Below are 113,163 nucleotides of genomic sequence, written 5' to 3'. Positions count from 1 at the left end.
AGCCCGGCGCGATGGGGGCCGACATCGCCGTCGGCAACACGCAGCGCTTTGGCGTGCCGGTGGGCTACGGCGGGCCGCATGCCGCCTATATGGCGACGCGAAAGATCCATGCCCGCACCATGCCCGGCCGCATCGTCGGCGTCTCTATCGACAGCCATGGCAACCGCGCCTACCGGCTGTCGCTGCAGACCCGCGAGCAGCACATCCGCCGCGAGAAGGCGACCTCCAACGTCTGCACGGCGCAGGCACTGCTGGCGGTGATGGCGGGCTTCTACGCGGTCTTTCACGGGCCCGAGGGTCTCAAGGCCATAGCGCAGCGCATCCACCGTAAAACGGTCCGACTGGCCCAAGGGCTTGAAGAAGCGGGGTTCGAGGTCCGCCCCGAAGTCTATTTCGACACGATCACGGTGGAGGTCGGCGCGCTGCAATCGGCGGTGCTCAAATCGGCGGTGGACGAGGGTCTGAACCTGCGCCGCGTCGGCGCGACGCGGGTCGGCATCACCCTCGACGAGCGCACCCGCCCCGACACGATCGAGGCGGTCTGGCGCGCCTTCGGGATCGCCCGGACGGATGACAACCGCACGCCGCGCTACCTGCTGCCCGACGATTTGATCCGCACCTCCGCCTATCTCACCCATCCGGTCTTTCACATGAACCGGGCCGAGACGGAGATGATGCGCTACATGCGCCGCCTCGCGGATCGCGACCTCGCCCTCGACCGGGCGATGATCCCCTTGGGATCTTGCACGATGAAGCTCAACTCCGCCGCCGAGATGATGCCGGTGAGCTGGGACGAGTTCACCCTTCTACACCCCTATGCGCCGCGCGATCAGGCGGCGGGCTACATCGACATGATTGACGACCTCTCGGCCAAGCTCTGCGAGGTGACCGGCTATGATGCGATCTCGATGCAGCCCAATTCTGGCGCGCAGGGCGAATACGCGGGTCTTTTGACCATCGCGGGGCACCACCGCGCCCAAGGACAGGGGCACCGCAACATCTGTCTCATCCCGATGTCCGCCCATGGCACCAACCCGGCGACGGCGCAGATGGTTGGTTGGACCGTGGTGCCGGTGAAGTCGGCGGCGAACGGCGATATCGATCTCACGGATTTTCGCACCAAGGCCGAGCAGCACGCGGAGAACCTCGCCGCCTGCATGATCACCTACCCCTCGACCCACGGGGTGTTCGAAGAGACGGTGATCGAGGTCTGCGAAATCGTGCATGCCCACGGCGGACAGGTCTATATCGATGGCGCCAACATGAATGCCATGGTCGGCCTGTCGCGGCCCGGCGATCTGGGCGGTGACGTAAGCCATCTCAACTTGCACAAGACCTTTTGCATCCCGCATGGCGGCGGCGGTCCCGGCATGGGACCGATCGGCGTCAAGGACCACCTGATCGCGCATCTGCCCGGCGACCCGGTGGACGGCACCGGCGCCGTCTCGGCGGCGCCCTTCGGCTCGCCCTCTCTCTTGCCGATCTCTTGGGCCTATTGCCTGATGATGGGCGGCGAGGGTCTGACGCAGGCGACACGGGTGGCGATCCTCAACGCCAACTACATCGCCCGAAGGCTCGAAGGCGCGTTCGACGTGCTCTACAAGGGGCCGACGGGCCGGGTCGCGCATGAATGCATCATCGACACCCGCCCCTTTGCCGACAGCGCCGACGTCACCGTCGACGACATCGCCAAGCGTCTGGTCGACTGCGGCTTTCACGCGCCGACGATGAGCTGGCCGGTCGCGGGCACGCTGATGATCGAGCCGACCGAGTCCGAGACCAAGGCCGAGCTCGACCGGTTCTGCGACGCCATGCTCGCCATTCGCGCCGAGATCGCGGACATCGAGGCGGGCCGGGCTGACCGGGTCGACAACCCGCTCAAACACGCGCCACACACGATGGAGGATCTCGTGCGCGATTGGGACCGGCCCTATTCGCGAGAGACGGGCTGCTTTCCGCCGGGCGCGTTTCGCGTCGACAAGTACTGGCCGCCGGTGAACCGGGTCGACAACGCTTGGGGCGACCGTAACCTCACATGCACCTGCCCGCCGATGAGCGATTACGCCGACGCCGCGGAGTGACGTCGGGCCGCGCGCAATCTGCCATGATCGAGCGAATTGAGCGCCGGATATGGGGCTTCTAGGAAGCTCCTTTCGGAAGCGCTGTCCGTCCCCAAGAGCGATAAAGTCGCGCTCGGGGACGGCACCCAGCACTTGGCAGAGCCGCCTTCGTGCCGGACGTGGCCGCCTTCAAGGTGGAAGCCTCGTCCCTTGGCGAACAAGCCTGCGTTTTGGTCTGTGCATAGTTCGACGTGGGCAATATCCGCAGTGTCTGAACGAGGCCGTGGCCATCAACCCGATCCTCAAGCGCCAAAATCGCCCGCGAATGACCTCGCGCGCTGCTGCTTGGCCGAAGATGGCCCGCCCATGAGCGCAATAACCGGCGCGCAATGCGAAGCAAGATAGCCGCTTCAGCGCGTGGCCTGATTGCGGCTTATGACAAGCCTGCGTCCGGGCCGGAGCTACTCCGGCCCGGACGATGCCTCAGTCTTCGAGCAGTGTGAGGAAGACTGCGTCGACGGCCTCCGCACAGGCCTCGTCTTGACCTTCATCGGCCAGATCGCGCGCCTGCTGCAGCGCGGCGCGGGCTTCGATGACTTTCTCGCCGCCGTTGCCTGCCTCGTCCGCCTCTTCGACGGCTTCGACCTCTTCGGTCTCGTCCTGCACCGGCACTACTTCGGAGCGTTCGGTGTCTTCGACCGCTTGCGCCTCGCGCGCACCGGCGACGGCCTGCCCGCCCGAGGAGGCGGAGATCGCCCGCTCGGCGGCAGTGTCGAGCAGACGCTCGAACTCGTCGATCCGGCCAGCGCAATCATGCGCCAGCGCGGGTCCCGCGAGCAGGCTGGCGGCGATGGCCGCCGCAGTGATCCGGGTCTTGTTCATGTCGATCATTCCCTCAGCTGCGCAGTTGATCGGCGATCGGAAGCTGCCGGATGCGTTTTCCGGTAGCCGCGAAGACCGCGTTGGTGATGGCCGGAACGACCGGCGGCAGGCCAGGCTCCCCGACACCGCCGAGCGGGCGGTCGTAGGCGGCGTCCGAGCCTACGATATGCACGTCGATCCGCTTGGGCGCGGTCTCCATGCGCGGCACCAGATAGGTGTCGAAGTTGCCCTGCTGCGCGCGGCCCTCGGCAAAGGTGACCTCGGTCATCAGCGCTTGGCCCACACCCATGATCACCGCGCCCTCCATCTGACTGCGGATGCGGTCGGGGTTCACGTTGGCCCCGCAATCGATGGCGATCGACACGCGCGGTACAATGACCTGACCGTCCACTACCTCGACTTCGGCGGCCACGGCGACATAGCTCACGAAGCTATAATGCCCCGCGATGCCCAGACCCTGCCCTTCAGGCAATTCGCGGCCCCATTCGATGCCTTCCGCCGCTGCCTCGACCACCGCCGCCATCCGGCCGGTGTCGATCGGATAGCTGTCGGGGTTCTCGCCGTAGTTCCAGACATCACCCTGATTGGTCGGATCCACCTCTCGCGCGGGGCCGATCACCTCAAGCAGATAATCCTTGGGGTCGCGCCCCGCCGCATGGGCAAGCTCGGACACGAAGGACTGGATCGCGAAGGCATGCGGGATGTTCGACACCGAGCGGTACCAGCCGATGCGCACATGCGCCGCGGCCTGCGGATTCTCGGCGCGGATATTCTCGATTGCCAGCGGCATGTTGAGAAGACCCATGCCCAGCTCGAAGGGCAGCTTCTGTTTGGGATCTGGGGCGAAGATCGAGCCGATGGTCGGGGCCGCAGTGCGGTGCAGCCATGCGGTGGGCTTGCCCGCCCCGTCGAGGCCGGCCTGCATCTTCTCGACCGACACGGTGTGATAGAACCCGTGGTGGATGTCGTCTTCGCGTGTCCATGTCAGCTTGACCGGCGTGCCGCCCATGGCTTGGCTCAGGATGCCTGCCTCGAGCACGAAGTCGGGCTTGGACTTGCGGCCGAAGCCACCGCCCAAAAGGGTCACGTTGACGGTGACGTCGGTCTCTTCGAGGCCGAGCCGCTCGGCCAGACGCAGACGCGTCACCTGCGGCGCCTGCACGCAGGCCCAAGCCTCGGCCCGACCATCCTTGATCTCGACCACGGCGGCGGGCGGCTCCATCGGGGCCTGTGCCAGATGCGGGATGTAGTATTCCGCATCCACCGTCGTCGCGGCCGACGCGATGGCCGCGTCATAGTCGCCTTCGTCGCGGATCACTTTGCCGTCGCGGGTCGAGGCCGCCTCGGACAGCTCCGCCCGGTAGGCTTCGCTGTCGTAATCGGCGTTCGGCCCGTCCTGCCATTCGATGGTGAGCGCGTCGCGCCCCTTCATCGCAAGGTAGGTGTTCCTGGCGATGACCGCCACGCCGCCAAGCGGCGCGAAGCCGGTCGGGAAATCGGCCGCGTCGATCTTCACGACCTTCTCGACACCCTCGATGGCCAGCGCCGCGCTGTCATCAAAGCTCGCCACCCGGCCACCATAGACCGGCGGGCGCGCGACCACGGCATAAAGCATGCCCTCGCGCTTTACGTCGATCCCATAGGTCGTGTTGCCGGTGGTGATGTCCATGTTGTCGACAAGACCGATCGTGTCCTTGCCGATATAACGGAATTCGGACGGATCCTTGAGCGTCAGGCTCTCGCGCGCAGGCACCTCGAGGTCCATCGCGGCCGCGGCCAGTTCGCCGTAGCCCAGCGACTTGCCCGAGCCGGCATGGCCGACCTTGTGGCCTTCGGCCTTCACCTCCGAGACATCGACGCCCCACTGATCGGCGGCGGCCTGCTCGAGCATCGTCCGCGCGGCGGCACCGGCGCGGCGCATCGGCATGAAGAAGTGCCGCAGGCTGCGCGAGCCGTCGGTGTCCTGGTTGCCGTATTTCTCTTCGAGACCCGGCGCCTGATCGACGCGCACGTTCTCCCACTCGGCCCCAAGCTCATCGGCCACGACCATGGCGATCGAGGTGCGCACGCCCTGCCCCATCTCGGAACGGTGGCATGTCACGGTGACGATGCCGTCGGGCGCGATGGCGATGAAGACATTCGGGTCGTCGCGCCAGCCGTTGGGCATGGCATCGCGGCCGAATTTGGGCTCGTCCTCCTGCGCGCGGCCCGGACGAGGCAGGCCCACGGCCAGAACGAAGGCTCCGGCGCTCATGCCGCCCAGAAGCGCGCGGCGGCTGACGTTTGTGATCGAGCTGTCACGCATCACTTCGACTCCACTTGCTGGCTGTCCGCGTCCGGGTTGGCCGAAGCGGCTCCCGATGCCTGCTGGCCCGACGCCTGCTTGATGGCCGCACGAATGCGCGGGTAGGTGCCGCAACGACAGATGTTGGCGCTCATCACCGCATCGATGTCCTCGTCGGTCACCGTGTCATATTGATCGACCAACGCGGCCGCCTGCATGATCTGACCGGCTTGGCAGTAGCCGCACTGCGCTACGTTGAGATCGCGCCAAGCTTCCTGAACCGGGTGGTCGCCCTTTTCGGAAAGACCCTCGATGGTCTTGACCTCGGCCCCTTCGAGCACGCCCACCGGCGTGATGCAGGCGAAGGACGGCGCGCCGTCGATATGCACGGTGCAAGCCCCGCAAGCGGCGATGCCGCAACCGAACTTGGTGCCCGTCAGTCCCAGCTCGTCGCGCAGGTACCACAGGAGCGGCGTATCCTCGTCGCCATCGAAGGCGCGTTCGACGCCGTTGACCATGAGCTTGACCATTCTGGCCTCCATTTGCTGCCGAGACCGCGGGCGGGATACCGGAAAATAAGATCCCGGTGACCACACGGATTTGCGAGAGCTAACTGGCGCGACACGCCCGGATGTCCATGCCGCCCCGGCGAATTTTGTGACCATTTGTGCTTGTCGTTGCGGTAGTTCTGGAACCACATTCGTATCTCAGGGCTTTCTGGCATGATGCGGTGCGACACGGCGTCCGTCGCCGATACGAACCTCGAAAGGATATTTCCGATGAAGACCCTCACCCTCACGGCGTTCACGGCCCTTTTGGGAAGCGCGGCCATGGCACAGGACATCACTGGCGACGCCACCGAAGGCGAGGCCCAGTTCGCGCGTCAATGTGTGTCGTGCCACATTGTTGCCAATGACGATGGCGAAGTGCTTGCCGGTCGCAACGGCAAGATCGGCCCGAACCTGCATGGCGTCATTGGCCGGCAGCCCGGCGCTGTCGAGGATTTTCGCTATAGCGATGCCGTTATAGCGTACGGTGAGCTTGCCCCCGCCGACGACCTGACCGGTGCCGCGCCCACGGGCGACGACTATGAGACCGTGGTCTGGGGCATCGACAACACCGTGGCCTATCTGCAGGATCCGACGAGTTTCCTGCGTGAAGCGCTGGATGATCCGCGTGCCCGCAGCAAAATGGCCTACAAGGTCCGCGACGAGCAGGCCGCCCACGACATCACCGCTTACCTCGCCACCTTCAGCCCGGAGTTCGAGGCGGAAGGCGAGATGGAGGGTGACGATGAGGCCATGAGCGACGAGGACACGGCCGCTGACGACATGTCGACGGAAACGGACGAGATGGAGACACACTCCGAGACCGAAACCGCCAACTGAGTCCCGCGCGGTGGCGGGTATCGGCCCGTCGCCGCGCCCAGCGTTCGGCCCGGCCCTGCCCGGATAGGAGCCTCGCCGTGAACCAGACCACCCGGTTTCCCACCCGTGCCCCGGTCTCCGGACAGCCGATCCTATCGGCATCCGAGGCGCGCCCGATGCTCGAGGCTCTGTCTCCGGCAGGCGGTGTGATTGCGATGATCACATGGATCGACGGCGCGTTCTATCGACCCTTGGGCGCGCTCATGGCATTTCCTGTGGACGGGGATGCTATTGGCAGCCTGTCGTCCGGTTGCATCGAAGGCGATCTCGCTCTGCACGCAGCGGAAGTCGAAGAGTCGGGCGAGAAGCGCGCGCTGCTTTACGGAAAAGGCTCTCCCTTTGTCGATATCCGTCTGCCTTGCGGCAGCGGCATCGAAGTTACGCTGATGCCGATACGCAATCCGGCCCCGTTGCGCGCGACGTTGGCGCAGATGGAGGCCCGGCGCGAAGTCACGCTTGCCCTGCCCGGCCTGCCCGCGCTGGTGCTGCGTCCCGACCCGCGCATGATTGTTCTTGGGGAAGGACCGGAAGCCGAAGGCTTCGCTACCCTCGCATATGCCGCGGGGTATCCGGTGACCCACGCCGATAACCTTGCCCCCGACGATATCGACCCCCGCTCGGCGGTAGTCCTGTTTTTTCATGACCACGAACGCGAATTGAATCTCCTGTCCTCCGCCTTGGACAGCGATGCCTTTTGGATCGGGGCGCAGGGCAGCCGTACCGCCCATGCCCGTCGCTGCGCGGCCTTGCGCGATCGAGGCCTTCCCAAATCCGCCATCGACCGCATTCGTGGCCCCATCGGCCTGATCCCCGGCACCCGCGACCCGCGCGTTCTGGCCATCTCGGTTTTGGCCGAGGTGATCGAAGCGGCACGTTGAAGCGGGAGCTCCAGTTCCGTCTTACCGACCGTTCAAAGCGTGCTCGCAATTGAACCCATTTTGTAAGAGATGGCGCGTGACGGCTGCTAAGGCCCGTGCCACAACTCTTTTAACTACGCCCGCTTCTAGCTTGCATTGTAGCCGCTCGCTCTGCCAAGCGGAGGCCGGATGGCCCCCGTAGGGAAATTGCCAATTGGCAATCAGCGCGTCTTGCGAGACTGAAGGAAGCTTTCGAGCGCCGCTCGCAGGGCCGTGTCCGACAGGCTGCCGTGGAACTCCATCGCGTAGCCTTGCCCCTTTTTCTTGATCCGAACCTCACCGTCGCGGTGCGGAATCACCACGTCCGTGGATTTTCGAGGGGTCGTGGGTTTGCCCGCCGCCCGCAGTCGCGACAGCACGGCGGGACCGGCCAGCGCCGCGCCTTCCTGAGTGATGACGCGTGCTTCGGCCAAAACTGCCTCCCGAAGATCGGGCTCCGCCAGCAGCGGACGAAGCTGGCGCGCGTGCACCTCCTTGATGTCGCGGATCGACCCGAAGGCCGCTACGATCTCGGGTTCGAGCCGCGCCAGTTGCAAGAACCGCGACAGGAAGCCGGGCGAAACCTGAAGCCGCTCGGCCATCAGGTTTTGTCGCCCACCATAGTAGGCTTCGACCGCGCGGGCATAATCGCGGGCTCGCTCGAAATCTGAAATGTCCTCTCGGTCACGGTTTTCGATGTCGGCAAGGCGAAACGCTTCCTCGTCGGTCAGCTCGCGCTCTTCGATGAGATAGCGGAACTGCGGATAGGTGTTTGCGCGCAACCAGCTCACTGAGAAATGCCGCCGCGCTCCGCAGATCACTTCGAACTCGGGACCGTCGCCCTGCCCCGCCGGACGCAAGCGGCGCACGATGGCGGGAAACTCCTGCTGGCCTTGCGCCTTCATCCCCTCGATCAGATCGGCGCAGTTGTCGGGGGTCAGCAGCTCATAAGCGCGGTTATGCCCTGCCCACATCACGCAGCTTGCCGGATCGACGAGGCGCAGCACCTTTTCCTGCCGACCGCCGGTGACCTGTTCGGACATCGCGGTAGAGCGCTTGAGAAACCGCGTTTGCGCGCGTCCGGTGCCCTCCTCCGGCGCCTTGGTCTCAGGCGCGCCCTCGGCCTCGTCGAGCCCTTTCAGGACGTCGTTAAAAATATCGTCGTGCTTCTTGCTCACAGGATACCCTCCTTGCGCAGTGCTGCCTGATGGCTGGGCCAAGTCTTGCGGATCTCGGTTTCGACCTCGCGGCCGACGGCGTCGAGATAAACCCGGCACCGCTTGTGGGTGTCGGTGCGCGTGGCCGCGCCCGTCAGCTCATAGACCGTCATCAGGTTGGCCGAGGCGTTGTCGATCTCGGCGCTGTCCTTGAGAACGGCACCCAGCATGTCTTGCGGGAAGACCGCGTCCATCATTCGCTTGATCGCCACATGGGCGCTTTTCTGATCGTTCATCTTAGTCGCCAGGATCTTGACGAAGTGATACCCCCGCGCGCCGCCATGTTGCGCAAGCTCGCCCAAGGTCGAGGACATCATCCGCAGAAAATGCGCAGTGGAGCCGAAGTCGATGTTGTTGGGCGGGGCCGGCACGATGATCGCATTGGCCGCCCGCAGCACCGACAGGGAGATCATGCCCAAGGCGGGCGGCGGGTCGAGCAGGATCACGTCGAACTGGTCCGAGATCGACTCGATGCCCGCGCGCAGCCGGTCGAGCACGAAGTCCTGTTCGCGCACCATGCGGGCCGCAAATTCGTACTCCGCGTCATAGAGGCCGAGGTTGGCGGGGATCAGCGCGATGCCCGGCCAATGGGTTGCGCGCAGCGCGTAATGAAGGCTCGCCGGGCCACCGTGGCGGAAAAACGGGTAGAGCGTGTCTTCTTCCTCGTCGACATCGACGTCGGGGTTGAGGCCGAAGACGCTGGTGGTCGAGGCCTGGCTGTCGCAGTCGACGACGCAGACGCGGTAGCCCTTGAGCGCGAGGTATTGCGCGAGGTGGACCACTACGGTGGACTTGCCGACGCCGCCCTTGAAGTTCTGCACGGCGAGTACCGTCGCCGGATCGCCGGGGGCGCGGCGCGGCAGTGTACCGAAAACCTCGCGCATCCGATTCACCTCGGCCAGCGAATAGCCGGTGCGCCGCCCCGTGTCCGGATCCTTCTCTGGCTCGGGCAGACGCCCGTCGGCCTCGGCATCGCGCAGCGCCTTTTCGGTGCGGCCGCACATCTCGGCGGCACTGCGCACGTTGAAGCGCAGATCGAGGCTTTTGCTGACGCCGGGGGAAAACACCCGCGCCCGCAGTTTCTCGATCACCCGTCCGGCCCGGTTGGCCAGCGCGTCGATTTCGTCCAATCCGATGGGATAGGTTTCTGGCTCAGCCACGGTCTCAATGCCCCCGATTTTTCCCAGAAAATGCAGTGTCGGGGCGGTGAGGTAAAGTGCGGTATTGGCAGCGATGCCGTTGAAAGACCGAACCTGACCCCAAGGTGTCCCGAAAACCGCACTTGGGGGGTATTGATCTAGGAGTGCGATACTCTCACGGCGGAGTACTCTGCCCTGCCCCCAATTTGTAGCCTGACAGGCTCATGAAGCGCCAATCTTCCGAAAACTGAATCCAAAAAACCCTGTTCTGGATTCTAGGGTTCTCTGTTCAAGACGGCTCGATCCCTGCCCCTATGGGCGTTGAGGGGCCTTTGGCTTACGTCTTGGGATGGTTTGGCCTACGTTTGGGGATGGCTGGCGATACGTATCGGGTGGGCTGGCGCTACGTATCGGGTGGCCCAAGACTTACGTTTGGGGTGGGCTATGCCTTGAGAATCGCCCCCCTTCGCAAAGCCCTGTTTTGCAGGGTGTTGCGAATCGCGCGCGGCACCGTATGCGGCCTCAACACTTACGTATCGGGTTTGAGGCATCCCGAACGGGGCAATTGACTTACGCGTCACAGCATACATAAGTAAGCGAAACAGGTAACCCGAGCTGGCGCCCTCATGGTCAAATTGCCCAAACCAACCTACCGGACCGTCGATGCCCGACCGAGTGCCGACACCCTGATCAAACCGGGTGAACTGGTGGACCTCATAGAGGTCACGCCGCTGACGCTGGCCGACCGGCGGATCTACAACCAACTTCTCGAGAACGCCTGGGATGCGATCGACAAGCCGGTGATGCATGTCATTTCCAAGCTGGATCTGCGCGGCAACCACAACTCCAACGACAGGGTCGGAGAGTCGATCGAACGCCTGATGAGCGCGATCGTCAAGATGGAGGTTATGTGGGACGGCAAACCCGCCGTGGAGCGCGTGCAGCTTCTCGGCGGCAACGTCGAAATGGCGCGCGGTGACGGGTTGTTCGAGTATGAGATCCCGGCACGGCTGCGCAAGGTGATCGGCAATTCCACCGTCTTTGCGCGGTTGCAGCGCGAGGTGATGTTCGCGTTGTCCTCGAAATATGCGCTGACACTCTATGAGATGGTGCAAAAACGCGGCAACCTGCGTTGGAAGTCGTCCGAGACCTTCACCCTCGACGGGCTGCGCGGCGTGTTGGGCGTACCCCGGGGCAAGTTGACCTCATGGTCCAACCTGCGGCTCCGCGCCATCGATCCGGCGGTGGCCGAGGTCTGCGCCTTGTCGGACTACATGGTCGAGATATTGCCGATCAAGACCGGGCGTAGTGTGACCCATGTCGAGCTAAAGTGGTGGCGCAAGGATGGCGACGCGACCGGCAAGGCCGAGCGCGCCCTGAGCTTTGCCAGCACCGGACGTCGTGCGCGCTCTGCCGAGGAAAGTGCGCCCGAGGCAACGCGAGCCGTGTCGTCGAGCGGTCAGGGCCAACCCCGGGCGCGGCCAGCGTGGCTCGACCGCAAGGGGGAGGCACTGCGGACGGAAACCTACGAAACGGCGCGCCTGCGGTTTCCGGGCTATGACATCTACAACATCGAGGGCCAGTGGCGGGAATGGGCGAAAGGCAAGGAGCCAGCAGACGATCCCGATCGCGCGTTCCTTGCGTTCTTCAGGCGTTTTGCCGAGGCGAACCCAATCTGATTTCCGCCGATTGCCAATTGGCAATTTCCACGTTCCAGCCGCGATCGGATCATTATGGACCGCAGGAATGGGGCAGGCGGGTGACCTCGGTCTTAGGCGCGGGTGGCGAGCCAGATGGTATGGCGAGCGCCACGCTTGGTGCGACCGGCGCGCACGCTCTGCGCCTCCACCTCAAAGCCGCTGTGACCCAGTCGTTTGGAAAAGCGCGAGTCCTGAGCGGCGGACCAGACAGCAAGGATGCCGCGAGGGGTCAGCGCCCGCCGCGCTGCCCGCAAGCCCGCCTCGCCATAGAGCGCGCCGTTGCCCTCGCGGGTCAGCCCATCGGGGCCGTTGTCAACGTCGAGCAGGATCGCGTCGTAGACCCCATCGGCTGCGCGGATCTCCGCCCCGACATCGCCGAGCCGCAATTCGACCCGTGGGTCCGAAAGGCTGTCCTTGAAGACCGATCCCATATGCCGGGTGGCCCAGTCGGCAAGCTCCGGCACGATCTCGGACACGATCAGTCGTGCAGCCGGAGGCGCGGCGGCCTGTGCTGCGCGCAGGGTGAAACCCATGCCGAGCCCGCCGATCAGCACACGCGGCGCGGGCCGGCCGGCCAGACGCTCGAGGACGAGGGTGGCGAGGGCCTCCTCGGAGCCGCTGAGACGGCTACTCATCAACTCGTTTCCATCGCCTAAACGAATCGAGAACTCGTCGCCCCGACGCAGAAGTCTCAGCGTGTCCCCCTGCGGTGCCACCGCCGTTTCGAGATGAATCCACGGCAGCATGATGCGCTGGCCTCCTGTCAGGTGAACCTGAACCGTGGCCTAGCCGATCGAGCCGCGCATTTGAAGGACCGGGCGGTGCAGCCGAAAGCGGACGCTTACAAGGTCAGCTGGCCGCGCGGTGGAACATGCCGAAAAGGTCGCGCGGATCGTCAGGGTCGGCGAGCATGTCGAGGTCGGTATAATAGGCCGTGCCTTGGATCGCCTTGAGCACGTAACGCAGTGCGCTAAAGTCCTCGATGGCGAAGCCCACTGAGTCGAACAGGGTGATCTGCCGCTCATCGGTGCGGCCGGGCGCGCGACCGGTCATGACCTGCCACAGCTCGGTCACCTCGTGATCCGGGTCGAGCTGCTGTATCTCACCCTCGACGCGGGTCTGTTCAGGATACTCCACAAAGATCCGCGACCGCAGAAGAATGTCGCGGTGCAGCTCGGTCTTGCCAGGGCAGTCGCCGCCGATGGCATTGATGTGCACGCCGCTGCCGACCATGTTGTCGGTCAGGATCGTCGCGTACTGCTTGTCAGCGGTGCAGGTGGTGATGATCTGCGCGCCTTCGATTGCCTCCTCGCCCGAAGCGCAGGACACCACCGTGAGGCCCGAGGACTCGAGATTGCGCGCTGCTTTGCGGGTGGCGGCGGGGTCGATGTCGTAAAGACGCACCGTGTCGATGCCGCAGATGGCCTTGAAGGCGAGGCATTGAAACTCGGACTGCGCGCCGTTGCCGATCATCGCCATGATCCGCGCACCGCGGGGCGCGAGATGCCGCGCCACCAGCGCCGAGGTGGCGGCGGTGCGCAGCGCCGTGAGCAGGGTCATTTCCGACAGAAGCTTGGGGTAGCCGGTGTGCACATCGGCCAAAAGCCCAAAGGCCGTGACAGTCTGCAGCCCTTCGCGCGTATTCTCGGGATGGCCGTTCACGTATTTGAAGCCATACATCTCGCCGTCGGAGGTGGGCATCAGCTCGATCACGCCCACCTGAGAATGCGAGGCGACGCGCGGCGTCTTGTCGAAGCTCTCCCATCGTTTGAAGTCGGTCTCAATTTCGGCGGCCAGATCGGTCAGCACGCGCTCAATGCCGATATGATGCACAAGGTCCATCATGTTCTGCACCGAAACGAAGGGCACATAGGCGAGGTCGGAGGGCAGGGCGGACATGAGGTGTTCCTTTCGAAAGGTCAGTGGGTCTGGCGCGGGCTGAGATGCAGTCCGGCCAGCATGCAGCGAACCGAGCCGCCAGCCAGCTCGATTGTTGGAATGTCGAGCGGCAGGAGGTCGGCGCGACGCTCGAGCCGAGTGCGCTGCGCGGCATCGAGCGAGGCCAGCGCGCGAGCGGAAAGTGCCAGCACTGGCCCGCTTTGCCCCGCAAGTTCGATCGCGTTACCAGCGAACTCGCCAATTTGGGCATGGGTCAGCTCGATCAGATCACGCTCGCCCGCGCGCAGGCGACCCGCGATCTCGCCCCGGCGCGCAGTATTGCGGATCGTGTCGAGGCCGATCATCGCAAAGCCGGTGCCGATGCACATCAGGACATTGGTGTGGTAGATCGCTGCCCCCGCGGCATCGACCGCATCGAAGACCACCGGCTCATAATTGAAATGGGTGCAAAACCGTTCGAGCAGGATCTCACTGGTGCGCCGGGACCGCGCGGCATAGGCGACGCGCTCGACATGGTCGAGCACCATGGCGCCTGTGCCTTCGAGAAAGAGGCCATCTGGTTCCAGCCCCGAATAGTCGATGATGTCCTGCACACGGTAGTGGGATTTCAACATCTCGAGCACGTCTGCCCGACGCTCGGCGCGGCGGTTTGGCGCATACATCGGATAGACCGCGACATGGCCCCCGGGATGAGTCGAGAACCAATTGTTCGGAAACACGGAATCCGGCGTGTCGGCGGTCTCGTCCTCGAACAGGCGCACGGTGATGCCGGCCTGTCGCAGCTGGCCCACCGCGCGGGTCACCTCGGCATGGGCGCGAAGGGCAATTGCGTCCGCCTCCGCAGCGGCCGCCGGGGATTGAAAGCTGTTGTCGAGCGCAGTCTGAGCGTTCGGCGTGAAGCGGTGCGGCCGGATCATTACCACGGCGCATGGAGTCTGGGGCGAGGGCTGCGGCATGGCTTTTCCTTGGGCCGGTAGGATCATGGACAGCCTAAAGCATGCGGATTTGCACGTTACATTGCGATATTGTAATGTCGCAGATGCAATATGTGGCATATTGCGTAGTAACGATGAGCAAGAATGACATGCATGTCTTCGACGACCTTGACCGACGGCTTATCGCGATCCTGCGCGAGGACGGGCGCGCGCCGATTTCCAAGCTCGCAACGATCCTCGAAGTGTCACGCGCAACGGTGCAGGCGCGGCTCGACCGGCTTCTCGACAATGGCGCGGTGCTCGGTTTCACCGTGCGCGCCCGGCAGGACCACGGACCCGATGGGGTGCACGCAGTCATGATGATCGAGGTGTCGGGACAGTCAACGACGGCTGTGATCCGCAGGCTGCGCGGTCTGCCCGAGCTGCGCCAGCTGCATTCGACCAACGGGAAATGGGATTTGGTGGCGCAGCTTTCGGCGGAGAGCCTGACCGATTTCGACCGGGTGCTGCGTGAGGTGCGGGCCGTGCAGGGCATCACCAACAGCGAGACCAGCATTCTGCTCAGCTCTGTCTAACCAACGCGACGCTCTGAACAGTGATCCATCGCGGGCCAGCGTCAGGGGCGTCAGGTCGTTGTGGCCTGCGATGCCTTCCAGCTGTGCCAGAGCCAGATCCAGATCCCGATGACGACCGCCCCGGCCAGCACGACGCCGACCGAATTGGCGATCATCGTGGCGATCTCGGGAATGCGACTGGCAAAGCCAAAGCCGAGAGAGCTGTAGCCCAGACTCCAAACCACCGCCCCCGCCGTCGCCGCGCCGCTGAACCGCAGCCAGTCGAGCCGCAGCGCTCCTGAGAGAAAGCCCACATAAGGGCCGACCGGGCTCAGTACCGTGCGGCTCAGAAACACCGCTGCCAGCCCGCGCCGATCAATCATGCCTTGGGCCGCGTCGAGAACACCCGCGGGCTTGGGTCGCCGCTGTAGCCGTGCGATCAGCGGCGCGCCGCCCGCGCGGGCGAGGTGATAGGCGATCTGGTCACCTAGCATGAAACCCGCCGCCGCCGCTACGACGAGCTGCCAGTAGGAGAGATCGCCCGCCGCCGCAAATCCGCCCCCCGCCATTACCAGCATCGACGACGGGATCGGCAGCGCCAGACACGACAGCGTCACCGAGGCCATGATCAGCCACACGCCATAGGTGGGCACGAGGGCGAGCAGCGTTTCGGTCATCGGCGGCGGGCCTCCAGCGCGGTCTTGGCAGATTCGACCCGCGCCTGCAGTTCCTCGAGCGTTAGCCCGGTGCGCGACAGAACCTCGGTCAGGGTACGTGGGCCGTCATGCGGTGGCGCATCATGGTCCATCCGCATGATGTCGAAGACCACCGGCGGAGGCAGGTCCCACGACCGGCCAACATAGCGCGGCGACATCCACAGCTCGAGCGCCGGATTCTGGTGTGTGGGGTCATTGAAGTAGATCGCCTGAGCCGCGAACTGCCATGCGAAGACCACGAGCACCGCCACCGCGAGGACCAGAAGCCCAGAGGCAATAGGGTGCCGTCTGAGCAGGAAGGACAGGAAGCGGCTCATCGTCTGCGAAGTCTCCCGATGGTCTGTATGGCGTGCGAGCCTGATCGCGAAAGGTGCGGCCATTGGCGCCGACGCAGGTGCTTGGTGGCATAGACCACATCCGCGCCAGTCTCCAAGGAGATGTTGGCACACCATCGGCTCTACACCGGCCCGGCCCCGGTCCGGTAGCACCGCACCGGTGCGTGCCTGCATCTACACATCTACCTCTGGCCGGATGGCACGGCATGCCGCGCGCCGAGCGTCGATGCGGCCTATCCGGCGTCCTGATGACCTGACGCCAGAGTGTTGCCAGCGGCGCGACGACCGGGGAGGGGGTCGCCGCGCCGACAGCCGGCATGCGGGGGGCGTGCCCCCCGCTGCCTGGATCAGCGGCGGCCGCGGTCGGCCGGGGTGAGCGCGCCGTCGCCGTCGCGGTCCATCCGCTCGACGAGGCCGCCGACGCGGGCGTCGAGTTCCTCGGCCGAGATCACGCCGTCACCATCGGCGTCGAGTTCCTGGAACGCGTCGACCATGCGGTCGCGGGTGAATTCGGCGTGGAGCGTCTCGAACTCCTCGATCGACAGCGCGCCGTCGGCATCGGTGTCGGCGCCGCTCACCTTCGCGGTGCGGAAGGCGTCGATCTCGGCCTGCGTCAGGCTGCCGTCGCCGTCGGTGTCGGCCTGCGTCAGGATCTGCTGCATCATCATGCCGCCACCGTGACGCCCGCCGCGCTCACCGTGGCCACCCTTGCCGCCATGCTTGCCGCCGCGCTCGCCATCGTGACCGCCGCGCATCCGCTGCATGAAGCCGCCGCGTTCCTGCTCGGGGGCGCGCTCGGGTGCGGCCTGCTGGGTGGTGGCGGCCTCAGGCGCCGGCGCGGTGCTTTGCGCGGTGGCGACGGCGGCGCCGGCGCCGAGCAGTGCGGTGACGAGGAAGGCGGTCGGGATCAGCTTGGTCGTTTTCATGGGTTCAGCCCTTTGTTCTGAGTGACGTGGCACCGGCATCGGCGCCCTGTCGATCACTTGGGCCTTCGTGACAGCCATCACACCCCCGCGCCACGCGGGCTTTGTCGCCGGTTGTCGCAGCCGATCAAACGGATACATCCGGCGACAAATTCGGGGGCATCCGGCGTCGATTTCGAGCGCAGTCGCGCAGCCTCGGGTTGCCTTCCGAGCCGCCCCCGTGGACCGCAGCCTGACCGGACGCGGCCTCATTCGGTCGAGAAATGGTCTTCGCGCGATTGCAGGGTATAGCCGGATTCCGCCACCATGATCCCCATGAAGACCAGCGCCGCCAGCGGCGGCAGCAGGACGGCGTAAACCAGCGCCAGACGCTCCCACGCCATATGCATGAACACCGCGACGATCAGCCCGGCCTTGAGGGTCATGAACAGCAGGATCAGGCCCCAGCGCAGCAGCCCCTGAAGCTGCGCGTAATCGACCATGTAAGAGGCCGCGCTGAGCACGAAGAGCAGGCACCAGCAGATGACATAGAGCCGGATCGGGTGGGCCTGATGCTCTTGGGCCGGGGCCGGAGAACGGGTGGCGTCGGAGGCTACGGCATGCGTCATGTTTCCCTCACCACAGGTAGAAGAACGCGAAGATGAAGACCCAGACGAGGTCGACGAAGTGCCAGTAGAGCCCCATGATCTCGACCGCCTCGTAATCGCCTTTCTCTCGGCAGAGCCAGGTCCGCCGGCCGCTGTCGAATTCGCCCTTGCGGACTTTGTTGGCGACGATCAGCAGGAACAGCACCCCGAAGCTGACATGGGTGCCGTGAAAGCCGGTAATCATGAAGAAGCTGGCGCCGAACTGCTCGGCGCCCCAGGGGTTGCCCCAAGGGCGCACGCCCTCGGAGATCAGCTTAGACCACTCAAAGGCCTGCATGCCGACGAAGCAGATGCCAAGTGCGGCGGTCGCGAACATCAGCTGCGCGGTGCGTCTGGCGTTGCGCGCATAGGCGAAATTCACCGCCATCGCCATGGTCCCTGACGAGGTGATCAGCACGAAGGTCATGATCGCGATGAGCAAGAGCGGCAGCTCCGTATGCCCGACATGCAGCGCGAAGACCTCGCTGGCGTTGGGCCACTCGGTCTCGGTCGAACTGCGGGCCGACATGTAGGAGATCAGGAAAATCGCGAAGACGAAGGTGTCACTGAGCAGGAAGATCCACATCATCGCCTTGCCCCAGGAGGCGGTTTTGAACGCCCTTTGGTCCGAGGCCCAGTCCGCGGCGACCCCTTCGAGCCCGTCCGGGCGGGCCGGTGTGTGGGGGGCGGTCGCGTCGGTCATGGCAGCCTCCTCATGTCAGGATCGCCCGGCACAGCGACACCACGTCGCTCGCCCAGCCCATCAGCAGCGTCAGCATTGCAACCCAGACGACCAGCAGCGCGTGCCAGTAGATCGCGCAAAGCGTAACGCTGCGCGTCGTCTGGTCCGGGACGGCCCGCTCACGCAGCCGCAGGCCAACGCGCCCCAGCGCCACCAGACCGCCGATGATGTGCAGCCCGTGCAACCCCGCGATCAGGTAGAAGAAGCTCACGCCCGGATTAGAGGCGAGGGTCTGGCCGCTTTGCGCCAGCGCCGACCATGCCGCGAGCTGACCTGCGAGAAAGCCCGCTGCCGTGAGGCCGCCCACCGCCACGGTGAGGCGGAGCAGGCGCTCGTCGCCGCTTCGCGCCGCGCGCTGCGCGATGTGCAGCGCGACGCTGCTCAGCATCAGGAGCGCCGTACTGGCCCAGACCACGCGCGGCAGCCGCAGTTCGAACCAGTCGGCGAAGCCCATGCGCATCACGACCGCGCTGCCGGTCAGCGCGAATAGCACGCCCACCACGCCCAGAAACACGCCGAGCCCCATTTTGCCCACGGGCAGACCGCCGGGCGAGGGCACGGCGGTCACGGCCCCCGTTTCCAACCACGGTTTGTCGCCAAGGCCCTGCCGAGACAGCCACCAGCCCGCGATCACCGCGACCCCGGCGATAAAGGCGAGCACGATGCTCATGGCGTATGGCTCCATGCGGCGGCGGGGCCGGGATCGTTTTGGGCGACATAGTCGCGCGCGGCCCCCGGTACGCTGTAGTCATAGGCCCAGCGGTAGACCACCGGCAGCGTCTCGCTCCAGTTGCCGTGACGCGGCGGGGCCTCTGGCGTTTGCCATTCGAGCGAGGCCGCGCGCCACGGGTTGAGGCCGGACTTGCGTCCAAAGCGCAGGCTCCACGCGACATTGAACAGAAACAGCATCTGCGCCGCGCCGACGGTCAATGCGGCGACGGAGATGAAGGCGTTGAGCGTGGCGACGCTTTCGGGCACGAAGCTTGCCGAGATGTCGGGATAGCGGCGCGGCACGCCAACGAGGCCCACGTAATGCATCGGGAAGAAGATCGCGTAGGCGCCGATAAAGGTGACCCAGAAATGGATCAATCCGAGACGCTTTGACAAGAACCGTCCCGAAATCAGCGGGAACCAGTGATAGATCGCGCCGTAGATCACCATGATCGGCGCCACGCCCATGACCATATGGAAATGCGCCACCACGAACATCGTGTCCGACAGCGGCACGTCGACCACCACGTTGCCAAGAAAGAGCCCCGTGAGTCCGCCGTTGAGGAAGGTGACGATAAATCCCAGCGCGAAGAGCATTGGCAATGTCAGGTGGATGTCGCCGCGATAGAGGGTCAGCACCCAGTTGTAGACCTTGAGCGCCGTGGGCACCGCGATGATCAGCGTCGTGGTGGCGAAGAAGAAGCCGAAATAGGGATGCATGCCCGAGACGTACATATGGTGCGCCCAGACGATGAACGACAGAGCGCCGATGATGACGATGGCCCAGACCATCATCCGGTAGCCGAAGATGTTCTTGCGCGCGTGCACCGCGATCAGGTCCGACACGATGCCGAAAGCTGGCAGCGCCACGATGTAGACCTCAGGGTGGCCGAAGAACCAGAACAGGTGCTGGAACACGATCGGCGAGCCACCGCCGTAGCTCAGCTGTTCGCCCATCTCGACCAGCGCCGGCATGAAGAACGAGGTGCCAAGCAATCGGTCGAAGAGCATCATCACGCTTGCCACGAAGAGCGCCGGGAAAGCCAGCAGCGCCATCACCGTGGCGGTGAAAATGCCCCAGATGGTGAGCGGCATCCGCATGAGCGTCATGCCACGCGTGCGGCCCTGCAACACGGTGACGGCGTAGTTCAGCCCGCCCATGGTAAAGCCGATGATGAACAGGATCAGCGACACGAGCATCAACACGATGCCCCATTGCGTACCGCCCGGCGTGCCCGACAGGATCGCCTGCGGCGGATACAGCGTCCATCCCGCCCCCGTGGGTCCGCCCGGCGCGAAGAAGCTCGCCACGAGCACCACGACGGCCACGAAATACATCCAGAAGCTCAGCATGTTGACGAAGGGAAACACCATGTCCCGCGCGCCGACCATCAACGGGATCAAGTAGTTGCCGAAGCCGCCCAGAAAGATCGCGGTGAGCAGATAGACCACCATGATCATGCCGTGCATGGTGATGAACTGGTAATAGGCCTCGGCCGAGATGAAGTCGAACACCCCCGGAAATCCGAGCTGCATCCGGATTAGCCAAGACAGCACCAGTGCGACGAGGCCGATGGCGATGGCGGTGCCGGAGTATTGCAGCGCGATATATTTGGCGTCTTGCGAAAACACCCAGCGTGACCACCAGCCATGGGCGTGCGGCGGCGGCAGGTCGGGCACTTCGGCGGGGGGGATGCCCGTGTCGGGGTCTTCGCTGACGCTGCTCATGGATCGCTTCCTCCACTTGGCTCCGATGCTCCCGCGAGTTTCACGCCACCATCCGCAGGCAGCCCCGCGAAGGTGATCTGATCACCGAGCCAGGCCTCGTAATCGACCTCGTCGTCGATCAGCACGTAGCCGCGCATGTAGCCGTGCCCGGTGCCGCAGAGCTCGGCGCAGAGCACTTCGAATTCGCCGGTACGGGTGGGGGTAAACCAAAAATAGGTGACCATGCCGGGCACCATGTCCATCTTGGCGCGGAACTCGGGCACGTAGAAATCATGCAGCACGTCGACCGAGCGCAGCAGCACCTTGACCGGCTTGCCGATCGGCAAGTGCAGGTCGCCGCCGTCGATAACCACGTCGTCGGCGCCGAAGCGGTCGTGAGGGCTGATGCCGAGCGGGTTGTCTGGGGAAATCCAGTTGACCCCAGATGTCCCGAGCGTGCCGTCTTCGCCCGGCAACCGGTAGCTCCAGAACCACTGCTGGGCCACGACCTCGATCTCGGTCGCCTCGTCGGGGACGGTGATGAAACGCTTCCAGACCACCAGTCCCGGCGCCAGCATCGCCGCCACACCGATTGCGGTGATGACGGTGAGCCAGATCTCTAGCCGCTTGCTCTCGGGCTCGTAGGCGGCGACGCGGCCAGGCTTGTGGCGATAGCGAAACACGCACCACGCCATGAACAGAACCACGGCGGCAAAGACCGTGCCGGTGATCCAGAAGGTGACGACGAGGGTGGTGTCGATATAGCCCCAGTTCGAGGCGATGGGCGTCCACCACCATGGGCTGACCATGTGGAATACGACGGAAAACAGAACAATCAGAACCAAACTAGCCGCAACGATCATGGCGATGCCCTTCGCCACGTGACAGGCTTGCAGACCGCAGGCCAGCCGGGTGGCAATCTTGCAGGTTTCAGCGACCATAGCCGAATTTTGAGAAATTTTCCAGCGGCATGGCAAAGAGCTCGCAGCGCCCTTCGCGCGCCGCTGCTGCAGGCTGCTTCAACGTCAAGAATGGCCCTCTACGACAGCCATGGGGCAGGGCGGTTTCGGATAAGAGGAGCCGGGGATCGGCTCCGATCTGGGATTGGTTCCGACCATCATACGCGGCGTCTTTGCCTTTCATGTGCGATTGGCGCGCGATTTTGCAGCAAACATCGAACGAGGGCCCCTGCGCGCAATTTCTTCGACGCCGCGCTTGACGGCTCGGCGTGAACCGGCGCAGATTTGTCGCGACATACCGGCCCCGAGCCGGACGGCATTCGAGCCCGCTTCGTTGCGCATCATCGCGTCTTCGAGCGGGCTTTTCTTTTTTGGGGGGAGCACCCGTGGATCGCAAACTCAGGATCGGACTGCTCTATTCTCGAAGCGGCGAATACGCGGCGATGTCGGCGGCCTGCCGCGACGGTGCACTGGCGGCGGTAGCGGACATCAACGCCGATCCGGGGCAGGGCATCACCATCGAGGTGGTCGAGCGTGACCCGGCGGGCAATCTCGATCTCTATGGCCCGCTTTGCGCCGAAATGCTTGCAGAGGGCGACCTGCACCATGTCGTGGGCTGCATCACCTCTTCGAGCCGCAAGGAAGTGATCCCGGCGCTCGAAAAGGTTGGCGGGATGCTCTGGTACGCTTGTCCCTACGAGGGGTTCGAGGCCTCCGACCGCGTCATCTACACCCATGCCTGCCCCAACCAGCACCTGCTGCCGCTGCTGCACTGGACCTTCCCGCGCTATGGCAAGCGGGGCTTTCTCGTCGGGTCCAACTACATCTGGGGCTGGGAGATGAACCGGGTCGCGCGCGAGGTGATCGGCAGCAGCGGCGGCGACGTGACAGGCGAGCGCTACCTGCCGTTGGGCGATACCGACGTGGGACGTCTGATCGAGGAGATCCGTGCCACCGAGCCGGATTTCATCCTCAACAACCTGATCGGCAACTCGTCCCATGCCTTCCTTCGGGCGTTGCGCGAGTTGCGCGAAACCGATCCCGCCTTTGCCGAAGGGCTTTGCCCGGTGCTGTCGTGCAACCTGACCGAATGCGAAACCCCGGCGCTCGGTGCCGCAGCCGAAGGCGCGGTGTCGGCGGGGCCGCATTTCGCGGGATCGACGCTCTGGAAACCGGTTGGACGACGGCGGCCGGTCTCGTCCTATGCCGCCGCCGCCTATGTCGCAGTGACCACGCTGGCCCGGATCGAAGCGGCGAGGTCGGGGTTCCCGGAGGGGCTTCGTGCGCATGGCATCGACCCCGAAACACATCATATGGCCTTGCCGGTGCTTATCGCGCGGGTCGAGGAGGGGCAGTTTCGGGTGATGCACAGCGAAGGGGCGGTCGAGGCCGATCCCTATCTGGCGCGGCGTGAACGTTGGCCCGGCGCCACGCGCCCCATGCTGAAGCTCGTGCCATGAGCCGTCGTTTGGCCACGCCCGAGCTTGGCGGCGCGACCGCGCTGGTGCTGCACCGCCCGCACGCCACGGTGCAGGCGCTGAGCCGTCAGCTCGCGGCGATCGGCTTGCGGGCCGAGCCGGTCTGGCCCGATCTGGGACCGGACGCGTTGGCCGCCGACTTCGTGTTCTTCGATGCCGACCAGTGCCACGACGCGATGTTTCCATGGTCCCCCGGAGAGGCGCCGATGCCGATGATCGCGCTGATCGGCTCGGAGGCGCCGGGGCGGATCGAATGGGCGTTGGGGCAGGGGGCGGATGCGCATCTGCTCAAGCCCATTGGCACAGGCGGCGTTTATTCGGCGCTGCTGATCGCGCGGCAGGGCTTCGAGACGCGCCGCGCCGCCGCCGACGAGATTGCGGCGCTGCGCGCGCGGCTGGCCGAGCGGCAGACGGTGGTGCGCGCAGTGCTGGTGCTGATGGCGCGCGGCCGCTCCGAGGCCGAGGCCTATGCGCAGCTGCGCGCCATGGCGATGGCCTGGCAGGACACCATCGAGCAGGCGGCGCGGCGGATCTGCGCCGAGCCCGACGACAAGACCGCCCCGCAGGCGGCGAGAAAGGGACACGATGTCTGACACCACCGGATCCCAGCCCGCCGGTGCGCCGTTGCCGATGGCACGTCCCGCGCCGAAAGGCGCCTTGGCGCGGCTGTTGCGGCGCAAGCTGGCGCTGTTCGGGCTGGCGCTCATCGTGGCGACTGTGGCGGGGGCGATCTTCGCGCCATGGCTCACGCCCTACGATCCGAACGACCAGATGTTCGACGGGCTGACGATCACCGGCGCACCCTTGCCGCCCAACGCCGACTTCGCCCTCGGCACCGATCTTCTGGGCCGCGATCTGCTCACCCGCATCCTCTATGGTGCGCGCACCTCGCTGATCATCGGCGTGGTTGCCAATGGCATCGCACTGGTGATCGGCACGGTGATCGGCGTGACGGCGGGGTATTTTCGCGGCTTCTACGGCGCGGTGCTGATGCGCTTTACCGATCTGATGATGGCCTTCCCGGCGCTGTTGCTGGCGATTTGCCTCGCCGCGATCTTCCAGCCCTCGCTGTGGATCGTCGCCATGGTCATCGCCATCGTGAACTGGGTCCAGACGGCGCGGGTGCTCTATACCGAAACCACGTCGCTGTCCGAGCGCGAGTTCATCGCCGCCGAAAAGACGCTGGGCGCGGGGCATGCGCGGATCCTGCTGCGCCACATCCTGCCGCATCTGGTGCCGACCATCATCGTCTGGGGCACGCTGGGCATCTCGACCACGGTGCTCCTCGAGGCGACGCTAAGCTTTCTCGGCATCGGGGTGCAGCCGCCGACGCCGTCTTGGGGCAACATCATCTTCGAGAACCAGACCTATTTTCAGGCCGCCCCTTGGCTCGTGTTCTTCCCCGGCGCCGCGATCCTGATCCTTGCGCTGTCGTTCAACCTCTTGGGCGACGCGCTGCGCGACGTGCTCGACCCGACGCAAAGGGGGCGCGACTGATGGCCGCCTATATCGTCCGCCGTCTGATCGTCTCGGTGCTGATCCTGCTCGGAGTGTCGTTCATCACCTTCTTCTTGCTCTACGCGCTGCCCGCCGATCCCGTGCGCCAGATCGCCGGTCGCTCGGCCACGGCGCAGACGGTCGAAAACATCCGCCAGCAGCTCGGTCTCGATCAGCCGCTCTTGGTGCAATACTGGCGCTATCTCACCGGCCTCGTGCAGGGCGATCTGGGTCGCAGCTACCTGCAGCGCACCGACGTGGGCACGCTGATCGCGGCGCGGCTTCCGGCCTCGCTCCTGCTGATGGCGGGTGCCATCGGCTGCGAGCTGGTGTTGGGGCTCACCATGGGCATCGTCGCGGCGCTCCGGCGCGGGACCGCGACCGACCAGAGCCTGATGATCGCGAGCTTTGTCGGCGTCTCGGCGCCGCAGTTCGTGGTAGGCCTGCTGCTGCTTTACGTCTTCGCGGTGCAGCTCGGCTGGTTTCCGATCGGCGGCTACGGCACGGCGGCGCATCTGGTGCTGCCCTCTGTGACGCTCGGGATCATGGGCTCGGGCTGGTACAGCCGGATGATGCGTTCCTCGATGGTCGACGTGCTGCGCGCCGACTACATCCGCACCGCGCGGGCCAAGGGCCTTGCCCGTAGGCAGGTGATCCTGCGCCACGCGCTGCCCAACGCGATCCTGCCGGTGATCGCGATGATCGGCATCGACATCGGCATCTTCATGGGTGGCATCGTCGTGGTCGAGAGCGTGTTCGGCTGGCCCGGCATCGGCCAGTTGGCGTGGCAGGCGATCCAGCGCGTCGACATCCCGATCATCATGGGCGTCACGCTGGTCTCAGCCTGCGCCATCGTCCTCGGCAACCTTCTGGCCGATCTGGTCACCCCGCTCATCGATCCGCGCATCAAGCTGCGCTGAGACCCCCGCACGACCAACCAAGAAAAGACCCGACAGGAGAGTGAACATGAAGACGCTTCTCGCCTCGACCGCGCTGATCGCGGCCCTTGCCGTGCCCGCGCTGGCGCAGGACTACCAGCCCGACCCGGCCGCCACGCCCGGCGGCGCGATCACCATCACCTACAAGGACGACGTCGCCACGCTCGACCCGGCCATCGGCTACGACTGGCAGAACTGGTCGATGATCAAGTCGATCTTCGACGGGCTGATGGACTATGTCCCCGGCACCACCGACCTGCGCCCCGGTCTAGCCGAAAGCTACGAGATCTCGGACGACGGGCTGACCTACACCTTCCAGCTGCGCCCCGGTGTCGTGTTCCACAACGGTCGCGAGATGACGGCCGAGGATGTGAAATACTCGCTCGACCGCGTGACAAAGCCCGAGACGCAGTCGCCCGGCGCGGGCTTCTTCGGGGCGATCGCGGGCTATGACGCCGCCGCCTCGGGCGAGGCCGAGGGGCTGTCGGGTGTGAAGGTGATCGACGAGGCGACAGTCGAGATCACCTTGTCGCGTCCCGACGCCACCTTCCTGCACGTGATGGCGCTCAACTTCGCAAGCGTCGTGCCGCAGGAAGCCGTGGAGGCCGCGGGCGGCGACTTCGGCAAGGAGCCTGTGGGCACCGGCGCCTTCCGCTTGGGCGACTGGACCATCGGTCAGCGGCTCGTGTTCGAGAAGAACCCCGACTATTGGCGCGAAGGCATCCCCTATCTCGACCAGATCACCTTCGAGGTGGGTCAGGAACCGATCGTGGCGCTGCTTCGGCTTCAGAACGGCGAGGTCGATGTGCCCGGGGACGGCATCCCGCCCGCCAAGTTCGTCGAGGTGATGAGCGATCCCGCGCAGGCCGAGCGCGTGGTCGAGGGCGGGCAGCTGCACACCGGCTATATCACGCTCAACACCAAGATCGCGCCCTTCGACGACGTGAAAGTGCGCCAAGCCGTCAACATGGCGATCAACAAGGAGCGGATCACCCAGATCATCAATGGCCGCGCCGTGCCCGCGACGCAGCCGCTGCCGCCCTCGATGCCGGGCTACACCGAAGGCTACGAGGGCTACGCCTACGACGTCGAGGCGGCCAAGGCGCTTTTGGCCGAGGCCGGTCACGCGGATGGCTTCGAGACCGAGCTTTTCGTGATGAACACCGATCCCAACCCGCGCATCGCTCAGGCGATCCAGCAGGATCTGAGCCAGATCGGCATCGACGCCTCGATCCAGTCTCTGGCCCAGGCCAACGTCATCGCCGCGGGCGGCGAGGAAGGCCAGGCGCCGATGATCTGGTCCGGTGGCATGGCGTGGATCGCCGACTTCCCCGACGCGTCGAACTTCTATGGTCCGATCCTTGGCTGTGCGGGCGCCGTGCCGGGGGGGTGGAACTGGTCGTGGTACTGCAACGAGGATCTCGACGCGATGGCCGCCGAGGCGGATGCCATGGCCGATCCGGCGCAGGCCGAAGCGCGGCTTGGCAAGTGGTCGGACATCTACATGAGGGTCATGGAGGACGCGCCTTGGGTGCCGGTGTTCAACGAGCAGCGCTACACCATGAAGTCCGAGCGGATGGGTGGGGCGGATGCGCTCTATGTCGATCCGGTCTCGATCCCCGTGAACTACGACTACGTCTTCGTGACCGAGTAAGACCATGTGCAAGAACTGCGACTACACGATCCACGGCGCGCAGCACCATTTTGGCTGGGACAACTCAATTGCCCCCGCCGAACGGGTGGAGTCCGGCGCGCAGATCGCCTTTCACTGCATGGATTCATCGGCGGGCCAGCTCGGGCCCTCGAGCACGGTCGAGGATGTGACGGCCCTCGATTTCGGCAAGATCAACCCGGTCTCGGGGCCGATCTATGTCGAGGGGGCCGAGCCCGGCGACGCGCTGAAGATCACCATCGATAGCTTCGCCCCGCGCGAGGAGGGCGGCTCCGCCTGGGGCTGGACCGCCAACATCCCCGGCTTCGGGCTTTTGGCCGACCAGTTCACCGACCCGGCGCTGACGATCTGGAAGTACGACGCGAAGACGCTGGAGCCCGCGCTCTTCGGCGAACATGGCCGGGTGCCGCTCAAGCCCTTCTGCGGCACGATCGGCAACGCGCTGGCCGAGCCGGGGCTGCACTCCATCGTGCCGCCGCGCCGGGTGGGCGGCAATCTCGACATTCGCGATCTGGCGGCGGGCACCGTGCTCTACCTCCCCGTCGAGGTGGCGGGGGCGCTGTTCTCGGTGGGCGACACCCATGCGGCGCAAGGCGACGGCGAGGTCTGCGGCACCGCGATCGAAAGCCCGATGGATGTGGTTCTGACACTCGACCTGGTGAAGAACGCGAATCTCAAGTTCCCGCGCTTCACCACCCAAGGCCCGGTGACGCGGCATCTCGACGCCAAGGGCTACGAGGTGACGACGGGCATCGGGCCGGATCTGATGTCGGCGTCGCGCGACGCGGTGGCGGGGATGGTCGATTTCCTCTGCGCCAGCCGCCAGATGGCGGCGGTCGATGCCTACATGCTGGTGTCGACCTGCGGCGATCTGCGGATCTCCGAGATCGTCGATCAGCCGAACTGGGTGGTCGGCTTCTACTTCCCGCGATGCGTGTTCGAATGAACGCGGCCGTCACGTCGCTGTCCGGGGCCGAAAAGGCCCCGGACGCCCTGCCGGTCCTCGCGGTCAAGGGGCTGCAGGTCTCGGTGCGCACCGAAGAGGGCCCGCGCGTGCTGGTGGATGATCTGTCCTTCAGCTTGGCGCGCGGCGAGACGCTGGCCATCGCGGGCGAAAGCGGCTCGGGCAAATCGCTCACCTCGCTGGCGATCATGGGGCTTTTGCCGCCGCCGGCGGTGCATGTCTCCAAGGGTGAAATCCGCCTCGGCGAGACCGACCTGCTGACCCTGCCCGAGCGGCGGATGCGCAGCCTGCGCGGTGCCCGCGTTGCGATGATCTTTCAAGAGCCGATGACCTCGCTGAACCCGGTGCTGACCATCGGGCACCAGCTCACCGAGGCGATCGAGGCACACGAGAGCCTGTCGCGCCGTGACGTCCGCGACCGCGCGATCGAGGCGCTGCGCGCGGTGCGCATGTCGCAGCCCGAGGCGCGGCTCAAGCAATACCCGCATGAATTGTCCGGCGGCATGCGTCAGCGCGTGATGATCGCCATGGCGATCGCGCTGCGCCCCGATGTGCTGATCGCCGACGAGCCGACGACCGCGCTCGACGTCACTGTGCAGCGAGAAGTTCTGGAGCTTCTGCGCGATCTGCAGCGCGAGTTGGGCACCGCGCTCATCCTCATCACCCACGACATGGGCGTGGTGGCCGAGATGGCCGACCGCGTCGTCGTCATGCAATCTGGCCGCATGGTCGAACAGGGCCCGGTGCGCGAGATTTTCGCCGCTCCGCGCGAGGCCTACACCCGCGCGCTTCTGGCGGCAGTGCCGCGTATGGGGAGCGGTGCGGGTCCAACCAGCGAACCTGGCGCCGGCGCCGTCACGGTCGCGCGGATCAAGGACCTGAGTGTCCGCTTCGACATCCGGGGCGGCGTTCTCAACCGGGTCACCCACACGGTGCATGCCGTGGCTGGGGTCAGCTTCGATATCCGCGCGGGCGAGACGTTCTCCCTTGTGGGGGAGAGCGGCTGCGGCAAGTCGACCATCGCCAAGGCGCTGACCGGTCTCGTGCCCTTCGAGGGGCGGATCGAAGTGGCCGGGCGGGCGCTCGAGAGCGGACAGAGGCCCGACGCCGCGTTTCGCCGCGAAATCCAGATGATCTTCCAGGATCCGATGGCCTCGCTTGATCCGCGCATGCGGGTGGGCGACCTGGTGGCCGAGCCGCTGGTGATCCACCGGATCGGGGGCGGGGCGGAGCGCCGCGCAGAGGTCGAGGCGCTGTTCGAGCGTGTCGGGTTGGAACGCGACCAGATCGACCGCTATCCGCACGAGTTTTCGGGTGGGCAGCGGCAGCGGATCTGCATCGCGCGCGCTCTGGCGCTGCGCCCCAAGCTGATCATCGCCGACGAGAGCGTCTCGGCGCTCGATGTGAGCGTGCAGGCGCGGGTGCTGGAACTGCTCAGAGCGCTCAAGACCGAGTTCGGCATCGCCTATCTCTTCATCAGCCACGACATGGCGGTGGTCGAGAACGTCTCCGACCGGATCGCGGTGATGCGGCTTGGGCAGGTCGTCGAGATGGGCAGCCGGGCGCAGGTCTTCGGCGATCCGCGGCATCCCTATACCCGACAGCTCATCGCGGCGGTGCCGGTGCCGGACCCGACCCACGCCCGCGCACCGGCCACGCGTCCGCAGGGCGACGTGCCGACCCCGGTGTTGCCCATAGGCGCGTCACCCCAGAGGGCCACACTGGTCGATATCGGCGAGGGACATCTCGTCGTGCCCTGAGACGCGCACACACAGGCATGTGGCACAAATTTCGGGCTTGGAGCAGCCTCCGCGACCCGCACCGGCCCGGCCTTGGCGGGCCGGACCAATTTTCCATTGCTTCTGAAATCTGCGGGGTATTCGCCCGGGATAACCTCCGTGCAGATAGTTAAAAAACGGGGTTGTCAGATGGGTCGATGACTGCCACCAATCCGACATTGGTTTCTGAATGGGTTGGACTCGTCGAGTCCCTTGGCCCATCCGCAGAGGGAAACACGTCGAATGGATCAGCCACTTCTCGAGGTTCGAAACCTGCAATTCCGCTTCCGCGGGCAGGATCAGGACGTGGTGCAGGACGTGTCCTTCCAGGTCGGCCGCAATGAGACGCTGTGCATCGTCGGAGAGAGCGGTTGCGGCAAAAGCGTCACGGCACTGGCGCTGATGGGCCTCCTGCCGAAGGACGACGTGCGCTTCGGCGGCGGCGAGATCCGCTTCGACGGCGAAGGCTTTGCGCCCGCCGATCACAGTCGCATCGCGCAGATGCGCGGCGACCGGATGGCGATGATCTTCCAAGAGCCGATGACCTCTCTCAACCCCGCCTTTCGGATCGGCGACCAGATCGCCGAGGCCGTCGAGAGGCACCGTCGGTGCGGAGGTGCGGCGGCGCGCGCCCGAGCGCTCGAGATGCTGAGGAAGGTCGGCATCCCCGCGCCGGAGCAGCGGCTAGACGAATACCCGCACCAGCTTTCTGGCGGGATGCGCCAAAGGGTGATGATCGCCATGGCGCTGGCCAACGACCCCGAGCTTTTGATCGCCGACGAGCCGACCACCGCGCTCGACGTGACAGTGCAGGCGCAGATCCTCGATCTCATCGCCGAGCTGCAGGCCGAGACGGGCATGGGCACGATCATGATCACCCATGACCTCGGCGTGGTGGCGGAGATCGCGACCGATGTCGCCGTGATGTACGCGGGCCAGGTGGTTGAATACGGGCCGGCGGAGGCGATCTTCAACGACCCGCAGCACCCCTACACCATCGGGCTGATGGCCTCGGTGCCGACGCTCACCGGGCCGAGACGCCGCCTGTCGACGGTGCCGGGGTCGGTGCCGAGCATCGGTCAAATGCCCGAGGGCTGCCGCTTTTCATCGCGCTGCCCCTTTGCCGCGCCGGTCTGCGCGACCCGGCCCGATCTGGCCGAAGTTACCGCTCGTCACCGCGCCGCCTGCCACTTCGCCCCGTTGGAACTGACATTGGAGCGCAGCGCATGAGCGACACCATTCTCAGGGCCGAGGGTCTCAAAAAGCACTTCCGCGTTGGTGGTGGCTTCATGTCCGAGACCAAGGTGGTGCGCGCGGTCGATGGCGTGTCGATCGAGATCAGGCGCGGCGAGACCTTCGCCATCGTCGGCGAGAGCGGCTGCGGCAAGTCCACGCTGGCGCGTCTGCTGATGCGGCTCCTTGAGCCGACGGAAGGGGCGATCGCGTTCGAGGGGCGTGACATCGCGGGCATCCGGGGCCGCGACCTGCGCGAGCTGCGCCGCGACATGCAGTTCGTGTTTCAGGACCCCTTCTCCTCGCTCAACCCGCGCATGAGCGTGGGCAAACTGGTCGGCGAGCCGATCGAGACGCACCGGCCCGAGCTGTCGCGCGCGCAGCGCCGGGCCGAGGTGGCGCGACTGCTCCGCACCGTGGGGCTGCGCCCCGAACACGCCGACCGCTATCCGCACGAGTTCTCGGGCGGCCAGCGCCAGCGCATCGGCATCGCCCGCGCGCTCGCGTCGAACCCGCGTCTCGTGATCGGTGACGAGCCGGTTTCGGCGCTTGACGTGTCGGTGCAGGCGCAGGTGGTGAACCTGCTGCACGATCTCAAGTCGCAGTTCGACATGACGCTGGTGATCATCGCCCACGACCTCGCGGTGATCCGCCACATGAGCGACCGCGTCGCGGTGATGTATCTGGGCCAGGTGGTCGAGAGCGGGCCGACCGACGAGATCTTCTCGCGGCCGCGGCATCCCTACACCATGGCGCTCTTGTCGGCGATCCCCGAGGCCGCGCATGGTCGCGCCAAGACTCGGCTCGCGCTCAAGGGGGAGACGCCGAGCCCGGCGAACCCGCCATCGGGCTGTCGTTTTCACACCCGCTGCCCCTTCGCACGAGAGGATTGCGCGACGGTCGTGCCCGACCTGCGCGCAACGGCGGACGAGACCCGCGTCGCCTGCCACCACTGGCAGGAGATCGCGGCCACGCGGCCAGAGGCGGGCCTCACCTCCGCCGCCGCACGCAGCGAAGGCGCGCGACGACGTTTCGCCCTCTACGAGGCGGCCACGCTGCAACAAGACAACCGATCCGAAACGGCGAACAACGCCGGGGCAACAACCTGACCGACAGACAGAGGTAAACCATGACTTTCCGCAAGACCACGCTGCTCGCTGCGCTTTTGAGCGCCACCGCGCTTTCGGCGCAGGCCGCAGACTTCCGCTTCGCTCTCGAAAGCGATCCCGACGTGCTCGACCCCGATCAGTCGCGCACCTTCGTGGGCCGCATCGTCTATACCGCGCTGTGCGACAAGCTCGTGGACATCACCCCCGATCTCGAGATCGTGCCGCAGCTCGCCACCGAATGGAGCTGGAACGAGGACGGCACGCAGCTCACCATGAAGCTGCGCGAAGGCGTGACCTTCCACGACGGCACCGCCTTTGACGCGGAGGCCGTGGCCGCCAACATCGAACGCTCGCAGACCATGGAGGAGAGCCGCCGCAAGTCCGAGGTTGCCTCGATCTCGGGCACCGAGGTACTTGGTTCCTACGAGATCCGCATCGACCTCACGCAGCCCGACGCAACGCTTCTGGCACAGCTCGCCGACCGCGCGGGCATGATGGTCTCGCCGACCGCCGCCGCCGAAGCGGGCGCCGACTTCGGTCTGAACCCAGTCTGTTCGGGCCCGTTCAAGTTCGAGGAGCGGGTGGCGCAGGACAAGATCGTCCTGTCGAAGTTCGCCGAGTACTGGAACGCGGACGAGATCAACTTCGACACCGTCACCTACCTGCCGATCCCCGACAGCACCGTGCGTCTGGCGAACCTGCAGTCAGGCGATGTCGACGCGATCAACCGTCTGGCCGCCACCGATGTCGCACAGGTGCGCAACGATCCCTCGCTCAAGGTCGAGGAAGCGGTCTCGCTGGGCTATCAGGGCATTACCTTCAACATCGGCAACGGCGAGCGCGCCGACAACCCTTGGGGTCAGGACGCGCGGCTGCGCCGGGCGCTGGAGCTGTCGCTCGACCGCGAGGCGATCAACCAGGTGGTATTTGAGGGCACCGCCCCCGCCGGCAACCAGGCCTTCCCGCCGAACTCGCCTTGGTACAACGCGAACATCCCCGTGCCTGCGCGCGATGTCGAGGCGGCAAAGGCGCTGCTCGCCGAGGCAGGTTTTGCCGACGGGATCGACCTCGAGGTGCAAGCCCCCAACGCGCCGGTCAACCTGCAACTGATGCAGGTGATCCAGTCGATGGCCGCCGAGGCGGGGATCCGCATTTCGATCACCTCCAAGGAATTCGCCACCATGCTGTCCGACCAGACGGCGGGCGATTTCACCGCAAGTCAGGTTGGCTGGTCGGGCCGGGTCGATCCGGATGGCAACATCCACCAGTTCATGACCACCGATGCCGGGCTCAACGACGCGAAGTTCTCGGACCCGGAGGTGGACCGTCTGCTCGACGAGGCCCGGGTGACGACCGACACCGCGGCGCGCAAGGAGAGCTATGACGCGGCGACCGCGATCCTCGAAGAGGCCAAGCCCATCGTCTATCTCTACCACGAGACTTGGATCTGGGCGCTCGACGCCGCGGTCGAGGGCTTCGTTGCCTATCCCGATGGCATGTTCCGCTTTGAGGGCGTGAGCAAGTCCGAGTGATGCGACCGGCCGCGCCGCCCGATGCGGCGCGGCCCCCAACCTCCGGGTGCCCCTGATGCTCGCCTTTCTGCTGCGCCGGATCGTCATCGCGATCCCGACCGTCATCCTCATCTCGATTTTCGTCTTCGGCTTGCAGAAGCTGCTGCCGGGCGATCCGATCCTCGCCATGGCGGGAGAGGAGCGAGATCCGCAGGTGATCGAATTCCTGCGCGAGAAATACCGCATGAACGATCCCGTCTGGGTGCAGTACATCACCTGGATCAAGGGCGTGGTCACTGGCGATCTCGGGATCTCGCTGCGCACCAACCAGCCAGTCACGGAACTGATCGCGCAAAAGCTTCCCGTGACGATCCAGCTCGCGCTCATGGCGCTGGTCTTCGCGCTGGTGATCGGCATCCCGGCGGGCATCCTTTCGGCGGTCAAGAAGGGCACGATCACCGACTATATCGCCAACGTCGTGGCGCTGTCGGGCCTGTCGATCCCGAACTTCTGGCTCGGCATCATGCTGATCCTTCTGGTCGCGGTGAACTGGCAGCTTCTGCCCGCCTCAGGCTACGTGCCGCCCTCCGATGACCTGTGGCTGTCGATCAAGACCATGCTTATGCCCGCCTTCGTGCTGGGCACGGCGCTCGCCGCGACGCTGATGCGCCACACCCGATCGGCCATGCTGGGCGTGCTCAAGTCCGACTATGTACGCACCGCGCGTGCCAAGGGCCTCAACGAGCGCCGGGTGATCCTCAAGCACGCGTTTCGCAACGCGCTCACCCCGATCGTCACGCTGACGGCGCTCTTGTTCGGAGAGCTGATCGCAGGGGCGGTGCTGACCGAGCAGATCTTCACCATTCCGGGCTTTGGCAAGCTGGTGGTCGATGCCGTGTTCAACCGCGACTACGCGGTGGTCCAAGGCATCGTGCTGATCACGGCGATGGGCTTCATCGTCATGAACATCCTCGCCGACGCCGCCTATTACGTCCTGAACCCGCGCCTGAGGAAGCAATGATGGCCCAGCCCGCCACCCCCGCCACGCTCAAGCCGCAGGTCATGGCCGACCCGGTGCTTCAGGCCCGTCCCGAAAACCGCGTCTGGAAGAAGTTCCGCAGCCACAACTCCGCCGTCCTCGGCGGCGTGCTGGTGGGGTTCTTCGTGCTCATGGCCGTCTTCGCGCCACTTCTGCCGATCCCCGATCCGACCGCCACCGATTGGGGCGCGGTGCGCAAGGGCCCCTCGGCCGCGCATTGGCTCGGCACCGACGAGATCGGTCGCGACGTGCTGTCGCGCCTTGTCTGGGGTGCGCGCGCCTCTCTGATGGCGGGCGTCATCTCGGTTGGCATCGCCGTGGTCTTCGGCGTGCCCCTAGGGATCCTCGCGGGCTATTTCGGTGGCTGGACCGATGGCATCATCTCGCGCTGCACCGAGGCGCTGCTCGCTGTCCCGTTCCTGATCCTCGCCATCGCGCTCGCGGCCTTTCTCGGCCCGTCGCTCACCAACGCGATGATCGCCATCGGTCTCTCGGCCACGCCGGTCTTCGTGCGTCTGACGCGCGGACAGGTGATTTCGGTCAAGGCCGAGGATTACGTCGAAGGCGCGCATGCGATCGGGCTGTCGACGCCAAAAATCCTGCGCCGCTACATCTTTCCGAACATTCTGCCCCCGGTGCTGGTGCAGGCGACGCTGACCATCGCCACCGCGATCATCGCCGAGGCCTCGCTGTCGTTCCTCGGCCTCGGCCAGCAGCCACCCGCGCCGTCCTGGGGCTCGATGCTCAACACCGCCAAGAACTTCCTGAGCCAGGCGCCCTGGATGGCGCTCTGGCCGGGCATCGCGATCTTCCTCGTGGTGCTGGGCTTCAACCTTCTGGGCGACGGGTTGCGCGACGCGCTCGACCCGCGCGAACACTGAATACCAAGAACGAGAGTTATCCAAATGACCGCTTTCACCACCCGCCCCGAGATCCGCGGCACCTTCGGGGCCGTCGCCTCGACCCACTGGATCGCCTCCGCCGTCGGCATGGGCATCCTCGAGCGTGGCGGCAACGCCTTTGACGCCGCCGTCGCCACCGGCCTCGTGCTGCAGGTGGTGGAGCCGCATCTCAACGGCCCGGCGGGCGACCTGCCGGTGGTGTTCAAATCCGCCAAGACTGGCAAGGTCGAGGTGATCTGCGCCCAGGGGCCGGCTCCCGCAGGGGCCACGATCGAGCACTACAAGGCGCAGGGCTTCGACCTCATCCCCGGCACCGGGCTTCTGGCCACGGTGATCCCCGGGGCCTTCGACGGCTGGATGCTGATGCTGCGCGATCACGGCACGATGGAGATCGCCGACGTCATGCGCCCGGCCATCGATTATGCCCGCGACGGCCACCCGGTGCTGCCGCGCGTGGCGGCGACGATGCAGGGTCTGGTTGAGTATTTCGAGGCCGAATGGCCGACCTCCGCCGAGGTCTGGGCGCCGGGCGGCCGTGCGCCCGAGGCGCATGAGCTGTTTCGCAACCCCGACCTCGCCGACACCTACGAGCGGCTGTCCGAGGCCGGTGGCGAAAGCCGCGAGGCGCGCATCGATACGGCTCGCGCGATGTGGGCCGAGGGCTTCGTGGCCGACGCCGTGGCCGACTACCTCAAGGATGCCGAGGTGCACGACGTGTCCGAGCGCAAAAACCGCGGTGTTCTGACCAAGGCGGACATGGCGGGCTGGCGGGCGAGCTACGAGGCACCGGTCTCGATCGATTACCACGGCTGGACCGTCCACAAGACCGGGCCGTGGGGGCAGGGGCCGGTGCTGTTGCAGGCGCTGTCGATCCTGAAGAAATTCGACCTTGCCGCGATGGACCCCAACGGGGCGGAATTCGTGCATGTGGTGATCGAGGCGATGAAGCTCGCTTATGCCGACCGCGAGGCCTATTACGGCGACCCGGCACAGTCCGACATCCCGATGGAGGTTCTTCTGTCGGATGCCTATGGTGCCGAGCGCGCCAAGCTGATCTCGGACGCCGCCTCGCTGGAGCAGCGCCCCGGTCGGATTCCAGGTTTCGAACATCAGGCTGACGCCGCGATCGAGCGCGCCTCCCGCGACTTCGACCGCAACCCCGAGGCCGCACCGCAGGAGCCGACTATGGCGCACCTGTCGGAAAAGCGCGGCGATACTGTGCATCTCGATGTGATCGACCGCTGGGGCAACATGGTCGCGGCGACCCCCTCGGGCGGCTGGCTGCAGAGCTCGCCCGTGATCCCGGGCCTCGGCTTTCCATTGAACTCGCGCGCCCAGATGTTCTGGCTCGACGAGGGCCTGCCCACTTCGCTCGCTCCGGGCCGCCGCCCGCGCACCACGCTGACGCCGAGCCTCGCCGAAAAGGACGGGCGCGCGATGGTCTTCGGCACGCCCGGCGGCGATCAGCAGGACCAGTGGCAATTGGTGTGGTTCCTGCGTTTCGTGCACCACGGGCTCGATCTGCAGGAGGGCATGGACGCGCCGCTGTTCCATTCGATGCATTTCCAAGGCTCGTTCTACCCGCGCGAATGCAAGCCCGGCGAGATGATGATCGAGCCTTCGGTAGGTGAGGAGGTGATCGAGGCCCTGCGCGCGCGCGGCCACAAGGTGACCGTGGCCGAACCCTGGAGCGTCGGACGCCTGACGGCGGCGCTGCGCGAGCCGGACGGGCTGTTGCGCGCGGCCGCCACGCCGCGGCTGATGCAGGCCTATGCGGTGGGCCGCTGAATGACTTATTCGATCATTGCGCATGACCCCGACACCGGCGAGATCGGCATTGCCGTCGCCTCGCGTTTTTTCGCCGCCGGGGCGGCTGTTCCTTATGTCGGGGCGCGCTGCGCCGTGGCGACGCAGGCTTTCGTCAATCCGATGTGGGGCGTCGAGGGGCGCGCTCGGCTGGCCACGGGCGAAAGCGCCGAGGACGTATTGGCCGATCTCGTGGCCCGCGACGAAGGCCGCGACATCCGGCAGTGCCACATGATGGATGCGCAAGGGTGTTTTGTCGCCCATACCGGCACGGGCTGCATCGATTGGGCCGGGCATCTGGTCGGGCCGCATCATTCGGTGGCGGGCAACATGCTGACGGGCGCTGAGGTCGTGGAAGCGACCTATGCCGCCTATATCAAGTCGCAGGGCACCATGGCCGAACGGCTTCTCGATGCGATGGAGGCAGGCGAGCGCGCGGGCGGCGACAAGCGGGGCCGTCAGGCCGGCGGGCTCACTGTGCATCGTGGGCAGGACTATGCCTTCCTGTCACTGCGCGTGGACGACGACCCGGATCCGCTGGCCGAACTGCGCCGCCTGCTCGACGTGGCGGATGAGCGCTACTTGCATGTCGCGGGCGCGATGCCCACGGCCGAGAATTTCTCGGGCACCACCGACCGCGCGCCGATCGACCGCGCCATCGCGCAGGCCGAGGCCCGCCGCGCCGCCGAAGGCCGCGTCTCGCGATCCCGCGCGACCGAGACGGGGGCCTGACATGGATCTCGGCACCATTCTCACGCTTCTCGCCGTCGCCGTCGCGGCGGGGGTCGCGGGCGGCATCCTCGCGGGCCTATTGGGCGTCGGCGGCGGCATCGTCATCGTGCCTGCCCTTTATTTCGCCCTATCGCTCACCGGCATGGAGCCGGGGCTGACCATGCAGGTCGCGGTCGGCACCTCTTTGGCCACCATCGTCTTTACCTCGATGTCCTCGGCTTGGGGCCATCACAAGAAGGGCGCGATCGACGCAGGGCTTCTGAAACTCTGGGCGCCCTCGATCCTCATCGGCGTGGTGCTGGGCAGCTTCACCGGCGGGTTGATCGACGGGCGCATCCTCATCGGCGTCTTTGCTGTCGTGGCCGCCGTCGTGGCCGCCGACATGGTGCTGCGCGGACGCAAGGGCGAGGTCACGCCAAAGTTCTTCTCGAGACCGGCTTGGGCGGGCTTCGGGGTGTTTGCGGGTACGGTGTCGTCGATGATGGGCATCGGCGGTGGCACGGTCTGCGTGCCGCTCCTGAACTTTCTCGGCTACGACATCCGCCGCGCGGTCGGCACCTCGGCGGCGATCGGCTTCGTGATCGGCCTGCCGGGCGCGATCATCTACATGTTGACCGGGATCGGATCCGAGGGCCTGCCGCCTTTTTCGCTGGGATACGTCAACCTCGTTGCCGTGGCCGTGATCATCCCGCTCACCACCAGCTTTGCCGGTGTCGGGGTGAAGCTCGCCCATGCGATCCCGCAGCGGGCATTGCGCCTGTCCTTCGGGCTGTTTCTGGCATTGACCTCCGCCCGGATGCTCTGGGATCTTGTCGGGGCGATGGAGTTGGCATGACCGAAGGCGATGATGACAGGATCCTGACCCGGCTGCGCGCCGGGCTGGACGACGAGAGCCTTCTCGCCAATGGCAGGGTGTTGCCGGAGCGGCAGCTGGCCGAGCGGCTCGGGCTCGGTCGGGGGCGGCTCAGGTCTCTGCTCGACGTGCTCGAGGCCGAAGGCACGATCTTTCGGCGGCAGGGGCAGGGCACCTTCGCCGCGCCGCCCCCGGGAGGCGTGGGCATCGAGACCCTCGTGCGGCAGGTCACGCCGCACAACCTCATGGAGGTCCGTATGGAGATCGAGCCGGCGCTGGCGGCGCTGGCGGCGCAGCGCGCGACCTCCGAGGAGCTTTCGGTGCTGGAGCGGCTGATGCAGGCGACGCTGTCGACCGGCGAAGCGCGCGCTTACGAGACCGCCGATGACATCTTTCACTTCAAGATCGCCGAACTGGCGCACAACCCGCTGTTCCTGACGATCCACCAGTCGATCCGCTCGGTGCGGCGGCACGCGCAATGGACGGACCGACGGCGCGAGACGTTTTCGACCGACCGGATCGCTGCTCTGGGCCGACAGCATCAGGATCTCTTTGCCCATATCGCCGGCCGCCGCCCGTCCGAGGCCGCCGCGGAAATGGAGCGGCATCTGCTTTCGGTATCGAGCACGATGCTGCGTGTGCGACGTCACGAGGTGGAGGCAAAGGCCGAGTAGGCTCCGAGCAGGGCGGGCGGCTCGCACGATGCGAGCCGTGCGGGGTGCGGATCAAAGAGGGGGAGCATCCCCGGCCAAACCTGACGCCCCCCGCGCAAGCACTGGGTCGCGACCGGTCGGCGGTGGGACGCCGCATGGACCGTCGCGGGGTCCGCATTCGCGGTTCACCCCCTGACCCCGTGCCGCCTAGCGCAACCGTTGCCCCCCGGCGTCGAACAGAAAGCCATGCGCGGGGTCGAACCCCATCGCGATCCCCTCGCCGACCTTGGCAGCGTGTTGGCCGAACATGCGGATCGTCGCCTGCGCGCCGGCCTCGGTGCCGACCACGATGTTGGTGTCGCCGCCTAAGCGCTCGACATGGGTGATCCTGCCGCGGATCGGACCTTTGGGATCGGGGCGCAGATGTTCGGGGCGGATGCCCAGAACGGCACCCTCGGGCGCGTCCGACACGGGCGCCAGAAAATTCATCGACGGTGCGCCGAGAAAGCCCGCGACAAAGCGGTTGGCGGGATTGTTGTAGAGCTCCATCGGCGCGCCCACCTGCTCGACCCTGCCGTCGCGCAGCACCACGATCCGATCGGCAAGAGTCATCGCCTCGGTCTGATCGTGGGTGACGTAGATCATCGACGCCCCGAGCGTCCGGTGCAGCTGCGCGATCTCGATGCGGGTGTTCATGCGCAGCGCCGCATCGAGGTTCGACAATGGTTCGTCGAACAAAAACAGTTTGGGCTGGCGCGTCACGGCACGGCCGATGGCGACGCGTTGGCGTTGGCCGCCCGAAAGCTCGGAGGGGCGTCGGTCGAGATAGGGGCCAAGCTCCAGCATCCGCGCCGCTTCCGCGATGCGCTCCTCGATCACCGCCTTCGGCTGGCCCTCCTGCCGCAGCCCCAGCGCCATGTTGCCGCGCACATCGAGATGCGGGTAGAGCGCGTAGCTCTGGAACACCATGGCGATGCCACGCTTGGCGGGAGGCGTGCGCGTGACGTCGGCCCCGGCGATCTCGACCCGGCCCGAGGTCGCGTCCTCCAGCCCCGCGATGACCCGCAACAGAGTCGACTTGCCACAGCCCGAAGGGCCGACGAAGACCACGAACTCGCCTTCCTCGACGGTGAGATCGATGTCGTGCAGCACTTGCACCTTGCCAAAAGACTTGCTCACCTTTTCGAGCGTGAGTGCGGTCATGGGGTCTCCTCCAGATCGACAAGCAGATCAACAGGCTGGCCGGTGCGGATGCTGTGGTCGGCGGCGAGGCAGATGCGCAGCGATTGCACGGCGTCACGCATGTGGCGGGTCAGGTCGATGTCTTGGGCGATGGCGCGCAGCAGATAGGCCTGCTCGGCGTCGCACAGCGCCTGATGGCCCGGCTCGTCGGGCATCTCCATGATGCGGTCACCATCGGGGCGGTGCAGCCGAATCGCGCCGACCTTGGTGTGGCCGTCCACGTCATCCGAAGCCCCGGTGTTGCCCTCGGCGATCGAAACCGATCCGTTGGGCGAGACGATGTCCTTCACGAAGCTCGCGGTCTCGGACATCATCGGCCCCCAGCCCGCCTCGTACCAACCGACCGAGCCATCTTCGAAGACCACCTGAAACTGGCCATAGTTGTACATGTCTTCGGGGATTTCGTCGCTGAGCCGAAGCCCGATGCCATGCACTCGCAAGGGCCGCGCGTCGGTCACCTGACACATCACGTCGACGTAGTGAACGCCGCAATCGACGATGGGCGAGGTGGTCTGCATCAGGGCTTTGTGCGTCTCCCAGGTAGCGCCCGAGGACTGTTGATTGAGGTTGAGCCGGAACACATATGGCCCGCCCAAAGTCCGCGCCTCCTCGATCAGCCGCTGCCAGCTCGGGTGATGGCGCAGGATGTAGCCGACGACGAGCTTGCGCCCGGTCTTGCGTGCGCAATCCACCACGCGGGTCGCATCGGCCACGGTGGTGGCGAGCGGCTTTTCGACGAAGACATGCGCGCCCGCGCGCATCGCGGCGCAGGCATAATCGGCATGGCTGTCGGAATAGGTGGCGATGACCACGACATCGGGGCGTGTCTTGGCCAGGGCCGTGTCGTAATCGGTGAAGAGCGGATAGGGGGCGAGCGCGTCGGGAAGGGCGCGCGCCGAACGGTTCACCAGCCCTACGATCTCGCTGTCCGGGTGGGCGTGATGGGCCAGCGCGTGGCTCAGCCCCATGTTGCCAAGCCCGGCGATGAGGACGCGTTGGGTCATTTGACGGCTCCCGAGGTGATGCCGCGGATCAACTGCCGCGAGAAGATGACGTAGAGCACCAGCACCGGCAAGATCGCGAGGCTGAGCGCCGAGAGCACCGCGTTCCAGTCGGTCACGAACTGGCCGATGAACACCTGTGAGCCGAGGGTGAGCGTCTTTACCTCCTCGGCCGGGGCGAGGATCAGCGGAAACCACAGATCGTTCCAGATCGGGATCATGTTGAACACTGCCACCGTCGCCATGGCGGGGCGCACCAAGGGCAGCACGAGGCGAAAGAAGATCTTGTATTCGCTGAGTCCGTCGATGCGGCCTGCGTTCCTCAGGTCGTCAGACACCTGCCGCATGAACTCCGACAGGATGAACACCGCGAGCGGCAGGCCTTGGGCGGTGTAGACGAGGATCAGCGCCCAAAGCGTGTTCACCAGCCCCGTCGCCACCATCATCTGCAGGATCGCCACCGTACCGATGCGGATCGGGATCATGATGCCGAGCGCGAGGTAGAGCCCCATCAGCGTGTTGCCGCGAAACCGGTACTCGGCCAGCGCGAAGGCCGCCATTGCGCCGAACAGCAGGATGAAGAACAGCGAGGCCACGGTGACGATGAGGGAGTTCTGGAAGTAGAGGAAGAAATCGCCCTGCTTCATCACCGTCTGGTAGCCGATCAGGCTGAAGCTTTCGGCATCCGGCAATGCCAGCGGCTCGCGGAAGATCGCGCGGCGCGCCTTGAAGCTGTTGATGACGATGACGAAGACCGGGAACAGCGCGATCAGCGTATAGGTGATCAGCGCCGCATGGGCCGCGACCGAATTGAGCGGTGTGTGTCGTGCGGTGGACATCGCACCCTCCTCAGAGCTGGTAGCGGCGGATCCGGGTCTGGATGCCGAAAAGATAGATGCAGACCCCGATCAGGATGACCGCGAACATCGCGGAGGCGATGGCCGATCCCATATGCGGATCGCCAAGCTGAAGCTGGAAGCCGAAGAAGGTGCGGTAGAGGAAGGTGCCGAGGATGTCGGAGGAGAAATCCGGTCCCGCCAGCGCGCCCTGCGCGGCATAGATCAGGTCGAAGGCGTTGAAGTTCGCAACGAAGGTCAGGATCGAGATGATGCCGATCGATGGCAGGATCAGCGGCAGCTTGATCTTCCAGAAGGCAGAAAGGCCTGTGACGCCGTCGCATTCGCCCGCCTCGAGGATCTCGTCGGGGATCGACAGGAGTGCTGCATAGATCAGCATCATCGGGATGCCGACGAATTGCCACACCGAGATCAGCGCCAGCGTGGTCAGCGCCGTTTCCTCACGCCCGAGCCATGGCGCGAAGAGCGATTTGAGGCCGATGGCATCCAGCATTCCCGGAGCGATGCCCCAGATCGGCGACAGGATCAGCTTCCACGCAAAACCTACGATCACGAAGGACAGGATGGTGGGGATGAAGATCGCAGAGCGGTAGAAGCCCGAGAACCGAAGCCGCGGGTTCGACAGGATCGCCGCCAGCGCGATGCCGATCGGGTTCTGCACCGCCATGTGGATCAGGAAGAACCAGAAGTTGTTGGCCAAAGCGTTCCAGAACTGGCGCGACCAGTTCGGGTCGCCGAACAGCGTGCGGAAATTCTCGAGGCCCACGAAGACCCTCTGGCCCTCGACCTCGTCGTAAAGCGCGAGGCGCAGCGTGTCGAACAGCGGCAGGATCATCACCGCCGTGTAGACCAGCACCGCGGGGGCGAGAAACACGACGATGTGCCAGCGGAACTTTGGCGCAGCGCTGGAGACGGCGGTGCCGGGCATGGGTCGACCTCCTGTAGGCGTCGTCCGGGCGCGGGGCGCCCGGACGGTCCGCTGCTTACTTTTGCGGTTCGTACCAGCTTGCAAGGCCATCCTGCAGACGCGCGCCCGCGTCGGCTGGGGTCTCGGCGCCCTTGATCACCTGTGCCGAGGCGTTCCAGGTGTCGTTCTCGAGGTTGGGCGTGCCACGCGACAGGATCTGGTAGGTCGAGCGGATGGTCGAGGAACACTCCTCGCGCCAGCTTGCGAACTCCTGCGCCAGCGGATCTTCGATCTCGACCGGGGCCTGCGACAGCGGAAAGAAGCCGGGCAGGGCGTTGGCATAGAGCGTGGCGAATTCGCTCGACGCAACCCAGTTGAGGAAGGTTCTGGCCTCGTCAGGATGCTCGGTCGCGGCGTTCATGCCGATGCCGATGTCGGTGTGATCCGAGATGTAGCAGGCGTCGCCCTCGGCCGGGACCGGCGGCGGGAACGCCCCCATCTCGAAGTCGGCGAGGCCGTTGAAGCCCGACACCTCCCACGAGCCCGCGGGATAGATCGCGGCGCGACCCAGCGTGAACAGGTTCTGGCTGTCAGGATAGGTCTGCGCCTCGTAGCCGTCGCCCAGATAGTCGCCCCATTTGGCGAGCTGCTCATAGGGAGCGGTCCACTCGGCGTCGGTGAGCTTGGCCGTGCCATCGATCAACGCCTGACGGCCTTCCTCGCCCTTCCAGTAGTTGGGCCCGATGTTCTGGTAGCCCATGGTGGCGGCTTCCCACTGGTCATTGGTGCCCATCGCCATCGGGATATAGGTGCCGTCCTCCTTGATCGCGTCGAGCACGACAAAGAATTCATCGACGGTCTTCGGCTCCTCGAGCCCCAACTCGGCGAAGGCGTCCTTGTTGTAGATGAAGCCGTGGATCACGCTGGCCATCGGCACGCAGTAGGTGGCCGATCCGTCATCGCTGCTCCAGCCCGACTTCGCCACGTCCGAGAAATTCGACATGCCTTCGAGGTCGCTCAGATCGGCGAGCTTTCCGGCCTCGAATAGCGCCAGCGAGGCGTCGAAGGGGCGGCAGGTGATCAGGTCGCCGGCCGAGCCCGCGTCGAGTTTGGAGTTCAGGACCGCGTTGTATTCGGCCGGGGCCGAGGGCGTGAAATCGATCTTGATGCCCGGATGCTCGGCCTCGAAGGCCGGGATGATCTGGTCCTGCCAGATCGCGAGGTCGTCGTTGCGCCAGCTCTCGATGGTGAGCGTGACGTCCTGCGCCTGCGCCATGCCGGACAGCAATGTCGTGCCCAGCAGCGCGCCCGCGAGTATGCGTTTGGTCATTGTCTTCTCCCGTGTTGATGAGGTCGCGCCCTGTTCAGGCGTCTTGTTGTGTGTCGTGAAGCTCGGCCAGAGCCGGGCGCAGATGGTCCGCATGCCGCTCCAGCAAGGCGCGCGCCGTCTCCGGCGTCGCCCCGGCGGCGATCAGGCAGGCGGGCTTTACCGCGCCTTGTGCGAGATCGAGCGCGCGGGCGGCGGTCTGCACCTCCACCTTGGCCACGCGCGCGACGATGCCTGCCGCCCGGCCCCGCAGTTTGGCGTTGTCGGCGACGAGATTGACCATCATGCCGTCATGCACATGACCCAAGAGCACGCCCGCGCGGGTCGAGATCAGGTTCAGCGCCGCCTTTTGCGCGGTGCCCGCCCCCATGCGGGTCGAGCCCGCCAGCGCCTCGGGCGGTGTGGCGAGGCAGATTGCAACATCGGCGGCGGCCAGCAGCGGTGTGCCGGGATTGCAGGCGATCGCCACCACCCGCGCGCCGCGCGCAGGCGCCCCTTGGGCGATGGCCGTGGGATAGGGGGTGGAGCCGCTGGCGCTCAGCGCAATGACGAGGTCGTCGGGGCGCAACTCCGCGATCACCGCTTGCGCGGCCTTGGTGTCGTCCTCGGTATCGCCGGGCATCGCCGCATCCGTGGGTACGCCACCGGCCATGCGGATCACGATCCGCTGCTGCGCGATGCCGAAGGTGCCGGGCAGTTCGGCGGCATCGGCCAGCGCCATCAGCGCCGAGCTTCCGGCCGCGGCATAGACGAGACGCCCCTCGCCGCGCAGCGTTTCGGCCATCAGCGCGGCGGCTGCCTCTATCTCGGGCAATACTGTGCGCAGGCTTTCGATGGCCGCCCGCTGCACGTCGATCATCCGCGACAGCGCGGCCGGACCGGTCAGGCGATCCAGTGCTTCCGCCTCGGTCGTGACCTGCTCCGTACGTGGCAAACCCATCGAACTCTCCTTTGAGGCCTATCTAATACCTTTGAGATACCTCTTGTCTATAGTGTCGACGCGAGACAGCGTTTACTGCCGTCTTGGGAAGATGCTGCGCAGATATCCCAAAATATTCTCATTCCAAACCCGCGAAAGGTATTATATAGGTATTCTATGAACGATAGCGCGACCCTGTTTCTCGGCCTCGATGGTGGCGGCACCGGTTGCCGGGCGGCGCTGTGGCGCGGCGGCCTTCTGGGGCAGGGCGCGGCCGGGCCTGCAAATCTGACCACCGATTTCGACGGCGGCATCGCCAACCTGCTGCGCGCCATTGCAAACGCAGCACTGGCCGCCGGGCTGCCCGATGAGGCGTTGACCGGGGCGATCGGCCACGCCGGGCTCGCAGGTGTGCAATCGGAGGCCATGGCCGCGCGGGCGGCGCGCCGGCTGCCGGGGCGTTGCCGCGTCACCGAGGACCGCGATATCGCCATCGCCGGGGCGCTTGGGGCAAGCGCCGACGGGGCGGTGCTGGCAATTGGTACGGGAAGTTTCGTGGGGCTGAGGCGCGGTGGTGCGATCCGCGCGGTGGGCGGTTGGGGGCTGCAGCTTTCGGATCAAGCCTCTGGCGGCTGGATCGGGCGCGCGGCCCTCGCCGCGACGCTCGAGGCCGTCGACGGGATGCGCGCCCGCACCGATCTGACCGAGGCGCTGCTGGCACGGCTCGGCGGAGCGCCGCAGGATATCGTCGGCTTTGCCGCAACCGCGCGGCCCGCCGATTTCGGCACGCTGGCCCCCATGGTGATGGAGGCGGCAGCGGCGGGTGACGGCACCGCGCGCGAAATCGTGGAGCGCGGCGCGCAGTGGCTCGACCGGGCGCTGGACACGCTCGGACACAGGGCCGACGAGCCGATCTATCTCACCGGCGGTCTCGGGCCGCTCTACCGCGCGGCGCTGGAGCGGCCCGGTCGCCGATTTGCCGATCCGCAGGGCACCCCGCTCGACGGCGCCCTGATCCTTGCCCGGCAGGGAGGACAGTGATGAGCATTGCGGATTTCCTTGCGCCGGAGGCTTGGGTGAAGAGCGACGCCGGGCCGCTCTATCTCCGGCTGTCTCGCAGGCTGTCCGAGGCGGTGTCGCAGGGGCTGCTGCCGCCGGGCACCTCGCTGCCGCCGGAACGCGAGATCGCGACGCTCACCGGGTTGTCGCGGGTCACGGTGCGCAAGGCGATCGGTCGGCTCGCCCAAGAGGGGCTGGTGGTTCAGAAACAGGGCTCCGGCTCCTTCGTGGCGCCGCGCGCCCCGAGGCTGGAGCAGTCGCTGTCGCGGCTTACCTCCTTCACCGAGGACATGGCGCGACGCGGCCTCTCGACCACGACGCGATGGCTCGATCGGGGCGTTTTCCTGCCGTCGCCGGATGAGGTCGTGGCACTCGGCCTGTCGTCGGACGATGAGGTGGCGCGGCTGGCGCGTCTCAGGCTCGCCGATGGACGGCCCTTGGCGATCGAGCGCGCGGCGCTGCCGCTGAGCATCCTCGCTGACCCGAGTGCGGTCGAGACCTCGCTTTACGGCGTGCTGGCGCAGGCCGGGCTGCGACCGGTACGGGCGCTGCAGAAGATTTCGGCGATCAACATGGGCCGCGACGACGCCGCAACGCTCGAGATCGAGCCGGGCACCGCCGGGCTCAGCATCGAGCGCACTTCCTATCTCGCCGACGGGCGGGTGGCCGAATTCACCCGCTCTCTCTACCGAGGCGACGCTTACAACTTCGTCGCCGAACTGCGTCTCGCACAGGAATGAGGACCGTAAGATGACCGACCACCAGACACGGATGCGCCGGGAGATCCTCGAAATCCCCCAGGCCGTCGCCCGCCTGCTAGATCAGGGGCAGGCCGATGTCACCAAGGCTGCCGCCGACCTGCGTGCGCTCGACCCTGCGTTTCTCGTCACCGTGGCGCGCGGGTCGTCGGACCATGTCGCAACATTCTTCAAATATGCGACCGAGTTGACGCTGGGCCGACCCGTCGCCTCGGTCGGCCCCTCCGTGGCCTCGATCTATGAGCGCCGACTGGCGCTCGGCGGTGCAGGCTGCATAGCCGTTTCGCAATCGGGCCAGAGTCCCGACATCGTTGCCATGGCGCGGATGGCCCGCGAGGCGGGTGCGCTTGGTATCGCGCTGACCAACGATCCCGCCTCGCCGCTGGCGGGCGAAAGCCGCCATGCGCTGGCGCTGCACGCGGGTCCAGAGCTGAGCGTCGCGGCGACCAAGACTTTTGTGAACTCGGCCGTTTGCGCGCTGTGGCTTTTGGCCGAATGGGCCGAGGATGACGACCTGCGCGCCGCGATCCGGGGCCTACCGCCGCTTCTGGAGCAGGCGGTCACGCTCGATTGGGACGGGCCGGGGGCGGCGCTGGGGGCGGGCGGGTCTCTCTACTGCCTCGGGCGCGGCCCCTCCTATGCGTTGGCCTGCGAGGCCGCGCTCAAGTTCAAGGAGACCTGCCAGCTTCACGCCGAGGCCTATTCCTCAGCCGAGGTGATGCACGGGCCGGTCTCGATCGTCGGCAGCGGCTTTCCGGTGGTCGCGCTCTGCGCCGCCGACGCGGCCGAGGCGGCGCTGGTCGAGGTGGCCGACGCCATCGCCGCCAAGGGGGCGCAGGTCCATGTCACCAGCGACCGCGCCACCACCGCGCAGGCGCTGCCGGTGATCCGAACGGGGCATCCGCTGACCGACCCGATCACGCTCATCGCGAGCTTTTACGCAATGGTCGAGCGGGTTGCCGTGGCGCGCGGGATTGACCCCGACGCGCCTCGCCATCTCAACAAGGTCACGGAGACGACATGACCGACCGCATCGCCTTTACCGGTGCCGACATCCACGACGGGCACAGGCTGCACCACGGTGCGGCCCTGCTGGTCATCGCGGGCCGCGCCACGGCGCTTTTGGCCGAGGCGTCGATCCCCGAGGGTTTCGAGGTCCGCCGCATGGAGGGCGGCACGATCTGTCCCGGCTTTGTCGATCTACAGGTCAATGGCGGCGGCGGGGTAATGTTCAACGACCGTCCCGACGCCGAAACGCTGCGCGTCATCGCCGAAGCACATCGCGCCTTGGGAACCACGGCGCTGCTGCCAACGCTGATCACCGACCGGGCGGAGGCCTCGGCTGCTGCCATCGAGGCGGTGGTGCAGGCGATTTCGCAAGGCATGCCGGGCATCGTCGGGCTGCATCTCGAAGGGCCGCACCTGTCGATGGCCCGCAAGGGCGCGCATGATGCGGACCTGGTGCGCCCGATGGGCGACGCCGACATGGCGATGCTTGAGAGTGCGGCAGCGCGTTTGCCAAATCTTATGCTCACCGTCGCGCCCGAAACCGTGACGCCCGTGCAGATCGCCCGGCTTACGGCCGCCGGGGTCATCGTCTCGCTCGGCCACTCGGACGCGGGCTATGATGTCTGCCGCGCGGCCTTCGCGGCGGGTGCCTGCTGCACCACGCATCTTTTCAACGCGATGAGCGGGTTGGGTCACCGCGAGCCGGGGCTCGTTGGCGCGACGCTCGACGGGAAAGGGGTTGCGGGGCTGATCGCGGATGCGATCCATGTGCATCCTGCGGCGATCCGTGCAGCGCTGCGGGCAAGGCCCGACGGCGTGTTTCTGGTGACGGACGCCATGGCGCCGGTGGGCTCGGACATCACCGAATTTACTCTGAACGGCCGCCGCATCCTGCGCCGCGATGGGCGTCTGACCTTGGCCGACGGGACACTCGCCGGGGCGGATCTGTCGATGCCGCGCGCGATCGAGGTGATGCGCAACGAGGTGGGCATGGATCTGGAGCGTGCCATTGCGATGGCCACCGCCGCCCCCGCCCGGGTGCTGCGCGCTCCTCTGGGCGCCGGGCGGCTCATCGGGGCGGCTCTGGAGAGGATCGTGCATCTGACGGCGGATCTGCGACGGGCCAGCCCACTGCGCCCATAAGTGGCATCCCGACCGCGCCGTCGCGGGCGGTCTCAGGGGGGGGGGCGTGGTCTGAGGCCTTGGTCAGTCAAGCAGGAGCAGCGCGGCCCGAAACTGCGCCGCCGGGCGATGCTGTCATCCGCGATGCTCGGAACGAAGAGTTCGCGGAGCCCGGAACGACCTATGGTTTCCGAGCCAGAGACGGGGCCGCCGTCGAGCCCCGGACTTGCAGCGACACCGGCAGGGTGACGATCTTGTTGGGCGCGCAGTTTGCACCGGCAAGCTGCCGCAGCAGCAGACTTGCCGCCTGCACGCCAATCTGCAGGCGGTCCTGCCGCACGGTGGTGAGCGGTGGGTTCACGAATTCGGCGGTCTGGATGTCATCGAAGCCAACCAGCGACACGTCGTCGGGCACCCGCAATCCGTGCGCGTGCAACCCCGAAGCCAAGCCGATGGCGAGTTGGTCCGAGGCGCAGATCACTGCCGTGGGGCGCGGAATGAGCGCCAGAAACTCTGCCGCTGCCGCGCGCCCGGCTTCGAGCGAGAAATCCCCCGATCCGAACCGCGGACCCGGCAGTGCCAGGCCATGCGACGCCAGCGACTCGACCACCCCGGCGCGACGTTCGGTGTCAAGTACGTTGCCCCCGGGGCCAGACAGGTAGGCGATGTCGCGATGGCCAAGACCCACGAGGTGATCGACCGCGAGCCGCATCCCGGCGCGGTTGTCGCTGCGCACCGAGGGAAAGTCGCCCTCGGCCAGCCATTCGCAGGCAAAGACCACACGGGTCGCGATGTCCGGGGCCTTGAGCTCGGCCCGTGCCGCTTCCGGTAATTCGCCATCAAGGCAGACCAGCCCATCGACCCGCGCCTCACGCAGGTGCGACAGCAGCGATTGGCCGCCGCGCAGCGCCGAATGGCTGTCGGTCACCAGAAGATCGGTTCCCCCGGCCGACAGGGTCTGCTGCAGACCCGCGAAGATCGCAGAGAAGAACGGGTTGCCGAGATCGGGCACGATGGCGAGCACCGAATCGGCGCGCTGGCGACGCAGGTTCCGCGCCATCGAATTAACCCGGTAGCCGTGCCGGTCGACCACCGCCATCACCGCCTCACGGGTGGTTTCGGAGACACGATCCGGCTGCGACAGGGTGCGGCTGACCGTGGCGGTGGAGACGCCGCTAAGGCGGGCGATGTCCTTGATGCTGAGCGACATTCTCCGGCTCTCCGTTGGCGCGCGAGCCGGCATAATCCGCTCTGCCCATGTAAACCATTACATTTTCGTTGATAGGAGGGAAGGCTGACGCGAGGATATGTAAACGATTGCATAGCTTCCGAGGGAATATTTGTAATCGATTACAGGTGCTGTTTCCGGGGAGGACACTGCGCCGTTGCAGAGAACCGGGCCAAAAATGGCCCCATGGGAGGACGAATGATGATCCACGCCGAACCCCGCAGAGCGCCCCTGCGCCGCATGCTTGCCGCCACCGTCATATCGGTGCTTCCGGCAGGTGCCATGGCCGCCGATCTCGAGATCACCCATTGGTGGACCTCTGGCGGCGAAGCTGCGGCGGTGCGTGAACTGGCAACCTCGTTCGAGGCGGCGACGGATCACGCTTGGATCGACGGCGCGATAGCGGGCTCGGGCAGCACCGCGCGGCCGGTGATCATCTCGCGCATCTTGGGCGGCGATCCGATGGCCGCGACCCAGCTCAACCACGGCCAGCAGGCGCAGGAGCTGGTCGAGGCGGGCATGATGCTCGACCTGACCGAGCTGGCGGAGGAGGGCAACTGGGCCGAGCTGATCAAGCCCGCCTCGCTGCTCGACGCCTGCACCTTCGAGGGCCGCGTCTACTGCGTGCCGCTCAACATCCACTCGCCGCAGTGGATGTGGACCTCGATCAAGGCCTTCGAAAAGGCCGGGGTCGCCCCCGCACAGAACTGGGAGGAGCTGAAGGCCGCCGCTCCGGCGCTGCGCGAGGCGGGCGTGCAGCCGCTGATCGAGGGGCTGCAGCCCTGGCAGTTCGCCACGCTGTTCCAGACACTGGTCTCGGGTCTCGGCGGCAAGGACGTCTATTACGGCGTCTACCGCGATGGCGACGAAGCCGTGCTGCGCGGCGAGGAGATGGCAATGGTGTTCGAGGAGGCGGTCGCAGCGCGCGAGATGCTCGAAGGCACCAACGTGCAGGATTGGAACCTCGCCACCGCCGCCGTGATCAACGGCGAGGCCGCAGCCAACGTGATGGGCGATTGGGCGCAGGGCGAATTCCAGGTCGCGGGGCAGGTTGCGGGGCAGGATTACGACTGTCTCATGGGGCTTGGCGGCGAGCCGCTGATCTCCACCGGCGGCGACGCCTTCTACTTCCCCGCTAATGATGACGAGGCGATCACCCAAGGCCAGAAGGATCTCGCACGGCTGCTGATCTCGCCTGAGGCGCAGATCGCCTTCAACACCAAGAAGGGCTCGCTGCCGGTGCGCGGTGACGTCGATCTGGCCGAGGCGGGGGCCTGCATGCAAAAGGGCCTCGAGGCGCTCAAGGCAGGCAAGGTGATCGACAGCGTCGACATGCTGATCTCGCCCGACGTGGCAGGGCAGGTCGGTGACCTGCTGGCCGAGTTCTTCGCCTCCGACATGTCGGCCGAAGACGCGCAGGAGCGCTTCGCCGAGGTCATTCTCAGCGACAAGTGATCCTCCCCTGGGGCCGACCGCTTCCCACGGCGGCGGCCCCACCTATCCCCTGACAGAGGAGATGCGCGCGTGTCCGCCCGACGCCCCAGCCACCTGCTGCGCAATCCCATGGCCAAGCTTGCCGCCCTGCCGATGGTGGTCACCGCCACCGTCGTCTTCATCGGCTGCTCGCTCTGGACCGTGGTCTACAGCTTCACCGACTCGAAACTCCTGCCGCGCGCGAATTTCGACGGCCTCGCGCAATACGACCGGCTCTGGTCGTCGTCGCGCTGGATCGCCTCGGTAGAGAACCTCGCAATCTACGGCGTCCTGACGCTGGTGCTGTCCCTGATGCTGGGCTTCGTCTTCGCGGCGCTGCTCGACCAGAAGATTCGCGGCGAGAACGTGTTCCGCTCGATCATCCTCTATCCCTACGCGCTGTCCTTCATCGTCACCGGGCTGGTGTGGCAGTGGATCCTGAACCCCGACCTCGGCATTCAGGGCATGGTCCGCGCCGCCGGTTGGGAAAGCTTCGCCTTCGATCCGCTGCACAGCCCCGGCCTCGTCATGGTGGCGCTGCTGATGGCGGGTCTGTGGCAGGGCACCGGCCTCGTCACGGTGATCATGCTCGCCGGTCTGCGCGGCGTCGACGAGGACATCTGGAAGGCCTCGCGCGTCGACGGCATCCCGGCGTGGAAGACCTATCTCCTGATCGTCGTGCCGATCCTGCGCCCGGTCTTCGTGACCTCGGTGGTGCTGATCGGCGCGGGCATCGTGAAGCTCTACGACCTCGTCGTGGCGCTGACCGGCGGCGGGCCGGGCAATGCCTCCGAAGTGCCCGCGAAATACGTCTACGACTACATGTTCGCCAACCAGAACCTCGGTCAGGGCTTCGCCGCCTCGACCATGATGCTGCTCGCCGTGCTGGTGATCGTCATCCCCTGGGCGGTTCTCGAATTCGGAGGAAAGCGCCGTGGCTGATGTCGCCTTCACCCCCCAGGCCGCCTCCGGCGCGCCCGCCCGCACCCTCGACGGCCCGGTCGGCGCCCGCCCCAGATCCCGCGTCACCGGAAAGCGGATCATGATCTACGGCGCGCTCGGCCTCGTGTCGCTCTACTGGCTGCTGCCGCTGTGGGTCATGGTGATGACCTCGCTCAAGGGCATGCCCGAGATCCGCATGGGCAACATCTTCGCCCCGCCGGTGGAGGTCACCTTCGCGCCATGGGTCAAGGCCTGGGCCGAGGCCTGCACCGGGCTCAACTGCGACGGTCTCAGCCGCGGCTTCTGGAACTCGGTCGCCATCGTCGTGCCCTCGACCGTGCTGTCGATCGCGGTGGCCTCGGTCAATGGCTACGCGCTGGTCAACTGGAAGTTCAAGGGATCGGAGGTGTTCTTTACCATCCTGATCTTCGGCGCCTTCATTCCCTACCAGGTGATGATCTACCCGATCGTGGTGATCCTGCGCGAGATCGGGCTGATGGGCTCGGTCTGGGGGTTGGTGCTGGTGCACACCGTGTTCGGCATGCCGATCATCACGCTGCTGTTCCGCAACTACTTCGCCTCGCTCCCCGAAGAGCTGTTCAAGGCGGCGCGCGTCGACGGCGCGGGCTTCTGGGGGATTTTCCTGCGGGTGCTGGTGCCGATGTCGCTGCCGATCTTCGCGGTGGCGATGATCCTGCAGATCACCGGCATCTGGAACGACTTCCTGTTCGGGGTGATCTACACCAAGCCCGACACCTACCCGATGACGGTCCAGCTAAACAACATCGTCAACTCGACCCAAGGGGTGAAGGAATACAACGTCAACATGGCCGCGACGCTGATCACCGGCCTGGTTCCGCTCTCCATCTATCTCATCTCCGGCAAGCTCTTCGTGCGCGGCATCGCCGCGGGCGCGGTCAAGGGCTGAGGAAGGGATACGCCATGCTCGACCAGTCCCATCCCGCGCTCGACGGCCAGTCGGTCTCGATCCGCGACCTGCAACTCGACTTCGGCGCCGTCTCGGTGCTGCGCGACCTCAACCTCGACATCCACAAGGGCGAGTTCCTGGTGCTGCTCGGTGCCTCGGGCTGCGGCAAGTCCACGCTCCTGAACTGCATCGCGGGGCTTCTGGAGCCGACCGGCGGCCAGATCTTCATCGAAGGCAAGAACGTCACCTGGGCCGAGCCGTCGGAGCGCGGCATCGGCATGGTGTTTCAGTCCTACGCGCTCTACCCGCAGATGACGGTGGAGGGGAACCTCAGCTTCGGCCTGAAGAACGCGCGGCTGCCCAAGGACGAGATCGCTAAGCGCGTCGCCAGCGCTGCCGAAATCCTGCATCTCGGCCCGCTCCTGAAGCGCAAGCCCGCGGCCCTTTCGGGCGGGCAGCGGCAGCGCGTCGCCATCGGCCGGGCGCTGGTCCGCGATGTCGATGTGTTCCTCTTCGACGAGCCGCTGTCGAACCTCGATGCCAAGCTGCGCGCCGAGCTTCGGGTCGAGCTGAAGCGGCTGCACAACAGCCTCGACAGCACGATGATCTACGTCACGCATGATCAGGTCGAAGCGATGACGCTCGCGGACCGCATCGCCATCATGAAGGGCGGCGTGATCCAGCAGCTCGCGGCGCCGCTCGAGATCTACAACCGCCCCGCCAACCTCTACGTCGCCGATTTCATCGGCGCCCCGCCGATGAACCTGCTGCGCGGCGATCTGCGCGGCACCGCATTCCGGGGCGCGGTGAATGTGCCGATGACGGGCTACGACTTCGCGGCATCGCCCAAGGACGGCGCGACCGTCTTCGGCATCCGCCCCGAGCATGTGCTGGTGGGCGAGGCTGCGGCCACCGCCCCGGTGCGCGCGGAGGTCACGGTCGAGATCGTCGAGCCGATGGGGGCCGACACGCTGCTCTGGACCCGGCTCGGCGAGGACGACTTCCGCATCCGCATCGACGGCCAGACCCCGATCCGGGGCGGCGACCGCATCACCATCGGGCTCGACCCGGCCCGCGCCTCCCTGTTCGACGCCGCCACCGAGCTGCGTCTCTGATCTCCGAAAGGACCACTCACATGCTTCTCTCGCTGCAACTCTACTCCGCGCGCAACGCCACCCCCTATGCGGATGTCATCGCCCGCCTCGGCGCGCTCGGCTACGACGCGGCCGAAGGCTTCGGCGGCAACTTCGACGACCCCCGCGCCACCCGCGCGGCGCTTGATGCCGCTGGGCTGAGCATGCCGTCGATCCATGTCGCTCTCGAGATGTGCGAAAACGACCCCGACGGCGTCGCCGAACTTGCGGGCGTGCTCGGCGCGACCCGGATCTTTGCGCCTTTCCTGATGCCCGAGGACCGTCCCACCGATGCCGTGGGCTGGCGCGAGATCGCCGCGCGCCTCGCCCGCTGCCACGCCGCCATGGCCGCGCGCGATCTTGCTTTCGGCTGGCACAACCATGACTTCGAGATCACGCCGCTCACCGATGGGTCGGTACCGATGGAGATCCTGCTCGAGGCGGCGCCGATGATCGACTGGGAGGCTGACATCGCCTGGATCGTGCGCGGCGGCGGCGACCCGCTCGACTGGATCGCCCGGCACGGGCAGCGCATCACCGCAGCACACTTCAAGGACATCGCGCCCGAAGGTGAGAAGGCGGACGAGGACGGCTGGGCCGATGCCGGCACCGGCACGCTCGACTGGCCCGCAATCCTTGCCGCGCTGAAGACGCAGTCGGCTTGCGAGATCCTCGTGGCCGAGCACGACAACCCCAATGATTTCGATCGCTTCGCCCGCACCGCGCGCGACAGCTTCGCCAAGCTCTGAGAAAGACCGCACCCATGACCAACCCGCTTCGCATCGGCCTGATCGGCTGCGGCAACATCTCCACCTCCTACCTCTCCCGCGCGAGCAATTTCGGCGCCGTCAGCTTCCGCGCCGTGGCCGACATCAACCCCGCCACCGCGCAGGCACGCGGCGAGGAGTTCGGCGTCGAGGCGATGAGCGTCGACGCGCTGCTTGCTCATCCGGAGGTCGATCTCGTCCTCAACCTCACCATCCCGGCCGCGCATTTCGAGATTTCTTCCCGCGCGCTCGAGGCCGGCAAGCACGTCTATTCAGAGAAGCCCTACGTCCTGACCGTGGAGGAGGGCCGGGCGCTGGCGAAGCTCGCCGCCGAGAAGGGGCTGCGCATCGGCTCGGCCCCCGACACGGTGCTGGGATCGTCGCACCAGCTGGCGCGCCGCCTGATCGACGAGGGCGCGGTGGGTCGGATCACCTCGGGCACCTGCGCGGTGATGAGCCCCGGCATGGAGAGCTGGCATCCGAACCCCGACTTCTTCTTCCTGAAGGGCGGCGGTCCGATCCTCGATCTCGGGCCCTACTACATCGCCAATCTCGTGCAGCTGATCGGCCCGGTCGCCCGCGTCTCGGCGCTGACCTCGACGCCCTCGAAAACCCGCACCATCGGCAATGGCGTGCGCGAGGGTGAGACCGTGCCGGTCGAGACGCCGACCACGATCCACGCGCTGCTGGAGTTCTGCTCCGGCGCCGTCGTGACCCTGATGGCGAGCTGGGACGTGTGGCAGTCCGACATCGCACCGATGGCGCTATACGGCACCGAAGGGACGATCCACATCCCCGACCCGAACTTCTTCGACGGCGAGCTGCGGATCACCAAGCGCGACGAGCCCGCCGAGTTGCCTAGCTGGGACCACCCGCTTGGGCCGCCGAACCGCGAGATCCCCAAGGGCATGGTCGCCGACTATCGCAGCGCCGGTCTCGCGGACATGGCGCAGGCCATCGTCGAGGGGCGGCCGCATCGCTGCAACGACGCCTACGCGCTGCACGTGGTCGAGGTAATGACCGCGATCCTGCAGGCGGGCGAGGAGCGGCGCTCCGTCGAGATCGAAACCGACTGCGAACGGCCCGCGCCGCTCGACATCGCGGCAGCACAAGCCCTGCTAGCATAAGGAGCGGCACAATGGCTTCCATGATCAAGGGGCCGGGGATCTTCCTGGCCCAGTTCGCGGGCGACGCCGCGCCGTTCAACGATCTGGCGGGCATCGCCGGATGGGCGGCGGGCTTGGGCTACAAGGGGGTCCAGATCCCCGTTGACCCGCGCTTCATCGACATCGACCTCGCGGCCACCTCGCGCGACTACTGCGACGAGATCAGGGGCGTCTGCGAAAACGCGGGCGTCGAGATCACCGAGCTGTCGACCCATATCCAAGGCCAGCTCGTCGCGGTCCATCCGGCCTATGCGCCGCAGTTCGACGGCTTCGCGCCCGAGGCGCTGCGCGGCAAGCCCGAGGCGCAGGCCGAATGGGCGGCGGGCGAGGTGGTCAAGGCCGCGCGCGCCTCGCGCAATCTCGGCCTCGACGTGCAGCTCGGCTTTTCCGGCGCGCTGGCCTGGCCCTATCTCTACCCCTGGCCGCAGCGGCCCAAGGGCCTGGTCGAAGAGGCATTCGCCGAGCTGGCGCGACGCTGGCGGCCGATCCTCGATGCGCATGAGGAGGTGGGCGTCGACTACGCCTACGAGCTGCATCCCGGCGAGGATCTGATGGACGGCACCAGCTTCGAGCGGTTTCTCGACGCGGTGGACGGGCACAGCCGCGCCAACATCGCCTATGACCCGTCGCATTTCGTGCTGCAACAACTCGACTATCTCGGCTTCATCGACCTCTATCACGATCGTATCCGCGCCTTTCACGTCAAGGACGCGGAGTTCAACCCGAGTGCGCGGCAGGGCGTCTATTCGGGCTTTGCTGACTGGGCCGACCGGGCTGGGCGGTTCCGCTCACTTGGCGACGGGCAGGCTGATTTCGGGGGTATCTTCTCGCGGCTGGCGCATCACGGTTACGACGGCTGGGCGGTGCTGGAATGGGAATGCGCGCTGAAGTCGCCCGCGCAAGTTGCGGCCGAGGGCGCGCCCTTCATCGCTTCGCATATTATCGAGCCAACGCCGCACGCCTTCGACGATTTCGCCGGTGGCGGCCTCGACCGGACGCAGATCCGCGCCATGTTGGGGCTGGGGTCGTGAGCAGCGGGCGCATCCGGCTCGGCATGGTCGGCGGCGGGCAGGGGGCCTTCATCGGGGGCGTGCACCGCATCGCCGCGCGGCTCGACGGGCGCTTTGATCTGGCGGCGGGGGCGCTGTCTTCGGACCCCGCCCGCGCCGAGGCCTCGGCGCGGGAGCTGGGGCTGGCGCGCAGCTACGATGATTTCGCGCATATGGCCCGCGAGGAGGCCGCGCGCGACGACGGCATCGAGGCCGTCGCCATCGTCACCCCCAATCACATGCACCTGCCCGCCGCGCGCGCCTTTCTCGAAGCGGGCATCCATGTGATCTGCGACAAGCCGCTCACCGCGACCTTGCCCGAGGCCGAGGAGCTTGCGCGGGTGGCCGAGGCCTCGGATGCGCTGTTCATCCTCACCCACACCTATGCGGGCTACCCGATGGTGCGGGAGGCGCGGCGGTTGGTGGCCGAGGGCGCGCTTGGAGAGATCCGGGTGGTGCAGGTCGAATACGCCCAAGACTGGCTCGCACGCGAAGAGACCGGCAAGCAGGCCGAATGGCGCACCGATCCCGCACGTTCCGGCGCGGGCGGTGCGGTGGGCGACATCGGGAGCCACGCCGCGCATCTGGCGCGCTACGTCTCGGGGCTCGCGATCGAGAGCGTCGCGGCGCAGCTCACCGCCTTCGTTCCGGGCCGCCGGGTCGATGACGACACTCAGGCGCTTTTGCGGCTGTCGGGCGGGGCGCGCGGTATGCTCTGGGCCAGTCAGGTCGCGCCCGGGCACGACAACGACATCCGGCTGCGAGTGCTGGGTTCAGAGGCCGGACTCGACTGGTCGCATGCCGATCCGAACCGTCTGCGACTGACGCGTTTGGGGGAGCCGTCGCAGTTGCTGACGCGGGGCGGGCCGGGGTTCGACGGCGCGGCCCGGATACCGGCGGGGCACCCGGAGGGCTATCTCGAAGCCTTTGCCAGCCTCTATTCCGACGCCGCCGATGCCATCACCTCCGGCGTGATGCCCGACGGCCTGCCCGGCTTGTCCGACGGGCTCGACGGCATGCGCTTCATCGCGGCCTGCGTGTCCTCCTCGGCGGAGGACGGCAAATGGGTCGCCTGCTAGCTTCGGGATCCCAACCGGGCCGCTCAGAGGGGTCGCAAACCCATGTCCGCGCGCCGTCCGATGCAGGGTGGCGTGTGTCCCTGCGCGACACTGGCCTAGCGGCGCTGCGTCATCGCATGGGCTTTCTGCCTCACAGGTCGGAAGGTATCTACCTCAGGGCCGCGTGAGGCCCTCGGTATCCAGCGATACGACCGTCGACAGATCCTGAAGGCTGTCGATGAGAAGTTGCAGCGTGTAGTGCGGGTTGTGCGCGAAGGCTCCGCCATCCTTGGTGACGAATTGGTAGTTGTAGGCGGCGCGGAGCAGTCTCGGTGTCCAGCTCGCATATCGGTTGTCGCGCATCGCCTCATCCGGATCGGCCCGGCCGTCGGCGTTCAGATCGGCGAAGAAATACGGGAACGCATCCTCGGCGTAGATAATCGGCGTGCCTGCGATTTCCGTGGCATAAAGCGTGATCCCGTCCAGCAGCCGGTTCTGCATTTGCTGCGTGACCATGCCGATGCCCTCGGCGGTATCGCCGTCGCCGTCGAAATCGGCGAGTGAGGTGCGGATGGCGCGCAGGTCGGTCACCCCCGCGTGGCAAGTGGTGCAATCCTCGATCTCGATCGTCGTCTCATGCGGGTCATGGCAACTTGCGCAGTCGCTCAGATCGGGCACATGGGCGATCCGGCCCGCATAGCTCTTGCCCTCGTATTCGTAGCCGCCGCCCGCCTCCGATCCCATCAGCGTCGCCGCCGCGGCAGCGTAGTGGATGTTGATGAAGCCGAGATCAGTTGAAACCCTGTCGTCCTCCATCCCGGTCACCGCCGTCTCGACGCTTGCGCCCGAGGCACGGCCCTGATGGCAAACGGTGCAGACCGTCGATCCGTTCTCGAGCGACGCGGATTGGCCCGACGGGAACGGCACCGATTGCAACTGTGCCGCCGCCGGGTCGTGGCAGGCGGTGCATGTGACGACGGTGCCGGTAGGGACAGGGTGGTCGATCACGCCCACGGTGGCCATCGGCGAAGCGACATAATCGACGAAGCCGGGGGTCGAATGGCAGGTGGCGCAGGCACCGGGGATCTCGCCCTCGGCGTCCCAGTGGCGAAAGGCCTCCGACATTGCGTGGGCATGCGAGGAGGCGAGCCAGTCCTCGACGATCTCTTCGGGCGTGGGCTCGGGGGCCTCTTGCGCCGAAAGCGGCAGCGGAGACCAGCCGCCCACGAGCAGGGCGGGCAGCAGGATGGCGGCGCGGTGCATGACGTCACTCCCATTGAGGATGACCGATGTAGGGAGGGTAATGCGGGCCGTTCTGTCCCCCCTTGATCTGAATCAAGGCGGCCATGCGCTCGCAGGTTGATTGAGGGAGCAGGCCCTGACCCGGAGTTCCTGATGATCGCCTTCAGCCTTCCGCGTGATATACCCGCCGCCCCCGAGGTGGTGATGGCCCGAACAGGTCATGTGGCGCTGCTGGCCCGCGATCTTCGGGGTCTGCGCCTTGCAACTTGCGTAGAGGAGGGCGCCGCGGTCGAGGTCGGCACGCCGTTGCTGTCGGACCGGGACCGGCCGGGGATCCGCGTCGTGTCGCCGGCACCCGGTCGGGTGGAGCGGATCGACAAGGGGTATGGCCGCCGGATCGAGCGGATCCTGATCCGGACACGGGGCGGTGAGGCATGGAGTGCCTCGGCGACACCGGGGAACGACCTGCGCGAGACGCTGCTCGCATACGGTATATGGCCAGAATTCCGGACCCGGCCCTTTGGCCGCGTGCCCGATCCCGACAGCCGACCCGACGCAATCTTCGTCGATGCCTTGGGCGGGCCGCCTGCTGCCAGCGTTCAGGCGGCACAGGAGCAACCCGGCGCTTTGGCTCGCGGTCTCTCGGCTCTCCGCACCCTTACGCGGGGGCGGGTCGTGCTGTGTCAGGACGGCGGCGCGGTTCTGGCGGCCCCGGCCGAGCGGCTGTGGGTTGAGACCGAACCCACCGGCCGGGGCGGCATGGGCGCGCGGGTGTGTCGCGGCCACAGCGTCGCGCGCTCCGGTGAAGTCTGGACCATCGATTGCCAGCCGGTGATCGCGATCGGGCGGCTCTTGGGTGAAGGCATCCTTGATCAGTCGCGTCTGGTCGTGATCGCGCGAAAGGGGGGTCTGGGGCGCCTTGTTCGCACCAGCCTCGGTGCCGATCTTGAAGAGATCCTGCGAAAGCAGGACGAGGGGTCGCTGCTCCTTTTGCCCGAGACCCCGTTCGAGGCGCGGCGCTGGCTCGGGCGCTTTGAGACAAACATCGCGCAGCCTGCGCCCGATGCCGTCGCGCCGCGCGCCCAAGTGCCCGGCGCGATCGTGCCAATTCCGGCGTTGCGCGCGGCCCTGCCCGCCGGGATCAGGGCGATCCCGCTGTTGCGGGCGCTGAGCATCGGCGACGCAGAGGCCGCCCGCAGGCTCGGCTGCCTCGATTTGATCGAGGATGATATGCGCGCCGCGACGGCGATCTGCGCGAGCGGATCGGACTACGGCGCGCTGCTGCGCCGCGTGCTGGACGAGCTGGAGGCGGAGACATGAGCCTCGCGGGCCTCTCGACCCTGAGGGCGCAGGCGGCGCGGGGTTGCGGGCTTTACCGCTTGGTCGCCCTCGCGCCCCCCATGTTCGTGCATTTGCTGATCGACGGCAGAGCGGCGTTATCGGTCGCCCTCGTGGCGGCCTCGATCGCGCTCGGCTGGTCATTCCTGTTCGCGGAACTGCGGGGCAGGGGCCTGCTCTTGAGTGGGCTGTTCCCCGCACTGATCCTCGCGCTCTTCGCACCGCCTGAGGCGGCGCTGTGGCAGCTGGCTCTTGCCCTGTCGCTGGCGCTTGTCATGGGAGAGTTGATCTTCGGCGGCCCGGGCTTCGGCTTTCTGAGCACGGGGGCGCTGGCGCTCGCCTTTCTTAGCTTCTCCTTTCCAACTCTCGTCCCCGCTATACCGGGCCCCGCCGTGCTTTGGGCGGCGCTGCCGGGCGCCGGGCTCCTTTTGTTGTCGGGGCTGGCCCCATGGCGCGTCGTGCTGGCCGGGGGCGCGGGTTTCGCGGCTCTCGTGGCCCTGTTCTGGAGCGGGTCGCAGGAACTTGTCGGACCGGCGCTGTTTGTCCTCGTCTTCCTTGCCGCCGATCCCTTCGGCACGCCGGTCACGGAGCCGGCGCACTGGATCTACGGCCTGCTCTTGGGTGGGTTGGCCGCCGTGCTCGGCAGCCCGGCGCTGCCGGCGCTCGACATGGCGGGCGTGATTTTCGCCGTGGTGCTGGCCAATATCTTTGCCCCGCTCATCGACGCGGGCGTGATCGCCATCGACGAGCAGCGCGCGAGGCTGCGCCATGGATAGGCGGCGAGGGCCATGGGCGCGATTTCTCGCCCGTTCTAACGACGACCCGATGAAGGCGCTCGGCATCGCGGGTCTGGTGGCACTGGCCTCGGCCATCACCGTCTCGACCGCCGCCACCACGCTGCGCCCGCGCCAGATCGCCAATGTCGAGGCGGCGCGGCAGCTGCGGATGCAGGCGATGGTCGACGAGCTGCCCGGCCTGCGCGCGGTGATGGAGGAGCTGGGGGTCACCGAGTTGCAGACCCGCCTCGTCGATCTCGACACGGGGCGGATGCTGCCGGGAGAGGCGGGGGGCTTTGACCCCGAGGCGGCGGCCCGCGACCCTGAGACCAGCATCGCCCTGACACAGGAGGCCGACACCGCCGGGTTGGAGCGGCGCGAGGCGCAGGCCCTTGTGCATCTCCTCGAGCGCGACGGCGTGCCGATGCTGGTGGTGCTGCCGGTGCGCGGCGCGGGCTACCAATCCACCATCAGCGCGCTTCTGGCGCTCGAGCCCGACCTCAACACCATCGCGGCGCTGACCGTGATCGAGCAGGCCGAGACGCCGGGCCTTGGGGCCAATATTGAGAGCGAAGCCTGGCAGGCGCTCTGGCCCGGACGGCAGATCGCGGACGAAACCGGCGCAATCCGCATCGACGTGGTGCGCGGCACCGCAAGCAGCACCTATGAGGTAGACGGGATTTCCGGGGCCACGCGCACCGGCCGCGGCATCGCCGACATGGTCCGTTTCTGGATGGGGCCGTGGGGCTATGGCCCGTTCCTCAGCCGGTTGCGGCAGGAGGGTCTGGGCTGATGCGCCTGTCGCGACATCTCACCGACCCGCTGATCCGGTCCAACCCGGTGACGCTGCAGATCCTCGGGATTTGCTCGGCGCTGGCGGTGACGACCTCGCTTGTCACGGCGCTGACCATGTGTGCGGCGCTGATCTTCGTGCTCTGCGTGGCCTCAGGGCTGATTAGCGCGATCCGCCGCCATATCCCGCAGTCGATTCGGCTGATCCTTCAGATCACCATCATCGCCACGCTGGTCATCGTCATCGACGAGGTGCTGCGCGCCTATGCCTATGAAATAAGCCAACGGCTGTCGATCTTCGTAGGGTTGATCGTCACCAACTGCATCGTGTTGGGCCGGGCCGAAAGCTTTGCCATGCATCACCCTGTCTGGCCCTCGGTGCTCGACGGTTTAGGCAACGCGCTCGGTTACAGCCTCGTGCTGGTGGTCGTGGCGACGATCCGTGAGCTTTTGGGCTCAGGCACGCTTCTGGGCCTCCCGCTCCTGCCGACCACGACGGAGGGCGGCTGGTTCGTGCCTTTGCGCCTGATGCAGCTGGCCCCTTCGGCCTTTTTCATCATCGGGCTGATGATCTGGGCGATCCGCGCCGCGCGCCCCGAACAGGTCGAGCATCCGGACCACCGCCTCGTCGGTCATGAGACGGGGGCCGGGCCATGACCGAAATCCTCATCGCCGCGATCTTCACCGACAACCTCGCGCTATCGTTCTTCTTGGGTATCTGCACCTTCCTCGCCGTGTCACAGCGCCTGTCGACGGCGCTTGGCCTCGGCCTGTCGGTGATCGTGGTGCAGTCCATCACCGTACCGGTGAACGCGCTGATCCACCAATATTTGCTCGCCCCCGGCGCCTTGGGCTGGGCCGGGCTGCCGCAGGTCGATCTGGGCTTTCTGCGGATCATCGTCTTCATCGGCGTCATCGCCGCGATGGTGCAGCTGCTGGAGTTGCTGCTCGACCGCTTCGTGCCCGCGTTGCACCGCGCCCTGGGCGTCTTTCTGCCTCTGATCACAGTGAACTGCGCGATCCTCGGCGGCAGCCTGTTCATGGTCGAGCGGCGTTATGACCTTGTGAAGGCCATCGCTTGGGGTGTCGGCAGCGGTGCGGGCTGGGCGCTGGCCATCGTCACCTTCGCCGCGATCCGCGAGCGGCTGCGCTATTCGGACATGCCGCAGGGGCTGCAGGGGTTGGGTTCGGCCTTCATCGTCACCGGTCTGATGTCGCTCGGTTTCGCGGGCTTCGGGGGGCTGGTGCGATGACGGGGGTGCTTGCGGGTGTCGTGCTGCTGACCGGGATCGTGCTGGCGCTGAGCGCGGCCTTGCTGCTCGCGCGGTGGCTCATGGTGCCCGACCGCGCGATTGCGGTCGCGGTGAACGGCGGCACGGGGCTTGAGAGCCGCTTTGGCACCAAGCTTCTGGAGGCGCTGGCCGAGAATGACATCCTGCTGCCGGCGGCTTGCGGCGGGGCGGGCACCTGCGGCCTTTGCCGGGTGCGCGTGACCGAAGGTAGCCCCGCCCCCATGCCCGCCGAGACCGCCCGGCTGTCGCGCGCGGAGCGGAACAGCGGCCTGCATCTGGCCTGTCAGCTGGTGCTGCGCGAGCCGATCGCCGTCGAGGTGCCCGAGGCGCTGCTGACGGCGCAGAGCTTTGACTGCAAGGTCATGGAGGCGCGGCATCTCACGCCATTGATCCGCGAGATCGTGCTCTCGGCACCCTCCGACGTGACCCAAGGGGTCGTGGCCGGGGCATTTTTGCAAGTGAGCGCGCCGCCTTATGATCTGCAGTTCGCGCGGATCGCCGTGCCCGACAAGTACAAAGTGGAATGGCAGGCTTATCGCGGGCTGAGCGTCGCCTCACCCGAGCCGGTGAGCCGCGCCTATTCCATCGCCAGCCCGCCCGAAGACCTCGCGGCGGGGCGGATCGTCCTGCTCATCCGCCTCGCCGTGCCGCCGCCCGACCGGCCCGGCGCGCCGCCCGGCCTCGTGTCATCATGGCTGTTTCAACTCTCGCCCGGCGACAAGGTCTCTGCGAGCGGGCCATTCGGCAGCTTTCGCGCGCAGGACAGCGCGCGCGAAATGGTGCTGATCGGCGGCGGCGTCGGCATGGCGCCGCTCCGGGCGATCGTCCACGATCAGCTCAAGGCGCGCGGCACTGGGCGAAAGATCGGCTTCTGGTACGGCGCGCGCAGCCGCGGCGACCTGCTCCATGCGCAGGAGTTCGAAGACCTCGCTGAGGAACACGCGAACTTTCGCTGGACGGCGGCGCTGTCCGAGCCCCGGCCCGAAGACAGCTGGGACGGGCCGGTGGGATTTGTCCACGCGGTACTGCGCGACGGATTCCTGCGCGATCACCCCGAGCCCGAGACCTGTGAGTATTATCTCTGCGGCCCGCCTTTGATGATCGCGGCGGTGATGTCGGCTCTGGAAGAGGCGGGCGTGCCGCCGGAACGCATCTTTTTCGACGATTTCGGGAGCTGAGCCATGTTGATGCGGCGCAGGAATTTTCTGACGGGGGCGGGGGCGGCGCTGCTGGCCGGTCCGGCGAGGGCGGCGGCGGGGGCCGGGGCCACGACCTCGGTGGGCGGTCCCGCCTTCGGCAGCTACTGGCGCTGCGTCCTGCCGATCTCGGCGGACGCAGAGGCGGTCACAAGGATTTCGACCACCCTCATCGCCGCCCTCGATGCCGAGCTGTCGCCTTGGCGCGACGACAGCCCGCTCTCGGCTCTCAATCGCGCGGGCGCGGGGGGCTGGCGATCGGTGGGGGCGGCAACCCTCGCCTGTCTGTCCGAAGCCGAGGCGGTGCGGCTGCTCACCCAAGGCGGTTTTGACGCGCGCGTCGGGCCGCTCGTGGCGCGCTACGGCTTCGGCCGCATCGACGGCGCGATCGCGCACGAGGGGCGGTTCGAGTTGCGAGAAGGCGCGGTGCGCAAAAGCCATGCCGATCTTACCTTCGATCCCTGCGGCCTCGCCAAGGGTCACGCTCTCGACCTGATGGTGGCTCGGATCGCGGATTTCGGCATTGCGCATGCGCTGGTCGAAATTGGCGGCGAGGTCGCGACACTCGGCCACCACCCCGCAAACCGCCCGTGGCGCGTCGCGATAGAGCGCCCGGGCGCGGCTAGGGCGACGGCGTTACGCGTGGTCGCGCCGGGGCAGATGGCGCTGGCGACCTCGGCCCATGCGCCGCAGGGCCTGCGCGGGCAGGCGGAGACGAGCCACGTGATCGATCCGCGCGCGCGGCGTCCGGCGGCGCAGGGGCTGTCGCAAGTCTCGGTTCTGGCACCGACCGGCCTGCGCGCGGATGCGCTGGCCACGGGATTGCTCGCTCTGGGTCCGAATAACGGTCCGCGTGTCGCCCGCGCGGCAAGTATCGCAGCGCTGTTCGTGCACTCAAGCGGCTCGAAGACCACGACCGGTGGCCTCGAGACTCATCTCATCGGCTGAAAGAATATGCGCATGATCACGCTCCTTCTCGTTCTCCTTCTGATCGCGCTGTCGATGGCGGGGCTGGGCCTCGGCCTGTTGACCGGTCGCGGGCCGCCGCGCGGGGGATGCGGCGCGCCTTGCGCGGGTTGCCGCAAGATCTGTCCGCGCAAGGCCGCGCGATGACACCGCTGCTGCGCATCGAGGACGTCATGACGCGCGAGGTCATCACGGTGACACCCGAGACGGAGCTGCTGCGCGCCATGCATGTCCTTCTGTTTCATGGCATCTCCGGCGTGCCGGTCCTCGATGCGAAGGCCATGCTTGTCGGCATGCTGTCGCAAAAGGACTGCCTGCGCGCGGCGCTTCATGCCGGATACCACGCGGGGCAGGGCGGCCTTGTCGGCGATGCAATGCACGCGCCAGTGGTCGGATTGCCGCCCGATCTCGACATTCTCGCGGCGGCCGAGCGGTTCATCGACAGCCCGTATCGCCGGTTTCCGGTCCTCGATGGCGGGCGGATCGTCGGAATTCTCAGTCGAAGCGACCTGCTGCGCGCACTGGCGGCGGCACGGAATCCCGGCCGCTGAGAGCCTCCCACGCCGCGTTGCGGCATGAAGGGGCTACGGCGGATCGCCGTTTGGTGGTATCGTGAGCCTGCCCCTTCCCGAGGAGATCCACGATGACCCCGAGATTGGACCTGCGCTGCGCTGATTGCGGCATCCGTCACCGTGCCGTCTGTTCGCGTTGCGACGAGGCCGAGCTGGCGCGGCTCGAGGAGGTCAAGTTCTATCGGCGCTACGAGGCGGGGCAGAAGATCGTCTGGGCCGGCGACGATCTGAGCTTCGTGGGTTCGGTGGTGTCGGGCATCGCCACCATGGCGCAAACCCTGGAGGACGGGCGCGTGCAGATGGTTGGCCTGTTGCTGCCATCGGATTTCATCGGACGCCCCGGTCGGATCTCCACCCCCTACGACATCACCGCGGCGAGCGATGTCACCCTGTGCTGCTTTCGCCGCGCCCCGTTCGAGAGGCTTCTCGTGGACATGCCGCATGTGGCGGGACGACTTTTGGAGATGACGCTCGACGAGTTGGATGCGGCGCGCGAATGGATGCTGGTGCTCGGGCGCAAGACCGCGCGCGAGCGTATTTCCAGCCTTCTGGTGTCGGTGGCGCAGCGCGAAGCGAGCTTCGATCTCGCGCCCCGGACCCGCGATATCAAGCTCGACCTGCCGCTCACGCGCGAAGCGATGTCGGAGTATCTTGGCCTGACGATCGAGACGGTCAGCCGTCAGATCAGCCAGCTCGGGCGCGAAGGCGTCATCGAACTCGATGGCAAGCGCAGGATCGTAATCCCCGATCTGGGCCGGCTCAGGACCGAGACCGGCGACGAGGCCTTGGCGATCTGAGCCGGCACCTAAACCGTTTATCAACATCGTTGACAGGGGCCGGGCATTTTGGCCTGATCGGGGTCAGAGTCACCTTGTTTCGAGGAGGACCGAGGATGAACCCCGACGCCGCAACCGCCCGCCGCGCCCTGATCCGGGCGTATCGCGCCTATCTCGAGGCAGAGGAGGATCTGGAGCGGGCGCTGGAGGATGCCGCCACCTTCGTGCCGGATCTTCGCCAGCACAGCCTGCGCCCGATCGGCTCGCCTGGCTCGCGCATCCGCCGCCTGACCGAAGTGCGCAGCCACTCGGTCGAGGTGCTCGATGTCATGCGCAACAAGCACCGACGGGCCGTGATCCGCCTGAACACCGACAGCCGGGACACCGCACCGCCACGCGTCCTGCGATAGCCGACTGTCGCGGCGCACCCCGTCCCATGCGCGGGCCGGGGCGCGCAGGTCAGCGTGCGAGGATTAGCGGCAGCCGCGCGTCGGTCAGCATCTCGCGCGTGGTGCCGCCGAACAGCTGTTCGCGCAGCCGCGAGTGGCCATAGGCCCCCATCACCACGGCCTCGGCCCCGGTATCTATCGCGTGGCGGCGCAGTACCTCCGAGTTGCGGAACCGACTGCGCGCCAGCACCGAGACCTCGACCCGCACGCCGTTGCGCGCGAGAAAAAGCCCGATGTCGCCGCCGGGGTCGGAACGGTCGCCGACCTGCACCTCCGGATCGACAATCACCACGTCGACGAGCCGCGCCCGGCGAAGCATCGGCAGCGCGGCCCGCGCCGCTACCATCGCCTCGCGGCTGCCGTCCCAAGCGACCATGAGCCGCTCCGGACGCGGTGCGATCTCGGCCCCTCCATCAGGCACGACGATCACCGGCAGACCGCCTCCGAACAGCGCCGCCTCCAGCACCGCGACCTGAAGCGGGCGCGCTTCGGGGCCATAGGGCGCCGTGGCGACGACTCGGTCGGCAAAGCGGGCCAACTCGCCCACCTGCTGCCCAATCAACCCTTCGCGCACATGCTGCCGGTGCAGCTGCACGTTGCCACGGTGGGCGGGGATGAGCGGTCGCAGCTCGCGCTCCAATGCCTCGGCGCGCGCGACGGCGCTATCGGCGTCGGGCATGGTCAGCATCAAGGCCGGTCCCGCCATGAAGGCGTCGGGCGGTGTGCTCTCGATGCCGAGACAGTGGATATCGAGATGCGCCTCCTCGGGCTCGGTAAGCGCGAGCGCGGTGGCGATCGCGCCACGGTCAAGCGCGGCATCTGTGGCCATGACGGCGACGGTTCCATGGGACATGCGGGTCTCTCCTCTCGGTTGGTTGCACGGAGATTGGCGGGCGGCGCCATCCTGCGCCTTGATCCCGATCAAGCGACGCCGCCCCCCGGATTGATCCAGATCAAGGCGGTCTCGCGCTTTGCGGGAGAGGGGTGGGCCAACGGCGGGCCAAGACCCGCGCGGAGGCGATGCAAGGAGCAGAACATGAAGCGGATCATCACGGCCACGGCCCTGTCAGCGGCGGCGGGCCTCGTCGCCTGCGCCATGCCCGAGCCGGAGCTACCTACCGGCGAGGCGCTCTTCATGCAAAACTGCGCCTCCTGCCACGGCGCGGGCGGCAAGGGCGACGGGCCCATGGCCGCAGGCTTGCCGCGCCCGCCCGCCGATCTGACCCGGCTGCGCGCCTCGAACGAGCCGTTCCCGGCGGTCCATGTGATGTCCTATATCGACGGCTACTTTCGACAGGGCGACCCGAACCAGGTGATGCCCGAATTCTCGGAGCGGTTCACCGGCCCGACCCTGCATGTCGACACCGGCGACGGGATCCTGACGCCGACGCCGCAGCCCCTCGTGGCGCTCTCCGATTACCTCGAAACCCTGCAGGAGGGGTGATCCAGATCAAGGCACGGTGCGCGCGCAGGGGCCAGTATCGAAATCAAGGAGGGCTTTGACATGACATTCACACCGCTGATGCAACGCGTGGCATTGGCCAAATCGCTCGGGCTGCTGTTCGGGCTGCTGGCCCCGGCGCTGCTGACGACCACCTCTCCTTCCGAGACCATGCTGGTCTGGGGGGTCGTGCTCTGGGCGGTGATGCTGGGGGCGCTGGTCGGGCTGATCGGTGTCTTTGATCGCGTGCCCCTGTTCGACATTCGCCTGCCCTTGGGCATCCGGGGCGGCTGGGTCGGCCTCTGGATGGGGGTGATGCTGTTGCTCGTCGCACAAGACGGCCTCGAGGTGCTCTGGGCCCGCTCGGACTGGCTGCCGCAGCCGGGACCGGGGGTCTGGTGGATCGTCATCGAAGCGACGCTCATCGGCGCGCTCATCGACCTCGCGGTTACGGCCGTGACCGGCTCGGTAGAGCGCCATGGCACGGGCCGTACCCGGTCCGACCACTGAACGAGGCCCAAGGGAGGGAACCCCATGCCCGGCATACTCATGGCAAGCGATCTTTCCGACCGCAGCAGTCTCGCGCTCGACCGGGCGCGCAGGCTGGCAGCGGCGCTCGGGATGGATCTGGAGATCCTGCACATCGTGGACGACACGCTCCCGAGCCATATCGCGGAAGAGGCGGCGCAGTCGGCGCATGAACTTCTGACCCGCGAGGTAGGCGGCGCAGGCAAGGTGGAGGTCACCTTCGGCCATCCGTGGCGACGCGTCGTCGAGCGGATCGCAAAGGGGCACTTCGATCTCGTCGTGATGGGCGCGCATCGCGACCGAGGCATCGTCGATCTGTTCCGCAGCAGCGTGCTGCACCGCTGCGTGCAGATGTCGCAAGCGCCGATTCTGGTGGTCTCGAACTCCGCCGCCGCGTCCTATGCCAAGGTAATGGTCGGGACCAGCTTTGCGCGGCGCGACGAGGATGCAGCCCGGCTGGCCTCGAAGCTCACGGGCGGCGCGCCTGTTCGTGTCGTACACGCCTACCGCGTGCCGTTCGGGGGCTTGGGCTACCGCATGGACGACACCGGCGATATCACCAAGCGCGACCGCGACGATATCGAGGAGCCGATGCTGTTCCAGATGGAGCAGATGCGCCAGCGGTTGGCGCGGCACGGCGTCGAAGCGGAATGCGGGCTTCTCGAAGGCCGGACCACACCGGCGCTGATCGAGGCCGTGGCGCATGAGGGGGTCGACCTTCTGGCGATCGGGCGACACGGGGCCGAAGGCCACGCGCCGATGACCATGGGCCGCGTGGCGTCCGAGATGCTGAGCTATCTGCCTTGCGACCTGCTGGTGCATCCGGGGCAGCTCCCGCGCGAGGACTGACCTGTCGTCCTGGTCCCGACCGACTGATGCGTCACCGGCGCCAGCCACGGCGCAGCAGTTTCTCGGCTTCCAACAGTACCAGGAGCGCGACCCCGATCGCGAGGATCATGGCCCCGTCGCCGAGCGTCACGGGCCGCGTGTCGAACAGCGCCTGCAAGGGCGGCGCATAGGTAAAGAGCGCCTGCGCGGCCACGGCCAGGGCGATGCCCATCAGCACCGCGCGCGTCCCCAAAAGCCCCCGTGGCGTGATCGACGTCATGTGCAGATAGCGCACCGAGAACAGGTAGAAAATCTCCATCACAACCAGAAGGTTGACCGAAAGGGTGCGCGCATAGGCCAGCGTCTCACCGCGCGCCGTAACCCAGGCCGTCACACCGAAGACCGCCAGACCGAAGAGGGCCGAGACGAGGACGACCCGCCAGACCATTTCGCCGTCGAGCAGCGACGCGCCGGGCGCGCGGGGCGGGCGGTCCATGACGCCCGGCTCGGCGGGTTCGAAGGCCAGCGTCAGCCCGAGCGCCACCGCGGTGACCATGTTGATCCACAGGATCTGGATCGGCGTAATCGGCAGCGGCAGCCCGATCAGGATCGCGAGGATGATCACCAGAGCCTCGCCGCCATTGGTCGGCAGGTTCCAGGCGATGACCTTGCGGATGTTGTCGTGAATCGTGCGCCCCTCGCGCACGGCGGCGACGATGGAGGCAAAGTTGTCGTCGGCGAGCACCACCCTTGCCGCCTCCTTCGCGGCCTCGGTGCCCTTGATGCCCATGGCAATGCCGACGTCCGCGCGCTTGAGCGCGGGCGCGTCGTTCACCCCGTCGCCGGTCATCGCCACGACGTTGCCTTCGGCCTGTAGCGCCTCGACCAGCCGCAGCTTGTGCTCGGGCGAGCTGCGCGCGAAGACGGTCGTTGTGCTGGCGCGGCGGCGCAGCTCGGCCTCGTCCATCGTCTCTACGTCATGACCGGTGAGGGGCGGCGCGGCCGTCTCCAGCCCCAGTTCGGCCGCAACGGCGAGGGCCGTGAGGGCGTGGTCGCCGGTGATCATCCTGACCGCGATGCCCGCGCGGTGGCAGTCGGCCACGGCAGTGATCGCCTCCGCCCGCGCCGGGTCGATAAAGGCCGCGAGCCCAAGCAGCGTCAGGTCGCGGATGTCACCTTGCGCCAGAGCGCCGCGCTCTGCCGCCTTGGTCGCGAAGGCCAGAACCCGGTGGCCGGTCGCGGCGAGGTCCTCGATCCGTCTCGACCACGCCGAGCGGTCGATCGGCTCAACCCCTGTCGGTCCGGTCTGCGAGGAACAGAGCTCAAGGAGTTGATCCGGCGCGCCCTTCACATGAATCCCCTGCCCCCCGGGACCGTCGTTCAGTGTCGCCATGAAGCGATACGCGGCGTCGAAGGGGATTTCGTGCAGCCGCGTATGGTCCTGTCGCTCGACCTCTGGATCGAGGCCAGCCTTGCACGCCAATGCGAGCAGCGCGCCCTCCATCGGATCGCCGGCGACTTTCCAGCCGCCGCCCTCCTCGAGCAGACGCGCGTCGTTGCACAGCACGCCGGCCCGGATCAGCGGCAGGGCGGCCTCCGCGTTGCCAGTGACTTCTCCGCGCGGCTCGTACCCGGTGCCGCCGACCTCCAGCGGCGGGGCATCGGGATCGGTCACGACGCGCCGTACCACCATTTCGTTCATGGTCAGCGTGCCGGTCTTGTCGGTGCAGATCACCGTCACCGCACCCAGCGTCTCGACCGCGGGCAGACGGCGAACGATGGCATGACGTGCGGCCATGCGCTGCACCCCCAGCGCCAGCGTGATGGTGAGCACGGCGGGCAGACCTTCGGGGATGGCGGAGACGGCCAAGCCGACCATGGCGAGAAAGGCGTCACCTGACCCATAGCCGCCCAGCGTGACGGCATAGATGAACATGACGACGCAAACGGCGAGGATGACGAATGTCATCTGCTGCGCGAAGCGGTCAATCTGCCGCAACAGCGGCGTTTTGCCCGGCTCCACCGCGCCCAGCATCGTGCCGATGCGGCCGATTTCGGTGGCGGACCCGGTGGCGACCGCGACGCCGACGCCGCGCCCGGCGGCGATGAGGGTGCCGGAAAAGGCGATCGGGTGCCTGTCGCCGAGTGGCGCGTCCGGCGCGACCGCTGCGACATCCTTGTCGACGGCCACGGATTCACCGGTCAGAGCCGCCTCCTGCGCCCTGAGACCGCGCGCCTCGATCAGCCTCAGATCCGCCGGAACCCGGTCGCCCGGCTCGAGCAACACGATGTCGCCCGGCACGAGGTCGGCCACCGCGATGCGGGCACGCGCGCCCGCCCGACGCACCGAGGCCTCGTCGGGCAGCATCGAGCGTACCGCCGCGAGCGCATTCTCGGCGCGGCCTTCCTGCCACAGGCCGATCGCGGCGTTGATCACGACCACTGCGAGGATGACGCCGGAATCCGCCCAATGCCCCATGAGCGCCGTGACGAGACCCGCCGCGACCAGGACCTGAATCAGCAAGTTGGCGAACTGGCTCTTGAGGCGAGCCAGCAGACTTCGTCGCGGCGGCTCCGGCAGACGGTTCGGCCCGTAGCGCACCTGCCGCGCCTTGGCCTCCTGCGCGCTCAACCCGCTTGGCGAGACGTCGAAGGCTTGCAGCACCTGTTCGCCGCCCTGCGCATGCCAAGCTTGGGCTGGGAGTGTATCGTCCAAGGTCATGATGCCCGCTATGCCTGCCCCGCCCCGGCGAAGGCTAGCATGGGCCGGACGCCCAAGTCGCGTGTCGGAAGACCTCGCGTTGCTTTCACGCGATAGGCGTCGCGGATGATTGGCACGACAGCAGAGTTGGCGGAGCGAGAAGCTGGTGAAGCGTAGTCGGCTCCGCGATCCTGCCACGCGCCAACACATGTGGAAGGGCGGGTTCGATAGGTCATGGCGCGCGGAACATGGTCCCGACCAGATAGGCGATCGAAGCTGCGGCTGCGCCGATGGCGAAGGTCTCAAGGCCCGACCGCCACCACGCGCTGAGCGACCACCGGCTCTTGAGCGCGCCGATCACGAAAAAGACGATGCCGGTCGCAGCGATGGACAGGCGAAAGGCGGGCTCCAGTCCCAGCGCGTAAGGCAACAGCGGGATCAGGCCGGCGGCAAGAAAGGCCACGAAGGTCGCGAGCGCCGCCGGGATCGGGGCGGGTGGGCGCGGGTTCAGGCCGTATTCGTCGCTCAGCATGAGTTCGACCCACGCCGTCCTGTTGCCACAGATGGCGGCCACGGCGTCTTCGAGAACCGCGCCTTTAAGCCCCTTGGCGCGAAGGATTTGGCGGATTTCCTCGCGCTCGCCTTCGGGGTTGAGGTCGATCTGGCGCTCTTCCATGGCCCGAACGCGGTTCATATCGTCGCGCTCGGCCTTGGTGCCCGAATAGTTGCTGGCCGCCATGGAGAACCCGTCGGCCAGCACGTTCGCGGTGCCAAGTGCCAGGATGATGCCATGCGGCAGTCCCGCCCCCTGCACGCCCGCCACGATGGCGAAGGTGGTCACGGCCCCGTCGATCGCGCCATAGACGAAATCCCGAAGATGGGTCGACCGACCCGCACCCGCGAGGCGCTCGGCGACCTCCTCCGGGCTGTGGCCGTGCTCGGAATGTGCCGCAACCCGGCTCATGACATGGCCTCTTGCGAACTGCCCCGGATCGGGGGCGGAGCGGGAGCCGGGCGTTCAGCCATCGACCTGTATGCTTTCGAGCCAGTGGATCAGATCGACGATGGTGCGGCTTGTCAGGATCGGCTGGCCGGAGGGGGCGGCGAGCGCGGCGAACTCGGTGTCGAACACCGGGCCAAAGACCGGCATCTGGCCTCCATGGCCGGTCAAGGGATCGCGCCCGTCGATCTGCCGGGTCGCCAGCTCGGCTGGAAAGCGTCCGCCATTGCGCGCCGAGAGGCGGGTCAGATCGGGCGGCTCGCGCGTCATGATCTTGGCCAGAGGGCCGCCGCCTCGGGCCTCCGCTCCGTGGCAGGTCTGGCAGAAGACCATGTAAACATCCTTCCCGGCCTCGATCGAGGCCGGATTGGCCTCGCCCTGAGATTGGGCCGGGGTCTGGGCCAGGATCTGGGCCGGAACCGACCCGGCGAGGGCAAGAACGAGCAGCGCGGCGTATCGCATGGTGTGATCCTCCTGTGTCTTGAGCCTGCCCGAGAACCGCGTTGCGCATCTTGACCTGGATCAAGGCAGTCCGAGGCCCCACCCCCTACCGTCGGGGGTACAAGCGGGCGGCACCCGTCGCCGCGAGGAGTGAAAGGCCGGGACATGGAGCGGATACTGGTTGCCACCGACATGACGGACGAAGGCGACGTCGCGCTGCGCCGGGCTGCGGTGCTCGCACAGGGGCTGGGGGCCGAACTGGTGCTCTTGCACGTAATGCAGGACGGGCTGCCGGACGATCTGCACGCGATGTTCGAAAAGGCGCTGATGGCACGGCTCGAAGGCAAGGCCATCGACCTGCGCGAACGGTTCGGCCTGAACGTGGCGGCGCGGATCGGGGTCGGCACGGACTGGATGGTGATCCTCGATCGGATCGAGGCAGAGGGAACCGATCTGCTGGTCATGGGCGCACACCGCCACCCCGGGCTGATCGATCTGTTTCGCGGCACCACCGTGGAGCGGGTCGCGAAGGCCTGCAGCATCCCGCTGTTGGTCGCATGTGACGACAACGACAGGCCCTACCGCTCGGTCCTCGTCGCCACCGACTTTTCTCTTGCCGCGCGCGAGGCGCTGACGACGGCGCAGCATCTGGCTCCCAAGGCGCGCGCCCGCGTCCTCCATGCCTTTACCGTACCGTTCCGGCAGGTGCTGCGCGGCACCGCGCGGCGCGATGTCATGGAGGGCGAGCGGCACCGTGCAAAGGATGAGGCGGAGGCGGGCATGGCGGCGTTTCTCGGCGGGCTTGAAGACCGGGTCGGCGAAAGCGATCGGATATTCGTAGAGGAAGAGCCCTCCGCCGCAATCCGCCACCAGCTCGAGCACGCGCCGACCGATCTTCTGGCCTTTGGCACGCACTCCCGGCCCCGCTTGTCGGAGGCGCTCTTGGGCAGTGTCGCGCGCGGCCTGATGGCCGATCCGCCTTGCGACATTCTTGCCGTTCCGCCGTCGACCGGCGTCGAAAACCCCCCGAAAGGAGCGATCCGATGACCTGCCGTACCATCGCCTTGTGCTTCACCGACACCCAAAGCGCCGAAACCCTTGCCGCCACCGGTGCCGCGCTGGCGCGCCGCCACGGCGCGCATCTGCTCGGGCTGCACGTGCTGCCCGATCCTTTCGTGCATCCGTCGACGTCGATCTACCTCACCGGCGAGATCGTCACCCAGATCCGCACCGGTCAGCGCGACACCGCCCACCAGATCGAAACGGCGTTCCTGAAGGCGGCCGAGAGCGAGGGGGTGACACCCGAATGGCGCTGTCTCGAGGCCCGGCTCGTGACCGTGGGCGAGCGCCTGTGCGAAAGCGCCCGCGCCGCCGATCTCGTCCTCGTCGCGCGGCCCGAGCAGGGCGGTGGGGGCCGCCCGCAGGAGGAGTTGATCCGCAACGCGGGCCGCCCGGTGCTTATGATTCCGCCGGGCTATGCGCCCGCCACGCTCGGTGCCTCGGCTGTCATCGGCTGGAGCGCCACGCGCGAGGCGACACGAGCGGCGCATGACGCGCGGCTGTTGCTGAACGAGGGGGCCGAGGTTGTGTTGCTCAGCGTCGAGAAGGCCCCCGATCCGCAGGAGCGGGATTATCCCGCGAACGAGATGGCGGCGATGCTGAGCCGCCACGGCCTGAAGGCGACCGTGACCCACAGGGTGCCGAACGAGCGGCGAATCGCCGAAGTTATCGAGCGCGAGGCCTTCGAGACCGGCGCGAGCTTTATCGCGACGGGGGCCTTTGGCCATTCCAGGGCCTATGACTTCGTGCTCGGCACGGTGACCCACGACCTGATGCGCGATGCCAAGCGCCCGGTGCTGTTCTCGAAATAGCGGCGTTTCAGCTCTGGCCGCTCACGGAGCCGAGCAACCAGGCGGCGAAGGCCTGCATCGGCTGACCCGTGGTCTGGTCGAAGGCGGCGACGACGTCGTCGCCTTCGGCGGTGGCGGCTCGGGGCTTTGCGGTGATCGTGCGCAAGGAGATCACGGTGGCGTCACGCTCGCGCACCAGCCTCACGTCCATGCGCAGGTTGATGACGGCACCGGGCCCTGTGGCCCCGGCTTGGAAATCGATCAACACGGCCAGAACCGCGAAATCCCCGCCGACCCCCAAGGGTTTGCGTCCGACAAAGCGCAGCGCGTTGGTATCCGAGAGCGTCCTGACCATCAGCGTCTGGGCTGCCTCGGGCAGCGGGTCGGCCCAGCGTGCGTCGGGAAGGGACTGACCGCGCATCGGCGTGGGCCGGATCATCACGCAGCCGGTGGCGCTGGCGCCGCCTGCCTCCGGCAGTTCCATGATCACAACGAGAGGGCGCGACGCCCCAGACCGCGGGACAGGCCCTCGACGTCATGGATGCCGCAGTTGCCCCGTACCGAGATCGTCGTGGATGCCCCGTTCGATATCACGCCCACACTCGACTGCGTTCTCCGGTCAGGGCGACTGGCCAGATCGGCGCTTGTGCCTCCCTAGGATCTGGTCTGGGCAAAGGATCAGTCCTGCCACGGTCTCAGCCTTAATCCGAAAGCGCCTTCTTGCGGGCGTCGAAGTCTTCGAGGTCGATCTCCCCGCGTGCGAAGCGGTCTCTCAACACGTCGAGCGCAGAAGGCTTGCCGCCATTGCCCTTGAAACCGTCCCTACCGAACAATTGGAAGGCGAGAACCGCAATCGCGATCAGAGCGCCCCAGAACAGGATCATCATGCCGATACCGAAAAAACCGCTGCCCCAGCCCCCCATGTGGTGCCCATAGGCCCCGAAGGTTTCGGGGTCGGCGGCTACAGATCGGGCGATAAACAGGGCTGGGATCGCATACAGAGCTTCGCGTCGCATGGGAGCCTCCTTCGGCAGGGTTCGGTGATATGCACAAACTCTAGGCGTGAGCCGAGGTCGCCACATTGATCGAGGTCAATCCCGGCCTCATCAACGCTAGTCAGGCCGGTTGCCGGGCGAGGGCGGTGGGGAATACCAGAAGGTTGCAGGGCGGGGCCTTCACGAAATCCGTCTGCAACCCGCCCATAGGGTTCGCGCCCGTCAGCACGACGAGATCGACCGCGCGGCTAGCGACCTCCTCGCGGATTCGGGCGCGCGGATCGCCCTGCGCCGCGATGATCCGGGTCTGCACGTTCAAACCGACTTGATCGCGAAACCGTGCAAGCGCTTTGGCGGCGCTCTCGAGCGTTGGGCTCATCACCTCCGCCTCAGCTCCGCCGCACCGGGCCATGTTTTCCGCAGTCTGGGGGGCGATCCGCATCAAGGTGATCTCCGCCTCTGGCGCCACGCTCCTGAGAACCGAGATGGCGCTTTCGCTCTCCGGACCCAGATCGACGGAGGCGAGCGACAGGCGATGGGGCGTTGCGGGGTCGGAGGTCGATATCAAAAGTGGTACGGGGCAATCCGCAGCCAGCCGCTCCACGAAGGTGCCGTGGAAGGCGTCGAGCCCGCTGGGATGGACATGCGGCCCGACCACGAGCAGGTCGGCCTTCTGGCGGTCGATGACCTCGTAGATTTCCTGCCATTTGGCCGCATCGGTGCCGGTCACCTTGAGGGCCGGACCGTAGCGGCACTGGACCTGCGCACGCAGCGTGTCGAAGTAGCCCTCCACCAGAGCGGCGAAATGGGTCGCCTGCTCGGGGGTCAGGCTCATGCGCGCCGCGTAAAAGACATGCAGCCGCGCATCCGTGCGCGCCGCGATATCCGCCGCGCGCAGGACGGCCCGGTTGCCCGCCGTCGAAAAGTCGGTCGCCGCTATGATGGTGTTCATGGGGGTCCTTTCCTCGGGCCCGTCCCGATGTGGCCCAAGCATCTCCGGATCCGGGCCACCGCACCTTGCGCCAGATCAATCGGGCGGGATGGGGCCGAAGCGGAGCGGGTGCGAAATGGGCGCGGGGGCGCAAGAGCCGCGCCCACCATGATCCACATCAAGTCGCCCGGCTCAGCAGGTGCTATGCATAGGCCATACGAGTGTCGAAGTGGTGAGGGGTAGCTCCGGTCAGGACAAGGCGCGATTGCGCCCGATCCTGGCCGGTGAAGGAGGACGACCCGGCCTTCGGCCAGGGCCAAGGCGCGCCGGTTTCACGACCCGTGCGCCTTTTGGATCTCGGCTTTAAAGAACGGTACGTGTTTCAAAGCTCTCAGAGGATCCGGTGCGTGGTGACCCGTCTGCGGCTCTTGGGCCGGTCAGACTTTGCGGCTGCGCAACCGGATTGGTGCAGCAGTGCAGGCGACAAGATCCCCGCTACAGCGCATTGGCGGATCGAGTTCTTGGGGAGCCAAGTTCAAACTCATGCCGGTTACGGATCAAGGCGGGGCTTCCAGCACGCGCGCCTCTCCCGACCTCAGGCGAGGGCGGGGCGTGACACAGATCAAGGCTCACCCGCCCGAGACCGCGCATGGTCCTTGCGACCGGCATCTGCCGTTCCCGCAGTCCGTCGCAACCGGCCGACCGCGGAGACTGGGACGACCGAGGAGACCTGTGATGAAACACCTCGACATCGACACGACGAAGGCGATCCGCGAAATTTCCGATTATCTGGAAGATCTCGTCCGGCGGCAACACACCGACGGTGTGATCCTCGGGCTAAGCGGAGGGCTCGATTCCGCGGTGCTCGCGGCGCTGGCCGTGACGGCCCTGGGGCCGGACAGGGTGCGCGTGCTCTACCTCTTCGACCGCGACAGCGACCCGCAGATTGCACAAAACGCGCGGCTCATGGCGCAGATCCTGAGGCTGCCACTCGAGGAGATCGACATCACCGGCGACATGAAGCGGCGCGGCGTCTACAAGCCGCTGTTTCCGAAGGTGTTGCGACTGTCGAAAACCGTCGCCCGGATCAGCACCCGCATGTTTCGGCGCATCTGTGGCATGTCCCCCTTCATGGCGACCTTGCGGGTGGGACGCGGTGAGACTTTGCGGCCTTGGTACAAACAGGCCCTGTTCGATCACACGATCAAGCAACTTGATTGGGGTTTCAGCCAACGCCACCTGTTTCGCCGGCAGGCGATCGAGACCCGCGCACGCCAGCAGAACCTGTCGATCATCGGGGCCGCCAACCTGTCGGAATGCGAGGTCGGCTGGTTCGTCCATGGCGGCATCGACGATCTGCCGGTGCAGCCGATGACCGGCCTTTACAAGACGCAGGTCCGACAACTCGCGGCGGCCCTGAACCTTCCGGCCACGGTGCGCCACCAGCTGCCGTCCCCCGACATGGCCAAGGGCGTCTCCGACGAGTTCGGGATCGGCCATGACTACAGCGTCATCGACATCGTCATCGACGCGCTTGCTCAGGGCCGGACCGCCGCCGAGATCGCGGCGGAGGGCGTGGAAAAGGTGGAGATCGAGGACATCCGACGACTGATGGAGCTTTCGGACTGGAAACGACGCTCTCCCCACGAGGTGCCGCCGGTCAGCGGCGCTTTCGGATCGCCACTGCGCCGGGATGCGTCGCCACCAAGTCGGCGGCGCATGGCGTGACGGCCAAAAGCAGGGGTTGGGCGGGGTCGGGCACCCCACATCGGTCGATGCGAGGTGAAAGGAAAGCCTGCCGGGCGGCGACAATCCGACCGGTGCAGTCGCCTGGCCCTTACAGGCCTGTCTAGGTGACTTGCACCTCGAGGCCTTGATGCAAATCAGGGCTGCGACGGCCCGTCCGCGTCATCCTGCTACATCACCTGCTGATCGGAGTAGGGACATAATCCTCGAAACCCCATGAGCCTGTCGGCACCGGTCTTCGGTGCGGTCGACGCCCCGAAGGTGATCCCCCGGACCGACGGCTCACGAAGGTATACGGTGGCGGCGACAAGGCGGAGGTCCGGGTCCGCGGCGACGCGGATCTCGTTCTGCCGGAAGCGGAGCTCGTCGTGTCGCTGGCTACGTCGGGCAGCGGCAAGTCGACCCTGCTCAAGATTCTCGGCGGCCTCGATCACGCCACGAGCGGGCGGGCGCGGATCCACGACACGGAACTCACCGCGATGACCGACCGGAAGCTGACGCGCTTCCGGCGCGATCACGTGGACTTCGTGTTCCCGTACTACAACCTCGCGGCCGGTCTTACCGCCCGCGAGAACGTCGAGCTCGTCACCGACATCGCGGTCGATCCTATGCCCGTCGAGGAGGCGCTGGCACTGGTGGGCCTCACCGTGCGTCTCGACCATTCTCCCGCACAGATGTCGGGCGGCGACCAGCAAAGGGTCGCCATCCCCCGCGGCATCGCGAAGCGCCCCGGGGTGCTTCTGTGTGACGAGCCAACCGGCGCGCTCGATAGCCGCACCGGCATCGAGGTTCTGGCAGCACTCGATGGGGTGAATTACCGGTTCGGCACGACGATCCTCGTCATCACGCAAAACTCCGACATCCGCCGCATGGTGCCTCGTGTGATCCGGTTCCAAGACAGGCGGGTGCTCGATGGCGAGCGCAACGCCAGCCGCATCTCGGCGAAAGAGGTGCATTGATGAAGCTACACGTCCTCGACCGCAAGCTTCTGCGCGACATCCGGCGTCTCTGGTCGCAGGTGCTCGCCATCGCGCGGGTGCTGGCCTGTGGCGTGGCGATCTTGCTTACCGCCTTTGGCATGGTCCGAGCGCTCGACGCGACGCTCAAGAATTATTACGACTGCCAGAACTTCGCAGAGCTGTTCGGGGCGGTACGGCGGGCGCCCGAGGCGCTGATCGATGAGATCCGTGCGATCGACGGCGTGACGGCAGCAGAGCTGCGCGCGACCGGCTAGGCGGTACCCGAACTGCCGGTGGTGACCGACCGGATCGATGCACTGCTCGCGCCGTGAGGAGGCGCCGGCGTCTCTCTGCGGGACCGACAGTCGAGCCACGCCTTCATCGACGCCGAACTGGCGCTGCTGCGCGACATGGCGATCGCGCTGCTGGGTCGGATCGTCGCGCTGCAGCGCGCCGAGATCGGAGTGCTGAAGGCGGTGGGCTAACCAGACGCGGAAATCACGCTGCACTACTTCATGCTCGCGGTACTTGTCGCGGCGATCGGCATCGGCATCGGCATCGGCTGGGGGGCGGAACATGGCTGATGCGCAGCGCAGTGAGGCGTGGAGATCGGCGCGACGAACGACAGCGTCGCGCAGGTGCTGGGGGGCTTTCCCAGGGCGACCTCCACATCACCCATCCCGGCGAGAAGGTGTCGGATGGCGCGTTGATCGAGCAGGCTCTGCGCGGGTGAATGGGGGCGGGCCGGATGTACGTAAGGCTTGAGGTTGCGAGCCCCAAGCCTTTCTTGATTGCCATCGCCGCTCCTGCCTCACCTTGTTCTGGCTATGAAAGGTGACGCGCGCCGGACCGAAGCCAGAGAGGCCCGGCCTTCGGGGTCGCAGCTCCGACCCCGCGCCCGCCACCGAAGCCAGTTGCATCGGGGTGGGCGCGAGGACGACTGGCCTCCTCGTCAGGCGGGCAGAGCCTGTGCCTGACTCTTCGCCCGCGTCTCGGAGCGGGCGAAGAAAACGTAGTAGAACACCGGCGCCGCGATCAGCGTCAGAACGCTGGCAAAGGCCAGACCGCCCATGATCGTCACCGCCATCGACACAAAGAAGGCGTCCGAGAGCAGCGGCAGCATGCCAAGGATCGTCGTCGCCGCCGCCAGCACCACGGGCCGCAGGCGCGACACGCAGGCGGTGACAATCGCCTCGCGCAGTTCCACCCCTTCGGCACGGACGAGGTCGATTTCCTCGACCAGCACGATGCCGTTCTTGATCAGCATGCCAGACAGCGACAGCAGGCCAAGAAGCGCTGTGAAGGTGAAGGGCAGGCCGGTGCCCAGCAACCCTAGCACCACGCCGTTGACCGACATCGGCACCAGAAGCCAGATGATGATCGGCTGCTTGAGCGCGTTGAACAGCAGCACCGAGATCAGCACCATCACCAAAAGCGACAATGGCAGTTGCCGACCGAGGCTTTCCTGCGCGTCGCCCGACGACTCGAATTCGCCGCCCCAGTCGAGCGCGTAGCCCGGCGGCACCTCGATCGCCTCCACGGCGGCACGGACCTGTCCGAAGACCTCTGCCGCGGTGCGTTCGGGCGGGATGTCGGCGCCGACGGTGAGCGTCGGGACCCGGTCGCGGCGATGCACCAGCGTGTTCTGCACCTCGTAGCCCAGATCGTCGATCACTTGCTCGATGGGCAGGAAATGCTGTCCGGTCTCGGACCAGACCGGCTGGTCGCGCAGGTCGCTGGTGGCGTCGCGCGGCAGCCGCACGGTGATCGGGATGAGCCGATCACCCTCGCGGTAGACGCCGCCTTGCACGCCGTCGGTGGCAAAGCGCAGCGCGCTGGCCACGTCGTCGCGGCTGATGCCCGCGCTTTGGGCGCGGTCGGTGGCGTACTCGGGGCGCAGTACCAGTTCGGGCTCGCGCCAGTTGGTGCGCGGATCGAGGATATCGGGCGAGGCGGCGCGCAAGGCTTCGATGACCTCGTCGCCGATTTCGCGCAGCACCTCCGGATCGGGGCCCGAGACGCGCGCCTCGATCGGATCGCCGCCGCCGGGGCCGAAGACAAGCCGCCGTGTGCGGAACTCACCCTGTGGCAAGGCCGCGCGGCCAAAGGCTTCGAGATCGGCCTGCAACGCCGGGATCGCGTCGATCCCATCGGTACGGATGATCATGTGCCCATAGCTCGGGTTGGCCTTCTCCGCCGCGTAGGTAAGCATGAAGCGCGTGGCCCCCTGACCGGCATAGCTGGTGTAGGCCACCACCTCCTCACGCTCCGAGAGCCAATCCTCGATCACCGCCAGATCCTCGGATGTCTGGTGGATCGTGCTGCCCTGAGGCAACTTGTAATGCACGAAGAACAGCGGTGTGTTGGAGTCGGGGAAGAACTGCTGCCGGATTTGGCCGAAGCCCGCAAAGCAGACCACGGTGATCGCCACCAGCGCCGGGATCACCAGCCAGCGCGCCTTGATTGCGCCGCGCAACACGGCGGCATAGCCACGAAACAGCGCGCCGTCATAGGCCCCGGCACCGCCTGCCGTTCCGCGCTTGAACAGGTAGTGGCCCAAGAGCGGCGTCACCGTAATCGCAAGCACCCAGCTCAGTAGCAAGGAGATGCCGATGACTGCGAACAGCGAGAACATGAATTCGCCTGTGGCATCCGGCGACAGGCCGATACCCGCGAAGGCCATGATGCCGATGACGGTGGCCCCGAGAAGCGGGATCTGCGTCTTGCCCGCCGTCTCGCCCGCCGCCTGCCGGGACGACTGTCCGCCCAACATGGCGATCTGCATCCCCTCGGCCACGACGATGGCGTTGTCGACCAGCATGCCCATGGCGATGATCAGCGCGCCGAGCGAGATCCGCTCCATCTCGATCGCGAAGACGGCCATGAAGAACAGCGTGCCGACCACGGTGAGCAGCAAGGTCGCGCCCACCACGACCGAGGCGCGCCAGCCCATGAACAGCGCCAGCACGCCGACCACGATGGCGACCGACATGGCGAGGTTGACCAGAAAGGCGTTCGACGCCTCTTCGACCACGAGGTGCTGCTGGTAGATCGGTTCAAGCGAAACGCCCGCCGGGATCTCGGCGAACAACTCGGCAAGCCGGTCGTCGACGCGGTGGCCGACGGCAACGATGTTCTCGGTGGCAAGACCGGCGACTCCGAAGGTGAAGGCCTCGGTCCCGTCGTGGCGCAGGATCAGTGAGGGCTGCTCGACCCGGCCACGATGCACCTCGGCCACGTCGTAAAGGTTGAGAAGCTCGCCGCCGACGCCGACCGACAGGCCGGATATCTCCGAGACGCTGTCGGAGCCTTCCGGCGCCTCGATCAGCACCCGCTGACCGCTGCGTCCGACCGAGCCCGCGGGCACGACCGAGTCCGCCGAGGCCAGCGCGCCGACCACCGCTTGCGCGGGCAGGTTCTGCGCCACAGAGAGCGCCAGCTCCGGCTCGACGAAGATCGCCTCCTCCGGCAGACCGGCCAGATCGACGTCCGCCACCCCTTCGACAGCCAGAAGCTCGCGCCGTAGCCAGTTGGCGAGGCGGTGGATCTCGGCGTCCGAATACTCCGGAGCCGTGACCGCGTAGTAGAGGCCGAACACGTCGCCGAAGCTGTCGTTGACCATCGGATCGCCAACGCCCGATGGCAGGTTGCGGGCGGCGTCGCGCACCTGGGCCCGCAGCCTTGTCCAGATGTCGGGCAGCGCGTCGCCGCCATAGGTCGATTTCACTTCGACCTCGATCAGCGATTGTCCGGGCCGGTTCATCGAGGTGATCCGGTCGATCTCGCCCATCTGCTGGATCGCCGATTCAAGCGGTTCGGACACCTCGCGTCCGACCTGCTCGGCCGAAGCACCGGGGTAGGTGGTGACGATCACCGCCTGCTTGATGGTGAAGGCCGGGTCTTCGAGGCGGCCCAGCGTGGCAAAGCCCCAAAGCCCGCCGAACAGGCAGCCGAGGATCAGCAGCCAAGTCAGGATCGGCTTTTCGATGGAAGCGCGCGCGATGGTCATGATCTGGCGTCCTTACTGCGGAAAGCCGGTGAAGCGGCGAACCGCCTGACCGTCTTCGAGCGTGCTGGCCCCGGCAGCGACGATCTCATCGCCCTGCGCGACACCCTCGGTGATCAGGAAGCCGCCGTCATCGGCAACCTCGACCTTGACCGGTGTCAGCACCACTTGGCCCAAGCCTTCGGCGCCACCGTCCGCGGACACAAAGCGCATGACCGAAACGCTACCGTCCGGCGCGGGCACCAACGAGGCCGTCGGCACCGCCAAGCCCGAGCCGCCCTCACTGAGGCGCGCGGTGACCGTGACCGAGGAGCCGGGCAGCACGTCCGGCGCGGTTTCGGCATCGAAGGCGAGGGTGAGGCCGAAGCTCTGGCCGATGGCAGTGGCGTCGGAGGTGTATTCGCGGATTTCGAGCGGGTAGCTGTCGGGGCGGCCCGGCAACCGCGCGGTGATCTCGACATCGACCTCGCGCCCGGCGCGCTGGAACAGGATCTCCGGTACCTCGACCGCAACCCTCAGCTCGGACATGTCGTGCAATCGCACGACCGGCGTGCCGACCCCAACGGTGCTGAAATTGGCCACCAATCGTTCGGCCACCAGCGCCTCGAACGGCGCGTCGAGCGTGGCTTTGGACAGCGCGCGCTCGGCGTCGCGCAGGGCGACGCTGGACAGCTCGGCGTTGGTGCGCGCGTCGTCCTGCGTGGCTTGGCTTACCGTAGAGCGGCTAAGCTGGCTCAGCCGGTCGAGATCGCGGCTGGCCTGCGCCTGACGCAGCCGCGCCTGTTCGAGGGCCAGCTCGAACGGCTCGGGGTCGAGCCGGGCCACGAGATCGCCCGCTGGCAGGGTCTGACCCTCGATCACCGGAAATTCGACCAGCTGGCCGCCGACCTGGAAGGCAAGATCGACCGTCTGCCGCGCCGCAACCTGACCGTAGAACTCGCGCGTCAGCGCGGCATCGGCAGCGCCAAGCGTCATCAGCTTGACCGGGCGAGGCGGGGTCTCTTGCGCGGCGAGCGGCGGCGCGCAGAGCGCCAGCAACAAGACGAGAAGCGCGGGGAGGGGGGGGCGAAGGGTCAAAATGGCAATCCTTTGGGCAGGCCATCGGCCCGAATGTGGTGGCGAATACGGGTGAGCAGGTCGCCCAGATGGGTGAGATCGGCCTCTGGCAGCCCCGTGGCATCGCGCAAGGCCCGGTCGACATGGGCAAGAATTCCCTCGCGCCGCGCCCGTCCGGTCTCGGTCAACTCCAAGAGCCAGGCCCGCCGGTCCTCGGGATCGCGGCGGCGCGCGATCAGCCCGCGGACCTCCAGCCCATCGGCCAGTGCGGTGAGGGTCGAGGGCAGCGCCTGCATGAGACGGGCGAGATCGCCCATCCGGCGCGGCGTGGGCAGCCGGACCAGAAGCAGCCGCTCCTGCTTGGACAGGTCGGGGTCGAAGCATTCGAGCCTCTCGTGCAGCGCCCAGTAGAGCAGCGCCACCCCGAACAACATGTCACCGCTGCCGCCGTCGATCTCGTCGCCGTCGCTCATGCGTCGCTCCAATCCGAATCATCGTCGCAGGATTAGTTCATCTAGTGAACCATTCATATGTGGAAGTTTGAACGCTCCGCTCTCTCGGATTGCACCGATCGGTCATCCACTGAGCCGCGAGGCCTAAAAATTTGGCCCCAGTCGGGAAGGCTCGTCGCAAGGGTTCAACAGGACGTGGCTGGTCACCCGGGGATTGTGGGGTACTCTGGCGGTGTGGCATTTGGTCGGGTGTTTCCGAAGGGCCGGACATTGGAGAGGTGGATGCGGTTCTTGCGCCGAACCCTGAGCGGGCTGTTTCTTTTCGCCCTGACGCTGGGGTTGCTTGCCTATGCGGGGAACTTGCTGCGCAGCTCGATCGAGGCGCGAATGAACGCCGAGCCGCGCGCCTTCCCGACGCAAGAGCGGGTGGCAAGCGTGCGCACCGTCACCGTGACGCCGGAGCGGATCGAGCCCGAGCTGACGGTCTTTGGCGAATTGCGCTCTTCGCGCACCGTCGGGCTGCGCGCCTCGGTAGGCGGCATCGTGCAGGACGTTGCCGAGGCGATGGTCGAGGGTGGCACGGTCGCCTCGGGAGCGCTGCTTTTGCAGATCGACCCGGCGGATGCCGAGAGCCAACTTGCCCGCGCCCGCGTCGATCTCGATGACGCCTTGTCGGAGGGGCGCGAGGCCGAACGCGCGCTCGATCTTGGGCGCGACGAGTTAGCTGCTGCCGAGGCGCAGGCGGTGCTGCGCGAACAGGCCCTCGCACGTCAGCGCGGACTGCAGGAACGCGGCATTGGCACCGCTCCCGAGCTCGAGGCCGCCGAGCTTTCTGCCTCCTCCGCATCCCAAGCGGTGCTGGCCCGAAGGCAGACCATCGCCCAGGCCGAGACCCGGATCGATCAGGCCGCCACCCGCCGGGCCCGCGCCGAGATCGCCGTGGCCGAGGCCGAGCGCGATCTCGCAAACACAAGAATTACCGCGCCCTTCGACGGACAGCTGACCGAAGTTGCCGTCAGCCCCGGCAGCCGTGTCACTGCCAACGAGCAACTGGCGGTGCTGGTGGACCCGACCGCGCTGGAGGTGGCCTTTCGCGTCTCCGCCACCCAATATGCCCGCCTTTTGGGCAAAGCGCACCGGATCCAAGGCGCCCCCGTGACCGTGCGCCTCGACGTGGACGGCCTGCCACTGACCGGGACCGGCCGCGTCGTGCGCGAGGCGGCGGTGGTGGCGCAGGGCCAGACCGGGCGGCTTATCTATGCCGAACTGGACGATGCCCCCGGCCTGCGCCCGGGCGATTTCGTCACCGTGATCGTCACCGAGCGACCGATCGACGACGTGGCCCGCATCCCGGCCTCGGCCTTGGGCGCGGACGACACCGTGCTTGCCCTTGGCCCCGACGATCGTCTTGAAAGCATTGTCGTGGATGTGCTGCGCCCGCAGGGGGACGACGTGCTGATTGCCGCCGCCGCGCTCGGCGGCCGCGACATCGCGGCCCAGCGGACGCCACTTCTGGGTGCAGGGATCAAGGTGCGCCCCCTTGCCGACGAGGCCATGTCTGAGGAGACGGCCGCTGTCTCGGCACCCAACATGATCGCGCTCGACCCCGATCACCGGGCGAGGCTTGTCGCTTTCGTCGAGGCCAACGAACGGATGCCAGCAGAGACGCGCGACCGCCTGATGGAGCAGCTGCGACAGGACAAGGTGCCCGCCGAGGTCGTCGACCGGCTCGAAAGCAGGATGGGCGGATGAAGGACGCCGCGCATCTGTCACGCAGCCTGGGCGGCGTCCTGTCCTATTTCACCCGGCATCGCACCGCCGCGAACTTGGTGCTGATCGTGATGCTGGCGCTTGGCCTGATGGCGATGCCGCGCATTCGTGCGCAGTTCTTTCCCGACACGATCAGCGACAGCCTGACCGTCTCGGTCGCCTGGAGTGGGGCAGGTGCCGCCGATGTCGACCGTGCGGTGGTGCAGGTTCTCGAGCCTGCCATGCTGGCGGTCGAGGGCGTGACCGCCTCCGAGGCACGCTCGACCGAAGGCTCCGCCTCTATCAGCGTGGAGTTCGAACCCGGCACGAACATGTCCGAGGCCGAAGACCTGATGCAGTCCGCTCTCGACGCGGTGACCGGCCTGCCCGAGGGCGCCGATGAGCCCGAGTTCCGGCGCGGCAACTGGTCCGACCGGGTGACGGATATCGTCATCTCGGGGCCCGTCGGGGTCGATCAACTGGCGCTCTACGCCGATGAGTTGTCGGTCAGGCTATTTGCCGAAGGCGTCACCCGGACCAGCGTTCTGGGGGTCGCAGCGCCGCAGGTCCTGGTCGAGGTGCCTTCGATCGCGCTGATCCGCCACGACATCGGGCTGAGCGACATCGCCACGGCGATCGGCAATCAGGTGAGCACCGATCCGGCGGGCGACGTGGCGGGGGCGCAGCGCATCCGCACCGGCACCGAAAAACGAACGACCGAGGAGATCGGCGGCGTCGTGCTGCGCCGCGGGGTCGACGGCTCGACGCTGACCGTGGGCGATGTAGCGATACTCTCGACACTAAGCGCAGATCGCGACCGGGCCTATTTCATCGGCGAGAACCCCGCCGTGCAATTGCGCGTGAGCCGCAGTGAGGCGGGCGACGCCATCGCGCTGCAAAAGACCGCCGCGGAGGTCGCGCGCGCGCTCGAGGCGACGCTGCCTGCCGGCACGACGCTGCAGCTCACGAATTCCACGGCCGATGCCATCAGCGCCCGGCTGGCCCTGCTGCTCGACAACGGTCTGATCGGCCTCGCTCTCGTGGTGGTGCTGTTGTTTCTTTTCCTCAACGCCCGCACCGCCTTTTGGGTCGCGGCGGGGATCCCGGTCGCGATGTCGGCAGCGGTGGCGCTGATGTATCTTGGTGGGCTGACGCTCAACATGATCTCGCTATTCGCGCTGATCCTGACGCTGGGCATCGTGGTCGACGACGCCATCGTCGTGGGAGAGCACGCCGATTTCCGGGCGCGACGGCTAGGCGAGTCGCCGGTGGTAGCCGCCGAACGCGCGGCGGGACGGATGTTCTACCCGGTGCTCTCGGCCACGCTGACCACGATTATCGCCTTCTTTGGCCTCGTCGTCATCGGCGGCCGCTTCGGCGACCTGATCTCCGACATTCCCTTCACGGTGATTGCGGTTCTGGCCGCCTCTCTGGTCGAATGCTTCATCATCCTGCCCAATCACCTGAGCCATTCGATCCGGCTGGGCCAAAGCCGCCCGTGGTACGACTGGCCTTCACACATCGTGAACCGGGGCTTTTCGTGGCTTCGCGACAGGATGTTCCGTCCGCTGATGCGGCTCGTGATCTGGGCGCGCTACCCGGTGCTGGCCCTTGCGCTGCTGGCGTTGGCCGGGCAGGCATCGCAATTCGTGCGCGGCGATGTGCAGTGGCGGTTCTTCTCCGCACCCGAGCAGGGCTCGGTCACCGGCAATTTCGCCATGTTGCCCGGCGCCAGCCGCGAAGACAGTCGTACGGTGATGGGCGAGATGCAGCGCGCCGTCGAGGCGCTGGCGTCTGAGCTCGAAGCGGAGCATGGCCGCGACCCGATTACCTTCATGATCGCGCAGACCGGCGGCACCGCCGGGCGTGGCCTTTCAGGCGTCGAGAACAAGGAGCCTTGGCAGCTTGGTGCAATCACCGTCACGCTCATCGACGCGGATCTGCGGCCCTATTCCTCGCGCGAGTTCGTGACCCTGCTGCAAGAAAGGGTCAGCCAGAACCCGCTCGTCGAGACCATCAGCTTTCGCAGCTGGGGCTCGGGGCCCGGTGGGGACGCCATCGACATACAGATTTCCGGTGCCGATCCACAGACGCTCAAGGCCGCCGCCGAGGCGCTCAAATCGCGTTTGGCCCTGTTTCCCGAAGTGAACGGGCTCGAAGACACGCTGGCCTACGACAAGGAGGAGCTGGTCTTGGAGCTCACCCCTCGTGGCGAGGCGCTTGGCTTGTCGATCGAGGAGTTGGGCCGCACCTTGCGCGACCGCCTGTCGGGTATCGAAGCCGCGCGTTTTCCTCAGAACGGCCGCACCGCCACGATCCGGGTCGCGCTGCCCGAAGCGGAACTTACTGCCGATTTTCTTTCGGGCACCTTGGTCCGCACGGCGACCGGCGACTATGTGCCGCTGGCCGATATCGTCACCGTGGAGCGCTCCACCGGATTTTCGACGATCCGGCGCGAGAACGGCGTGCTGCTGATCTCGGTCAACGGCGGCATGGACGACGGCGACCCCGAGCGCGCCGCAGAGATCAACCGCAGCATCGCTGAGGAGATCCTGCCCGAGGTCGAAAGCCGCTTCGGCGTCGCGACCGCACTGTCGGGGCTGGCCGAGCAGGAGCGCGCCTTTCTCTCCGATGCCCGGCTTGGCCTCTATCTCGTGTTGATCGGCATCTATCTCACGCTGGCTTGGATCTTTGCGAGCTGGACCCGGCCTCTGGTGGTGATGGCGATCATCCCCTTCGGCCTGGTGGGCACGATATATGGTCACATCGCGTGGGACGTGCCGCTGTCGTTGTTTTCGGTGGTCGGGTTGATCGGAATGACAGGGATCATCATCAACGATTCCATCGTGCTGGTGACAACAATCGACGACTATGCCGAAACGCGGGGCATGACGCCGGCCATCGTCGATGGGGCGGCGGATCGGTTGCGGCCCGTCTTCCTGACGACAGCTACCACAGTGCTCGGCCTGGCACCGCTGCTTTACGAAGGGTCGATCCAAGCCGAATTCCTCAAGCCCACGGTCATCACGCTGGTCTATGGTCTGGGGTTCGGCATGTTTCTGGTGTTGCTCGTCGTGCCCGCTCTGATCGCGGTGCAAGCCGATCTGGGACGCTCGACCCGTTCGGCCCGCCGGGCGCTTCGCCGGTCGCGGCGGGGGGGCATCGCGGGTGTCGCGGCGATCGCCGGGGCGGGACTTGTCGCTTTGGCCTTTGGTTTGATCCTTGCGCCCGCTCTGTTTGATCTCCGTCTGTTTGGTGACTGGCCCACTGTCTCAGACGCGTGGGCCATCGCGCTCTATATCGCCACGGTTTTCGTAGGGCTGTTCGCAATCTACCTCGTCACCGCCCTGTTGGCGAAGCTCCGGCACGGTGGGAGGTGATATCCACCGCTCAGTTTGCCTTGTTCGATCGGCTTTTGGTCATGCCGATGGGGGGTCGGCTCGCGCATTGCTACGACGCTCAATCCGCCGGTGAACTTCGAGCATACATCAAGTGCGAACATTTAACATCAAGACGGAGATTTGACTGATAAGTTACGGAAACTTATAGAGGATTATAGGCAGAAATAGCTTGAACTTACGGCTCGCTGATAGCCACGTCGATAAGAATTCCCCGGGAGTGCGGACATTCAGTGCAGCTTGCACAAACTCGTCCCAAGCCTTGTTCAAGCTATGGAATCCTGGCGGTCTAATATACCGGGTGCAACCTCTTCTGCCGATCCGTAGCGACGCAAATCGAGAATCTTGGGGGGCAGACGGTCCTCAGGGAACCCGATGATCTCACAGCGCTTGTTTTTCAAACGGTTCGCAGCCTGCGGGCTGCCCCACGCAAGCAAGACGCTTCCGCGCATCGGAAAGGCCCACATGGACATAGTCCGCATCATCATCGCGATCTTCATCCCGCCGCTTGGCGTCTTCCTTCAGGAAGGCCTCGGCAAGCATTTCTGGATCAACCTTATCCTCACTCTTCTGGGGTATATTCCGGGGATCATCCATGCGCTGTGGATCATCCTGAGGCGATAACAGGTCGCAGCCTGAACGTCCCGACCACGTGTAGGCCGCCCCTCGATGGCATAGATCACATGCAGAGGCGGTGGGACTTGTCCGGGTGCGAAAACGCGGTGTGGTTCGGCCGCTTGTCGCTCGTTCGAGATCCCATCGCCGTGGCAGCTTGCGGTTATTCCAGCGGCGCGTCTCTACTCAGGAGATCGTCCCCCTCCGCGCGCTCGGCTTGCACCAAGGCGATGAGAGCGTTTTCCTCGGATGGGTGAGAGGTGGCGGCTATCGGCTCGGGCCTGGGCGCGACGTCCGGTATTTTCTTGTCCTGATCGTCCTCCTTGGCGACGGGCATGAACCCGGATCCTTCAAGGCGGATGCGATAGGTCGTGTCCGGTATGGACACGCCTGCCGCTTCGATCGCGTCCTTGACCAACCGGATCGCGTCGCCGCGCGCCGTGGGGAAGCCCGTCGTGTTCTGATCGATCCAACCGCTGACCCGCAGGATGGCACCGGCCTCCGTGATGTTCTCGATCCAGACGATCGGCTCGGGTGATGGCAGGACGAAGCTCAGTCCCACAAGCCGATCCTGTGCAAGCCGGCGCGTCGCTTCGAGATCGGCTTCGGGGTCGATGCCGATGTCGAAGCTGAAGCGGCGCTCGGGGTTGCGCGTGTAGTTGATGATACGGCTTTTGAAGACCACGGCGTTCGGAATGCGGATGTGGTTTCCGTCCAGCGACAGCAGGATTGTCGCGCGCGAGGTCAGCCGTATGACACGCCCGGTGTCGCCTTCGATCTCGACGAGGTCGTTGGGCTTGAACGGCTGACGCAAGCTGAGCATCACCGAGGCGACGAAGTTCTCGACCGTGTCGCGCACGGCGAAACCGATGGCCAGACCCACGAGACCCGCCGCGCCAAGGATGGTCCCGAGAAGTGCCGTGGCTCCGACCACGTCTAGCGAGACCACGAGCCCCGCGATACCGAATGCGACCCGAACCCCTTGGCGGTAAATGCCTGCGATGAAGCTGTTCGGTGCGAGCCGGTTCCAGATCCTGAGCCGCGACAACAAAAGGCCCAGACCGGTCACGAGGGCAAAGACCGTGGCCGCCAAGAGGATGAGAGGTAGCCGCCCGAGGGCCTGTTCGATCCGCGTGCGGAACCGCGCGATCGCCGGGTCGAGCTGTTCGGTGATTTCGGCCGAGGCCGCGATATCGTTGCGCACCGCCACCACACCTTCCAACCGGGCCGCGATGTCGGCGGCCTCGCGGCCGAGCGCCTCTTCGGCGACCTCGCCCGACAGGGTGACGACACCGGCCTCGACCTCAACCGTGACCGTGTCACGACCGAGCGCGGCAAGGATGTCGCTCAGCCGTTCGCTGATCTGCGTGTCCGACCATCCCCCCTCGACAGTGATGGATGGCGGTGCCGGAGCTTCCTCCTGCGCCGTGAGAGGCGAGGCGATGAAGGCGATAGCCGCAAGGAGAGGGATCATTCTGTGCATGCAGGCTGAACTAGCGCGGATAGTTTGCATTCCACTTTCGTCATGGCAGTCTCAGCGTTGATGAGCCGTGGCTGTTCTGGTCCGACACTTTCAGTAGCGGGAATGAACAGCTCCGCTTTACTCAAGGCGTGGTCGGATCGCTGTGACTGACCTAAGTCATGGGCGCATGGCCGGGCCGCTTTGCATATTCCACGCAGCGGCCCGGCGCGTTCAGGACATTGCGGAGCCGGGCTTCAGCACAACCTTGGTCCAGTCATTCTGGTTGTTGGCAAAGTTGTCATAGCCGCGTGGGGCGTCCTCGAGCGGCAAGCGGTGCGAAATCATGAAGGTGGTGTCGAGCTCGCCCTCCTGAATTCGGCGCAGCAGATCCTTGGTATAGCGCTGCACATGGGTCTGCCCGGTGCGCAGCTGCAGACCCTTTTCCATCAGCGCGCCGAGAGGAAACTTGTCGGCAAAACCGCCATAGACGCCCGGCATGGAAATGCGTCCCCCCTTGCGGCAGGCCATGATCGCCATCCGCAGCGCATGCGGCGCGTCGGCCCCGAAACCGACCTTCTGCTTGATCGTGTCAAAGACGTTGTCTGGCGCAAAGCCATGGCTTTCCATACCGACCGCGTCGATCACCGCATCAGGCCCGATGCCGCCGGTCATCTCCATCAGAGCCTCGAGCACGTGGGTCTGCGTGTAGTCGATCACCTCGGCCCCCATCTTTCGCGCGAGGTCGAGGCGGTTGGGATAGTGGTCGATCGCGATCACCTTGTGCGCGCCCATGACCTTGGCGCTTTGTATGGCAAAGAGACCGACCGGGCCGCAGCCCCAGACCGCCACGGTGTCGCCTTGGGTGATCTCGGCATTCTCGGCGGCCATCCAGCCGGTAGGCAGGATATCCGAGAGGAACAGCACCTCGTCATCCTCCATCCCCTCGGGAATGACAATCGGGCCCACATTCGAGAACGGCACGCGGACATACTCGGCCTGCCCACCGGGATAGCCCCCGGTCAGGTGCGAGTAGCCGAACAGCCCCGAAACAGCATGGCCAAAGAGCGGTTCGGTCAGGTCCTGCTTGTCGACAGGGTTGGAGTTATCGCAAGCCGAGAACTGCTGAAGTTTGCAGTGGAAACATTGCCCGCAGGAAATGGTGAAGGGGACGACCACGCGCTGCCCCTTCTTCAAGGTGGAGCCGGAGCCGGTTTCGACGACGCGCCCCATGAACTCGTGCCCCAGAATGTCGCCCTTCTGCACGGCGGGGATCACCCCGTCATAGAGATGCAAGTCCGAGCCGCAGATCGCGGTCGAGGTGACTTCGATGATCGCATCGCGGGGATTGACGATCTCGGGGTCGGGGACGGTATCGACGCGGACGTCGTGCTTGCCGTGATAGGTCAGTGCGCGCATGGCATCCTCCTCAGGCGTCGTTGCGGTTGGCGTTGGTAGCGATCTCGCCGGTCTCCAGAAGCATCTTCAGTCGCTTGAGGTCGCGCCGCGCCTGAATCGCGGGTTCGGTCTGAAACAGCTTGGCCGCGATCCGGCCCAGTTCGCCCATCGGTGGGCGGTAGGCCACGACGGCCTCGACCACCGTGCCACGGCCGCCCGGCGCATCGCGGAACATCACCTTGCCTTCGGTGTCGATCTGGCTGTCGTCGGTCGAACGCCAGGCGATCTCCTCGCCGGGACGGTCGCTCACGATGCGGGTCTTGACCTCGACGGCGTAGCCCAATGGTGCGGAAATCGTCCAAATGGAAATGTCGTCCGCTGCATGGACGCTTTCAACATTCTCCATGAAATGCGCCAAGTTTCTGAATTCGCGCCAGAATTCGTAGATCTCCTGCCGGGGACGGTCGATCGTCACGCTGCGCCCGGTGACGGCATACCCGCCGAAGCGGTTCTGCCGCGCGGTGCGTCCAGGCGCGCTGTCGGCCGGTCGGCGATCCTGCTGCCGGGTGGCGTATTGCTGCGCGGCCAGCCCGCCGAGCAGTACCAGCCCCAGCCCGATCGCCAATCCCGCGCCGCCTGGTGGGCCCGCGCGACGGGGCTGGCGCCGTCGATGGTCATCTTCGAATGTCCGGTAAGTCATGACGGCCTGTCCTCCTTCGCACCCTTACTTGGCGCGGCTCGGGTTGCATGGGTCCATGCGACACGAACCGTGGATCGGGAGCGAGGTTCCACCATCAGTTGTCGCGAGACCGGTAAATCGCAGGTTGCCGAGAGCCCAAGCGGCACCTCGTCGAAATGGCGTCCGCGACCCACCACGTGACAGGACAGTACCCGGCAAGATCTCATTCCCTCGATAGAATGTAGCTTCCGCCACACTCATCTTGCGGCAGATCTCGCCCAAGGCACCAAATCCGATCCACTCGCTCCAGCTTGCCGCGATTGGGTCAGAAGCATCGCGAGGATGACGCCGTTCACGGCATCCATGCCAACTTTGCCGCCCCGGCTCGGAGTGCGAGATTGCCGAGGCGATTGCGTTTCTGTGCTCGCTGCGCGCCAGCTACGTGACCGGGCAGGTGCCCGCCGCCGAGGACGGGTTCGAGGTCACTGGCATTGGGCTTCCCGCTCTGCTCGGCTGAGACCGGGCGAAGGCGAAGCCCGGTCTCAGGGCGCCCTCAGTCCAGCCGGTAGGGCAGCTCCTGCCGCAGATCCGGGTCCACTCTCAACTGCCCTTCGAGCGGCGGCACCGCGCGCTGGTGGCACTGCGTCCGCTCGCAGATTCGGCAGGAGATACCCACCGGCTCGAAGGCCTGAGCGGAATCGAGGTCCATGTGGTCGGCATAGACCAGCTCGCGCGCATGTTTCACCTCGCAGCCCAGCCCAATCGCAAAGCGCCGCACCGGCGCGCCCCAAGCCCCGCCGCCGCTGCTGATATCGCGCGCCAGAGACAGGTAGCGTACCCCGTCCGGAGTTTCGGCGAGCTGACGCAACCAGCGCGTCGGCGTCTCGAAGGCCTGATGGACATTCCAAAGCGGGCAGGCGCTGCCGTAGCGAGCGAATTGCAATTGCGTCGCCGAGTGGCGCTTGGTCACCGTACCGGCCTGGTCGACCCGCACGAACCAGAACGGCACGCCGCGCGCGCCGGGGCGTTGCAAGGTGGAGAGCCGGTGCGCGACCTGTTCAATACTGGCGCCGAAGCGCTCCGCCATAAGCTCAAGATCGTGGCGCGCCTCTTGCGCGGCGTGGTGAAACGCACCGTAGGGCAGGAGGGCGGCGCCCGCGAAGTAGTTGGCCAGCCCGATCCGGGCAATGTCGCGCGCCGTGCCGATCTCGAACCGGCCGAGATCGAGGGTAGCCTCGATCAGCTGCCGATGCTCGATCAGTGCAAGTTGCACCAGAAGCTGGAATCGCCGCGTCGGGCGCGGGGCCCGCGATGACAGGGTCAGAGTTCGGTTTTCGGCATCGAAGCGGCGCAGCGGCCCCTCGGCGCAGTCGCGCAGCGTGATGCCGCGCGCCTCGAGCGCATGCGCCGCCGCCTCGGGCGCATCGCGCGCATCGGCGCTCGCGCGGCGGGCGAACTGCTCGGCCGCGCGGTCGATCGCGTCGATGTAGTTGTCGCAGTAGTGGAAGAAATCGCGGACCTCTTCCCACGGCGAGGCCGCCGTGCCGCCACGGCCCAAGGCCTCGTCGAAGGAGGCGAGCCGGTCCTGCGCGCGGCGATAGGCGGCGTGCAGATCCAGTAGCGCACGCGCGACCGAGGGCGCGTTGGCCGCCACCATGCGCAGATCGGCCACGCCGGGCTGGCTGCCGCTGAGCACCGGGTCGGCCAGCGCCTCGCGCATGTCCGAGGCCAGCCGGATCTCCTCGCCCGAGGTCAGCTCGGTCACATCGAAGCCAAACTCGCGCGCCAGCGCCAGCACCACTCCGGCCGAGACGGGGCGGTTGTTGTTCTCCATCTGGTTCAGATAGGGCAACGAGATGCCCAAGCGCTCGGCAAAGAGCTTCTGAGTCAGCCCCTGCCGCCCGCGTAGCTCGCGCAGCTGCGTGCCCGCGTAATGCTTCTGAACTGCCATGACACCCTACTTTGCTAGTTTGCACAAATGCCGCTCTGCATAATGCCTACTTTGCAAATTCGCGCAATCATTCTGGGAAGAGCCCTTCCTTTCTCATTAGGGTGAGGCGTGAAGGAGGACGCTGATGCAAGAGATTTTGCGCGAGCTTGAAGAGCGTCGCGCCTCGGCCCGACAGGGCGGGGGCGAAAAGCGCGTCGCGGCACAGCATGCCAAGGGCAAGCTGACCGCGCGCGAGCGGATCGAGCTGCTGCTCGACGAGGGCAGCTTCGAGGAATACGACATGTTCGTCGCACACCGCTGCACCGATTTCGGCATGCAGGACAGCCGTCCGGCGGGTGACGGCGTCGTCACCGGCTGGGGCACGGTGAATGGCCGGATGATCTATGTCTTCAGCCAGGATTTCACCGTCTTCGGCGGCTCGCTCTCCGAAACCCATGCCCAGAAGATCTGCAAGATCATGGACATGGCGATGCGCAACGGCGCGCCTGTCGTCGGCATCAACGATTCCGGTGGCGCCCGTATTCAAGAGGGCGTGGCGTCGCTCGGCGGCTATGCCGAGGTGTTCCAGCGCAACGTCCTGGCCTCGGGCGTGGTGCCGCAGATCTCGCTCATAATGGGCCCCTGCGCGGGGGGGGCCGTCTATTCACCAGCCATGACCGACTTCATCTACATGGTGAAGGATAGCTCCTACATGTTCGTCACCGGCCCCGACGTGGTGAAGACCGTGACCGGAGAGGTGGTCACCGCCGAGGAGCTGGGCGGCGCGCTGACGCATGCGCGCAAGTCGAGCGTTGCCGACGCGGCCTTCGAAAACGACGTCGAGGCGCTCTTGGAGGCGCGGCGGCTGATCGACTTTCTGCCGCTCAACAATCGCGAAAAGGCGCCCAAGCGCCCCTTCTTCGATGATCCCGCGCGCGAGGAGCCGAGCCTCGACAGCCTGATCCCCGCCAACCCCAACCAGCCCTATGACATGCACGAGCTGGTCACCAAGATCGCGGACGAGGGCGACTTCCTTGAAATGCAGGCCGAGTTCGCCAAGAACATCCTCACGGGCTTCATCCGTCTCGAAGGCCAGACCGTGGGCGTCGTCGCCAACCAGCCGATGGTGCTGGCAGGCTGCCTCGACATCGACTCGAGCCGCAAGGCCGCGCGCTTCGTGCGGTTCTGCGACGCCTTCGAGATCCCGATCCTGACGCTCGTGGACGTGCCGGGCTTCCTGCCGGGTACGGGGCAGGAGTACGGGGGTGTCATCAAGCACGGCGCGAAGCTCCTTTTCGCCTATGGCGAGGCGACGGTCCCCAAGGTCACCGTCATCACTCGCAAGGCCTATGGCGGCGCCTACGACGTGATGGCGTCCAAGCATCTGCGCGGCGACGTGAACTATGCCTGGCCCACCGCGCAGATCGCGGTGATGGGGGCCAAGGGCGCGACCGAAATCCTGTATCGCTCCGAGCTGGGCGATCCCGACAAGATCGCCAAGCGCACCAAGGACTACGAGGACCGCTTCGCCAACCCTTTCGTCGCCGCCGAGCGCGGTTTCATCGACGAGGTGATCATGCCGCGCGCCACCCGCCGCCGCACTGCCCGCGCCTTTGCCGCCCTGCGCAACAAGCGCCTCGAGAACCCGTGGAGGAAGCATGACAACATCCCGCTCTGAGGCCCGCCCGCCGTTCCGCAGCCTGCTCGTCGCCAATCGCGGCGAGATCGCCTGCCGGGTGATCCGCTCGGCCCGCGCGATGGGGATCGAGACGATAGCGGTGCATTCCGAGGCCGACCGCGACGCGGTGCATGTCGCCATGGCCGACCGCGCGGTCGAGATCGGGCCCGCGCCCGCGGCGCAGTCCTATATCGATATCGACCGCGTGATGCGGGCAATCGAGGAATCCGGCGCCGAGGCGGTGCATCCGGGCTATGGCTTTCTCTCAGAGAACCCGAAATTCGCCCGTGCGCTGGCCGATCGCGGCGTGGCCTTCGTCGGACCGCCGGTCGGCGCGATCGAGGCGATGGGCGACAAGATCGCCTCCAAGAAGATCGCGGCCGAAGCCGGCGTCAGCACGGTGCCGGGCCATATGGGCCTGATCGCGGATGCCGAGGAGGCGGTGCGGATCGCGCAGCAGATCGGCTACCCGGTGATGATCAAGGCCAGTGCCGGCGGCGGCGGCAAGGGCATGCGCATCGCACATGACAACACTCAGGCGCGTGAGGGCTTCGAGGCGTCGAAGCGCGAGGCGGCCAGTTCGTTTGGCGACGACCGGATCTTCATCGAGAAGTTCGTCGTCGGCCCGCGCCATATCGAGATTCAGGTGCTGGCCGACAAGCATGGCAACTGCGTCTATCTGGGCGAGCGCGAATGCTCGATCCAGCGCCGCAATCAGAAGGTCGTCGAAGAGGCGCCTTCGCCCTTCCTAGACCCCGAAACCCGGGCTGCCATGGGCGCGCAGGCCTGCGCGCTGGCGCAAGCGGTCGGCTACGAGAGCGCCGGCACTGTCGAGTTCATCGTCGACGCCGACCGCAACTTCTACTTCCTCGAGATGAACACGCGCCTGCAGGTCGAGCATCCGGTGACCGAGCTGATCACCGGCATCGATCTCGTAGAGCAGATGATCCGCGTGGCCTCGGGCGAGCCGCTGCCCTTCGTGCAGGACGACATCAAGCTCAATGGCTGGGCGATCGAGAGCCGGCTCTATGCTGAAGACCCGTATCGCGGCTTCCTGCCCTCGATCGGGCGGCTCACGCGCTACCGCCCGCCGCAGGAATTCGCGTCCCAAGCGGAGGTCGTGCGCAACGACACCGGCGTGGCCGAAGGCGGCGAGATCTCGATGCATTACGACCCGATGATCGCCAAGCTCTGCACATGGGCGCCCGACCGCGAGCGCGCCGTGGATGCCATGGAGCGCGCGCTCGACGGCTTCGAGCTGGAGGGCATCGGTCACAACCTGCCGTTCCTCTCGGCGGTGATGGCGCATCCGAAGTTCCGCTCGGGCGAGATCCATACCGGCTTCATCGCCGAGGAATGGCCCGAGGGATTCTCTGGCGTCGACCTGCCGAGCGATACGCTGCGCAGGATCGCCGCCGCCTGCGCCACGCTGCAGCGGATCGAGGAGATCCGCCGGGCCCGGATCTCTGGCCGGATCGATCACCACGAGCGCCGCGTTGGCGAGGCCTTCGTGGTGCAGGTCGCCGGCGAGAGCCACGCGGTGACGCTGAAGGCTGGAGAGGGCGCCACGGACGTGCGCTTCGAGGACGGCGCGGTGCTGCGGGTCGCGGGCGACTGGACCCCGGGCGCGCGGTTGGCGCGGCTCACGGTCGAGGGGACGGATACGGTGCTGAAGGTCGAGCCGCGCATCGCGGGGTTCCGGGTGCGCCATCGCGGTGCCGATCTCGACGTGAAGGTCTGGACCGCGCGGCAGGCCGAACTGGCGGCGCTGATGCCGGAAAAGCAGGCCGCCGATACCTCGAAGCTGCTGCTGTGCCCGATGCCAGGCATCGTGGTACATGTCGATGTCGAGGAGGGGCAGGAGGTCGAAGAGGGCCAGCCGCTCTGCACGGTCGAGGCGATGAAGATGGAAAACGTGCTGCGCGCCGAGCGCAAGCTGAAGGTCGCAAAGCTGCACGCGGCGGCCGGAGACAGCCTCTCGGTCGATCAGACCATCATGGAATTCGAATAAGCCTGGGAGGGCCATGACATGACCGAGAACAGCGACTCCCGTGGATCATGGGCCGCGCGCGCCCGCGCGGAGTTGAAGGGCCGCGACCCCGAGAGCCTGTGCCGCGACACGCTGGAGGGGATCGCGGTGAAGCCGGTCTATGACGCGGGCGATCTCGAAGGGTTGTCGCATCTGGATGCCCTGCCCGGCGAGGCGCCCTATGCGCGTGGCGTGAAGGCCACGATGTATGCCGGACGGCCCTGGACGATCCGGCAATACGCAGGCTTCTCCACGGCCGAGGAGTCGAACGCCTTCTACCGTCGGGCGCTGGAGGGCGGGCAGCAGGGCGTGTCCGTCGCCTTCGATCTCGCCACCCACCGCGGCTATGACAGCGACCACCCCCGGGTCGAGGGCGATGTCGGCAAGGCCGGTGTGGCGATCGACAGCGTCGAGGACATGAAGATCCTGTTCGACGGCATCCCGCTCGATGAGGTGTCGGTCTCGATGACCATGAACGGCGCGGTGATCCCGATCCTCGCCAGCTTCATCGTCGCGGGCGAGGAGCAGGGCGTGCCGGTGGAGAAGCTTTCGGGCACGATCCAGAACGACATCCTCAAGGAGTTCATGGTCCGCAACACCTATGTCTATCCGCCCGAGCCCTCGATGCGGATCGTGGCGGACATCATCGGCTACACCGCCGACCACATGCCGAAATTCAACTCGGTATCGATCTCGGGCTACCACATGCAGGAGGCGGGGGCCGATCTCGTGCAGGAGCTGGCCTTCACCCTGGCCGACGGGCGCGAATACGTCCGCGCCGCGATCGCGCGCGGCATGGACGTGGATCGATTTGCCGGACGGCTGTCGTTCTTCTTCGCCATCGGCATGAACTTCTTCATGGAGGCCGCGAAGCTGCGCGCCGCCAGGCTGCTGTGGCACAGGATCATGGAAGAGTTCGCGCCGAAGGACCCCAAGTCACTGATGCTGCGCACCCATTGCCAGACCTCGGGCGTGAGCTTGCAGGCGCAGGATCCCTACAACAACGTGGTGCGCACCGCCTATGAGGCGCTCTCCGCTGTCTTGGGCGGCACGCAATCGCTGCACACCAACGCGCTCGACGAGGCGATAGCCCTTCCCACCGAGTTCTCGGCCCGCATCGCCCGCAACACCCAGCTGATCCTGCAAGAAGAGACCGGCATCACCGATGTCGTCGATCCGCTGGCGGGGTCGTATTACGTCGAAAGCCTGACCCACGAGCTGGCCGAAAAGGCCTGGGCGCTGATCGAGGAGGTCGAGGGCCTGGGCGGCATGACCAAGGCGGTGGCGAGCGGCATGCCCAAGCTTCGGATCGAGGAGACGGCGGCCAGGCGGCAGGCGCTGATCGACCGGGGCAGCCAAGTGATCGTCGGCGTCAACAAGTACCGCAAGGAGCGCGAGGACCCGATCGACATCCTCGACATCGACAACGTGAAGGTGCGCGACGGGCAGGTGACACGGCTGGAGGCCATCCGCGCCAGCCGCGACGAGGCCGCCTGCAAGGCGGCGCTCGTGGCGCTGGAACAGGCCGCGCGCGAGGACGGCAATCTGCTGGAGGCGGCGGTCGTGGCGGCCCGCGCCCGCGCGACCGTGGGAGAGATCAGCATGGCGATGGAGACTGTCTTCGGGCGGCACCGGGCCGAGGTGAAGACGCTCGCGGGCGTCTATGGCAAGGCCTGGGAGGGCGACGCGGGCTTCGAGGCGATCCAGGCCGAGATCGCGGAGTTCGCGCGTGAGGAAGGCCGCCGCCCGCGCATGCTGGTGGTCAAGATGGGGCAGGACGGGCACGACCGCGGTGCCAAGGTCATCGCCACCGCCTTTGCCGATCTGGGCTTCGACGTCGACATGGGGCCGCTGTTCCAGACGCCCGCGGAGGCGGCGCAGGACGCGCTGGACAACGACGTGCATGTCGTCGGCATCTCGAGCCAGGCCGCGGGGCACCGGACCCTTGCCCCCAAGCTGGTGCAGGCCCTGCGCGATCAGGGCGCGGGCGAGATCCTCGTGGTCTGCGGTGGGGTGATCCCCGATCAGGACCACGCGATGCTCAAGGAGGCGGGGGTCGCGGCCATCTTCGGGCCGGGCACCAACATCCCCAAGGCCGCCTCCGAGATCCTGTCGATGATCCGCACGCGCGAAGGCTAGGGCTTGGCGCAATCGACCAGCGGTAGTGAGCGATACTCGAACCGCGACTCCGCGGTGGGATTATGGTAGGGCGCTCGCGTCCCCTTCTCCAGCATCTTGGCCCGGAACATTTCGGGGGGTGCTCCATCTGAGGCATTTGCGCGGCGTGGCATTCAGCCGATCGCAAATCTCGCGGATGTCGTGGTCCGAGAGTTGGCCGATGTCGCGGTCTCTGGGCAGCCAGAGGCGGGCACGCCCGTTGGTGTTCTCGACCATGCCTTTCTGCCAAGGTGCAGAGGGGTCGCAGAACCAGCTGTTCGCGCCGATCTCGGCTTGCAGATGCGGCTATGAGAGGAACTCGGTACCACGGTCGAAAGTGATCGATCGGCGCGCCGGCTGAGGCTAGGCACGGATCGCGGCAATGACCTTGTCCATCACCGGACGCGTTCGCTTGTCGGCGAACTTCAGCAGCACGGTGAACCGGCCGATGCGCCGGGCGAGCGATGTCACGTTGGCGGAACCGAACCGCTGACATCGCGATGGCATAGAGATGGCGATAAACGGTTTGGTGACAGAACCGCAGCGGCGCGCGCTCAATGTGCATTCGGCCGGCGATCTGCTCCGGCGTCCAACCATCCTTGATCCGCTCGACGACCTGATCGCACCACTGCGGATGCCGGATCAGCTTGCGCTGGCGAGCGCGGCGATCGCTGGTTCTCAGCTGAGCGGCCATCGCAAAGTAGCCCACGACCTTGGGCATGCAGGGATCCTGGAAATGATTGCGTCGGAGCTCGCGGAAGATGGTCGAGCGGTGGCGGCGCAGCACCCGCGCCATCTCGTTCACGGACACTCTGGCATGACGCCAACGCTCGATCTTGCGGCGCTCCTCAAGCGTCAGCTGCGCGTAGCCACGTCCCATACTGGAAAACTCCTGTCTGATAGGGCATTGTTTTCAAACAAGAGTCGCAGTTGGAAGTAGCGTGCGCCATCACATGCGACACATACGTGTAACCTAAGTTATGTATCAAAAATGTGCAGTTTGGCTCTCATGGTCTGGTGCTGAACTGGTCACTCGTTCTGTGGAGTAATGGAATGATGGTTCATCCCATTACCTCACTTTGCCTGATGATCTGATGATACTCCGGCACAAGGGTGGTTCCCCCTCTTGCTTAGCCTTCAGCGCGGTGTGGGGCAGCCGCTATCACGGACCGATAATCGGGTGCCCTTAGGTATCGGTGACAGCATGCCGCTTGGTGTTCTGTTTTCGGGAGAAACTGTCCACTAGACAGTTTCTTTATCCTCCCAAGCCCTCGGCGCGTTCGATCAGTCGGCCACGCCCCCTTTTCAAGCTGCAGGCGGATCGCCGTGCGGTGGGCCTTGAGGGAGGTCGCATTGATCATGACCGTCTTTCTCTCCGAGCTTTCGGCGGCCAGACCCTCCATCATCCGGGCAAAGGCGCCCCGTTCGCGACCTCACTCAGCCAATGGCGCGCGGTCGCTTACCTCCAGTGTTTCCAACGGTTGTAGAGGGTGTTGGCCGGACCATACTCCTTGTTCGGGCCTTCTCTCGAACCGTTGGCGTTCATGTCCTCACCATCGAACCATTGCAAGCCGTTGCGCTGGACGAAGATGATGCCGCCCAAGACCCGCCGGTCATCAACACGCGGCTCGCCGTGGCTTTTTCGGAGTTTAGGGGATCAGAAAACAGCCCGGGGGACTGTTTTCCCGACATACGGTTGCAGCCGAGCCATCTGCTCGGCCGTCAGCCAGAAAAGGTTGCTCATGGATCATGCTCCTCGGGAGGCCTGAATCACGCAGCCTCATCGAGATCAATGGGTCCTGAGCCTAGCTTGAAGCCTCGCCATCCTGCTCAAGGGACCGGCTCAGGATCTCGCGTAACCTGACGGGGCCATACGATTGTTCGCGCAAGTCGAGCGCGCTGTGCAGGTCGACCAAGTGACTGTGCATGAGTTCTGCCGCTCGCTCGCCCTGACCGGCCGCTACCGCCTCGATCAAAGCGTGATGGGCATGACGCTCGCATAAAGCGCTTTGACGCCGCCAGTAGAGCGCGATGATCAGCGACGAGCGCGCGATCAACTCCTCGACGAAACCTGCGACAATCCTTTGATCGGCAATCCGCGCCAGCTCGATGTGGAACTTCCCCGACAGATACAAAGAGCGGCCGTTCATGCCCGCCGCTAGCGCCGTGTGCTCGGCAGCAATATGCGCCCGCAGCCGCATAATTGCCGCCGTGTCCGCGCGCTCCGCCGCCGCCTGCGCCATCCGCGGTTCGAGTAGTGCCCGCGCCTCGAACACCTCGCTCGCCTCGCGGATCGATGGCTGCGCCACGAAAGCGCCGCGATGGCGGCGGATCGTCACTAGCCGCTGATGCGACAGCGCTTGCAGCGCCGCCCGCACCACGGTGCGCGACACCCCGTAGACCGCGCCGATCTCGTCCTCGCCGAGCTTGGCGCCCGGCCCCAGCCGGTGCTCGTGGATGGCGCGCGACAGCCCCTCGGCGATTTGCTCGGCGCTGGCGGGAACGGGACGGGTCTCGGTCATGACGGCTCTCCTCCGGGCCGGTCTGGCACGTCAGGTCGCAGGCGGCCAGCGACGGTGATACGAGTCGATCTTGGCTTGGGTTGTATACGATTTGGCGCCTCGATTGTAGTCAACGAAGCCGTGTCCCGCCCGAATATGCGGCAACCGCACGCCCCGTCAGCGTCAGCCATTGCCCCGTACTTGCCGCCGCCGTCCCTAACGGGCGCAGTCGAGGCTAGCGTCGGCAAGCCCGTCTAGCCATAAGGAGCCGCCCCATGCAGCCGCACGAGCTCGAACTGATTTCTCTCACCAAGCGGTATGGCGACGCGCTTGCCGTGGACACGATAGACCACCGCTTCGGCGCGGGCGTCTATGCCTGCCTGCTCGGCCCCTCGGGCTGCGGCAAATCCTCGACCCTGCGGATGATCGCGGGGCACGAGAGTGTCAGCGACGGCTCGATCGTGCTCGACGGGCGTGACGTGTCGCGCCTGCCGCCCGCCCGCCGTGGCACGGCGATGATGTTTCAAAGCTATGCGCTGTTTCCGCATCTGAACGTGCGCGACAACGTTGCCTTCAGCCTGCGCATGAAGGGCGTCGACAAGATCAAGCGGCACGCCCGCGCCATGGAGATGCTGGAGCTGGTCGACATGGCCGGCCATGCCGAGCGCCGCCCCGCGCAGCTTTCGGGCGGCCAGCAGCAGCGCGTGGCGCTGGCGCGCGCGCTGATCACCCGGCCGCAGGTGCTCTTGCTCGATGAGCCACTCTCGGCCCTCGATCCGTTCTTGCGCATCCGCATGCGGGCCGAACTGAAGCGGCTACAGCGCGAGCTTGGCATTACCTTCATCCACGTCACCCACGGGCAGGACGAGGCGCTGGCGCTGGCCGACGAGATCATCGTGATGAACGGCGGGCGGATCGAACAGGCAGGCCCCGCCCGCGAGGTCTGGGCCCGCCCCGCCACCGGCTTCGTCGCCCGCTTCATCGGAGGCCACAACGTCATCGACGCGCCCGGCGGCACCGTGGCCGTGCGCGCCGACGCGATCCGGCTGGCCACGCCCGAGGCGGGTGCGCTCACCGGCCATGTGACCGGCGTCGAGTATCAGGGCGCGCATGTCGCGCTCACGGCGCAGGCCAATGGTCAGGAGGTCACGGCGCTGTTGCCCGAGGCCGTCTTTTTCGACGCCCCCATCGCGCCCGGCGCGGCGGTGGGGCTTTCTTGGGACGCCGCCCGCGCCCATCCGATCCGCGCCTGAAAAACCAACAACCGGGACACTGACATGACCAAAAGTCTGAGCCGCCGCGCGCTTCTCAAGAACGCCGCCGCCGCCACCGCCGCCTCGACGCTCGGCGCGCCGATGATCTGGGCGCAGAACATCAAGGATATCACCCTGCGCCAGTTCGGCACCGGCGTGTCCAACCTCAACGCCGTCGCCGACAAGGTGAAGGAAGACCTCGGCTTCACGCTCGAGATGACGGCGCTCGACAGCGACAGCGTCACCCAGCGCGCCGCCACCCAGCCCGACAGCTTCGACATCGCCGACATCGAATACTGGATCTGCAAGAAGGTCTGGCCCACCGGCAACTTGCAGGCGATGGACGTGAGCCGGATCGCGAATTACGACAAGATCGTCGGCATCTTCAAGGACGGCAAGCTCGGCCCCGACAGCGAGATCGCCCAAGGCACCGCGCCGCATACCGTCGGCTTCATCGAGGAGCCAGGAGCCAAGGGCTTTGCCGCCGAGCAGACCAACTGGATGACGCTGATCCCGACGATCTACAACGCCGACACGCTGGGCATCCGCCCCGACCTGATCGATCGCCCCATCGAGAGCTGGGCCGAGCTTCTGAACCCCGAGTTCAAGGGCCGCGCCTCGATCCTCGACATCTCCTCGATCGGCATCATGGACATGGCCATGGTCTGCGAGGCGATGGGCGAGATCGCTTACGGCAACAAGGGCAACATGACCCGCGAGGAGATCGACAAGACCATCGCGATCTTCTCGGAGGCCAAGCGTAACGGCCAGTTCCGCGCCTTCTGGAAGAGCTTCGACGAAAGCGTGAACCTGATGGCCTCAGGCGAGGTGGTGATCCAGTCGATGTGGTCGCCCGCCATCACCGCCGTGAAGACCCGCGGCATCGATTGCGTCTACCAGCCGCTGAAAGAGGGCTACCGCAGCTGGGGCGGTGGCATCGGCCTGTCCAACTCGCTCTCGGGGATCGAACTCGACGCGGCCTATGACTACATCAACTGGTACCTCGACGGCTGGGTCGGCGGCTACCTGATGCGGCAGGGCTATTATTCGGCCGTGCCCGAGACCTCCAAGAACCACATGTCCGAAAACGAATGGGGCTACTGGTTCGAGGGCAAGCCCGCGACCGATGCGATCACCGGCCCCACCGGCGACGTGCTGGCACAAGCCGGCGAGGTGCGCGACGGCGGCAGCTTTGAAGAGCGCATGGGCCGAGTCGCCTGCTGGAATTCGGTGATGGACGAGAACCAGTACATGAACCGCAAGTGGAACGAGTTCGTCGCCGCCTGACGCTTTGCGCGGGCGCGTCGATCGCGCCCGCGCCTCTCATGCCCTCCCCCAAACCGGAGCATTCCATGACAGACGCCGCCTTGGCCGACCCCGTCCCCGCCCGTGCGACAGCGGCCAAAAGGCGCGCGCGCGACTGGCAGCACTTGATGGCCTATGCGCAGGCCGCGCCGCTGGCGCTGATCCTACTGGTCTTTCTCGTCCTGCCGATTGCGGTGATCGTCACGGTCAGCTTCTGGAGAGCGACCGAGTTCTCGATCATCCCCGCGTTTTCGCTCGACAATTATGCCTACCTGTTCTCCTCCGAGGTTGTGGGCCGGGTGTTCCTCTCTACCTTCCGATACGCGGCGATCACTTGGGCGCTGACGCTGGCTATCGGCTTCACGGTGGCGTGGTTCCTTGCCTTTCACATTCGCAGCCTGACCTGGCAGATCGCGCTGTTTCTGCTCTGTACCATCCCATTCTGGACCTCGAACATAATCCGCATGATCTCGTGGATTCCATTTCTGGGCCGCGAGGGGATCGCCAATTCGGCGCTGATGTCATGGGGGCTGATCGACCAGCCGCTCGATTGGCTGCTGTTCTCGGATTTCTCGGTGATCCTCGCCTTCGTTCACCTCTACACGCTGTTCATGGTGGTGCCGATCTTCAACTCGATGATGCGCATCGACCGCGCTTTGCTCGAGGCCGCACATGACGCCGGGGCGTCCGGCGCGCAGGTGATGTGGACCGTGGTGATTCCGCTGTGCAAGCCCGGCATCATGATCGGCACGATCTTCGTGTTGACGCTGGTGATGGGCGATTTCATCACCGTGCGCTTCATGTCGGGCAGCCAGTCCGCCAACGTCGGCCGCCTGATCTCCAACGACATCTCGCTTTTGGCCTATCCGTCGGCGGCGGCCACGGCGGTGGTGCTGCTGGCCTCTGTGCTTCTGGTGATCGGGCTGCTGATGCGCTTCGTCGACATCCGCAAGGAGCTTTGACATGACCTCCCGCCCCCGCAGCTTCTACGTGCTCTCGGCCTTCTTCGCGCTTTTCCTGCTGTTCCTCTACGGCCCCGTCGCCACGATCGGCATCCTGTCATTTCAAGGGCCCGGCGGCGGCCTCACATTCCCGATGCGCGGCACCTCCCTGCACTGGTTCCGCGAGCTTTTCACACAACAGGCGGTAGGCGACATCTGGGGCAGCTTTCGCCGCAGCCTGGCGCTCGGGCTGATGGTCATGGCGGTGACGGTCGTGGTCTCGACGCTCGCCGGGCTGGCGTTCCGCAAGCGGTTCCGCGGTGCGAGCGTGCTGTTCTACCTCGCCGTGGCCTCGCTGGTGGTGCCCTCGATCCTTGTCTCCCTCGGCGTCGGGCTGCTGTTCGACCGGCTCGGTCTGCCGGTGCATTGGGCGACCTCGGGCTTCGGCGCGCAGCTGACTTGGACGCTGCCATTCGGTCTGCTGATCATGTTCGCGGTGTTCAACCGCTTCGACGCGTCTTTCGAGGAGGCCGCCCGCGACCAAGGGGCAGGCCCCGGCCAGGTCTTCGCCCATGTCGTGCTTCCACTGATCGGGCCGTCGCTCATTGGCGTGGCGCTGTTCGGCTTCACGCTCTCCTATGACGAGTTTGCCCGCACCCTGCTCACTGCGGGCAGCCGCAATACCCTGCCGCTTGAGATCTACGGAATGACGACCAATGTCACCTCGCCGGTGCTCTATGCGCTCGGCACGCTGACCACACTGTTCTCGCTGGCGATGATCGGGCTGGCCGGGCTGGGCCTGTGGCTCGTGGGGCGGCGGCGATGAGCGTCGTGCTGATCAACCCCAACTCCACCGCCTCGATGACGGGGGCAGCGCTCGCCGCCGCTCGCCGTGCCGCGCCCGGCACGCGCTTCGAGGGCTGGACCTCGCGGGAGGGCCCGGCGGTAATCGAGGGCCCAGAGGATGGCGCAGCCTGCATTCCGCCCCTCCTGAAACTGGTAGACCGTGCTTCCGAGATGGGAGCCGAGGCGATCATCATTGCCTGCTTCGACGATACCGGACTGCACGACGCGCGCGCCCGCGCCTCTTGCCCGGTGATCGGCATCGGCCAGGCGGCGTTCCATACCGCCGCTCTCATCGTGGATCGGGCGATGGTGCTGACGACGGTTTCTGCTGCGGTCCCGGTGATCGAAGCCAATATCTGCGCCGCTGGTCTCCGTCATGTTGTCGGGACGGTACGCGCCTGTGGCATTCACGTCGCCGATCTGGAGCGCGACCCAGAAGCGGCCATTCGTGTGCTGAAAGCCGGGATAGACCACGCTGTGACGGAAGGGGCTGGTGCGGTGATCCTCGGTTGCGCTGGCATGGTCGACGTGATCGGGCCATTGCGACGGCTCAGTCAGATTCCGCTGATCGACGGCGTGGCAGCGGCGGCAAGGCTGGCTCAGGCCTGCGTGCCGGCGCTCACTGTTCGAACGGTTGAATAGCCGCACGTTTCTTAGACGCCGATGTGGCTCAGTTTCTGATGCAACTCGAAGTCGACGGGCGACAGCATTCCGTTTCTCGCGTGCTTGCGCTTCGGGTTGTAGAGCATCTCGATTTAATCGAACACGTCTCGCCTGGCTTCCTCGCACGTCCGGCAGGTACGCCGCCTGATCCCCTCGCGCTTGAGCAGGTTGAAGAAACTTTCTGCAACGGCGGTGTCATGATGGTTGCCCAAAGCCTCATCGAATGCTTGAGATTGTGAGCGCGAAGGAACGCGGCCCAGTCCATGCTGGTGAACTGGCTGCCGTGATCCGAATGGATCAGCACTTTGGTCTTCGGCTTCCGGCGCCAGACAGCCATCACCAATGCCTGCAAGATGAAGCGCCCCGGTTTTGTCGGAGGCTTCAACTCCTGAGTAAGGTGGAGCATGA

At 66.4% G+C, this 113,163-nt stretch carries 102 protein-coding genes and 4 pseudogenes (1 of these 106 only partly in view); 64 read left to right on the top strand and 42 right to left on the bottom strand.

Annotated elements, in window-relative coordinates; genetic code table 11:
* Positions 1-2,081 carry the 3' portion of an aminomethyl-transferring glycine dehydrogenase gene (gene gcvP, locus AADJ02_RS09700; protein WP_341212799.1) on the top strand. It extends 763 nt beyond the left edge of the window, so only the last 2,081 of its 2,844 coding nucleotides appear in the window; the start codon falls outside the window, past its left edge; the stop codon is at positions 2,079-2,081.
* A 462-nt stretch (positions 2,082-2,543) separates the two neighbouring features.
* Here gcvP and AADJ02_RS09695 read toward each other — a convergent pair whose 3' ends face one another.
* From AADJ02_RS09695 to AADJ02_RS09685, 3 genes are read right to left on the bottom strand one after another with little or no spacing between them, the layout of a single operon-like run.
* On the bottom strand, positions 2,544-2,942 hold the full coding sequence (locus AADJ02_RS09695; RefSeq protein WP_341212798.1) for a hypothetical protein: 399 nt from the start codon (positions 2,940-2,942) through the stop codon (positions 2,544-2,546).
* A 13-nt stretch (positions 2,943-2,955) separates the two neighbouring features.
* Positions 2,956-5,247, bottom strand: coding sequence for a xanthine dehydrogenase family protein molybdopterin-binding subunit (locus tag AADJ02_RS09690; RefSeq protein ID WP_341212797.1), 2,292 nt, complete (start codon positions 5,245-5,247; stop codon positions 2,956-2,958).
* On the bottom strand, positions 5,247-5,756 hold the full coding sequence (locus AADJ02_RS09685) for a (2Fe-2S)-binding protein (RefSeq protein WP_341212796.1): 510 nt from the start codon (positions 5,754-5,756) through the stop codon (positions 5,247-5,249). The genes AADJ02_RS09690 and AADJ02_RS09685 overlap by 1 nt, the downstream gene beginning before the upstream one ends.
* 249 nt (positions 5,757-6,005) lie before the next feature.
* On the opposite strand from AADJ02_RS09685, the gene AADJ02_RS09680 reads away from it, so the two are divergent.
* Both AADJ02_RS09680 and AADJ02_RS09675 read left to right on the top strand, forming a co-directional pair.
* Positions 6,006-6,614: a cytochrome C gene (locus tag AADJ02_RS09680; RefSeq protein ID WP_341212795.1), complete on the top strand. Its 609-nt coding sequence runs from the start codon at positions 6,006-6,008 to the stop codon at positions 6,612-6,614.
* A gap of 77 nt (positions 6,615-6,691) precedes the next feature.
* Positions 6,692-7,531 (top strand): XdhC family protein, encoded by an 840-nt coding sequence (locus tag AADJ02_RS09675; RefSeq protein WP_341212794.1) that lies wholly within the window; start codon positions 6,692-6,694, stop codon positions 7,529-7,531.
* Between the two features lie 200 nt (positions 7,532-7,731).
* Here the strand turns inward: AADJ02_RS09675 and AADJ02_RS09670 are convergent, their stop codons facing one another.
* Entirely contained in the window at positions 7,732-8,727 is a 996-nt protein-coding gene (locus tag AADJ02_RS09670) for a ParB/RepB/Spo0J family partition protein (RefSeq protein WP_341212793.1), read from the bottom strand.
* Positions 8,724-9,926: an AAA family ATPase gene (locus AADJ02_RS09665; RefSeq protein ID WP_341212792.1), complete on the bottom strand. Its 1,203-nt coding sequence runs from the start codon at positions 9,924-9,926 to the stop codon at positions 8,724-8,726. Before AADJ02_RS09665 ends, AADJ02_RS09670 begins: the two co-directional genes overlap by 4 nt.
* A 605-nt stretch (positions 9,927-10,531) precedes the next feature.
* Here AADJ02_RS09665 and AADJ02_RS09660 point away from each other — a divergent pair.
* Positions 10,532-11,584, top strand: a complete 1,053-nt coding sequence (locus tag AADJ02_RS09660; RefSeq protein WP_341212791.1) for a replication initiation protein — start codon at positions 10,532-10,534, stop codon at positions 11,582-11,584.
* Between the two features lie 92 nt (positions 11,585-11,676).
* On the opposite strand, the gene AADJ02_RS09655 is transcribed toward AADJ02_RS09660, so the two are convergent.
* The 3 genes from AADJ02_RS09655 to AADJ02_RS09645 form a co-directional block, all read right to left on the bottom strand.
* Complete coding sequence (locus AADJ02_RS09655) at positions 11,677-12,351, bottom strand: spermidine synthase (RefSeq protein WP_341212790.1); 675 nt, start codon at positions 12,349-12,351, stop codon at positions 11,677-11,679.
* A 103-nt stretch (positions 12,352-12,454) separates the two neighbouring features.
* Positions 12,455-13,504, bottom strand: a complete 1,050-nt coding sequence (locus AADJ02_RS09650) for an ornithine cyclodeaminase (RefSeq protein ID WP_341212789.1) — start codon at positions 13,502-13,504, stop codon at positions 12,455-12,457.
* Positions 13,505-13,524: 20 nt separating this feature from the next.
* Positions 13,525-14,487 carry an arginine deiminase-related protein gene (locus tag AADJ02_RS09645; RefSeq protein ID WP_341212788.1) on the bottom strand — a complete coding sequence of 321 codons (963 nt, stop codon included), beginning with the start codon at positions 14,485-14,487 and terminating at the stop codon, positions 13,525-13,527.
* An 86-nt stretch (positions 14,488-14,573) separates the two neighbouring features.
* Here AADJ02_RS09645 and AADJ02_RS09640 point away from each other — a divergent pair, with 86 nt between their 5' ends.
* Positions 14,574-15,014 carry an Lrp/AsnC family transcriptional regulator gene (locus AADJ02_RS09640; protein WP_341212787.1) on the top strand — a complete coding sequence of 147 codons (441 nt, stop codon included), beginning with the start codon at positions 14,574-14,576 and terminating at the stop codon, positions 15,012-15,014.
* A 50-nt stretch (positions 15,015-15,064) separates the two neighbouring features.
* Here the strand turns inward: AADJ02_RS09640 and AADJ02_RS09635 are convergent, their stop codons facing one another.
* The 8 genes from AADJ02_RS09635 to AADJ02_RS09600 all read right to left on the bottom strand — a co-directional run bounded on the left by AADJ02_RS09635 (position 15,065) and on the right by AADJ02_RS09600 (position 21,694).
* Positions 15,065-15,670 (bottom strand): VTT domain-containing protein, encoded by a 606-nt coding sequence (locus AADJ02_RS09635; RefSeq protein WP_341212786.1) that lies wholly within the window; start codon positions 15,668-15,670, stop codon positions 15,065-15,067.
* The gene (locus AADJ02_RS09630) at positions 15,667-16,026 is read right to left on the bottom strand and encodes a hypothetical protein (RefSeq protein ID WP_341212785.1); all 360 of its coding nucleotides are present in this window, start codon (positions 16,024-16,026) and stop codon (positions 15,667-15,669) included. The genes AADJ02_RS09635 and AADJ02_RS09630 overlap by 4 nt, the downstream gene beginning before the upstream one ends.
* 365 nt (positions 16,027-16,391) lie before the next feature.
* Positions 16,392-16,970 (bottom strand): EF-hand domain-containing protein, encoded by a 579-nt coding sequence (locus AADJ02_RS09625; RefSeq protein WP_341212784.1) that lies wholly within the window; start codon positions 16,968-16,970, stop codon positions 16,392-16,394.
* A 245-nt stretch (positions 16,971-17,215) separates the two neighbouring features.
* Positions 17,216-17,575, bottom strand: a complete 360-nt coding sequence (locus AADJ02_RS09620) for a cytochrome C oxidase subunit IV family protein (RefSeq protein ID WP_341212783.1) — start codon at positions 17,573-17,575, stop codon at positions 17,216-17,218.
* A 7-nt stretch (positions 17,576-17,582) separates the two neighbouring features.
* Complete coding sequence (locus AADJ02_RS09615; protein ID WP_341212782.1) at positions 17,583-18,296, bottom strand: heme-copper oxidase subunit III family protein; 714 nt, start codon at positions 18,294-18,296, stop codon at positions 17,583-17,585.
* 10 nt (positions 18,297-18,306) lie between these two features.
* Positions 18,307-19,005 carry a cytochrome c oxidase subunit 3 gene (locus AADJ02_RS09610; protein ID WP_341212781.1) on the bottom strand — a complete coding sequence of 233 codons (699 nt, stop codon included), beginning with the start codon at positions 19,003-19,005 and terminating at the stop codon, positions 18,307-18,309.
* The gene (locus AADJ02_RS09605; RefSeq protein WP_341212780.1) at positions 19,002-20,774 is read right to left on the bottom strand and encodes a cbb3-type cytochrome c oxidase subunit I; all 1,773 of its coding nucleotides are present in this window, start codon (positions 20,772-20,774) and stop codon (positions 19,002-19,004) included. The genes AADJ02_RS09610 and AADJ02_RS09605 overlap by 4 nt, the downstream gene beginning before the upstream one ends.
* A complete protein-coding gene (locus AADJ02_RS09600; protein ID WP_341212779.1) occupies positions 20,771-21,694 on the bottom strand; it encodes a cytochrome c oxidase subunit II in 924 nt (307 codons plus the stop codon). The genes AADJ02_RS09605 and AADJ02_RS09600 overlap by 4 nt, the downstream gene beginning before the upstream one ends.
* Positions 21,695-22,098: 404 nt before the next feature.
* Here AADJ02_RS09600 and AADJ02_RS09595 point away from each other — a divergent pair, with 404 nt between their 5' ends.
* From AADJ02_RS09595 to AADJ02_RS09520, 16 genes are all read left to right on the top strand, one after another.
* On the top strand, positions 22,099-23,172 hold the full coding sequence (locus tag AADJ02_RS09595; RefSeq protein WP_341212778.1) for a transporter substrate-binding protein: 1,074 nt from the start codon (positions 22,099-22,101) through the stop codon (positions 23,170-23,172).
* On the top strand, positions 23,169-23,783 hold the full coding sequence (locus tag AADJ02_RS09590; RefSeq protein ID WP_341212777.1) for an ANTAR domain-containing protein: 615 nt from the start codon (positions 23,169-23,171) through the stop codon (positions 23,781-23,783). Before AADJ02_RS09595 ends, AADJ02_RS09590 begins: the two co-directional genes overlap by 4 nt.
* Before the next feature lie 37 nt (positions 23,784-23,820).
* Positions 23,821-24,687 carry an ABC transporter permease gene (locus tag AADJ02_RS09585; protein ID WP_341212907.1) on the top strand — a complete coding sequence of 289 codons (867 nt, stop codon included), beginning with the start codon at positions 23,821-23,823 and terminating at the stop codon, positions 24,685-24,687.
* Positions 24,687-25,607: an ABC transporter permease gene (locus tag AADJ02_RS09580; RefSeq protein ID WP_341212776.1), complete on the top strand. Its 921-nt coding sequence runs from the start codon at positions 24,687-24,689 to the stop codon at positions 25,605-25,607. Before AADJ02_RS09585 ends, AADJ02_RS09580 begins: the two co-directional genes overlap by 1 nt.
* Positions 25,608-25,653: 46 nt before the next feature.
* Complete coding sequence (locus AADJ02_RS09575; RefSeq protein ID WP_341212775.1) at positions 25,654-27,279, top strand: ABC transporter substrate-binding protein; 1,626 nt, start codon at positions 25,654-25,656, stop codon at positions 27,277-27,279.
* Between the two features lie 4 nt (positions 27,280-27,283).
* Entirely contained in the window at positions 27,284-28,243 is a 960-nt protein-coding gene (locus AADJ02_RS09570; protein WP_341212774.1) for an acetamidase/formamidase family protein, read from the top strand.
* Positions 28,240-30,021, top strand: a complete 1,782-nt coding sequence (locus AADJ02_RS09565; RefSeq protein WP_341212773.1) for an ABC transporter ATP-binding protein — start codon at positions 28,240-28,242, stop codon at positions 30,019-30,021. The genes AADJ02_RS09570 and AADJ02_RS09565 overlap by 4 nt, the downstream gene beginning before the upstream one ends.
* 261 nt (positions 30,022-30,282) lie before the next feature.
* A complete protein-coding gene (locus AADJ02_RS09560; RefSeq protein WP_341212772.1) occupies positions 30,283-31,269 on the top strand; it encodes an ABC transporter ATP-binding protein in 987 nt (328 codons plus the stop codon).
* Entirely contained in the window at positions 31,266-32,381 is a 1,116-nt protein-coding gene (locus AADJ02_RS09555; protein WP_341212771.1) for a dipeptide ABC transporter ATP-binding protein, read from the top strand. The genes AADJ02_RS09560 and AADJ02_RS09555 overlap by 4 nt, the downstream gene beginning before the upstream one ends.
* Positions 32,382-32,401: 20 nt before the next feature.
* Positions 32,402-33,913, top strand: a complete 1,512-nt coding sequence (locus tag AADJ02_RS09550) for an ABC transporter substrate-binding protein (RefSeq protein WP_341212770.1) — start codon at positions 32,402-32,404, stop codon at positions 33,911-33,913.
* Between the two features lie 55 nt (positions 33,914-33,968).
* Complete coding sequence (locus AADJ02_RS09545; protein ID WP_341212769.1) at positions 33,969-34,913, top strand: ABC transporter permease; 945 nt, start codon at positions 33,969-33,971, stop codon at positions 34,911-34,913.
* A complete protein-coding gene (locus AADJ02_RS09540; RefSeq protein ID WP_341212768.1) occupies positions 34,913-35,812 on the top strand; it encodes an ABC transporter permease in 900 nt (299 codons plus the stop codon). Before AADJ02_RS09545 ends, AADJ02_RS09540 begins: the two co-directional genes overlap by 1 nt.
* A 24-nt stretch (positions 35,813-35,836) precedes the next feature.
* Positions 35,837-37,621: a gamma-glutamyltransferase family protein gene (locus tag AADJ02_RS09535; RefSeq protein WP_341212767.1), complete on the top strand. Its 1,785-nt coding sequence runs from the start codon at positions 35,837-35,839 to the stop codon at positions 37,619-37,621.
* Positions 37,622-38,371, top strand: coding sequence for a DUF1028 domain-containing protein (locus tag AADJ02_RS09530; RefSeq protein ID WP_341212766.1), 750 nt, complete (start codon positions 37,622-37,624; stop codon positions 38,369-38,371). It abuts the gene before it with no gap.
* Position 38,372: 1 nt separating this feature from the next.
* A complete protein-coding gene (locus AADJ02_RS09525) occupies positions 38,373-39,206 on the top strand; it encodes a sulfite exporter TauE/SafE family protein (protein WP_341212765.1) in 834 nt (277 codons plus the stop codon).
* Positions 39,203-39,898: an FCD domain-containing protein gene (locus AADJ02_RS09520; RefSeq protein WP_341212764.1), complete on the top strand. Its 696-nt coding sequence runs from the start codon at positions 39,203-39,205 to the stop codon at positions 39,896-39,898. The genes AADJ02_RS09525 and AADJ02_RS09520 overlap by 4 nt, the downstream gene beginning before the upstream one ends.
* Before the next feature lie 186 nt (positions 39,899-40,084).
* Here the strand turns inward: AADJ02_RS09520 and AADJ02_RS09515 are convergent, their stop codons facing one another.
* Genes AADJ02_RS09515 through AADJ02_RS09490 form a run of 6 tightly spaced genes read right to left on the bottom strand, consistent with a single transcriptional unit; the run spans position 40,085 to position 46,151 of the window.
* A complete protein-coding gene (locus AADJ02_RS09515) occupies positions 40,085-41,080 on the bottom strand; it encodes an ABC transporter ATP-binding protein (RefSeq protein ID WP_341212763.1) in 996 nt (331 codons plus the stop codon).
* A complete protein-coding gene (locus AADJ02_RS09510; RefSeq protein WP_341212762.1) occupies positions 41,077-42,123 on the bottom strand; it encodes a Gfo/Idh/MocA family oxidoreductase in 1,047 nt (348 codons plus the stop codon). The genes AADJ02_RS09515 and AADJ02_RS09510 overlap by 4 nt, the downstream gene beginning before the upstream one ends.
* Positions 42,120-42,959, bottom strand: a complete 840-nt coding sequence (locus AADJ02_RS09505) for a carbohydrate ABC transporter permease (protein WP_341212761.1) — start codon at positions 42,957-42,959, stop codon at positions 42,120-42,122. Before AADJ02_RS09505 ends, AADJ02_RS09510 begins: the two co-directional genes overlap by 4 nt.
* A 10-nt stretch (positions 42,960-42,969) precedes the next feature.
* Entirely contained in the window at positions 42,970-43,905 is a 936-nt protein-coding gene (locus AADJ02_RS09500) for a sugar ABC transporter permease (protein ID WP_341212760.1), read from the bottom strand.
* Positions 43,906-43,960: 55 nt separating this feature from the next.
* A complete protein-coding gene (locus tag AADJ02_RS09495; protein WP_341212759.1) occupies positions 43,961-45,214 on the bottom strand; it encodes an ABC transporter substrate-binding protein in 1,254 nt (417 codons plus the stop codon).
* A gap of 34 nt (positions 45,215-45,248) precedes the next feature.
* Positions 45,249-46,151, bottom strand: a complete 903-nt coding sequence (locus tag AADJ02_RS09490; protein WP_341212758.1) for an N-acetylmuramic acid 6-phosphate etherase — start codon at positions 46,149-46,151, stop codon at positions 45,249-45,251.
* A 156-nt stretch (positions 46,152-46,307) separates the two neighbouring features.
* Here AADJ02_RS09490 and AADJ02_RS09485 point away from each other — a divergent pair, with 156 nt between their 5' ends.
* From AADJ02_RS09485 to nagA, 4 genes are read left to right on the top strand one after another with little or no spacing between them, the layout of a single operon-like run.
* Entirely contained in the window at positions 46,308-47,171 is an 864-nt protein-coding gene (locus AADJ02_RS09485; RefSeq protein WP_341212757.1) for a BadF/BadG/BcrA/BcrD ATPase family protein, read from the top strand.
* Positions 47,171-47,929 carry a GntR family transcriptional regulator gene (locus tag AADJ02_RS09480; RefSeq protein ID WP_341212756.1) on the top strand — a complete coding sequence of 253 codons (759 nt, stop codon included), beginning with the start codon at positions 47,171-47,173 and terminating at the stop codon, positions 47,927-47,929. The genes AADJ02_RS09485 and AADJ02_RS09480 overlap by 1 nt, the downstream gene beginning before the upstream one ends.
* 10 nt (positions 47,930-47,939) lie before the next feature.
* Positions 47,940-48,971, top strand: coding sequence for an SIS domain-containing protein (locus tag AADJ02_RS09475; RefSeq protein WP_341212755.1), 1,032 nt, complete (start codon positions 47,940-47,942; stop codon positions 48,969-48,971).
* Positions 48,968-50,098 (top strand): N-acetylglucosamine-6-phosphate deacetylase, encoded by a 1,131-nt coding sequence (nagA, locus tag AADJ02_RS09470; protein WP_341212754.1) that lies wholly within the window; start codon positions 48,968-48,970, stop codon positions 50,096-50,098. Before AADJ02_RS09475 ends, nagA begins: the two co-directional genes overlap by 4 nt.
* A gap of 160 nt (positions 50,099-50,258) precedes the next feature.
* Here the strand turns inward: nagA and AADJ02_RS09465 are convergent, their stop codons facing one another.
* On the bottom strand, positions 50,259-51,287 hold the full coding sequence (locus AADJ02_RS09465; RefSeq protein WP_341212753.1) for a LacI family DNA-binding transcriptional regulator: 1,029 nt from the start codon (positions 51,285-51,287) through the stop codon (positions 50,259-50,261).
* 219 nt (positions 51,288-51,506) lie between these two features.
* Between AADJ02_RS09465 and AADJ02_RS09460 the strand changes: the two genes are divergently transcribed.
* From AADJ02_RS09460 to AADJ02_RS09425, 8 genes are all read left to right on the top strand, one after another.
* Complete coding sequence (locus tag AADJ02_RS09460; RefSeq protein ID WP_341212752.1) at positions 51,507-52,760, top strand: ABC transporter substrate-binding protein; 1,254 nt, start codon at positions 51,507-51,509, stop codon at positions 52,758-52,760.
* A gap of 108 nt (positions 52,761-52,868) precedes the next feature.
* Entirely contained in the window at positions 52,869-53,720 is an 852-nt protein-coding gene (locus tag AADJ02_RS09455; RefSeq protein ID WP_341212906.1) for a sugar ABC transporter permease, read from the top strand.
* The gene (locus tag AADJ02_RS09450; protein WP_341212751.1) at positions 53,713-54,648 is read left to right on the top strand and encodes a carbohydrate ABC transporter permease; all 936 of its coding nucleotides are present in this window, start codon (positions 53,713-53,715) and stop codon (positions 54,646-54,648) included. The genes AADJ02_RS09455 and AADJ02_RS09450 overlap by 8 nt, the downstream gene beginning before the upstream one ends.
* A gap of 14 nt (positions 54,649-54,662) precedes the next feature.
* A complete protein-coding gene (locus AADJ02_RS09445; protein WP_341212750.1) occupies positions 54,663-55,763 on the top strand; it encodes an ABC transporter ATP-binding protein in 1,101 nt (366 codons plus the stop codon).
* Between the two features lie 20 nt (positions 55,764-55,783).
* Positions 55,784-56,530, top strand: coding sequence for a sugar phosphate isomerase/epimerase (locus tag AADJ02_RS09440; protein WP_341212749.1), 747 nt, complete (start codon positions 55,784-55,786; stop codon positions 56,528-56,530).
* A gap of 14 nt (positions 56,531-56,544) precedes the next feature.
* Positions 56,545-57,675: a Gfo/Idh/MocA family oxidoreductase gene (locus AADJ02_RS09435; protein ID WP_341212748.1), complete on the top strand. Its 1,131-nt coding sequence runs from the start codon at positions 56,545-56,547 to the stop codon at positions 57,673-57,675.
* Positions 57,676-57,686: 11 nt separating this feature from the next.
* Positions 57,687-58,745: a sugar phosphate isomerase/epimerase gene (locus AADJ02_RS09430; RefSeq protein ID WP_341212747.1), complete on the top strand. Its 1,059-nt coding sequence runs from the start codon at positions 57,687-57,689 to the stop codon at positions 58,743-58,745.
* Positions 58,746-58,768: 23 nt separating this feature from the next.
* Positions 58,769-59,842, top strand: a complete 1,074-nt coding sequence (locus AADJ02_RS09425) for a Gfo/Idh/MocA family oxidoreductase (RefSeq protein WP_341212905.1) — start codon at positions 58,769-58,771, stop codon at positions 59,840-59,842.
* A gap of 153 nt (positions 59,843-59,995) precedes the next feature.
* On the opposite strand, the gene AADJ02_RS09420 is transcribed toward AADJ02_RS09425, so the two are convergent.
* Positions 59,996-61,084 carry a polyheme membrane-associated cytochrome C gene (locus tag AADJ02_RS09420; protein ID WP_341212746.1) on the bottom strand — a complete coding sequence of 363 codons (1,089 nt, stop codon included), beginning with the start codon at positions 61,082-61,084 and terminating at the stop codon, positions 59,996-59,998.
* Positions 61,085-61,216: 132 nt separating this feature from the next.
* On the opposite strand from AADJ02_RS09420, the gene AADJ02_RS09415 reads away from it, so the two are divergent.
* From AADJ02_RS09415 to AADJ02_RS09365, 11 genes are all read left to right on the top strand, one after another.
* Positions 61,217-62,383, top strand: coding sequence for a hypothetical protein (locus tag AADJ02_RS09415; RefSeq protein ID WP_341212745.1), 1,167 nt, complete (start codon positions 61,217-61,219; stop codon positions 62,381-62,383).
* On the top strand, positions 62,380-63,177 hold the full coding sequence (locus AADJ02_RS09410; protein WP_341212744.1) for an RnfABCDGE type electron transport complex subunit D: 798 nt from the start codon (positions 62,380-62,382) through the stop codon (positions 63,175-63,177). Before AADJ02_RS09415 ends, AADJ02_RS09410 begins: the two co-directional genes overlap by 4 nt.
* A 49-nt stretch (positions 63,178-63,226) precedes the next feature.
* Entirely contained in the window at positions 63,227-63,970 is a 744-nt protein-coding gene (gene nqrC, locus AADJ02_RS09405; protein WP_341212743.1) for an NADH:ubiquinone reductase (Na(+)-transporting) subunit C, read from the top strand.
* Entirely contained in the window at positions 63,970-64,626 is a 657-nt protein-coding gene (locus AADJ02_RS09400; protein ID WP_341212742.1) for an NADH:ubiquinone reductase (Na(+)-transporting) subunit D, read from the top strand. The genes nqrC and AADJ02_RS09400 overlap by 1 nt, the downstream gene beginning before the upstream one ends.
* Complete coding sequence (nqrE, locus tag AADJ02_RS09395; protein ID WP_341212741.1) at positions 64,623-65,222, top strand: NADH:ubiquinone reductase (Na(+)-transporting) subunit E; 600 nt, start codon at positions 64,623-64,625, stop codon at positions 65,220-65,222. Before AADJ02_RS09400 ends, nqrE begins: the two co-directional genes overlap by 4 nt.
* The gene (gene nqrF / locus AADJ02_RS09390) at positions 65,219-66,439 is read left to right on the top strand and encodes an NADH:ubiquinone reductase (Na(+)-transporting) subunit F (protein ID WP_341212740.1); all 1,221 of its coding nucleotides are present in this window, start codon (positions 65,219-65,221) and stop codon (positions 66,437-66,439) included. The genes nqrE and nqrF overlap by 4 nt, the downstream gene beginning before the upstream one ends.
* A 3-nt stretch (positions 66,440-66,442) precedes the next feature.
* Entirely contained in the window at positions 66,443-67,405 is a 963-nt protein-coding gene (locus tag AADJ02_RS09385) for an FAD:protein FMN transferase (protein ID WP_341212739.1), read from the top strand.
* Positions 67,406-67,417: 12 nt separating this feature from the next.
* Positions 67,418-67,570 (top strand): hypothetical protein, encoded by a 153-nt coding sequence (locus AADJ02_RS09380; protein ID WP_341212738.1) that lies wholly within the window; start codon positions 67,418-67,420, stop codon positions 67,568-67,570.
* Complete coding sequence (locus tag AADJ02_RS09375) at positions 67,567-67,974, top strand: CBS domain-containing protein (protein ID WP_341212737.1); 408 nt, start codon at positions 67,567-67,569, stop codon at positions 67,972-67,974. The genes AADJ02_RS09380 and AADJ02_RS09375 overlap by 4 nt, the downstream gene beginning before the upstream one ends.
* Positions 67,975-68,066: 92 nt before the next feature.
* On the top strand, positions 68,067-68,792 hold the full coding sequence (locus tag AADJ02_RS09370; protein ID WP_341212736.1) for a Crp/Fnr family transcriptional regulator: 726 nt from the start codon (positions 68,067-68,069) through the stop codon (positions 68,790-68,792).
* A 95-nt stretch (positions 68,793-68,887) separates the two neighbouring features.
* A complete protein-coding gene (locus AADJ02_RS09365) occupies positions 68,888-69,181 on the top strand; it encodes a hypothetical protein (protein WP_341212735.1) in 294 nt (97 codons plus the stop codon).
* A 49-nt stretch (positions 69,182-69,230) separates the two neighbouring features.
* On the opposite strand, the gene AADJ02_RS09360 is transcribed toward AADJ02_RS09365, so the two are convergent.
* Positions 69,231-70,073 carry a universal stress protein gene (locus tag AADJ02_RS09360; protein WP_341212734.1) on the bottom strand — a complete coding sequence of 281 codons (843 nt, stop codon included), beginning with the start codon at positions 70,071-70,073 and terminating at the stop codon, positions 69,231-69,233.
* Between the two features lie 183 nt (positions 70,074-70,256).
* Between AADJ02_RS09360 and AADJ02_RS09355 the strand changes: the two genes are divergently transcribed.
* From AADJ02_RS09355 to AADJ02_RS09345, 3 genes are read left to right on the top strand one after another with little or no spacing between them, the layout of a single operon-like run.
* The gene (locus AADJ02_RS09355; protein WP_341212733.1) at positions 70,257-70,664 is read left to right on the top strand and encodes a cytochrome c; all 408 of its coding nucleotides are present in this window, start codon (positions 70,257-70,259) and stop codon (positions 70,662-70,664) included.
* Positions 70,665-70,724: 60 nt separating this feature from the next.
* Complete coding sequence (locus AADJ02_RS09350; RefSeq protein WP_341212732.1) at positions 70,725-71,171, top strand: hypothetical protein; 447 nt, start codon at positions 70,725-70,727, stop codon at positions 71,169-71,171.
* A gap of 24 nt (positions 71,172-71,195) precedes the next feature.
* Positions 71,196-72,038: a universal stress protein gene (locus tag AADJ02_RS09345; RefSeq protein ID WP_341212731.1), complete on the top strand. Its 843-nt coding sequence runs from the start codon at positions 71,196-71,198 to the stop codon at positions 72,036-72,038.
* A 31-nt stretch (positions 72,039-72,069) separates the two neighbouring features.
* On the opposite strand, the gene AADJ02_RS09340 is transcribed toward AADJ02_RS09345, so the two are convergent.
* The 3 genes from AADJ02_RS09340 to AADJ02_RS09330 all read right to left on the bottom strand — a co-directional run bounded on the left by AADJ02_RS09340 (position 72,070) and on the right by AADJ02_RS09330 (position 76,180).
* The gene (locus AADJ02_RS09340) at positions 72,070-74,739 is read right to left on the bottom strand and encodes an HAD-IC family P-type ATPase (RefSeq protein ID WP_341212730.1); all 2,670 of its coding nucleotides are present in this window, start codon (positions 74,737-74,739) and stop codon (positions 72,070-72,072) included.
* A 211-nt stretch (positions 74,740-74,950) separates the two neighbouring features.
* Entirely contained in the window at positions 74,951-75,682 is a 732-nt protein-coding gene (locus tag AADJ02_RS09335) for a VIT1/CCC1 transporter family protein (protein ID WP_341212729.1), read from the bottom strand.
* Between the two features lie 54 nt (positions 75,683-75,736).
* The gene (locus AADJ02_RS09330; protein WP_341212728.1) at positions 75,737-76,180 is read right to left on the bottom strand and encodes a cytochrome c; all 444 of its coding nucleotides are present in this window, start codon (positions 76,178-76,180) and stop codon (positions 75,737-75,739) included.
* A gap of 144 nt (positions 76,181-76,324) precedes the next feature.
* Here AADJ02_RS09330 and AADJ02_RS09325 point away from each other — a divergent pair, with 144 nt between their 5' ends.
* Complete coding sequence (locus tag AADJ02_RS09325; protein WP_341212727.1) at positions 76,325-77,206, top strand: universal stress protein; 882 nt, start codon at positions 76,325-76,327, stop codon at positions 77,204-77,206.
* Positions 77,203-78,030 (top strand): universal stress protein, encoded by an 828-nt coding sequence (locus AADJ02_RS09320; protein WP_341212726.1) that lies wholly within the window; start codon positions 77,203-77,205, stop codon positions 78,028-78,030. The genes AADJ02_RS09325 and AADJ02_RS09320 overlap by 4 nt, the downstream gene beginning before the upstream one ends.
* Positions 78,031-78,037: 7 nt before the next feature.
* On the opposite strand, the gene AADJ02_RS09315 is transcribed toward AADJ02_RS09320, so the two are convergent.
* The 3 genes from AADJ02_RS09315 to AADJ02_RS09305 form a co-directional block, all read right to left on the bottom strand.
* Positions 78,038-78,493, bottom strand: a complete 456-nt coding sequence (locus tag AADJ02_RS09315) for an ABC-type transport auxiliary lipoprotein family protein (protein WP_341212725.1) — start codon at positions 78,491-78,493, stop codon at positions 78,038-78,040.
* Positions 78,494-78,710: 217 nt separating this feature from the next.
* Positions 78,711-79,025: an SHOCT domain-containing protein gene (locus AADJ02_RS09310; RefSeq protein ID WP_341212724.1), complete on the bottom strand. Its 315-nt coding sequence runs from the start codon at positions 79,023-79,025 to the stop codon at positions 78,711-78,713.
* Positions 79,026-79,125: 100 nt separating this feature from the next.
* Positions 79,126-79,956 carry a universal stress protein gene (locus AADJ02_RS09305; RefSeq protein WP_341212723.1) on the bottom strand — a complete coding sequence of 277 codons (831 nt, stop codon included), beginning with the start codon at positions 79,954-79,956 and terminating at the stop codon, positions 79,126-79,128.
* Between the two features lie 714 nt (positions 79,957-80,670).
* Between AADJ02_RS09305 and nadE the strand changes: the two genes are divergently transcribed.
* From nadE to AADJ02_RS09290, 3 genes are all read left to right on the top strand, one after another.
* Positions 80,671-81,663: an NAD(+) synthase gene (gene nadE / locus AADJ02_RS09300; RefSeq protein ID WP_341212722.1), complete on the top strand. Its 993-nt coding sequence runs from the start codon at positions 80,671-80,673 to the stop codon at positions 81,661-81,663.
* Positions 81,664-82,049: 386 nt separating this feature from the next.
* Positions 82,050-82,640 carry an ATP-binding cassette domain-containing protein gene (locus AADJ02_RS09295; protein ID WP_341212721.1) on the top strand — a complete coding sequence of 197 codons (591 nt, stop codon included), beginning with the start codon at positions 82,050-82,052 and terminating at the stop codon, positions 82,638-82,640.
* Complete coding sequence (locus tag AADJ02_RS09290) at positions 82,640-82,915, top strand: hypothetical protein (RefSeq protein WP_341212720.1); 276 nt, start codon at positions 82,640-82,642, stop codon at positions 82,913-82,915. The genes AADJ02_RS09295 and AADJ02_RS09290 overlap by 1 nt, the downstream gene beginning before the upstream one ends.
* A 677-nt stretch (positions 82,916-83,592) precedes the next feature.
* Here AADJ02_RS09290 and AADJ02_RS09285 read toward each other — a convergent pair.
* From AADJ02_RS09285 to AADJ02_RS09275, 3 genes are read right to left on the bottom strand one after another with little or no spacing between them, the layout of a single operon-like run.
* Positions 83,593-86,649 (bottom strand): efflux RND transporter permease subunit, encoded by a 3,057-nt coding sequence (locus tag AADJ02_RS09285; protein WP_341212719.1) that lies wholly within the window; start codon positions 86,647-86,649, stop codon positions 83,593-83,595.
* A gap of 12 nt (positions 86,650-86,661) precedes the next feature.
* On the bottom strand, positions 86,662-87,723 hold the full coding sequence (locus tag AADJ02_RS09280) for an efflux RND transporter periplasmic adaptor subunit (RefSeq protein ID WP_341212718.1): 1,062 nt from the start codon (positions 87,721-87,723) through the stop codon (positions 86,662-86,664).
* Positions 87,720-88,175, bottom strand: a complete 456-nt coding sequence (locus AADJ02_RS09275) for a MarR family transcriptional regulator (protein ID WP_341212717.1) — start codon at positions 88,173-88,175, stop codon at positions 87,720-87,722. Before AADJ02_RS09275 ends, AADJ02_RS09280 begins: the two co-directional genes overlap by 4 nt.
* 261 nt (positions 88,176-88,436) lie before the next feature.
* Here AADJ02_RS09275 and AADJ02_RS09270 point away from each other — a divergent pair, with 261 nt between their 5' ends.
* The 3 genes from AADJ02_RS09270 (at position 88,437) to AADJ02_RS09260 (ending at position 93,925) form a co-directional block, all read left to right on the top strand.
* Positions 88,437-89,906, top strand: a complete 1,470-nt coding sequence (locus tag AADJ02_RS09270; RefSeq protein ID WP_341212716.1) for an HlyD family efflux transporter periplasmic adaptor subunit — start codon at positions 88,437-88,439, stop codon at positions 89,904-89,906.
* A complete protein-coding gene (locus tag AADJ02_RS09265; protein WP_341212715.1) occupies positions 89,903-93,283 on the top strand; it encodes an efflux RND transporter permease subunit in 3,381 nt (1,126 codons plus the stop codon). Before AADJ02_RS09270 ends, AADJ02_RS09265 begins: the two co-directional genes overlap by 4 nt.
* A gap of 483 nt (positions 93,284-93,766) precedes the next feature.
* Positions 93,767-93,925 carry a YqaE/Pmp3 family membrane protein gene (locus tag AADJ02_RS09260; RefSeq protein WP_341212714.1) on the top strand — a complete coding sequence of 53 codons (159 nt, stop codon included), beginning with the start codon at positions 93,767-93,769 and terminating at the stop codon, positions 93,923-93,925.
* Between the two features lie 154 nt (positions 93,926-94,079).
* Here AADJ02_RS09260 and AADJ02_RS09255 read toward each other — a convergent pair whose 3' ends face one another.
* From AADJ02_RS09255 to AADJ02_RS09245, 3 genes are all read right to left on the bottom strand, one after another.
* The gene (locus tag AADJ02_RS09255) at positions 94,080-95,390 is read right to left on the bottom strand and encodes a mechanosensitive ion channel domain-containing protein (RefSeq protein WP_341212713.1); all 1,311 of its coding nucleotides are present in this window, start codon (positions 95,388-95,390) and stop codon (positions 94,080-94,082) included.
* 219 nt (positions 95,391-95,609) lie between these two features.
* Positions 95,610-96,794: a zinc-dependent alcohol dehydrogenase gene (locus AADJ02_RS09250; protein ID WP_341212712.1), complete on the bottom strand. Its 1,185-nt coding sequence runs from the start codon at positions 96,792-96,794 to the stop codon at positions 95,610-95,612.
* Positions 96,795-96,804: 10 nt separating this feature from the next.
* Positions 96,805-97,473 carry an SRPBCC family protein gene (locus AADJ02_RS09245; RefSeq protein WP_341212711.1) on the bottom strand — a complete coding sequence of 223 codons (669 nt, stop codon included), beginning with the start codon at positions 97,471-97,473 and terminating at the stop codon, positions 96,805-96,807.
* Between the two features lie 349 nt (positions 97,474-97,822).
* Between AADJ02_RS09245 and AADJ02_RS09240 the strand changes: the two are divergent.
* Positions 97,823-97,969: pseudogene (locus AADJ02_RS09240) on the top strand (3-oxoacyl-ACP reductase); the annotation flags it as partial.
* A gap of 36 nt (positions 97,970-98,005) precedes the next feature.
* Here AADJ02_RS09240 and AADJ02_RS09235 read toward each other — a convergent pair.
* Positions 98,006-99,403 (bottom strand): short-chain fatty acyl-CoA regulator family protein, encoded by a 1,398-nt coding sequence (locus AADJ02_RS09235; protein WP_341212710.1) that lies wholly within the window; start codon positions 99,401-99,403, stop codon positions 98,006-98,008.
* Between the two features lie 124 nt (positions 99,404-99,527).
* Between AADJ02_RS09235 and AADJ02_RS09230 the strand changes: the two genes are divergently transcribed.
* The 3 genes from AADJ02_RS09230 to scpA are packed head-to-tail and all read left to right on the top strand — an operon-like array spanning position 99,528 to position 105,228.
* Positions 99,528-101,060: an acyl-CoA carboxylase subunit beta gene (locus AADJ02_RS09230; RefSeq protein WP_341212709.1), complete on the top strand. Its 1,533-nt coding sequence runs from the start codon at positions 99,528-99,530 to the stop codon at positions 101,058-101,060.
* Positions 101,041-103,071 carry an acetyl/propionyl/methylcrotonyl-CoA carboxylase subunit alpha gene (locus AADJ02_RS09225; protein WP_341212708.1) on the top strand — a complete coding sequence of 677 codons (2,031 nt, stop codon included), beginning with the start codon at positions 101,041-101,043 and terminating at the stop codon, positions 103,069-103,071. The genes AADJ02_RS09230 and AADJ02_RS09225 overlap by 20 nt, the downstream gene beginning before the upstream one ends.
* An 18-nt stretch (positions 103,072-103,089) precedes the next feature.
* Entirely contained in the window at positions 103,090-105,228 is a 2,139-nt protein-coding gene (gene scpA / locus AADJ02_RS09220) for a methylmalonyl-CoA mutase (RefSeq protein ID WP_341212707.1), read from the top strand.
* An 80-nt stretch (positions 105,229-105,308) separates the two neighbouring features.
* On the opposite strand, the pseudogene AADJ02_RS09215 reads toward scpA, so the two are convergent.
* The 3 genes and pseudogenes from AADJ02_RS09215 to AADJ02_RS09205 all read right to left on the bottom strand — a co-directional run.
* Positions 105,309-106,126, bottom strand: a pseudogene (locus tag AADJ02_RS09215) (IS30 family transposase); the annotation flags it as partial.
* A gap of 309 nt (positions 106,127-106,435) precedes the next feature.
* Positions 106,436-106,990: pseudogene (locus AADJ02_RS09210) on the bottom strand (hypothetical protein); the annotation flags it as partial.
* A gap of 61 nt (positions 106,991-107,051) precedes the next feature.
* Complete coding sequence (locus AADJ02_RS09205; protein WP_341212706.1) at positions 107,052-107,768, bottom strand: GntR family transcriptional regulator; 717 nt, start codon at positions 107,766-107,768, stop codon at positions 107,052-107,054.
* A 254-nt stretch (positions 107,769-108,022) separates the two neighbouring features.
* Between AADJ02_RS09205 and AADJ02_RS09200 the strand changes: the two genes are divergently transcribed.
* The 5 genes from AADJ02_RS09200 to AADJ02_RS09180 all read left to right on the top strand — a co-directional run bounded on the left by AADJ02_RS09200 (position 108,023) and on the right by AADJ02_RS09180 (position 112,734).
* Positions 108,023-109,000 (top strand): ABC transporter ATP-binding protein, encoded by a 978-nt coding sequence (locus AADJ02_RS09200; protein ID WP_341212705.1) that lies wholly within the window; start codon positions 108,023-108,025, stop codon positions 108,998-109,000.
* Positions 109,001-109,024: 24 nt separating this feature from the next.
* Positions 109,025-110,287 carry a PotD/PotF family extracellular solute-binding protein gene (locus AADJ02_RS09195; protein WP_341212704.1) on the top strand — a complete coding sequence of 421 codons (1,263 nt, stop codon included), beginning with the start codon at positions 109,025-109,027 and terminating at the stop codon, positions 110,285-110,287.
* 146 nt (positions 110,288-110,433) lie between these two features.
* Positions 110,434-111,267, top strand: a complete 834-nt coding sequence (locus tag AADJ02_RS09190) for an ABC transporter permease (RefSeq protein ID WP_341212904.1) — start codon at positions 110,434-110,436, stop codon at positions 111,265-111,267.
* Between the two features lies 1 nt (position 111,268).
* Positions 111,269-112,072, top strand: a complete 804-nt coding sequence (locus tag AADJ02_RS09185; RefSeq protein ID WP_341212703.1) for an ABC transporter permease — start codon at positions 111,269-111,271, stop codon at positions 112,070-112,072.
* Positions 112,069-112,734, top strand: a complete 666-nt coding sequence (locus AADJ02_RS09180) for an aspartate/glutamate racemase family protein (RefSeq protein ID WP_341212702.1) — start codon at positions 112,069-112,071, stop codon at positions 112,732-112,734. The genes AADJ02_RS09185 and AADJ02_RS09180 overlap by 4 nt, the downstream gene beginning before the upstream one ends.
* A gap of 11 nt (positions 112,735-112,745) precedes the next feature.
* Here AADJ02_RS09180 and AADJ02_RS09175 read toward each other — a convergent pair.
* A pseudogene (locus tag AADJ02_RS09175) lies at positions 112,746-113,163 on the bottom strand (DDE-type integrase/transposase/recombinase); the annotation flags it as partial.

The organism is uncultured Limimaricola sp. (genome assembly GCF_964022235.1).
In the GTDB taxonomy this organism is placed as follows: domain Bacteria; phylum Pseudomonadota; class Alphaproteobacteria; order Rhodobacterales; family Rhodobacteraceae; genus Limimaricola.
Note: the sequence above shows the minus strand (reverse complement) of the source record. Positions and strands in the feature narration are given on the sequence as shown.

Coding starts and splice junctions, on each gene's coding strand:
- AADJ02_RS09695 (WP_341212798.1), bottom strand. CDS start 2,942: ATGAACAAGACCCGGATCACTGCGGCGGCCATCGCCGCCAGCCTGCTC.
- AADJ02_RS09690 (WP_341212797.1), bottom strand. CDS start 5,247: ATGCGTGACAGCTCGATCACAAACGTCAGCCGCCGCGCGCTTCTGGGC.
- AADJ02_RS09685 (WP_341212796.1), bottom strand. CDS start 5,756: ATGGTCAAGCTCATGGTCAACGGCGTCGAACGCGCCTTCGATGGCGAC.
- AADJ02_RS09680 (WP_341212795.1), top strand. CDS start 6,006: ATGAAGACCCTCACCCTCACGGCGTTCACGGCCCTTTTGGGAAGCGCG.
- AADJ02_RS09660 (WP_341212791.1), top strand. CDS start 10,532: ATGGTCAAATTGCCCAAACCAACCTACCGGACCGTCGATGCCCGACCG.
- AADJ02_RS09655 (WP_341212790.1), bottom strand. CDS start 12,351: ATGCTGCCGTGGATTCATCTCGAAACGGCGGTGGCACCGCAGGGGGAC.
- AADJ02_RS09650 (WP_341212789.1), bottom strand. CDS start 13,504: ATGTCCGCCCTGCCCTCCGACCTCGCCTATGTGCCCTTCGTTTCGGTG.
- AADJ02_RS09645 (WP_341212788.1), bottom strand. CDS start 14,487: ATGATCCTACCGGCCCAAGGAAAAGCCATGCCGCAGCCCTCGCCCCAG.
- AADJ02_RS09640 (WP_341212787.1), top strand. CDS start 14,574: ATGAGCAAGAATGACATGCATGTCTTCGACGACCTTGACCGACGGCTT.
- AADJ02_RS09635 (WP_341212786.1), bottom strand. CDS start 15,670: ATGACCGAAACGCTGCTCGCCCTCGTGCCCACCTATGGCGTGTGGCTG.
- AADJ02_RS09630 (WP_341212785.1), bottom strand. CDS start 16,026: ATGAGCCGCTTCCTGTCCTTCCTGCTCAGACGGCACCCTATTGCCTCT.
- AADJ02_RS09625 (WP_341212784.1), bottom strand. CDS start 16,970: ATGAAAACGACCAAGCTGATCCCGACCGCCTTCCTCGTCACCGCACTG.
- AADJ02_RS09620 (WP_341212783.1), bottom strand. CDS start 17,575: ATGACGCATGCCGTAGCCTCCGACGCCACCCGTTCTCCGGCCCCGGCC.
- AADJ02_RS09615 (WP_341212782.1), bottom strand. CDS start 18,296: ATGACCGACGCGACCGCCCCCCACACACCGGCCCGCCCGGACGGGCTC.
- AADJ02_RS09610 (WP_341212781.1), bottom strand. CDS start 19,005: ATGAGCATCGTGCTCGCCTTTATCGCCGGGGTCGCGGTGATCGCGGGC.
- AADJ02_RS09605 (WP_341212780.1), bottom strand. CDS start 20,774: ATGAGCAGCGTCAGCGAAGACCCCGACACGGGCATCCCCCCCGCCGAA.
- AADJ02_RS09600 (WP_341212779.1), bottom strand. CDS start 21,694: ATGGTCGCTGAAACCTGCAAGATTGCCACCCGGCTGGCCTGCGGTCTG.
- AADJ02_RS09590 (WP_341212777.1), top strand. CDS start 23,169: ATGAGCCGTCGTTTGGCCACGCCCGAGCTTGGCGGCGCGACCGCGCTG.
- AADJ02_RS09585 (WP_341212907.1), top strand. CDS start 23,821: ATGGCACGTCCCGCGCCGAAAGGCGCCTTGGCGCGGCTGTTGCGGCGC.
- AADJ02_RS09580 (WP_341212776.1), top strand. CDS start 24,687: ATGGCCGCCTATATCGTCCGCCGTCTGATCGTCTCGGTGCTGATCCTG.
- AADJ02_RS09575 (WP_341212775.1), top strand. CDS start 25,654: ATGAAGACGCTTCTCGCCTCGACCGCGCTGATCGCGGCCCTTGCCGTG.
- AADJ02_RS09570 (WP_341212774.1), top strand. CDS start 27,284: ATGTGCAAGAACTGCGACTACACGATCCACGGCGCGCAGCACCATTTT.
- AADJ02_RS09565 (WP_341212773.1), top strand. CDS start 28,240: ATGAACGCGGCCGTCACGTCGCTGTCCGGGGCCGAAAAGGCCCCGGAC.
- AADJ02_RS09560 (WP_341212772.1), top strand. CDS start 30,283: ATGGATCAGCCACTTCTCGAGGTTCGAAACCTGCAATTCCGCTTCCGC.
- AADJ02_RS09555 (WP_341212771.1), top strand. CDS start 31,266: ATGAGCGACACCATTCTCAGGGCCGAGGGTCTCAAAAAGCACTTCCGC.
- AADJ02_RS09550 (WP_341212770.1), top strand. CDS start 32,402: ATGACTTTCCGCAAGACCACGCTGCTCGCTGCGCTTTTGAGCGCCACC.
- AADJ02_RS09545 (WP_341212769.1), top strand. CDS start 33,969: ATGCTCGCCTTTCTGCTGCGCCGGATCGTCATCGCGATCCCGACCGTC.
- AADJ02_RS09540 (WP_341212768.1), top strand. CDS start 34,913: ATGGCCCAGCCCGCCACCCCCGCCACGCTCAAGCCGCAGGTCATGGCC.
- AADJ02_RS09535 (WP_341212767.1), top strand. CDS start 35,837: ATGACCGCTTTCACCACCCGCCCCGAGATCCGCGGCACCTTCGGGGCC.
- AADJ02_RS09530 (WP_341212766.1), top strand. CDS start 37,622: ATGACTTATTCGATCATTGCGCATGACCCCGACACCGGCGAGATCGGC.
- AADJ02_RS09525 (WP_341212765.1), top strand. CDS start 38,373: ATGGATCTCGGCACCATTCTCACGCTTCTCGCCGTCGCCGTCGCGGCG.
- AADJ02_RS09520 (WP_341212764.1), top strand. CDS start 39,203: ATGACCGAAGGCGATGATGACAGGATCCTGACCCGGCTGCGCGCCGGG.
- AADJ02_RS09515 (WP_341212763.1), bottom strand. CDS start 41,080: ATGACCGCACTCACGCTCGAAAAGGTGAGCAAGTCTTTTGGCAAGGTG.
- AADJ02_RS09510 (WP_341212762.1), bottom strand. CDS start 42,123: ATGACCCAACGCGTCCTCATCGCCGGGCTTGGCAACATGGGGCTGAGC.
- AADJ02_RS09505 (WP_341212761.1), bottom strand. CDS start 42,959: ATGTCCACCGCACGACACACACCGCTCAATTCGGTCGCGGCCCATGCG.
- AADJ02_RS09500 (WP_341212760.1), bottom strand. CDS start 43,905: ATGCCCGGCACCGCCGTCTCCAGCGCTGCGCCAAAGTTCCGCTGGCAC.
- AADJ02_RS09495 (WP_341212759.1), bottom strand. CDS start 45,214: ATGACCAAACGCATACTCGCGGGCGCGCTGCTGGGCACGACATTGCTG.
- AADJ02_RS09490 (WP_341212758.1), bottom strand. CDS start 46,151: ATGGGTTTGCCACGTACGGAGCAGGTCACGACCGAGGCGGAAGCACTG.
- AADJ02_RS09485 (WP_341212757.1), top strand. CDS start 46,308: ATGAACGATAGCGCGACCCTGTTTCTCGGCCTCGATGGTGGCGGCACC.
- AADJ02_RS09480 (WP_341212756.1), top strand. CDS start 47,171: ATGAGCATTGCGGATTTCCTTGCGCCGGAGGCTTGGGTGAAGAGCGAC.
- AADJ02_RS09475 (WP_341212755.1), top strand. CDS start 47,940: ATGACCGACCACCAGACACGGATGCGCCGGGAGATCCTCGAAATCCCC.
- nagA (WP_341212754.1), top strand. CDS start 48,968: ATGACCGACCGCATCGCCTTTACCGGTGCCGACATCCACGACGGGCAC.
- AADJ02_RS09465 (WP_341212753.1), bottom strand. CDS start 51,287: ATGTCGCTCAGCATCAAGGACATCGCCCGCCTTAGCGGCGTCTCCACC.
- AADJ02_RS09460 (WP_341212752.1), top strand. CDS start 51,507: ATGATCCACGCCGAACCCCGCAGAGCGCCCCTGCGCCGCATGCTTGCC.
- AADJ02_RS09455 (WP_341212906.1), top strand. CDS start 52,869: ATGGCCAAGCTTGCCGCCCTGCCGATGGTGGTCACCGCCACCGTCGTC.
- AADJ02_RS09445 (WP_341212750.1), top strand. CDS start 54,663: ATGCTCGACCAGTCCCATCCCGCGCTCGACGGCCAGTCGGTCTCGATC.
- AADJ02_RS09440 (WP_341212749.1), top strand. CDS start 55,784: ATGCTTCTCTCGCTGCAACTCTACTCCGCGCGCAACGCCACCCCCTAT.
- AADJ02_RS09435 (WP_341212748.1), top strand. CDS start 56,545: ATGACCAACCCGCTTCGCATCGGCCTGATCGGCTGCGGCAACATCTCC.
- AADJ02_RS09430 (WP_341212747.1), top strand. CDS start 57,687: ATGGCTTCCATGATCAAGGGGCCGGGGATCTTCCTGGCCCAGTTCGCG.
- AADJ02_RS09425 (WP_341212905.1), top strand. CDS start 58,769: ATGGTCGGCGGCGGGCAGGGGGCCTTCATCGGGGGCGTGCACCGCATC.
- AADJ02_RS09420 (WP_341212746.1), bottom strand. CDS start 61,084: ATGCACCGCGCCGCCATCCTGCTGCCCGCCCTGCTCGTGGGCGGCTGG.
- AADJ02_RS09415 (WP_341212745.1), top strand. CDS start 61,217: ATGATCGCCTTCAGCCTTCCGCGTGATATACCCGCCGCCCCCGAGGTG.
- AADJ02_RS09410 (WP_341212744.1), top strand. CDS start 62,380: ATGAGCCTCGCGGGCCTCTCGACCCTGAGGGCGCAGGCGGCGCGGGGT.
- nqrC (WP_341212743.1), top strand. CDS start 63,227: ATGAAGGCGCTCGGCATCGCGGGTCTGGTGGCACTGGCCTCGGCCATC.
- AADJ02_RS09400 (WP_341212742.1), top strand. CDS start 63,970: ATGCGCCTGTCGCGACATCTCACCGACCCGCTGATCCGGTCCAACCCG.
- nqrE (WP_341212741.1), top strand. CDS start 64,623: ATGACCGAAATCCTCATCGCCGCGATCTTCACCGACAACCTCGCGCTA.
- nqrF (WP_341212740.1), top strand. CDS start 65,219: ATGACGGGGGTGCTTGCGGGTGTCGTGCTGCTGACCGGGATCGTGCTG.
- AADJ02_RS09385 (WP_341212739.1), top strand. CDS start 66,443: ATGTTGATGCGGCGCAGGAATTTTCTGACGGGGGCGGGGGCGGCGCTG.
- AADJ02_RS09380 (WP_341212738.1), top strand. CDS start 67,418: ATGATCACGCTCCTTCTCGTTCTCCTTCTGATCGCGCTGTCGATGGCG.
- AADJ02_RS09375 (WP_341212737.1), top strand. CDS start 67,567: ATGACACCGCTGCTGCGCATCGAGGACGTCATGACGCGCGAGGTCATC.
- AADJ02_RS09370 (WP_341212736.1), top strand. CDS start 68,067: ATGACCCCGAGATTGGACCTGCGCTGCGCTGATTGCGGCATCCGTCAC.
- AADJ02_RS09365 (WP_341212735.1), top strand. CDS start 68,888: ATGAACCCCGACGCCGCAACCGCCCGCCGCGCCCTGATCCGGGCGTAT.
- AADJ02_RS09360 (WP_341212734.1), bottom strand. CDS start 70,073: ATGTCCCATGGAACCGTCGCCGTCATGGCCACAGATGCCGCGCTTGAC.
- AADJ02_RS09355 (WP_341212733.1), top strand. CDS start 70,257: ATGAAGCGGATCATCACGGCCACGGCCCTGTCAGCGGCGGCGGGCCTC.
- AADJ02_RS09350 (WP_341212732.1), top strand. CDS start 70,725: ATGACATTCACACCGCTGATGCAACGCGTGGCATTGGCCAAATCGCTC.
- AADJ02_RS09345 (WP_341212731.1), top strand. CDS start 71,196: ATGCCCGGCATACTCATGGCAAGCGATCTTTCCGACCGCAGCAGTCTC.
- AADJ02_RS09340 (WP_341212730.1), bottom strand. CDS start 74,739: ATGACCTTGGACGATACACTCCCAGCCCAAGCTTGGCATGCGCAGGGC.
- AADJ02_RS09335 (WP_341212729.1), bottom strand. CDS start 75,682: ATGAGCCGGGTTGCGGCACATTCCGAGCACGGCCACAGCCCGGAGGAG.
- AADJ02_RS09330 (WP_341212728.1), bottom strand. CDS start 76,180: ATGCGATACGCCGCGCTGCTCGTTCTTGCCCTCGCCGGGTCGGTTCCG.
- AADJ02_RS09325 (WP_341212727.1), top strand. CDS start 76,325: ATGGAGCGGATACTGGTTGCCACCGACATGACGGACGAAGGCGACGTC.
- AADJ02_RS09320 (WP_341212726.1), top strand. CDS start 77,203: ATGACCTGCCGTACCATCGCCTTGTGCTTCACCGACACCCAAAGCGCC.
- AADJ02_RS09315 (WP_341212725.1), bottom strand. CDS start 78,493: ATGGAACTGCCGGAGGCAGGCGGCGCCAGCGCCACCGGCTGCGTGATG.
- AADJ02_RS09310 (WP_341212724.1), bottom strand. CDS start 79,025: ATGCGACGCGAAGCTCTGTATGCGATCCCAGCCCTGTTTATCGCCCGA.
- AADJ02_RS09305 (WP_341212723.1), bottom strand. CDS start 79,956: ATGAACACCATCATAGCGGCGACCGACTTTTCGACGGCGGGCAACCGG.
- nadE (WP_341212722.1), top strand. CDS start 80,671: ATGAAACACCTCGACATCGACACGACGAAGGCGATCCGCGAAATTTCC.
- AADJ02_RS09290 (WP_341212720.1), top strand. CDS start 82,640: ATGAAGCTACACGTCCTCGACCGCAAGCTTCTGCGCGACATCCGGCGT.
- AADJ02_RS09285 (WP_341212719.1), bottom strand. CDS start 86,649: ATGACCATCGCGCGCGCTTCCATCGAAAAGCCGATCCTGACTTGGCTG.
- AADJ02_RS09275 (WP_341212717.1), bottom strand. CDS start 88,175: ATGAGCGACGGCGACGAGATCGACGGCGGCAGCGGTGACATGTTGTTC.
- AADJ02_RS09270 (WP_341212716.1), top strand. CDS start 88,437: ATGCGGTTCTTGCGCCGAACCCTGAGCGGGCTGTTTCTTTTCGCCCTG.
- AADJ02_RS09265 (WP_341212715.1), top strand. CDS start 89,903: ATGAAGGACGCCGCGCATCTGTCACGCAGCCTGGGCGGCGTCCTGTCC.
- AADJ02_RS09260 (WP_341212714.1), top strand. CDS start 93,767: ATGGACATAGTCCGCATCATCATCGCGATCTTCATCCCGCCGCTTGGC.
- AADJ02_RS09255 (WP_341212713.1), bottom strand. CDS start 95,390: ATGATCCCTCTCCTTGCGGCTATCGCCTTCATCGCCTCGCCTCTCACG.
- AADJ02_RS09250 (WP_341212712.1), bottom strand. CDS start 96,794: ATGCGCGCACTGACCTATCACGGCAAGCACGACGTCCGCGTCGATACC.
- AADJ02_RS09245 (WP_341212711.1), bottom strand. CDS start 97,473: ATGACTTACCGGACATTCGAAGATGACCATCGACGGCGCCAGCCCCGT.
- AADJ02_RS09235 (WP_341212710.1), bottom strand. CDS start 99,403: ATGGCAGTTCAGAAGCATTACGCGGGCACGCAGCTGCGCGAGCTACGC.
- AADJ02_RS09230 (WP_341212709.1), top strand. CDS start 99,528: ATGCAAGAGATTTTGCGCGAGCTTGAAGAGCGTCGCGCCTCGGCCCGA.
- AADJ02_RS09225 (WP_341212708.1), top strand. CDS start 101,041: ATGACAACATCCCGCTCTGAGGCCCGCCCGCCGTTCCGCAGCCTGCTC.
- scpA (WP_341212707.1), top strand. CDS start 103,090: ATGACCGAGAACAGCGACTCCCGTGGATCATGGGCCGCGCGCGCCCGC.
- AADJ02_RS09205 (WP_341212706.1), bottom strand. CDS start 107,768: ATGACCGAGACCCGTCCCGTTCCCGCCAGCGCCGAGCAAATCGCCGAG.
- AADJ02_RS09200 (WP_341212705.1), top strand. CDS start 108,023: ATGCAGCCGCACGAGCTCGAACTGATTTCTCTCACCAAGCGGTATGGC.
- AADJ02_RS09195 (WP_341212704.1), top strand. CDS start 109,025: ATGACCAAAAGTCTGAGCCGCCGCGCGCTTCTCAAGAACGCCGCCGCC.
- AADJ02_RS09190 (WP_341212904.1), top strand. CDS start 110,434: ATGGCCTATGCGCAGGCCGCGCCGCTGGCGCTGATCCTACTGGTCTTT.
- AADJ02_RS09185 (WP_341212703.1), top strand. CDS start 111,269: ATGACCTCCCGCCCCCGCAGCTTCTACGTGCTCTCGGCCTTCTTCGCG.
- AADJ02_RS09180 (WP_341212702.1), top strand. CDS start 112,069: ATGAGCGTCGTGCTGATCAACCCCAACTCCACCGCCTCGATGACGGGG.